Origin of the sequence: Pseudomonas sp. P7548 (assembly GCF_013386585.1) — a bacterium.
GTDB lineage: Bacteria > Pseudomonadota > Gammaproteobacteria > Pseudomonadales > Pseudomonadaceae > Aquipseudomonas.
Window position 1 is genome coordinate 1 of sequence record NZ_JACARO010000063.1, and the last position, 94414, is coordinate 94414.

The window sequence follows — 94414 nt, forward strand, 5'->3', positions numbered from 1 at the left end:
AAGTGGGGCGAATTATAGGCTTCCAGAATCTGCCGTCAACCCTTAATTTGTCTTCTCTATCAATTAGTTAGAATTGATTAAAAAGCAACCAATAAACAGCCCAGAAACCTCTATATATAGAAGGAAACACTCAGATCACACCCAACGCTCTCAAATCGACCACGTTGGCAGCCCCCAACCCCAACACGTCCTGCAACACCTGAGCCGTATGCTCACCCAATAAGGGAGGAGCGCTGCGATACTCAACAGGCGTCTTGGACAAACGAATCGGGCTGGCAACCTGCGGCACCACGCCAGCCAAAGCATGTGGCAGCTCCAGTGCAAGTCCGCGCGCCTTTACCTGCGGATCAGCAAACACCTGCGCCAGATCATTGATAGGCCCGCATGGCACACCCACTCGCTCCAGCTGTGCCACCCACTCCGCTGTCGTCTTGAACACGGTGGCCTGGCGAATCAGCGGAATCAGCTCTGCGCGATTAGCCACCCGCACCTTATTAGTAGAGAAGCGCGGGTCATCCGCCCACTGCGGCTGCCCGACCACCTCAGCAAACTTACGGAACTGACCATCGTTGCCCACCGTAAGGATGAAGTCGCCGTCAGCCGTGGGAAAATCCTGATAAGGCACAATATTCGGATGAGCATTACCCAGACGTTTCGGAGGCACTCCTGTCGTCAGGTAATTCATCGCCTGGTTAGCCAAACATGCGACCTGCACGTCCAGCAATGCCATATCGATGTGCTGCCCGCCACCGTCATGATCTCGATGAGCCAGGGCCGCCAAGATCGCCACCGTCGAGTAGAGCCCGGTGAGAATATCGGTCAACGCCACCCCGACCTTCACCGGCCCCGCGCCCTCATCACCCTCAGGGCGGCCGGTCAGGCTCATGAGACCGCCCAAACCCTGGATCATGAAGTCATAACCCGCACGCGTGGCGTATGGTCCGGTTTGACCAAACCCCGTGATCGAGCAATAGATCAGCTCCGGGTTGATCTCCTTCAGCGACTCATAGTCCAACCCGTACGCCGCAAGACCACCCACCTTGAAGTTCTCGATCAGGATGTCGGACTTGGCAGCCAGGTCTCGCACCAGCTTTTGCCCCTCCGGTCGCGTGAAGTCGATGGTGACTGACTCCTTATTGCGGTTGGCCGACAGGTAATACGCCGCCTCGCTGGTGTTTTCACCATAGGCATCTTTGAGGAAAGGCGGCCCCCACGCCCGCGTATCATCCCCATTACCCGGTCGCTCGACCTTGATCACCTCAGCCCCAAGGTCCGCAAGAATCTGCCCGGCCCAGGGGCCCGCCAGTACTCGCGACAAATCCAGTACCCGCAGATGCGAAAGCGCGCCCATGGTCGTGCTCCTATTAATAGAACGCTTGAAGACCGGTTTGCGCGCGCCCAAGGATCAAGGCGTGCACGTCATGGGTGCCTTCGTAGGTATTGACCACCTCAAGGTTGACCAAGTGACGCGCCACACCAAACTCATCCGAAATCCCGTTTCCGCCCAACATGTCCCGCGCCATGCGTGCAATGTCCAGGGACTTGCCGCACGAGTTGCGCTTCATGATCGACGTGATCTCCACTGCCGCCGTCCCTTCGTCCTTCATGCGCCCCAGGCGCAGGCAACCTTGCAGCGCCAGGGTAATCTCGGTCTGCATATCAGCCAGCTTCTTCTGGATCAGTTGGGTCGCTGCCAACGGGCGACCGAACTGCTGACGATCAAGGGTGTACTGGCGGGCGGTATGCCAGCAGAACTCAGCGGCTCCCAACGCGCCCCAGGAAATGCCGTAACGTGCGGAGTTGAGACAGGTAAACGGCCCCTTCAAACCCCGTACATCCGGGAAGATGTTCTCTTCCGGCACAAAGACGTTGTCCATTACGATCTCGCCGGTAATCGAAGCACGCAGGCCAACCTTACCGTGGATCGCCGGAGCGCTCAGCCCCTTCCAACCTTTCTCCAGGACAAATCCACGGATGTCACCCGCATCATCCTTGCCCCACACCACAAACACATCGGCGATTGGGCTATTGGTGATCCACATCTTGGCGCCCGTCAGGCTGTAGCCGCCATCCACCTTGCGCGCCCGGGTAATCATCGCGCCCGGATCGGAGCCGTGATTAGGCTCGGTCAGGCCGAAACAACCGATCCACTCGCCGGAAGCCAGCTTCGGCAGGTACTTCTGCTTCTGCGCCTCAGTGCCAAACTCATTGATAGGCACCATCACCAGTGACGACTGCACACTCATCATCGAGCGATAACCGGAGTCGACACGCTCGACCTCACGGGCAATCAACCCATAGCTGACGTAGTTCAAACCACTGCCGCCGTATTGCTCGGGAATCATCGCGCCCAGCAAGCCGGTCTCGCCCATCTCGCGAAAGATGGCAGGGTCGGTCTTTTCATGGCGAAAAGCTTCGAGCACACGGGGCGCCAGCTTGTCCTGGGCGAATTGCTCAGCACTGTCGCGCACCATGCGCTCTTCTTCGGTGAGCTGTTGATCCAGCAGCAGTGGATCGATCCAGTTGAAGCTTGCCTTGCCAGCCATGAATAAGTCCTCGCGGAAAAATCAGAAGTCGTGGATGCAGACTAGGCCGGGCAAACGCAGAGGGCAAACGAGGTTTCCGCATAGGGTTGTGCTAATTTCTCACTTCGAAAGCGCCATAGACGACGTATATGCGATTTATAAGTGAGGACAAGTTACATGCGCAGAAAGATCCCCAGCACCACTGCCCTGGTCAGCTTTGAAGCGGCAGCCCGCCACGAGAGCTTTACCAAGGCCGCGCACGAGCTTTCCATCACTCAAGGCGCTATCTGCCGACAAATCGCGAGTCTCGAAGAGTTTTTGAGTGTCGAGCTATTTCGGCGCTCGCGACGCGGGGTAAAACTCACGGAGGCGGGGTTGTCGTACAGCCGCCGCGTCGCCATGCAGCTGGACGCAGTAGAACGTGACACCCTGTCGGTCATGGGGCAACAGGGCGCCAATGTCATCGAGCTCGCGGTGGTACCCACCTTCGGCACCCAATGGCTGATCCCCCGCCTGAAGGATTTTCAACACAAACACCCGGAAGTCACGGTCAACCTCACTAACCGTACCCGCCCATTCCTGTTTGCAGACACCGAGTTCGACGCTGCGATCTACTTTGGTGATGCCGACTGGTCGGGTACCGAATCGCATCGACTGATGGGCGAGAACCCCGTTCCCGTCTGCAGCCCTCGCTTATTGGGCACACGTACCCACTTCAGCGCCCAGGAAATTGCCGAACTGCCGCTACTGCAGCAGACCACGCGGCCTTACGCCTGGCGCCAATGGTTCAACGCGCAACATCTGAACATTCCTCGCGACATGACAGGCCCTCGTTACGAGCTATTCTCGATGTTGTCTCAGGCAGCCATGCATGACATGGGCATCGCGCTGATCCCGCCGTTCTTGATTCAGCGCGAACTCGACGAGCACCAATTGGTGATCGCCAACCCCGAAACGCTGAGCAGCGCGAAGGCGTACTACCTGATGATTCCCGACAGAAAAGTCGAATCGGCGTCATTACACGCTTTCAGGGACTGGTTGGTTGATCAATCCCAACGCTATAGCCCCAGCATTTAAAGGACAAAGCCCGCTTATTGACCCTGTAGTCAAATAAAATCAAGACCTACAGATATACGTATATGTCGCGTTTAAGCAGACTGTACTTATCTGTTCGAATTAAGGCTAAGAGCCATGATTTTCAAGGCGTGTAGCGACTACGGCAAGCCAATGCACGACCATTCACACCAACGATGAAGAAACACCCAATATTCGGCTACAGTCCTTTAAACACATGTATTTAAAGAGGTTATTTCATCGCATTGCGACAATCAGTCACAGGGTGACTTGTAGTTAATTTTTCGTCACCCGTCATAATCCCTTGAAGGCCGTAAAGTTCGCCTGCAAAATGCCGCGCCCCGCTGTCATTTCAGCGGGATCGTGCTGATCGGCCGCCCCAGATGCGCCACTCACGGTGCACTGGCCTTTTTACAAAAAGATCAAAAGCAAAAAGATCATGCAGGAGATTTGACGTGCACATTGGTGTTCCTCTCGAAACCCAGACCGGTGAAACGCGGGTGGCTGCCACCCCGGAAACCATCAAGAAGCTGATCGGCCAGGGCCATAAGGTCACTGTTCAAAGCGGAGCCGGCGTTAAAGCCAGTGTCGTCGACAGTGCCTACGAAACGGCAGGCGCAACCATTGGCAGTGCCAGCGATGCGTTTGACGCAGACCTGATTCTCAAGGTGGTGGCCCCCAGCGACAGCGAGCTTGCGCTGATCAAAAGCGGCACCGTACTGGTGGGCATGCTCAACCCGTTCAGCAACGAAACCATCGCCAAGCTGGCCGAACGCGGCATAACCGCTTTTGCCCTCGAAGCCGCGCCACGTACCTCGCGCGCCCAGAGCCTCGACGTGCTGTCCTCCCAGGCCAACATCGCTGGCTACAAGGCCGTGCTGCTCGCCGCTCATCACTACCCACGCTTTATGCCGATGCTGATGACGGCCGCCGGCACCGTAAAGGCTGCACGCGTGCTGATCCTCGGCGCCGGCGTCGCGGGTCTGCAGGCGATTGCGACAGCGAAACGCCTGGGTGCTGTGATCGAAGCGTCTGACGTACGCCCGGCCGTGAAGGAACAGATCGAATCCCTCGGCGCCAAGTTTGTCGACGTGCCCTACGAGACCGATGAAGAGCGTGAATGCGCCGTCGGCGTCGGCGGTTATGCCCGCCCGATGCCCACCAGCTGGATGCAGCGCCAGGCCCTGGCCGTGCACGAGCGCGCCAAGCAGGCCGATATCGTGATCACCACCGCACTGATCCCGGGCCGCAAGGCACCGACCCTGCTCAGCGCCGACACCGTCGCGCAGATGAAGCCCGGCTCGGTGGTCATTGACCTTGCCGCCGCCCAAGGCGGCAACTGCCCGTTGACCGTCGCCGATCAGGTGGTGGTGGAGAACGACGTGATCATCTGCGGCCCGACCAACCTCGCCGGCGCTGTCGCCGCCGACGCCTCGGCCTTGTATGCACGCAACCTGCTGGACTTCCTGAAGCTGGTCTTCAACAAGGAAGGGCAGTTTGAGCTCAACCTCGAAGACGACATCGTCGCCGCGTGCCTGATGTGCCGCGACGGCCAAGTCATCCGCAAAAACGCCTAAGCAGGGATTCAGACGATGGAAGAGCTTATCTCCCCCGGTATCTACAACCTGATCATCTTTGTGCTGGCGATTTATGTCGGTTACCACGTGGTCTGGAACGTGACACCCGCGCTGCACACGCCCTTGATGGCCGTGACCAACGCCATTTCCGCAATCGTGATCGTCGGCGCCATGCTGGCTGCGGCCCTCACCGTGACCCCACTGGGCAAGACCATGGGCACCCTGGCCGTGGCGCTCGCAGCGGTAAACGTGTTCGGTGGCTTCCTGGTCACTCGCAGGATGCTTGAGATGTTCAAGAAGAAAGCCCCGAAAGCAAAAGAAGAGGCGCCGAAGTAATGAGCATGAATCTCGTAACGACGCTCTACCTGATCGCGTCGATCTGCTTCATTCAGGCTCTCAAAGGCCTGTCGCACCCAACAACTTCGCGGCGCGGCAACCTGTTCGGCATGCTCGGCATGGCGCTGGCGGTGCTCACCACCGTAGGCCTCATCTATAAGCTGGGCGCTGAGCTGGCAACTGCCGGCATCGGCTATGTGATTGTCGGCCTGTTGATCGGCGGCACCGCCGGTTCGATCATGGCCAAGCGCGTAGAAATGACCAAGATGCCGGAGCTGGTCGCGTTCATGCACAGCATGATCGGCCTGGCGGCAGTGTTCATTGCGATTGCCGCAGTGGTCGAGCCGCAATCCCTGGGCATCGTCAAACATTTAGGCGACTCGATCCCTGCTGGTAATCGCCTGGAACTGTTCCTCGGTGCAGCCATCGGTGCCATCACCTTCTCCGGTTCGGTGATCGCGTTCGGCAAGCTGTCGGGCAAGTACAAGTTCCGCCTGTTCCAGGGCGCACCGGTACAGTTCGGCGGCCAGCACAAACTGAACCTGGTGCTCGGCCTGGCTACCCTGGGCCTAGGCCTGGCGTTCATGTTCACCGGTAACCTCACCGCCTTCGCCCTGATGCTGGCCCTGGCCTTCGTGCTCGGCGTGCTGATCATCATCCCAATCGGCGGCGCCGACATGCCGGTGGTGGTGTCGATGCTCAACAGCTACTCCGGCTGGGCGGCGGCAGGTATCGGCTTCTCGCTGAACAACTCGATGCTGATCATCGCCGGCTCTTTGGTGGGCTCCAGCGGCGCGATCCTCTCGTACATCATGTGCAAGGCGATGAACCGTTCCTTCTTTAATGTATTGCTCGGCGGTTTCGGCAATACCTCGGATGCCGCTGCGGCAACCGGCTCTAAAGAAGCACGCCCGGTGAAATCCGGCTCGGCCGATGATGCAACCTTCCTGCTGACCAACGCCGACACCGTGATCATCGTGCCGGGCTACGGCCTGGCGGTCGCCCGGGCGCAGCATGCGCTCAAGGAACTGACCGAGAAGCTGACCCACCACGGCGTCACCGTGAAGTACGCGATCCACCCGGTGGCCGGCCGTATGCCCGGGCACATGAACGTCTTGCTCGCCGAGGCCGAAGTGCCTTACGACCAGGTGTTCGAAATGGAAGACATCAACTCCGAGTTCGGCCAGGCCGACGTGGTGCTGGTGCTCGGCGCGAACGACGTGGTCAACCCGGCCGCCAAGAACGATCCGAACTCGCCGATCGCCGGCATGCCGATTCTCGAAGCCTTCAAGGCCAAGACCATCATCGTCAACAAACGCTCGATGGCCAGCGGTTATGCCGGCCTGGATAACGAGTTGTTCTACCTGGACAAGACCATGATGGTCTTCGGCGATGCCAAGAAAGTCATCGAAGACATGGTCAAGGCCGTCGAGTAACACTGCTTCAGCGCAATACTCGAAACCCCGGCCTCTTGTAGGCTGGGGTTTTTTATTGCCGCATGAAACCCGACCAAAGGCTCTAAATCGCTGCCCGGCATTCGACCATGGTAGCGGGCCGAATTTTTTTGAAATCACTAAACTGCGCACCTTGCTTCCGTAGCCTGAGATAACAATCCATGTACCGTGATCGTATCCGCTTGCCTTCGTTGTTGAACAAGGTCATGAGCGCGGCAGACGCCGCCGCACTGATCGAGGACGGCATGACTGTCGGCATGAGCGGCTTCACCCGCGCCGGTGAAGCCAAGGCCGTCCCCCACGCCCTGGCCGAACGCGCCAAGACTTCCCCGCTGAAAATCACCTTGATGACCGGCGCCAGCCTGGGCAATGACCTGGACAAGCAACTGACCGAGGCCGGCGTGCTGTCCCGCCGCATGCCGTTCCAGGTCGACAGCACCCTGCGCCGCGCCATCAATGCCGGCGAGGTGATGTTTATTGACCAGCACTTGTCGGAAACCGTCGAGCAATTGCGCAACAACCAGCTCAAGCTGCCGGACATTGCCGTGATCGAAGCCGTTGCGATCACCGAACAGGGGCACATCGTGCCGACGACATCGGTGGGTAACTCGGCCAGCTTCGCGATTTTCGCCAAGCAGGTGATCGTCGAGATCAACCTGGCGCACAACCCGAACCTGGAAGGGCTGCACGACATCTATATCCCGACCTACCGGCCAACCCGCACGCCCATTCCGCTGGTGAAGGTCGATGACCGCATCGGCAGCACGGCCATTCCCATCCCGCCGGAAAAGATTGTCGCCATCGTGGTCACCAACCAGGCGGATTCCGCCTCCACCGTGACACCGCCCGACAGCGACACCCAAGGCATTGCCAACCACCTGATCAACTTCCTCAAGCAGGAAGTGGACGCCGGGCGCATGACCAACAAGCTCGGCCCGCTGCAGGCCGGCATCGGCAACATCGCCAACGCAGTGATGTGCGGCCTGATCGAGTCGCCGTTCGAAGACCTGACGATGTATTCGGAAGTGTTGCAGGATTCGACGTTCGACCTGATCGATGCCGGCAAACTGAGCTTCGCCTCGGGCAGTTCGATCACCCTGTCAGAACGACGCAATGCCGACGTGTTCGGCAACCTGGAGCGCTACAAAGACAAACTGGTGCTGCGCCCACAGGAAATTTCCAACCACCCGGAAGTGGTGCGCCGCCTGGGTATCATCGGGATCAACACCGCGCTGGAGTTCGATATCTACGGCAACGTCAACTCCACCCACGTCTGCGGCACGCGGATGATGAACGGCATTGGCGGCTCCGGGGACTTCGCGCGCAACGCTCACTTGGCGATCTTCGTCACCAAATCGATCGCCAAGGGTGGCGCGATTTCCAGCGTGGTGCCGATGGTCAGCCATGTGGACCACACCGAGCATGATGTGGACATCCTCGTGACCGAAGTCGGCCTGGCCGACCTGCGTGGCCTCGCGCCCCGCGAACGCGCCCGGGTGATCATCGACAACTGTGTGCACCCGGCATATCGCGATGCGCTGAACACTTACTTCGACGCAGCCTGTGCCATCGGCGGGCATACGCCACACATCCTGCGCGAAGCACTGAGTTGGCACATCAACCTGGAAGAAACCGGGCATATGCTCAAGGCTTGATTGATACAGATCCGGGCTGATGCAACGGCAGTTTCATCAGCTCGGCTGTACTTCTTATCAAACTGAAAAAAACTGTACTGCTGTACCGGTCATTTCCTACCGAAATATCCCACATACTCCGTCGAAAACTCCTATTTCGCACTGTTTCAGTGCGGACAGGTACAGTTGCCCCATTTCCGAACAGTACAGCACCTATAAACAGTTAACTGGCCCCTCACAATACAGGTGAACTGTATCTAGAGAGTCTTGCGCCGGAAGAGGATCATTGGCATCAGTTAAACCACTACCTAATCCCGCCACAAGCGGAAGGATGTCATCATGGAACGTACACTCAGTTCCGATCTGTTCTTCGAAGAAAAAGCTGTAAACACCCAGGCCTCCCTGCCTTTGCGCGTTATCGCCAACCTGATGTTGTGGCAGCGCCGCATCTCCAGCCGCCACCAACTGGCTCGTCTGGATTCGCGTCTGCTGGCTGACGCCGGTATCAGCGAAGCTCAACGCTACGAAGAGCTGAGCAAGCCGTTCTGGCGCTAATGTAGCGCCCGCTGGCCCTGACCCACCGGGTCCACCGCCAGCACCCTGATTTATCAAAGCAAAGCCCGCCCCGGGAAACCGGAGGCGGGCTTTGTTGTTTCCGGGGTTTGGGTTTTGAGGATAAAAACAGAAGGTCAACTTCACGACAGGTACAGTTTAAAAAACATAACAATTAAGCAGTACAATTTAGGTCGGGTGTATCTGTACCGGTAAACCCGCGCCGCCCAACATGGTGTTCCAAGACCTCATGGAAGGCCTCACTCATGACCACCCAAACCCCACGCTATAAACAGTTGATCGCAGGTATAGCCCGTGCACTGGCCAGATGGGCGCGACAGGCCCACGAACGCCGCCAACTGGCGCAACTTGATCCACGCGAACTGTCTGACGCCGGTATCAGCGCCGGCGACCGAATGGCCGAACTGTCTAAACCCTTTTGGCGTGACTAACGGGTCGAGAGGCTTTTCGAACAGATAAGCGGCGGCTTAAGATCCCGTTACCACGTGGCGAACCTTGTAGAACGGGCGTCTGATGCTCAACAGCAACAACACCCGTTTCACAGTGGCCGTTCTGCGCCACCTTATTTGTTCATCTACAGGAGTTTTCCATGTCCCGTTTTCGCCTGCTGAGTGCTGCTGCCTTGTTGGCCGTGGCTGCCAATGCCAATGCCACCAGCCTCATCGTGACCACCGACGCAATCGTCGGCGCACTCAAAGCCACGTCGGACGCCAGTTCCGATGCCACGTCGTCCTTGCGTGACAACAAGGTTGTGCGAGCTGCCCGTGACGACGCAGCCAGCTTTGTCGCCAGCGACGGCGCCATCCGTGGCGTCAAGCTGGAAAGCGCTCTGGTACAGATCCGCCAACAAGCCCCGCAACTGAATGCCGCAACAGACGCACAACTGGCCCAGGCCATCCTGGCGATCTGACTTCAGCTCGGCGTAAGGGAGCGCCAGCCGCTCCCGCATGCCTCAACGCTGGCTCTCGCCCGGGCATTGCGCTAGCCTTGGCGCTCGCTTCCAGTTGTCGAGTCCCATGGCTTTTTCATACCGCCTGTTGATCGTTCCTGTTCTGTTTTCCGTCGTCTGGTCGCCATTGGCTTCGGCCTTCGACGTGACCACCCAGAGCACCGTCATAAGTGTGTACGCCACCAGCAAGGTGACTTCCGCGCCCTTTGACAAGAAATTGGTATTGGCCGCCCAGGATGATGCTGCCGCGTTTGTAGCCACTGACGGCCAATGGCGGGGCGCTCGCCTGGAATCCGCACTGGATTACCTGCGCCGCACCCAGCCAAAACTTAACGCCAGCGACCTTGAACTGGCGCAAGCAATTCTCGTCCAATAATCATCTTTGTATTTCCGTCTTTGTAATTGGAGTTATTCCATGCGTAGCCCGCTGATCGCCGCCGCTCTCGGCCTGCTGTTGTTGGCCGATGTTGCCCACGCGCAAACCTTGAAGGCCACCAGTAACATCATCGTCCGTGCGTCGGCCCGTACCATTGACTTCACCTCGGACACCACCACGTCCATCCGCGACTCGAAAATCGTGCGTGAAGCCCACGATGACGCCGCGAGCTTCGTCGCCACCAACGGCGAGATCCGTGGCGCACAACTGGAAGCTGCTTTCGACACCATTCGTACGCGCATGCCGGAAACGCGCGACGCCAGCGACCAGAGCCTCGCCGAAGCCATCCTCGCACTGTGAGGCGCCTCAACGCCTGGCTACTGGCCATGGCTGTGCTGCTCAGTGCAAGCGCAGCCCAGGCCAGCCTGCAACTGCGACTCAAGTCCGACGGCTTGAGCCCGGCCCAGCAGCAGGCCAGCCAGGCGTTGCTCGATGAAGCGATGCGCTCTCTGCCGCCGCGCTTCATCGAACAACTGGACCGCACCATCGAGGTCGGCTGGACCGACAAGATGCCCGAGAACGCCTACGGCCAGGCCTCCCTGGTTTCCGAACTGGATCTCAACCAGAACCTGCTCGCCAGCCTGACCGACGGCAGCGCCGCAACCCAGAAGACCAACCGCCCCCACGGCACCGTGCGCCGCGAAATGCTCGCCACTGTGCTGCATGAGCTGACTCACATTTATGACCGTGCGCGCCTGTGGTCCAAAGAAGACCGCGCGCTCATCAACCGTTGCAGTCGCCAGAACAACATCACCGGCTTGATCGGCCTGCCCGACCAGTGCCGTGGCCAGAATGACCGCCGCTTTACCCTCAGCGATGACCCGCGCCTGCTGGACCTCGCCGGCTGGCCGCAATACGTCGGCCGGCGTGGCGAGCGCGAACAGCACAACCACCAGGTAGCGCGCAGCCCGGACATCTACGAAACCACCAGCCCGCTGGAGTTCGTCGCGGTCAACATGGAGTACTTCCTCCTCGACCCGAGCTACGCCTGCCGCCGCCCGGCGCTGTTTCGCTATTACAAGGAACACTTCGGCTGGGCACCGCCCGAGCAAGACACTTGCGCCAAGACCTACGCCTTCCTGAACGCAGGCAATGATTTTGCCAAGACGCCGCTGGGCCAGATCGACCCGGAGCGCGTCTACGAAATTGACTACCTGCTGGCCGAAGCCAACGAGAACCTGGTCAGCCGCTGGGGCCACAGCATGTTACGCCTGGTGATCTGTGCACCCGGCCGTCCACGTGGTCCGGACTGCCGGCTGGACCTGGACCAACATCTGGTCCTGTCCTACCGCGCGTTCGTCGGTGACGTACAGCTGTCGAGCTGGGATGGCCTGGTGGGCAAGTACCCGTCACGGTTGTTCGTGCTGCCCCTGGCCCAGGTGATCGATGAATACACCAAGACCGAGCTGCGCGGCCTGGCCTCGGTGCCGCTCAAACTCACGCGCCAGGAAATCAACGACACCGTCGAGCACGCCGCCGAGATGCACTGGAGCTACGACGGCAACTACTTCTTCATCTCCAACAACTGTGCGGTAGAGAGCCTGAAACTGTTGCGCAGCGGCAGCGCCAACCCACAACTCACCGGGCTGGACAACATCACCCCCAACGGTTTGCTGGAAGTCCTCAGCGCCCGCGGCCTGGCCGACACCAGCGTCCTCAAGGACAAGCGCGAAGCGCTGCGCCTGGGTTATCACTTTGATTCATTCCGCGAACGCTACCAGGCGATGTTTGACGTCCTGCGCAAACACCTGCCGATAAAGCAGACTCAGGTCGAAGATTGGCTGTCACTCAGCGCAGAAGAACGCCGCCAGTGGTTTGGCCAGGCCGATCTGCGCACCAGTGCCGCCCTGTTGTTGCTGGAGCAGGCCAGCTACCGCAAACAACTGATGCTGGCCCAGGATGAGGTCAAGCAACGCTACCTTGGCGCCCGCGAGCTGAAAAACGGCGGCATGGAAAAAGCCAACAACACCTTGCAACAAATCCTCGCCAACAGCGGCTTCCTCAGCCGCCCGGCTGAACTACTGGGCAGTGGCGGCTACGGCCTGCCGCAACCGTCGGAGTCCAAGCGCCTCGAATCGGAAAGCGCCCAACGTCAAAAGCAGCTGCAAACGCTGACCGGCGATCTGGATAAAGAGGTGAGGGTGTTGCTGGAACCTTCCCGCGCCGCCGAGATTGCCGCCTGCGAAGCCAACCTCAAGCAGGTCGGCGAGCACTTGCGCGCCTTGCACAAGGCCGCCGGCGGCCTCGAGCTGCCCTGATAATTCCCTGCAAACACAATCCGAATGTGGGAGCTGGCTTGCCTGCGATGGCGCCGGCACATTCAACATCTTTGTTGCCTGGCCCACCGCTATCGCAGGCAAGCCAGCTCCCACATTGAATCTCCACATACCTGAAGAATGTGCCTTTCCCCTTCGTCACCTGTTTTTCCAGCGAAAGCTGGCTGAAAGCTTACCCGTCTAGGATCGCCCCCACTGTCGGCAACAGACCGGCTGTTAACAACAACAATGGTGATTCCCGATGTCCGCTCGTACCCGCCTGTTCGCCCCCACTCCACCCGTACGCCTCGTGCCTTTCGATCTGCGCTGACCCCACTCGGTTCGCCATTCCCTAGCCGCGCTACGCCTGGAGTATTCCTATGCTGACTTTCCTTGGCTTTGCCATGGTCATCACGTTCATGTTCCTGATCATGACCAAGCGCCTGTCTGCGCTGATCGCCTTGATCATCGTGCCGATCCTGTTCGCGCTGTTCGGCGGCTTCGCGCCCGAGATCGGCCCGATGATGCTGGCCGGTATCACCAAGCTTGCGCCGACCGGCGTGATGCTGATGTTCGCCATTCTCTACTTTGCCCTGATGATCGACTCCGGCCTGTTCGACCCGGCTGTGCGCAAGATCCTCAAGATGGTCAAGGGCGACCCGCTGAAAGTCTCGGTCGGCACCGCCGTGCTGGCGCTGGTCGTGTCCCTGGACGGTGACGGCGCCACCACCTACATGATCTGCGTCGCCGCCATGTTGCCGCTGTACCAGCGCATCGGCATGAGCCCGCGGATCATGGCCGGCCTGATCATCCTTGCCGGTGGCGTGATGAACATGACCCCTTGGGGTGGCCCGACCGCCCGTGCCGCCAGTGCGCTGCATGTGGACCCGTCGGACATCTTCGTGCCGATGATCCCGGCCATGGCCGTCGGTGTGGTCGCGATCCTGGTGATCGCCTACCTGTACGGCGTGCGCGAGCGTGCACGCCTGGGTGAACTGCACCTGGCGGGCGATGAAATCGATCACAGTGAAATCAGTGTGTCGCAGTACCCTGACGCCCGTCGTCCGAAGCGGATCTGGTTCAATGGCGCGCTGACCTTCGCCCTGATGTGCACGCTGATCGCCGGCCTGCTGCCGCTGCCGGTGCTGTTCATGGTGGCGTTCAGTATCGCGATGATCGTCAACTACCCATGCCTGCAAATGCAGAAAGACCGCATCGCCGCCCACTCCGGCAGCGTATTGGCAGTGACCGGCCTGATCTTCGCGGCCGGTATCTTCACCGGTATCCTGTCGGGCACCGGTATGGTCGACGCCATGTCCAAGAGCCTGCTGGCGGTCATTCCTGACGCACTGGGCCCGTACCTGGCGGTGATCACCGCCCTGGTGAGCATGCCGTTTACCTTCTTCATGTCCAACGACGCGTTCTACTATGGCGTGCTGCCGGTACTCGCCGAGGCCGCCAGCCACTACGGCATCACCGCCGTCGAAATGGCGCGGGCGTCCATCGTTGGCCAGCCGGTGCACTTGCTCAGCCCACTGGTGCCATCGACTTACCTGCTGGTGGCCCTGGCCGGTATCGAATTTGGCGATCACCAACGCTTCACCCTGAAGTGGGCAGTGCTGGTGTGCCTGTGCATAATGTTCGCCGCTTTGCTGATGGGGATTTTCCCGCTGTTCAGTACTCTATAATCGTATCAACCCAACCGCGCGGCGCTGCAGCTTGCGCGGTTTAACACTTGCTCAAAGGAATACACATGGAATGGCTGACCAATCCGGAAATCTGGATTGCCTTCTTCACCTTGACGGCCCTCGAGATCGTCCTGGGTATCGATAACATCATCATGATTTCGATCCTGGTCAGCCGCATGCCCAAGCATATGCAGGCACGCACCCGGATCTTCGGCCTGGCCCTGGCCATGGTCACGCGCATCCTGTTGCTGCTGTCGATCACCTGGGTGATGCAACTGACCGCCGACCTGTTCGTGGTGTTCGGCCAGGGCATTTCCGGTCGCGACCTGATCCTGTTCTTCGGTGGCCTGTTCCTGCTGTGGAAAAGCTCCCAGGAGATGTACCACGCCCTGGAAGGTGAAGACGAAACCCACGACGAGCCCAAGGGCGCCGGTGGCAAGTTCATCTACACCATCATCCAGATCGCCATCATCGACATCGTGTTCTCCCTGGACTCGGTCATCACCGCCGTCGGCATGGTCTCCCATGTGCCGGTCATGGTCGCGGCGATTGTCGTGGCGGTATTGGTGATGATGCTGGCCGCCGGCACCATCAGCGCATTCATCGACAAGCACCCGTCGCTGAAGATGCTCGCGCTGTCGTTCCTGCTGGTGGTGGGTACGGTGCTGATCGCCGAATCCTTCGATGTGCACGTGCCTAAAGGCTACGTCTACTTCGCCATGGCGTTCTCGCTGGCGGTAGAAGCGGTGAACATCAAGATGCGCACCGCCATCGCGAAAAAGAAGAAACAGCAGGATCCTGTGAAACTGCGCAAGGACATTCCGGGTCAATAAACCCGAGCCAGACAAAAAAGGGGCCTATGCAGGCCCCTTTTTTCATTTCGCACTCAGCTGATTTCATGACAGTTTTGTTTCAATCCCCACTTTAGCTATGCGATGCTGGCGCAGAGCCCATTCGCCAACTACAGCTTAACTACAAGACGTAGAACGGCACGCGGCAAACTTCCTTCGCTCTTTTTGGAGCGTACCCACACGGGGGGCCGAGCATGCTGACCTTGCTCAATCTGCTTTCCGCCGTGACCCTGCTTATCTGGGGCACGCACATCGTCCGTACCGGCATCTTGCGGGTCTACGGTTCCAACTTGCGCCAAGTCATCGGGCAGAACATGTCCAAGCGCTGGCTGGCGTTTGTCGCCGGTATCCTGGTGACGGCCATGGTGCAGAGCAGCAACGCCACGGCCATGCTGGTGACTTCATTTGTCGGCCAGGGCCTGATGAGCCTCACGCCGGCCCTGGCAACCATGCTCGGCGCCGACGTCGGTACGGCCTTGATGGCGCGGGTACTGACCTTCGACTTGTCGTGGCTGTCACCGCTGCTGATTTTCCTTGGGGTGATTTTCTTCCTGTCCCGCAAGCAGACGCGGGCAGGGCAGATGGGCCGGGTCGGGATCGGCCTGGGCCTGATCATTCTGGCACTGCAATTGATCGTCGAGGCAGCCGGGCCGATTACCCATGCCCAAGGCGTCAAAGTCATCTTCGCCTCGCTGACCGGCGATATCTTGCTCGACGCCCTGGTGGGCGCATTGTTTGCGATGATTTCCTACTCCAGCCTGGCCGCCGTCCTGCTCACAGCCACCTTGGCCGGCGCCGGCGTAATCGGCCTGCATGTGGCCATCGGCCTGGTGATCGGCGCCAACATCGGCAGCGGTGTGCTGGCCTTTCTCAGCACCAGCATGCAGAACTCGGCCGGTCGCCAGGTCGCCCTGGGCAGTCTGCTGTACAAACTGATCGGCTTGCTGCTGATCATCCCGGTACTCGACCCGCTGGTACGCTGGATGGACGGCCTGGACTACAGCGCCCAGGGTATGGTCATTACCTTCCACGTGCTCTACAACGTCAGCCGCTGCCTGATCCTGCTCCCGTCCATCGGCCCGATGGCCCGCCTGTGCGCCTGGCTGCTGCCGGAACAGCAGGAAACCAACGGCAAAGCCAAGCCTCGTCACCTGGACCTGGCGTCGCTCAACACGCCGAGCCTGGCCCTGGCCAACGCCGCCCGCGAAACCCTGCGCCTGGGTGACCTGATCGACAACATGCTCACCGCGATGCAGGAAGTGCTGCGCGGCAAACAAACCGCCATCACCCAGGAAATGCGCAGCCTCAGCGACGACGTCGAAGCCCTGTACAGTGCGATCAAGCTCTACCTGGCGCAGATGCCCCGCGAGGACCTCAGTGAACAGGACAACCGCCGCTGGGCCGAAATCATCGAGCTGTCGATCAACCTGAAACTGGCCGGCGACCTGATCGAACGCATGCTGCGCAAGGTGCAGCAGCAGAAGACCTCCCAACGCCGCCAGTTCTCTGAAGTCGGCCTGGAAGAGCTCACTGGCCTGCACAGCCAGTTGATTGCCAACCTGCGCCTGGGGCTGTCGGTGTTTCTCAGCGCCGATCCCGAAAGCGCCCGCCAACTGCTGCGCGAGAAGCGTCGCTTCCGCGCCCAGGAGCGCCGCCTGGCCCATGCCCACGTCAGCCGCCTGCAACGCAAGATCGTGCAGAGCCTGGAAACCAGCTCGCTGCACCTGGAGCTGATTGCCGACATGAAGCGCCTCAATTCACTGTTTTGCAGCAGCGCCTATGTAGTCTTGGAAACGTCCGACACCGGTGCACTCTCCGCCGAAGATATTGCCGACATCACCCATTCCCCCTGAACGTAAGACGGCGAGTGAAGTCAGTTAACAATGGACCTCACTCGCCAGGAAGCTTGTTATGCGTCGCCTGCTATTCGCCTGCCTGCTCATGGGCTCTGCACATGTCTTTGCCTTTGACCGCCTGCAAGTCGAAGGCTACACCTTGCCCAACGGTCTGCAATTGCTGCTCAAACCCGGCACCGAGCGGGGCCATGTGGCCATCCGCCTGGTGGTAGGGGTCGGCCTGGATGACTTCAGCTGCGACGAAAAAGAGCTGCCACACCTGCTCGAACACTTGCTGTTCAGCGGCATCGACGGCGGCGGCGAGGGCGACCTTGAAGACCGCATGCAAGCCCTGGGCGGCGAATGGAACGCCTACACCAGCAATGCCGACACCACCTTCGTGATCGAAGCCCCCGCGCAAAATCAGCGCAAGGTGCTCGACCTGTTGCTGGCCATCCTCACCCGCACCCAACTGACCGACGCCAACATCAACGCCGCCAAACAAGTGGTCGAACGCGAAGACGGCGGCCACTACTCGCACCTGCAACGCCTGCTTGACCGCCAGGACCTGGGCCACACCGCCAGCAACCAATTGGCCATCGAACTGGGGCTCAAATGCGCCGAACGTGCCGAGGTCAATCACCTCACCCGCGACCAGCTGGAGGCGCTGCGCAAGAACTGGTACGCCCCCAACAATATGACCCTCATCATCGTCGGCGACCTCGACAAATTGCTGCCGGCCTACCTGGAACGCACCTACGGCCAGCTCGAACCCGTCGAGCCGAGCGAACATCGACCACTGCCAGAGATCCAGCACGCCGCCGCCAGCCACCGCGAACTGGTGCACGGTTGGATCGGTGACAGTGCCAAACTGCACTGGCTGTTCCCCGAGCCGGTGCTGGATGATCAGCACGATGAAACCTACGACCTGCTCAAGGACTACCTCGACTGGGCGCTCTACCGTCAACTGCGCCTCAAGCATGGTTTGTCCTACGGCCCGTGGAGCGAGCGCGAGGTGCTCGGCGGTGTCGGCTTCCTGAGCCTGAACGCCGACCTCGAACGCGACAACCTGCCCGAAGCCGAACAGGTACTGCAGGACCTCAAGGCCCAACTGCTCAAGGACGGCCTCGACCCGGCAACCTTTACCCGCCTGCAGCAAGCCGCCATTGCACGCCAGTCGTGGGCGGTGCAAGGCAACAGCGCGTTGGCCGACTATTACTGGAGTGCCTCCGGTGACTACGCCAACGGCCATTTCAGCGATCCGGTAAAGCGCATCAAGGCCGTGAGTCTGAAGCAAACCAACGAGGCCATGCGTCAGGTGTTCAACCAGTCGGGCTATTGGCGCATCGAAAAACCCTTGTTCAGCTACGACCTGCTCAGCTGGATAGGTGCCGGCGTGCTTGGACTGATCGCACTTGTGTTGATCGGCCTGCGGTTTTATCGCAAACGGATTGCGTAATGCAGCACCGTACTCACGGCTAAGACGTTATTCTGTGTGGGTTTTTTCCTATACGAATTGTGAATTCCCATGCCAAGCCTGCCCCCCCTCATCCAGCGCATCCTCGAACTGATCAAGCGCTACCCGGGGGTGATCGCACTCGGCGGCTTTATCTCGGGGGTGTGCAGCTTCATCCTGGTGGACCGTCAGCAAGGCATGGCCAGCTGGATCGCGGTCATCATGCTGGTGAGCTGGTTGTGGCTGATGCTGGAAAACAGCTTTACCCAACTGTTCACTCGGGTCTTCAAGCGGGAAATCCCCGAACCCCTGCTGCGCTACGCCACCCAGATGATCCACCAGGAAAGTCTGTTTTTTGTGTTGCCGTTCTTTTTCGTCACCACCACCTGGAACAGCGGCCAATCGATTTTCACCGGCCTGCTGGGCGCGGCGGCGCTGGTCTCGATTACTGACCCGCTGTACTACAAATGGCTGGCGCCCAAGCGTTCGCTGTTCCTGGCGCTGCACACCCTGACCCTGTTCGCGGCGCTGCTCACCGCGCTGCCGATCATCCTGCACCTGACCACCGCCGAAAGTTACAAGCTCGCCCTCGGCGTCGCCATGCTGCTGTCGATCCCCAGCCTGGCCGTGAGCCTGCCACTGCGCAGCGTCAAGGGCTGGGCAATGTTGCTGGGAGTCACGGCGGCGATTGGCTGTGCCGGCTGGTTCCTGCGCAGTTGGGTGCCACCGGCCACCCTATGGATGACCGAAGTGGCCATCAGCACCCAGCTGCAAGACCGCACCCCGGGCGATGACCTCAAGGAAGTCACGGCTGCCCAGCTACGCAGCGGCGGGCTGTACGCCTACACCGCGATCAATGCCCCGCGCGGGCTGGATGAGCGGATCTACCACGTGTGGAAATTCAACGGCAAAGAAGTCGACCGCATCGCGCTGGATATCCATGGCGGGCGCAAGGAGGGTTACCGCGCCTGGACCCACAAGCAGAACTTCCCGGCCGATTCAGTAGGCCGCTGGCAAGTGCGGGTGTTGACCGAGGACGGCCAGGTGATTGGTGTGCTGCGTTTCAAAGTCACTGACCCAGCACAAACGGACAACCCAAAGTAGGCTGTATCGTGCTATTACGTAGGAATTGTGGATAGCCAAACAAGCTCGGAGCTTATGACCACACGTACGACGGCCGGTGCCGCCCATCTCGATACGTCCACGACGCCTCCGTTACTCAGGATTACGGGGGACTGGACGCTTGCCCACTACGCAAACCTGAAGAAGCTGTCGGACAAGCTCGACGGCCAATACGACGCCGGCGCTCGCATCGACCTCAATGGCCTGGGCGCGCTGGATACCGCCGGAGCGTCACTGCTGGTGGAGCTGCTGGGCCCCGCCAGGATCGAACACTCGGCCGAACAGACCGACTGTAGCCTCTCTGCCGCCGACCGCGCATTGCTCAAGACCGTCTACCGCTCGCTGAATGATTTCTGTGTGCCGGAAAAAGCCCCGGAAGAGGCGGCCGGCATCCAGGTGTTGGCGCGCATTGGCCGGGCGGTCGACACCGTGTGGCAGGACAGCATGAAGCTGCTCGGTTTTATCGGCCTGATCCTCGAAACCTTCGCGCGCGGCATCTGGCGCCCCAAACGCTGGCGCATCACGCCGATGGTCGCCCATATCGAACAGACCGGGCTCGACGCCGCGCCCATCGTCGCGCTGCTGACCTTTTTGGTCGGCGCCGTGGTGGCCTTCCTGGGTGCAACGGTGCTCAAGAGTTTTGGTGCGACGGTGTTCACCGTGGACTTGGTGGCGTTTTCTTTCCTACGGGAATTTGGCGTGTTGCTGACGGCCATTTTGATCGCCGGGCGCACCGCCAGTGCATTCACCGCACAAATCGGCTCGATGAAGGCCAACGAAGAAATCGATGCGATCCGTACCCTGGGCCTCGACCCCATGGAGCTACTGGTATTACCGCGCGTGCTGGCACTGCTGGTGTCGCTGCCGATGCTGACGTTCCTGGCGATGCTCTCGGGGATTGTCGGGGGTGGCGTGGTGTGCGCCGTGGCGTTGGACATTTCGCCGGCGATGTTCCTGTCGCTGCTGCAATCAGACATTGGCGTGCAACATTTCCTGGTGGGCATGGTGAAGGCGCCGATCTTCGCCTTCCTGATCGCCGCCATTGGCTGCCTCGAAGGCTTCAAGGTCAGCGGCAGTGCCGAGTCGGTCGGCGCCCACACCACCTCCAGCGTGGTGCAATCGATCTTTGTGGTGATCGTGCTGGATGCGGTGGCCGCGATGTTCTTCATGGAGATGGGCTGGTGAGCCGTCTACACCGTGCGCCCGGTGAGGCGGTGATTGAAGTGCGCGGCCTGTGCAACCGCTTTGGCCGGCAGAGCGTGCACGAGAACCTCGACCTGGATCTGTACAAAGGCGAAATCCTGGCAGTGGTCGGCGGCTCGGGCAGCGGCAAGTCGGTGCTGTTGCGCAGCATCGTCGGCCTGCGCCGCCCCAGCGAGGGTGAGGTGCGGGTGTTCGGCAAAAACCTGCCGAGCCTGTCGGAACATGAGCGCTCGCTGGTAGAACGACGCTTTGGCGTGCTGTTCCAGAAGGGCGCGCTGTTTTCCTCGCTGACCGTCACCGAAAACGTCGCCCTGCCGCTGATCGAACATGCCGGCCTCAGCCGCCGTGACGCTGAGCACTTGGCCGCGGTGAAGCTGGCCTTGGCCGGGTTGCCGCTTTCGGCCGCCGACAAATACCCGTCTTCGCTGTCCGGTGGCATGATCAAGCGCGCCGCCCTGGCACGCGCCTTGGCCCTGGACCCGGACATCCTGTTTCTCGACGAACCCACCGCCGGCCTTGACCCGATTGGTGCGGCGCAATTCGATCAGTTGATCCTGACTCTGCGCGACGCGCTGGGCCTGAGCGTGTTCCTGGTGACCCACGACCTCGACACGCTCTACACCATCACCGACCGCGTGGCGGTGCTGGCGCAGAAAAAAGTGCTGGTGGCCGATGCCATCGATGTCGTCTCGGAAACGGACGACGCGTGGATTCACGAATATTTCCACGGCCCCCGGGGCCGCGCGGCATTGGATGCCGCTCAATCGCTAGACGAGGTATGACATGGAAACCCGAGCCCATCATGTGATGATCGGTCTGTTCAGCGTGATTGTGGTGGTCGGCGCCCTGCTGTTCGGCCTGTGGCTGGCCAAATCCAGCGTCGACAGCGCCTTTCAGGATTATGAAGTGGTGTTCAACGAGGCGGTCAGCGGCCTGTCCCAAGGCAGCCCAGTGCAATATAGCGGGATCAAGGTGGGCGATGTCACCAGCCTGCGCCTGGACCCTAACGACCCCCGCCGCGTGCTGGCACGCATTCGCTTGGCTGGGCAGACGCCGATCAAGGAAGACACCCAGGCCAAGCTGGCCCTCACCGGCATCACCGGCACCTCGATCATCCAGCTCAGCGGCGGCACACCCCAAAGCCCGGAGCTCAAGGGCAAGGACGGCAACCTGCCGGAAATCATCGCCTCGCCTTCGCCCATTGCGCGCCTGCTCAATAACAGCAACGACCTGATGACCAGCATCAACCTGCTGCTGCACAACGCCAACCACATGTTCTCCCGTGAAAACGTCGAGCGCTTGAGCAACACCCTGGACAACCTGCAGCAAACCACCGGCGCCATCGCCGACCAACGCGGCGATATCAAGGTGGTGATGCAGCAACTGATGCAAGTGAGCAAGCAGGCCAGCGCCGCCCTGGAGCAAACCACCACCTTGATGCGCAACGCCAATGGCTTGCTCAACGATCAAGGCAAGCAGGCCTTCGGCAGTGCCGAACAGGCCATGAAATCCCTGGAGCAAAGCACCGCCACCATCAACACCTTGCTCACTAACAACAAGGACTCGGTGAACAGCGGCATGCAGGGCCTCAATGAACTGGCGCCGGCGGTGCGCGAACTGCGCGAAACCCTCGGTTCGCTGCGCGCCATCTCCCGCCGCCTGGAAGCCAACCCCAGTGGCTACTTGCTGGGCAACGACAAGAACAAGGAGTTCACGCCATGAAGCGTGCTTACCAGATGATCGCCCCCGTGGCATTGGCGCTCGTGAGCGCGTGCTCGATCCTGCCCAAGGCCGACCCTTCGGACGTGTACCGTCTGGTGCCAGCCCAAACCGCAAGCCAGGGCGCCCCGGTGAGCTGGTCGCTGCGCGTGTCCAAGCCGCAGACCAGCGAGTTTCTCGACAGCCCGCGCATTGCCGTGGTGCCGGAGGGCAACTTAATCAGCAGCTATGCGAACGCCCGTTGGAGCGACCCGTCGCCAGTGCTGTTGCGCAACCGCTTCATGGACGGCTTCCAACGTGATGGCCGCGTGACGCTGTTGAGCACCGATGAGACCAACCTGCAGGCCGACTACGAGCTGGGCGGGCAGTTGCAGGCGTTCCAGAGTGAATACCGGGGAGGCGCGGTGGACGTGGTGATCCGCCTCGACGCGCGATTGGTGCGCGGGAGCGATCAGCGGATTATTGCCAGCCGGCGGTTTGAAATTCACCAGCCAGTGACGGGTACCAAGGTGCCGGCGGTGGTGGCCGGGTTTGGGCTGGCGGGGGATCAGTTGAACAGGCAGGTGGTGGATTGGGTTGTGCAGCAAGGCAATAGTGCTGCGAAACGCTGAGAGCCCTATCGCCGGCAAGCCGGCGATAGCCATTTAAGCCTCAAGCAAAGAACCAGTAGCACACCGCAATAGCCGCAACGACACCCGCCAACTCCGCCAGCAGCGCACACCCCACCGCATGCCGGGCCCGCTGGATGCCCACCGACCCAAAGTACACCGCCAACACATAGAACGTCGTCTCGGTACTGCCCTGGATCGTCGCCGCTACCAGCGCCGGGAAGCTGTCCACACCCTGGGTCTGCATGGTTTCGATCAACAGCGCCCGGGCCGCGCTGCCGGAAAACGGTTTGACCATGGCCGTGGGCAACGCATCGACAAAGCGCGTGTCCATGCCGGTCCAGGCGACCACATGGCGGATCCCTTCGAGGCCGAAATCCAGCGCGCCCGAAGCGCGCAATACACCCACCGCGCACAGCATCGCCACCAGGTACGGCAGCAGGTTCTTGGCAACGTCAAAACCTTCTTTGGCGCCTTCGACAAACGCCTCGTATACCTTCACCTTGCGCAGCGCACCGATCACCAAAAACAGCATGATCAAGCCGAACAGCGTCAGGTTGCCGAGTATCGAAGACAAGCCCGCCAGCGCCGTGGCCGACAGTGTCGCCAGGAAGGCCATGAAACCGCCGAGCACCAGCGCACCGGGAATCAGGTAAGCCAGCACCACCGGGTCCCACAAGCGCAGGCGCTGCATGATCGCCACCGACAACAGGCCTACCAAAGTGGAGGCGCTGGTCGCCAGCAGGATCGGCAGAAACACCAGCGTCGGGTCCGCCGCGCCTTGCTGGGCGCGGTACATGAAGATGGTCACCGGCAACAGCGTCAGCGAGGACGCGTTGAGCACCAGGAACAGGATCTGCGCGTTACTGGCGGTGTTGGGGATGGGGTTGAGTTCCTGCAGCGCCTTCATGGCCTTCAGGCCGATGGGCGTGGCCGCATTGTCCAGCCCCAGGCCATTGGCGGCGAAGTTGAGGGTGATCAGGCCGATCGCCGGGTGCCCGGCAGGCACTTCCGGCATCAGGCGGCGGAACAGCGGGCCCAGGGCTTTGGCCAGCCAGTCGACAATGCCGGCTTTTTCAGCGATGCGCAGGAAACCCAGCCAAAGGGTGAGAGTACCGAACAGCAGCACCATCACTTCCACCGACAGTTTGGCCATGGCGAAAATGCTTTCGACCATCGCCGCAAAAATGCCGGCGTTGCCACCGACCAGCCATTGCACCAGTGCTGACACCATTGCCACGACAAAGAAGCCAAGCCACAGGCCATTGAGCATCAGTTGAATCCCCCGAAAGATGGGGCGAATGATAGCGGGGCTGGCAGAAACGACAAACCCCGGAATTATCCGGGGTTTGTCTGAGCGCCGTCAGCCTGTCAGCTGCGGGTCGCTTGAGCGGTCGGTGCGGCTTCCTTGCTGCGCCAGTGCGGCAGGGAATTCCAGTAGCGCTCGCCCTTGGCGTCGTCGTACATGCCTTCCCAACGTGCGATGACCAATACGGCCAGGGCGTTGCCGATCACGTTCAGTGCGGTACGCGCCATGTCCATCACTCGGTCGACACCGGCGATGAAGGCCAGGCCTTCCAGTGGAATGCCCACGCTGCCCAGGGTGGCCAGCAGCACCACGAAGGACACACCCGGGACACCGGCGATGCCTTTGGAGGTGACCATCAAGGTCAGTACCAGCATCAACTGCTGACCGATCGACAGGTCGATGCCGTACAGCTGAGCGATAAAGATCGCCGCGATGCTCTGGTACAGGGTCGAGCCGTCGAGGTTGAACGAGTAGCCGGTCGGCACCACGAAGCTGCAGATCGCCTTGGGCGCGCCGTAGGCTTCCATCTTCTCGATCACGCGCGGCAGCACGGTTTCGGAACTGGCGGTGGAGTAGGCCAGGACCAGCTCATCCTTGAAGATGCGCATCAGCTTGATCACCGAGAAGCCGAACAGGCGGGCGATCAGGCCCAGTACCACAAAGGCGAAGAACAGGATGGCCACGTAAACCAGAATCACCAGCTTGGCCAGCGGCAGCAAGGAGGCGAAGCCGAAGTTGGCGACCGTCACGGCGATCAGGGCAAATACGCCGATCGGGGCGTACTTCATGATCATGTGGGTGACTTTGAACATGCTCTCGGACACGCCCTGGAACATGGTCACCAGCGGCTCGCGCAGTTCAGGCTTGAGGCTCGACAAGCCCAGGCCGAACAGCACCGAGAAGAAGATGATCGGCAGCATTTCGCCACGAGCCACGGCGGCAAAGATGTTCGAAGGGATCAGGTTGAGGAGGGTCTCGATGAACGCATGCTCGTGCTGCACTTCAGCGGCGGTGGCGGTGTACTTGGAAATATCGACAGTACCCAGGGTACTCATGTCGATGCCGGCACCCGGGTGGAACAGGTTGGCCAACAGCAGGCCGACCACGATGGCGATGGTGGTGACCACTTCGAAGTAAACGATGGTTTTGACGCCGATGCGGCCGAGCTTTTTCGCGTCACCGACACCGGCAATGCCGACGATCAGCGAGGAAATCACAATCGGGATCACGATCATCTTGATCAGGCGGATAAAGATATCGCCCGCTGGCTGCAACACATTGCTGATCCACCAGGCCTTTTCAGCACTGAAATGGTTGAGCACTGCACCGATTGCGATCCCCAACACCAAACCGATGAGGATCTGCCAGGCGAGGCTTAGCTTTGCCTTCTTCATGTCATTACCCTTACTTCAAGTGGACTTAAGGCAAATGCGCCAGCTGGAACGCTCGAGAGCGAAAAAGTGTGAGCATCTGCCTCCATGGAAGGTCACCGCCGCATGGCCGAAATGGCTTACTGGCAGGCGAAAAAAGGCGCAACTATTCCCATGCAAGGGAGCGACGTCTAATGCCGTAAACGCCTACCCTATGCCGAATCGGCATGGCTTTTTTTAATAATAACTGTCCGAACGGTCAGTTCAAATGTGACATTTTGTCCGACAAACATGCCGTGAACCGGCCAAACCCGGCTCGCTCAGAGATTCAGGACGTCTAGAGAGCATTGGCAGAAATGCCTGTGAATTCCGTCGTTTAGTGTCGGAAATGTCTTATAGGCCCACACAAATTTTATCGATAGATGGTCAACCCGACACACCAAGTAATGGTTGGGAATGAGCAAAAACGGAATTAGCGACTATGGAAGACATAGGAGGGAGGTATAAGCCCGTCGCAAGTTCAGCAAGCCTTGGGCTTGTGAACCTGCGTCGCAGCTTTTTGCCTGACCCGGCCCTTGCGCAGGCACTCCCTGTACCCGTAGGTCACGCCGATCCCGATTGATCAGAGCAACCCGGCCCCCTGGTCATGCACCGCCCTTGGCGGGCGATGCAAACAGAAAGAAGCAGTTGGGCTTCTTTCTATGGACGCTGGTTCCACAAGTGCGATGCGCCAAGCGGAACCTAGTACCAATTGGGGTCTTTCTTGAGCTGCTCCATCAGCAGCTTCTGCATGCCTTCGTCCGGCTTACCGAGGAACCGATAATCGGCGTGACGCGTCGGGGATTTGTCCGCCGGCAGGCCGGCCGGGACTTCCACCAACATGGCGTAGGCATCTTTCTTGTCGTAGCTGAAGGCAACGATCAGGCGCTTGTTCAGGCACGTATCTGCAGTTTCGCAAAGCGGCCCCACCAAGTACTTGTCACCGTCTTCTTCCACGGCATTCATTTGTTCGGCCGTACCGGACAGGTTCATCACCCACTCCGGCAGGCGCTCTTCTTTCTTCACCACGCCTTGCCAGGTCTCACGGAACTGAGGGTCCGAGGTCAGCAATTCGTTGGCTCGGCTTTGGCCGTCGTTGGCGGCCATCACCAGGCCGCTGCCGCCCAGGAGCAGGGCGGCAGCCATGGCTTTAAAGGGCAGAGTGGTCATATTCAGCCTCGGCCGCGACGACCAAAGAAGAACGAAGCGATGAACATCACCAGGAAGACGACAAACAGGATCTTGGCGATACCCGTGGCAGTGCCCGCGATACCACCGAAGCCCAGGACGGCGGCCACAATGGCGATGATCAGAAATGTGATAGCCCAGCTCAACATGGTGATTCTCCTTACGCTTTTATAGGGGTAACAGCGGTGTTGCCGTGCAGCCGCTCATCAACAGCGGCTTTGTCTTGCCTAGAACACCCAGCGCTCTTGGATTGGCAGATCGCCAGGGGTGGAATCCTGGTCAGCCACTCTCAGTTGCGGGGCGGTTACATCGGCAGTAGCGCTGCCAACGGAACGGAAATGGGTTTGCGTCATGACTGGCCTTTCAAATTGCGGGGCGTGTTGCTGACTCTGCTGCCAATGCTGCATCTGTTGGCCAATAACCAAGGTGACCATCAGGGCCAGGCTGGCGAACAAGCCTTGCTGCAAGCGCAGTGGCGATACAGGCAATTGGCGGAGGCTTTGGCGAGTCATGCTGTGTTTCTCCCGCATTCTGATTATTGGTTCATGACACTGTTGGGAGAGGTATTGCAGAGCGCATGCCAGGTTTTTTACAAAATAAAACCCAATAAAATCAATTAGTTATAAATGCATGCAGCAGATGACGACCAGCATCCTGCACGATGGCCCTGGATGAGCCGTGCGAAATGCACGATGGTCAGTGGTCGGATCAAGGGATCGAAAGCGCTTGGCGAGTTGCCGAAGTGGCAAGAAGGCATGAAAACGCCAGCAATCGGCGTATTTGTAGGAGACCGTGCAGATAGCTGCGCGAAGATGCCGTTTATCAATCAGAATAAACCATGCAACTTGCCCGATTATTCCGGGACTAAACACCATCATTCATACTTTAAGGAGCGCGGGACAGATGGAATCAGCCAAGGAACTTCAAGGCCGCATTCTTTTAGTGGATGACGAATCCGCGATCCTTCGCACCTTCCGTTACTGCCTGGAAGATGAAGGCTACACCGTAGCCACTGCCAACAGCGCCGCCCAGGCGGACGCCCTGATGCAACGCCAGGTGTTCGACCTGTGCTTCCTCGACCTGCGTCTGGGCGAGGACAATGGCCTGGATGTACTGGCCCAGATGCGCATCCAGGCGCCATGGATGCGCGTGGTGATCGTCACCGCTCATTCGGCTGTCGATACAGCCGTAGACGCGATCCAGGCAGGCGCCGCCGACTACCTGGTAAAACCTTGCAGCCCTGACCAGCTGCGCCTGGCCACCGCCAAGCAGTTGGAAGTGCGCCAACTGTCCGCGCGCCTTGAAGCGCTGGAAGGCGAGGTGCGCCAGCCCAAGGACGGCCTCGATTCCCACAGCCCGGCCATGATGGTGGTACTGGAGACTGCACGCCAGGTCGCCGGCACTGACGCTAACATCCTGATCCTCGGCGAGTCCGGCACCGGTAAGGGCGAACTGGCCCGGGCGATTCACGGCTGGAGCAAGCGCTCGAAAAAATCCTGCGTGACCATTAACTGCCCGTCGCTGACGGCGGAATTGATGGAAAGCGAGCTGTTCGGCCATAGCCGCGGTGCCTTTACCGGGGCCAGCGAGAGCACCTTGGGCCGGGTCAACCAGGCAGACGGCGGCACGCTGTTTCTCGACGAGATCGGCGACTTTCCGCTCACTTTGCAGCCAAAACTGCTGCGTTTCATCCAGGACAAGGAATATGAGCGTGTGGGCGACCCGGTTACCCGTCGCGCCGACGTGCGCATCCTTGCGGCCACCAACCTGAACCTGGAAGACATGGTGCGCGATGGCCGCTTCCGTGAGGATTTGCTCTACCGCCTCAACGTCATCACCTTGCACCTGCCACCGCTGCGTGAACGCAGTGAAGACATCCTGACCCTCGCCGATCGCTTCCTGGCGCGCTTCGTGAAGGAGTACGCACGGCCGGCACGGGGATTCAGCGACGAAGCACGCGAGGCGCTGCTCAACTATCGCTGGCCGGGCAACATCCGCGAGCTGCGTAACGTGGTGGAACGTGCCAGCATCATCTGCCCACAGGAAAAGGTGGAGATCAGCCACCTCGGCATGGCCGAGCAACCTACCAACAATGCGCCCAGGATTGGCGCCGCGTTAAGCCTGGATGAATTGGAGAAGGCCCATATCGGCGCCGTGCTCGCCACCAGCGACACCCTGGATCAGGCAGCTCGCACCCTGGGCATCGACGCGTCGACCCTGTACCGCAAACGCAAACAGTACAACCTGTGAGCGGCACCTTATGAAGCTTGCGATGAAACTGCGCACTCGGTTGTTCCTGAGTATCTCCGCGCTGATCACCGTCGCCCTGCTGGGATTGATCCTGGGCCTGGTCAGCGTGATGCAGATGGCCAAGACCCAGGAATCATTGATACGCAGCAACTTCGTGACTCTGGACCTGGGGCTCAAGCTGCGCCAGAGCCTGGGCGACCAGCTGATCATGATGCTGGAGAAGCGCCCCGATCCCCAGGCACTGCGAGCCTCCAAGCAGCGTTATTTCGAGCTCCTGGACCAAGGCATCGCCCACGAGCAGCGAGATGCCAGTGGCAGCGGCTTCAGCCAGGCCCGCACCGACTACCAGCACCTGCTGGAGGCTTTCGACGAATCCCAGCAAGCCTCACCGCCCCCCGGTAGCAAGGAAAAACTGACCGAGACCTTCAATGTGCTGCGTAACGGCCTGATCGCCGAACACAAGCGCGCCCTGGAAAACATCAGTACCAGCGAGCACAAATCGCGCGAGCGTGCTTTGCTGATCGCCGGGCTGCTGGGGCTGGTCGGACTGGCGGTGCTGATCATCGGGTTCGTGACCGCCCACGGCATCGCCCGGCGTTTTGGTGGGCCAATCGAAGCCCTGGCCAAGGCAGCCGACAAGATCGGGCAGGGGGATTTTGAAGTCACGCTGCCCATCTCTTCGGCAGCCGAAATGAACCAGCTGACCCGACGCTTCGGCATCATGGCCGAAGCGCTGCGCCAGCATCAGGCAACCAACGTTGATGAACTGCTGGCGGGCCAGCAACGCCTGCAGGCGGTGCTCGACAGTATCGACGATGGCCTGCTGATGATCGACCGCCAAGGCCGCCTGGAACACCTCAACCCGGTGGCGCAGCGCCAATTAGGCTGGGACGAGGACCGTCTTGGCCAAGGGCTGGGCGAAGCCCTGGTGCGACCGGAACTGGATGAACAGCTTCAACTGGTGCTGCGCGGCGGCAACTTGGAGCGGGCGCCGGAAGATCTGGAAGTGGAGGTCGAGGGTGAACTGCGCCTGCTGACCTACAGCCTCACCCCCGTCAGCCACACCCAAGGGCATATTCTCGGGGCCGTGATGGTGCTGCATGACGTTACCGAACAGCGTGCCTTCGAGCGGGTGCGCAGCGAGTTCGTGCTGCGTGCTTCCCATGAATTGCGCACGCCTGTGACCGGCATGCACATGGCGTTCGGGCTGTTTCGTGAACGGGCGAAGTTTCCTGCGGAGTCTCGCGAAGCGGACTTGCTGGATACGGTCAATGAAGAGATGCAGCGCCTGATGCAGTTGATCAACGACCTGCTCAACTTCTCGCGCTACCAGAACGGCCTGCAAAAACTCACCCTGGGGCCCTGTGACGTGACCGACCTGCTGGATCACGCTCGCGCCCGCTTTGCCGAACCGGCCAATGCCCAGCACATTGAGCTCTTGGTGGAAGCCCAGTCTGACTTACCTCGCCTGTATGCCGACCGCGCGCAATTGGAACGGGTGCTGGACAATCTGCTGGGCAACGCCCTGCGCCACACCGCCGAAGGCGGTCAGATTCGCCTGCAGGCGCGCCGACACGGAGAACGGGTGATCATCAGTGTCGAGGATAACGGCGAGGGCATTGCCTACGGCCAGCAAGGGCGGATCTTCGAACCCTTCGTGCAGGTGGGCCGCAAGAAAGGCGGCGCGGGCCTGGGGTTGGCGCTGTGCAAGGAAATCGTGCAGTTGCACGGCGGCCGCATGGGTGTGTATTCACGGCCGGGGCAGGGTACGCAGTTTTATATGGCGTTGCCTTTGTAGCGGCAACCGTAGGTGGCGAGGGTGCTTGTCCCCTCTGGGTGCATGGTGCTCATGACAGCCGGCGCCTGCTGCGCAGTCGAACGGGAGCAAGCTCCCTCGCCACAGCAAGCCGGGCTCCTACAGTTAGCTGCGGTTGAGTGCTCGCAGGATCGCGGCGCTTTCCGCATCGGGGGTGCCGTCAAACAACGAAGGGCGGAAGTGCATCTGGAAGGCCGCGATCACATGACGCGTGGCCACATCCAATTCCCCCGTCTGCGGCGTCTGGTAGCCCAACCGCGCCAGCTCTTCCTGGAACCACGTGATGCTCGGCAGGTCAGCGGCGTACTGTACCTGGAACCGGGCGACAGCCTGAGCGTCTGGCCAAACCCCCAGGCCTTCAGCCGCCAAGCGCTTCCAGGGAAACAGCGGACCGGGGTCAAGCTTGCGCAGTGGTGCGATGTCGCTATGGCCGATGATGTTCTTGGGGTCGATACCGTTGCGTTTGCTGATGTCCTTGAGCAGCACCACCAGGGACTGGAACTGCGCCTCGGAGTAGGGGAACCACACACGGCCGGTGGGGGTGTCCTGGTACCCGGGGTTGACGATTTCGATGCCGATGGAGCTGGAGTTGAGCCAGGTGCGGCCCATCCACTCGCTTTCTCCGGCATGCCAGGCGCGCTGGCTCTCATCCACCAGTTTGTAGATAGTGCCCGACGCGTCGTCGCCGATCAGGTAATGGCTGCTGACCTGGCCGTGCGTGAGCAAGGCCAGGGAGCGCTCGAGATTGGTGGAGGTGTAGTGAACAACGACGAACTGCACGCGATTGTCGTGGTTCACCGAGGGATGGCTGGTATTCAGGCGCGGGCCGCTGGCGCAGCCGGCGAGCAGTAGGAACACAAAGGCAAAGCAAAAGGATTTCATGGCAGGAGACATTACACTGAAGGCGATAATGCAACAGTGTAACGTACCGTTTGTGGCCGGGCGGTCAAATTACAAAATGGAACATCTTTTAGGCCGCCTGCACCTGATTGCGCCCTGCCGCTTTGGCCCGATACAACGCCTCATCGGCACGCTTGAGCGCCAAGTCGCTGCGCTCACCGGGTTGGAACTGTGCCACGCCCATGGATACCGTGATCGTCACCGGCTCACCCTTGAAGTGGAAAGGGCACGCTTCGATGGCCTGGCGCAACATCTCACCGGCCGCCAGCGCATCGGCCAGGGATGAGTTGGGCATCAGCAACACAAACTCTTCACCGCCGAAGCGCGCAATAAAATCGGTGGGTCGCAGGCGTTTGCGCAGCACACTGGCAATGATCTTGAGCACTTTATCGCCCGCCAGGTGGCCGTAGCCATCGTTGATGCGCTTGAAGTGGTCCAGGTCGAGCATGGCCAGCGACAGGCTGTTGCCACGCTGGTGCCAGGCATTGACCTCATGGTCGAGGCGCTCGCTCCACGCCGCACGGTTGGGCAGCCCGGTCAGCGGGTCGATCAAGGCCTTCTGGCGCTGCACCTCCAGGTGCTCGCGATAGCCCTGGGCCTCCTGCTCCATATTCGCCACGCGCTCAGCCAAGCCTTTCAAGCGCGCCGCCACTTCCTGCTCACGCTGGTCACGCTGCTGCTGGTGTTGGTCCATGGTACCAAGCAAGCCTTCGAGGTGGCTCTCCAGCACCTGCTTGAGGCTGTCGAGGTCGGCCGCGTCCTGCACGCTGCTTTGCAAACCGTCGACCTGCTCACGAATCTGTGTGTCCAGCTCCCGCGCAGCCGAGCGGCTGTCGGCATGACCATCGCTGGCAACCTGCAGATGGCCCTGGAAGGCTTCCAGTCGTTCGTTGAGCTGCTTGAGATAGGCCTCGAACTCATGCTGGCCACTGTCGGTGATTGCCAGCATCAACACCGCCAAATCATCGAGGATCGGCAGCAGTTCATACCAGTTCAAACCATGGGCCAGGCGCTCACGCATGGCTTCGGCCTGGGGACGGTGGCGTTCGGGCAGCGAGAGGTCTTCCAGCAGGCCTAGCAAGGTGTCTTCGATATGCTTGGCCACCGAGCTGTAGGACGGCTCGGGCGAGTCGGGCAAGGCGTACACGCCGTCCGACTGCAACGCGTCAGGGTCAGGCTCGGCGCTTTCCAGAACAGGCGGAAGCGACAGGCTGCCGATTGAGGTTTCATCCGGCGCATCGTCCTGAACCGGCGGTGGTTCGATAAACGCCGCGAGGGCACTTTCGGGGGCGGGATCTTCGACCGCAGGTTCAATCACCTCGGGTTCAGGTGCCTCGACAGGCGCAGCCTTGGGCGCCGCTTGCGCGGGGGCCTCGAAGGCCAATGCTTCACTGGCTGCCTCTAGCACCTTGGGGGGCGCAGCCACACTGACAGGCGTAGGCGGCTCAGGCGGCGCGGCGACGGCTGCCTGCGGCAAAGGCGCAAAGGCGCGCAACGCTTGGGTCAACTCTTCGGATTGTGCAGGTGCCTGAGGCTCAGGCTCCGAGTACAGCTTGGAAGACGCGGGCTTCGGCGCAGGATCTGATGCCGGCTCGACTGCCGGGGGGTCATTGGCAACCTCTTTTGCACCAAACAACCGCTGCAGCAAACCAGGCCCCGAGCGTGGGGTTTCGCCGTCTGGCTCCAGGTTATCCAACGCTTGCCCTTGCAGGCTGCTCAGCTCACTGAGCAGCAGCGGGATCTCCCGCGCCTGGCCGACGCGCCCGTCCAACTGCTTGGCGAAGGTTTTCAGCGGCCGGGCCACTTCGCGCGGCAGTGGCAGCTTCTGCAACTGTGCAACCAGTGCGGTGAGCGCGGTGCTGATCTGGTCAACCCGGGTTTCGCGGCGCTGTTCAGAGTCGAGCACGGCTTTTTCAAGGCGTGGCAGCAGGGCGGCGAGGGCGGCATCCATGTCGTCGGTGCGGACCACATCACGCATCTCCTTCATGCACTGATCAACGGCGCGGTCGGTGCCCTCAGCGGCCAGTGTGCTGCGTACCAGCCCTCGGCGCAGCAGGTCGAGGCGGGCAGCCCAGCGGCGTTCGAGCTTGTCCTGCTGCTCGATGCTCTTGAGGTATTTTTCTTTCCAGCGCTGGGCGTCGTCGCTCATGCAAGGGGTCCGCGAGGGCCGGGGCTCAACGCGGGCAATGCATCAGCCGTGAGCGAACCCGGCAGACGAATCTCTACCGCGACCGGCAGGTGATCGGAGATGGGCTGCGCCAGGACCTGCACGCTTTCGAGCGTGAGGGTCGGGCTGAGCAGGATATGGTCGAGGCAGCGCTGCGGGCGCCAGCTGGGAAAGGTGGCTTCGACTTGCGGCGCCAGTAACCCAAGGTCTCGCAGCGGGGAATTCTGTAACAGGTCGCTGGCGTGGGTGTTCATGTCCCCCATCAGCACCTGGTGTTTGTAATTGCCGATCAGCTCTCGGATGTAGGCCAGTTGCATCGTGCGGGTACGCGCCCCGAGCGCCAGATGCATCATCACCACCACCAAGGCTTCCGGGCCTTCGCCAAAGCGCACGAGGATCGCGCCCCGGCCCTTCGGGCCTGGCAGCGGGTGATCTTCGATAGCCCATGGCTTCAAGCGGCTGAGCACGCCATTGCTGTGCTGCGCCAGGCGCCCGAGGTTGCGATTGAGTTGCTGGTACCAGTAAGGGAATGCGCCGAGCTGGGCCAGGTGTTCCACCTGGTTGATGTAGCCCGAGCGGATGCTGCCGCCATCGGCTTCCTGCAAGGCGACGAGGTCGAAGTCGCTCAACAGGTTGCCGATCTTTTGCAGGTTGCCGGCACGTCCGTTGTGGGGCAGCAGGTGCTGCCAGCCACGGGTGAGGTAATGCCGGTACTTCTCGGTACTGATGCCCACCTGGATATTGAAGCTGAGCAGGCGCAGACGGCTGTCTGCCGGCAGGCCCGTGGACTCCAGATGGTGCTCGTTGACCTGCGGGTCATGCAGGCCAACGACGCGTTCAGTCCCCCAGCGGCGCATGATGGCCCCCTTACTTGGCTGCGCGCTCTTTGGCGATCAGCTGGTCGGCAACATTCAGCGTCTGCTCAGGACCACCGGAGGTGCCCAGGTCGAAACGGTATTTGCCGTTGACGATCATGGTCGGTACGCCTTGCACGCCGTACTTCTGCGCCAGTTCCTTGGCCTGCTTGATCTGGCCCTGGATAGCGAAGGAATTGAAGGTGGCGAGGAACTTGTCCTTGTCGACGCCTTGGGTGGCAACGAAGTCAGCCATCTCTTCCGGCTTGGTCAGGCGCTTGCCTTGTTTCTGGATCGCATCAAACACCGCGTTGTGGACCTTGTGCTCAACACCCATGGCTTCCAGGGTCAGGAACAGTTGGCCGTGGGCGTCCCATGGGCCGCCGAACATGGCCGGGATGCGCTTGAAGTTGACGTCGGACGGGAGTTTTTCGACCCAAGGGTTGATGGTCGGCTCAAAGGCGTAGCAATGCGGGCAGCCGTACCAGAACAGCTCCACCACTTCGATCTTGCCAGGCACCGAGACCGGCACCGGGTTGGCCAATTCAACGTAGGTTTTACCGGCTTCAAGCGGCACGTCGGCAGCTTGTGCGGTCATGCCGAAGAGGCTGGCAGTGACGAGAGCGGCGCTGAGGATCAGATTACGCATGCTTTACTCCTGGACAAATAAAGTCGCCTCACGCGACCTTTGTTGTGACAGGTCTACGCGGGCATGAGTTCGTTAGTGTAACGGCACCGGCCACAAAAAAGGGCGGCCTAAGCCACCCTTTTTATGCTTGCATCGACGGATTAATCGAGCGTTAACGTCGTATTTGTATCAGTGCAGACCCTGGATGTACTGGGAAACCGCCTCAATGTCCTTGTTGCTCATTTTATTGGAGATGGTTTGCATGATTTTGGCATCGCCGTCGTTGGTGCGATTGCCTTCACGGAAGTCCGTCAGCTGCTTGGCGATGTACTGCGCGTGCTGGCCGCTCAAGTGCGGGAAGCCAGCAGCGGCAAGGCCTGCGCCGTTAGGCGAGTGGCAACCGATGCACGAAGGCATGCCTTTTTCCAGGTTGCCGCCACGGAACAGTTCTTCACCGTGGGCCACGACTTTTGGATCGGCAGCTCCCACACTGCCTTTCTGGCTGGCAAAATACGCCGCGATATCTGCCAGGTCCTGATCGCTGAGGTTGGTCAGCAAGCCGGTCATTTCCAGTACCGTGCGCTTGCCGTCCTTGATGTCGTGCATCTGCTTGGTCAGGTAACGCTCGCCCTGGCCGGCCAGTTTGGGAAAGTTCGGCGCCGGGCTGTTGCCATCCGGTCCATGGCAAGCACCACATACGGCGGCTTTCGCCTGGCCCGCTGTAGCGTCGCCTGCAGCATGGGCAACACCGGTGATGCCCAGGGTCAACAGCAGACTCACGATCAGTTTGTTCATCAGCTAATCCAACTACGGCTAAGGGGTTTATAGAGTTATCTACCGGGTTTACTCACCATCATTTCAATGATGGCCTGGTAATCCTCAGTACTGCAGTCCATGCACAAACCACGCGGCGGCATCGCCTTGAAACCCTGGGTCACGTGTTGCACCAGCGTGTCCATGCCCTGCGCCAATCTTGGCGCCCACGCTGCCTGGTCACCCCGTTTGGGGGCGTTGGGCAACTGGCCGGCATGGCAAGCCACGCAAACTCGGTTGTACACCGCTTCGGGATCCTGTGTAGCCTGAGCGCCGTAAAGCGGAATCAGGACACCGATAGCAAGCAACCACTTGGTCATACGTCGACCAGTTCAGGGTTTGAGAGCGTTTTGCGTTCTAATGCGCAATAAAGGTCTATCGCTCCCGTGAACTTCATCCTTCGCTGGGACAAAGCACACACAAAATCTGCGGCATTATATACTGGCGCTACTGAAACGGAAACGACACCGCTTGCCGCACCCTTTCTCGGCACCGCCCACATCGGAAATCTCATGCAACTCAAGAATCCCATCCTCGGCCTGTGCCAACAGTCCACGTTCATGCTCAGCGCCGCCAAAGTTGACCAATGCCCCGATGACGAAGGCTTTGAAGTCGCCTTTGCCGGTCGTTCCAACGCTGGCAAATCCAGCGCATTGAACACCCTGACCCACGCCAGCCTGGCCCGTACCTCGAAAACCCCAGGCCGCACGCAACTCCTCAATTTCTTCAAGCTAGACGATGATCGGCGTCTGGTCGACCTGCCGGGCTACGGATACGCAAAAGTACCTATCCCGTTGAAGCTGCACTGGCAGCGTCACCTGGAGGCTTACCTGGGTGGCCGCGAGAGTTTGAAGGGTCTGATCCTGATGATGGACATCCGCCACCCGATGACCGACTTCGACCTGCTGATGCTCGACTGGGCCGTCGCCAGCGGCATGCCGATGCATATTCTGCTGACCAAGGCCGACAAGCTCACTTACGGCGCTGCCAAGAACACCTTGCTCAAAGTGCAGTCCGAAATCCGTAAAGGGTGGGGTGATGCGATCACCATCCAGCTGTTCTCGGCGCCAAAACGCATGGGCCTGGAAGAGGCTTACACCGTGCTGGCCGGCTGGATGGAATTGGCTGACAAAGGCGCTGAAATCGCGGAATAACTTTTCTGCGGGCAAAAAAAACCCCGGACTTCGTATGGGGAGGGGAAGTTCGGGGTTCAAGTTCCGGACCGCTAGGGCGGGGTCCAGATATCTGCCAACACTTAACACAACATAGGAGCATTGAAGGGCTTCACCACCCATTCAGTAACTCTGAGTAGCAGTTCACGGGTTAAGTTCCGGCAGGTTCAAAAAACTATTGGAAATAACTGACGGCGACATCCGATCTAAAGCACTCTGCCACCACGCCAGGTGGTGGCGAATCCCCTGAATCAGTGCGCTTCGTCCCAGTTATCACCGACGCCCACGTCCACCAGCAGTGGCACGTCCAGCGCTGCTGCGGCACTCATGTGCTCGCGAATCTTCTCGCTCACCTCTTCGACCAGATCCTCACGCACCTCAAGCACCAGCTCATCGTGCACCTGCAGGATCACCTTGGCATCCAGGCCTGACTCGGTCAGCCAGTTATCCACCCGCACCATGGCCTTCTTGATGATGTCAGCCGCCGTGCCCTGCATCGGCGCGTTGATCGCCGTGCGCTCCGCAGCGGCGCGCTCCTGAGGTTTGTTGGAGTTGATATCCGGCAGATACAGGCGACGCCCGAAGAAGGTCTCGACATAACCCTGGTCGGCCGCCTGGGCGCGGGTGCGCTCCATGTACTCACGCACACCCGGGTAGCGGGCGAAGTAGACATCGATGTAGGCCTTGGCCGTCTTGGTGTCGACGCCAATGTCCTTGCCCAGTTTCTGCGCCCCCATGCCATAGATAAGCCCAAAGTTGATCGCCTTGGCGCTGCGACGCTGATTGGAGGTGACCTCGGCCAGCTCAACCTTGAACACTTCCGCCGCCGTCGCCGTGTGCACGTCCAGGTCGTTACGGAAGGCATTCATCAGCCCTTCGTCCTTGGACAAGTGGGCCATGATGCGCAGCTCGATCTGCGAATAGTCCGCCGCCAACAGCTTGTAACCCTTGGGCGCGACGAACGCCTGGCGAATCCGCCGGCCCTCGGCGGTGCGCACCGGAATGTTCTGCAGGTTCGGATCGCTGGAAGACAAACGCCCGGTCGCCGCTACAGCCTGGTGATAGGACGTATGAATACGCCCGGTACGCGGGTTGATCTGCTCCGGCAGACGGTCGGTGTAGGTGCTCTTCAATTTGCTCATGCTGCGGTACTGCATCAGCACCTTGGGCAGCAGGAAGTCGTCCTCGGCCAGCTTGGCCAACACTTCTTCGGCCGTGGAAGCCTGGCCCTTGCCGGTCTTCTTCAAGACGGGCAAACCCAGCTTCTCGTAGAGAATCGCACCGAGTTGCTTGGGCGAGCCTAGGTTGAACTCTTCGCCGGCGATCTCGAACGCTTCGCGCTCCAGCTCGACCATCTTGTTACCCAGCTCGATGCTCTGGATGCCCAGCAGATCCTTGTCGACCAGCGCCCCCTGGCGCTCGATACGCGCCAGCACAGGCACCAACGGGATTTCGATATCCGTGAGCACACTCGCCAGGCTCGGGATGGCTGACAGTTGCGCAAACAGCTCCTGGTGCAGGCGCAAAGTGACATCGGCGTCTTCCGCCGCATACGGGCCAGCTTGTTCCAGCGCGATCTGGTCGAACGTCAGCTGTTTGGCGCCTTTGCCCGCGATGTCCTGGAAGGCAACGGTGTCGTAGTCCAGGTACTTCTTGGCCAGGCTGTCCATGTCATGCCGGGTCGCGGTGGAGTTCAGCACGTAGGATTCGAGCATGGTGTCGAACGCGATGCCGCGCACGGTAATGCCTTGCGCAGGGTCACCACCGATGGCGCAGTTGGCTAAAATGTTCATGTCAAACTTGGCGTGCTGGCCAACCTTGAGCTTGGCTGGGTCTTCCAGCAGCGGTTTGAGCGCCAGCAATACCGTGTCGCGATCCAACTGCTGCGGCGCGCCGATGTAGGAATGGGTCAGCGGGATGTAGGCCGCTTCATGGGGCTGTACAGCAAAGGAAACCCCGACCAACTGCGCCTGTTGCGCGTCGATCCCGGTGGTTTCGGTATCAAAGGCAAACAATTTGGCGTCGTTGAGCTTCTTCAGCCAACGATCAAACGTCGCCTGATCAAGGATCGTGGTGTAGCTCGCCTCGACAGGCGCCGCCGCAACTTCTTCAACAACCGCCTCGGCTGCTGGTGCCGCGCTGAGCTCTACACGCTTGGCATCGCGCTGAACCTCATCGATCCAGCTCTTGAACTCAAGCAGCGTATAGAGCTCCAGCAGTTTTTCCCGATCCGGCTCAATCAGATGCAGATCGTCCAGGCCCACGTCCAGCGCCACATCGCACTTGATCGTCGCCAACTGGTAGGAAAGAAACGCCATTTCCTTGTGTTCTTCCAGCTTGGCCGGCAGCGTCTTGGCACCCCGGATCGGCAGGGTCGGCACGATATCCAGCTGCTCATACAGCTCTTTGATCCCACCATTCACGCCCACCAGCAAGCCGGACGCCGTCTTGGGACCAATACCCGGAACACCCGGGATGTTGTCGGAGGAATCGCCCATCAGCGCCAGATAGTCGATGATCTGCTCCGGAGCGACGCCAAATTTCTCCTTTACGCCCTCGATGTCCATCGAGCTACCGGTCATGGTGTTGACCAAGGTAATGTGCCCGTCGACCAGTTGCGCCATGTCCTTGTCGCCGGTGGAAATCACCACCGGCCGGCTGGCCGCCGCGCTGCTGCGGGCCAAGGTGCCGATCACGTCATCGGCCTCAACGCCTTCGACGCACAGCAATGGGAAACCCAGTGCGATCACGCTCTGGTGCAGCGGCTCGATCTGCACACGCATGTCATCGGGCATGCTCGGGCGGTTGGCCTTGTATTCGGCGTACATGTCGTCGCGAAAGGTCCCACCCTTGGCGTCGAACACCACCGCGAACGGGCTGTCCGGATACTGCTTGCGCAGGCTTTTGAGCATGTTCAACACGCCCTTGACCGCACCGGTCGGCAGGCCTTTGGAGGTGGTCAGCGGTGGCAACGCGTGGAAGGCGCGGTACAGATATGAAGAACCGTCCACCAGGACGAGGGGGGCTTGGCTCATGAGCAGGATCAACCTTTTCGGCGGGTCAGGCGCTAGAATAGCCGGACCAATGACGACAAAGGGACAAGGTTATCATGCGTACAGCGAATCGCTTGTTGTTGACCGGCTTGATTGCATTCTTGCCGCTGGCCGCCACGGCAGCCGACAGCGCGCCCTCGGGAGACCCGGATGTCACGATCCGCACCGAAGGCGACAAGGAAATCCGGGAATACCGCCAAAACGGCTTCCTGTATGCGATCAAGGTAACCCCAAAAGGCGCACCTCCGTATTTCCTGGTACGCGCGGACGGAACGGATGCGAACTTCATCCGCTCTGACCAGCCGGATATGCTGATCCCGTCATGGAAGATCTTCGAATGGAAATGATTTCTTAACTTCAATTGGCGCCGCGCACCGCGGCGCCCGTACTGGCAGTTTTAACCATGTCTGTGTTCACCCCCCTGGCTCGGCCCGAGCTGGAAACCTTTCTCGCCCCTTACGGGCTCGGCCGCCTGCTTGATTTCCAGGGAATTGCCGCCGGTAGCGAAAACACCAATTTTTTCGTCAGCCTGGAACAGGGCGAGTTCGTCCTGACCCTGGTTGAACGCGGCCCGGTCGCGGAAATGCCGTTCTTCATCAAACTGCTCGACGTGCTCCACGACGCCGACTTGCCCGTGCCTTACGCGCTGCGCACCACCGACGGCGTGGCATTGCGCGAACTCAAAGGCAAACCGGCGCTGCTGCAACCGCGCTTGGCCGGCAAGCACATCAAGGACGCCAACGCCCAGCATTGCGCCCAGGTCGGTGACCTGCTCGGCCACCTGCACCTGGCCACCCAAGGCGAGAAAGTGCTGGAGCGCAAGACGGATCGCGGGCTCGACTGGATGCTCAGTGAAGGTGCGCAGTTGATTTCACACCTCAACGATGCACAGCAGCGACTGCTGCAAGACGCGCTGACCGAAATCGATGCGCACAAGGCCGAAATCCTCGCCCTGCCACGCGCCAACGTGCACGCGGACCTGTTCCGCGACAACGCGATGTTCGAAGGCACGCACCTCACAGGCCTGATCGACTTCTACAACGCCTGCTCAGGTCCGATGCTGTACGACGTGGCAATCGCCCTCAATGACTGGTGTTCGGACGCCGACGGCGTGATCGATGGGCAGCGTGCCCGCGCGTTGCTGGGTGCCTACGCGAGCCTGCGACCGTTTACGGCGAAAGAAGCCGAGCTGTGGCCGACCATGTTGCGCGTGGCGTGCGTGCGGTTCTGGCTGTCACGCCTGATCGCTGCCGAGTCGTTTGCCGGGCAGGATGTGTTGATCCATGACCCCGCCGAGTTCGAGCACCGTTTGGCGCAGCGCCAGCAGGTCACTCTGCAACTTCCGTTCGCGCTATAAGAAGATCAACTCGGTCAAAAAATGTGGGAGCTGGCTTGCCTGCGATAGCGGTGGACCAGCAACAGAGATGCTGGCTGGCCTGACGCTATCGCAGGCAAGCCAGCTCCCACAGGATCATGCAGTGACGGTTAGAGCGACTCCAGGCAACCCGCCAAATCGTTACCCAGCTTCTCCAGCACCTGCTCATACCCCTGAGCGGTGGCCGGCGTGTACCCACCCAGCGCATCCAGCTCCGCCAGCTTCACCGGCAGGCCAGCCACCAGTGTTTCAGCCAAGCGCGGACGCAATGGCGGCTCGCTGAACACACACGTCTTACCCACCTCCTGCAATCGTGTGCGCATCGCCGCCACATGCTGGGCGCCAGGCTGCACTTCGGCGGCCACACTGAACACGCCGGTGTGCCTGAGCCCGTAGGCGTCTTCGAAGTAGTCGAAGGCTTCGTGGAAAACGAAGTAGGGTTTATCACCCACGGTTGCCAGGCGAGCCTTGAGACGGGCATCCAGCGCATCCAGTCGTTCATCGAACGCCTTCACGTTGCTCTGGTACCGCGCCGCATTGGCCGGGTCGGCCGAACTCAGGTCGGCCGCCATGCGCGCCGCGATCACCCGGGCATTCACCGTCGACAACCACAAGTGCGCATCCAGGCTGCCTGGGCGATGATCGTGGTCATGTTCGTCGGCATCATCGGCATGAGAGTGGCTATCTTCGGCAAAACGACGCAACTTCATGCCCGGCAGATCCTGCACGGCCACGGTTGGCAGGCTGCGCCCCTTGAGTACACGCGGCAGGAAGCTTTCCATGTCCGGACCGATCCAGTACAGCAGGTCCACCGATTGCACACGCTGTACGTCGGATGGGCGCAACGCATAGTTATGCGGCGAAGCACCCGGCGGCAGCAACACTTCCGGAATGGCCACGCCATCCTGTACAGCAGCGGCAATCAGCTGCAGCGGCTTGATGCTGGTCAGTACCTTGACTTCAGCCTGAGCGGCACCTGCGATGAACAAACTGGTGACAAATACGACAAAAACGGGAAAAAGTCGGGACACGATGACCACTCAATGGCGTAGGAACGGGTAACATAATAACGTCTCTATCAAATGTCTGTCGCCGCTCATGCCTAAAACACCGCTTGCCAGCCGTCCCCATGACCACTCTCACTGCGTGCATACCGCGCTGTCGGAAGCCGACACCCTCTGCACGCAGAAGGGGTTGCGCCTGACTGCCCTGCGTCGTCGCGTGCTGGAACTGGTGTGGCAGAGCCACAAGCCGCTGGGCGCCTACGACATCCTGGGTGTGCTCAGCGAACAGGACGGCCGCCGCGCCGCGCCGCCGACCGTATACCGTGCGCTGGACTTCCTGCTGGAAAACGGCCTGGTGCACCGCATCGCCTCGCTCAACGCCTTTGTCGGCTGCAGCCACCCGGAACACGCTCATCAGGGCCAGTTCCTGATCTGCCGCGAATGCCACGCCGCCATCGAGCTTGAACAAAAAAGCATCAGTGACGCCATCATCAAAAGCTCTACCGAGGTCGGCTTCAAGGTCGAAGGGCAAACGGTCGAAGTGGTCGGCCTGTGCTCGGGCTGCCAGGGGGCTTGATGAGCAACGCGTTAATCCGCCTGGAGCAGGTCGGGGTCACGTTCGCCGGGCAAAACGTGCTGGATAACATCGCGCTCAGCGTAGAGCCCGGGCAGATCGTCACCCTGATCGGCCCCAATGGCGCCGGCAAGACCACCCTGGTGCGCGCGGTGCTTGGCCTGCTCAAGCCCGACAGCGGCACGGTGTGGCGCAAACCCAAGCTGCGCGTCGGCTACATGCCCCAGAAGCTGCACGTCGACCCGACACTGCCGCTCTCCGTGCTGCGTTTCCTGCGCCTGGTGCCCGGCGTGGACCGTGCCCGCGCGCTGTCGGCACTCAAGGAAGTCGGCGCCGAACAGGTGATCGACAGCCCGGTGCAAAGCATCTCCGGCGGCGAGATGCAGCGCGTGCTGCTGGCCCGCGCGCTGTTACGCGAACCGGAACTGCTGGTGCTGGATGAACCCGTACAAGGCGTCGACGTCGCCGGCCAGGCCGAACTCTACAGCCTGATCACCCGCCTGCGCGACCGCCACGGCTGCGGCGTGCTGATGGTTTCCCACGACCTGCACCTGGTGATGAGCACCACGGATCAGGTGGTGTGCCTCAACCGCCACGTGTGCTGCTCCGGCCACCCGGAGCAAGTCAGCGGCGACCCGGCGTTTGTCGAGCTGTTCGGCAAGAACGCCCAGAGCCTGGCGATTTATCATCACCATCACGACCACGCCCATGACCTGCATGGCGCTGTGGTCGACGATCCCGCAACACCCCACACCCACGTTCATGGAGATAGCTGCAAGCATGGCTGATTTTCTGCTGTACGCCCTGCTGGCAGGCTTGGCTTTGGCGTTGGTGGCGGGCCCGTTGGGCTCGTTCGTGGTCTGGCGCCGCATGGCCTATTTCGGCGACACGTTGTCCCATGCCGCGCTGTTGGGCGTGGCCATGGGTTTCCTGCTGGATGTCAGCCCGACCATCGCCGTAACGGTTGGCTGCCTGCTGCTGGCGGTACTGCTGGTGACCCTGCAACAGCGCCAGCCGCTGGCCTCCGACACCCTGCTCGGCATCCTGGCGCCCAGCACGCTGTCCCTGGGCCTGGTGGTGCTGAGCTTCATGCATGAAGTGCGCATCGACCTGATGGCCTACCTGTTCGGCGACCTGCTGGCCATCAGCACCACCGACCTGGCCTGGATCCTCGGCGGCAGCGCGGCCGTGCTGGTCTTGCTGGTCGCCCTGTGGCGCCCACTGCTGGCCATCACCGTGCACGAAGAACTGGCCACAGTCGAAGGCTTGCCCGTGCCGACCCTGCGCATGGCCTTGATGCTGTTGATTGCGGTGGTGATCGCTGTCGCGATGAAGATTGTCGGCGTATTGTTGATCACGTCGCTGCTGATCATTCCCGCCGCAGCCGCCCAGCGCCATGCCCGCTCACCGGAGCAAATGGCGATCGGCGCCAGCCTGTTGGGGATGCTTGCCGTGTGCGGGGGCCTGGCGCTGTCCTGGTTCAAGGACACGCCGGCCGGGCCATCGATTGTGGTCACGGCCGCCGCCCTGTTTCTGCTGAGTTTTGTCCTGCCCCGTCGAGGGGTGTAGACTTGCTCGCTTTTTGCGCAAATAGAGAGTCGCAGGAATGAAGCCGTTCACCTCCCGTTATCTGCTCCTTGCCGCATTTTCCCTGCTGCTGGGCGCCTGTCAAAGCACACCGCCCGCGGCCCCCGAGGTCCCGGACGCACGCGCTGCGGCCATCGCGCAGCTGGAACAAAACCTGGCCAGCAGCGAGCTGGCCACCGCCGAAGACGAACTGGCCGCGCTGCAGGCCCAGTCGCCCAACGACCCGACGCTGGAGCCCTACCAGCGCCAATTGGCCGAAGCCTATCTGCAACGCAGCCAGATCGTGTTGCAAAAAGGTGACGTCAACGCTGCCGCGACCGCCCTCAGCCGTGCCCGTGCGCTAATGCCCAAGGCACCGGCACTCACCGGTGGCGTCAACAGCGCCATCAGCCACGCCCGCAAAGCCGAGCTGGATAAAGCCGAGGCCGCCCTGAAGGCCGCCGAAGCCAAGCCCGTCGCCAAGGTCATCGACCCTGCCGCTGAGAGCACGACGGTGGCACTGAACCTCACGGATATCGAAGAACTGCGCCATCAGCTCGATGCCATCGCCACCGACGTGGTGAACTACCAGTGCGACGTGAGCATCCAGGCGCCGCGCACCGAGGATTACCCATGGTTGGCCACTTTGCTGACCAAACGGGTGAAGCGCATTGATTCGGCGTATGACTTGAAGATTCACCGGCAGATCTTGAAAAAGATTCCGGCGCAGGTCGTGCTGATTCCGCGCAAGGCGCAATAAAGCAAAAAGCATCGCAGGCAAGCCAGCTCCCACATTTGAATGTATTCACACTTCAAATGTGGGAGCTGGCTTGCCTGCGATGACAATCTAGCAGTCAACCAAAAGCTTAAGCCGGAATCGCCCTGGCCTTAGCCTCCCGATCCCAAACCCGATGCTGCGCGATCGCCGCCACAAACGCCTTCAACGCCTTGGCATCCCCGCCCACGATCAACCCCGCATCCGCCTCCAGCTTGAGCAGGTCCACCAACTGCTTCGCCTCACCGGCCACCGCAATCGCCTTCAGATGCTTGTAGGCCTCCAGCAGGTAATGCAGCGCCACGCCATCTTCACTCAGGGCCTTCACCGATTTCGCGCCTCCCGGCACAAACACCGCGTCGAACGCCACCGAGGGCAAACCTTCCATGGACGCGTCCACCGGCAGGCTCTTGCCATCGGCGGTGGTCACCGGTGCTGACGTCGGCCCCAACAATTTGGCATGGGCACCTTCGGCCTTGAGCACTTTCGTCAACGCCTCGATCGTCGCGCCGTCCACGCCGTTGGCCGCCAGGATCGCCACCTTGCGCGTCTTGATGTCGCCCGACAACAGGTTGGCCTGGCTCAAAGCTGGTGAGCGCGACAACGAGGTTTTGCGCTCTGGCACCGTACCTTTTTTGGGCACCGGCAAGCCCAGGTTCTGCGCCACACGCTTGGCAAGCTCGAGGTCAATGTTGGCCAAGATCTCATTCACCTGTCGCGCGCGAATGAACTCACGCTCCACCTTGCCCAGCTCAAAGCTGTAGGCCGCGATGATGTGCTCTTGCTCGTGCTTGCTCATGCTGCGGAAAAACAGGCGCGCCTGGGAGAAGTGATCCCCAAACGATTCACTGCGTTCGCGCACCTTATGGGCATCGATGCGCTCGTAGTAAGACTCGAAACCACCATCCTGTGCAGCAGGAGGCGTTTCCTTCGGCCAGCCACCGTCGATGGAGTTGGGTTCATAGGCCGCACGCCCCTTGTCAATCGTGGTGCGGTGCATGGCATCGCGCTGGCCATTATGGAACGGCGCCACCGGGCGGTTGATCGGCAACTCATGGAAATTCGGGCCACCGAGTCGGCTGATCTGCGTATCGGTGTAGGAAAACAGGCGACCCTGCAACAATGGGTCATTGGAGAAATCGATGCCCGGCACGATATGGCCTGGACAGAAGGCGACCTGCTCGACTTCAGCAAAGAAGTTATCCGGGTTGCGGTTCAGCACCATCTTGCCCAGCGGGGTGATGGGCACCAGTTCTTCAGGGATCAGTTTGGTCGGATCGAGAATGTCGAAGTCGAATTTATGCTCGTCCTCCTCGGCAATTACCTGCACGCCCAATTCCCACTCAGGGTAATCGCCCATCTCAATCGCTTCCCAGAGATCGCGGCGGTGGTAGTCGGTATCTTTACCGGCGAGCTTTTGCGCTTCGTCCCACACCAGCGAGCAGGTGCCGGCGGTAGGGCGCCAGTGGAATTTAACGAAGCTGGATTGCCCTTCGGCGTTGATGAAGCGAAAGGTGTGCACCCCAAAACCCTGCATGGCCCGTAGGCTTTTAGGAATCGCCCGGTCGGACATTGCCCAAATCACCATATGCGCCGATTCCGGCTGCAGTGACACGAAGTCCCAGAAGGTATCGTGGGCCGAACCGCCTGTGGGAATCTCGTTGTGAGGCTCGGGTTTTACCGCGTGAACAAAGTCGGGAAACTTGATTGCGTCCTGAATGAAAAACACCGGCATGTTGTTGCCGACCAGGTCGAAGTTGCCTTCATCCGTGAAGAATTTCACGGCAAAACCGCGGACGTCGCGCACGGTGTCGCCGGAGCCCCGAGGCCCTTGCACAGTGGAAAAACGCAGAAAAACCGGGGTTTTATGGCCAGGGTCGCGTAAGAACCCTGCCTTGGTCAGTGCCGAATGGTTTTCATAGGTCTGGAAGTAGCCATGGGCACCGGTGCCCCGCGCATGCACGATGCGCTCCGGGATACGTTCATGGTCAAAATGCGTGATCTTTTCACGCATGATGAAATCCTCCAGCAGCGATGGCCCGCGTGCGCCGGCCTTCAAGCTGTTCTGGTTATCGGAAATCTTCACACCCTGGTTGGTACGCAGGGCCTGGCCGGTCGCGTCGGAGCGAAATGCTTCCAAAGCCTGAAGTTTGGCATTGGTGTTCTTACGGTCCAGGGTATCGGTGCCGGCGAGTTCGCTCTTTGGCTTTTTCGTGCTCATCAGTCAAAACTCCTTATTCGGACCCAGGCACGGCACCTGGGTGATCGGGCTGCCTAAGTAGTGACTGACGGGGTTTTGGGCCGTTCCTTTTTTATGACCTTTGATCGCGTTATTGCCAAATCAATGGATGAATGCGAAATAAATGCTAAGAAAGACTATACGGACAGGCTAAAATGCGCGCCCGGCTAACCGCTGATCCCTTTTCCATGCGCCCCACAAGGTTCGCTACGTGATCGAGTTTCATAACGTCCATAAAACCTACCGCGTCGCCGGTAAGGATATCCCCGCGCTGCACCCCACCAGCCTGCGCGTCGAGAACGGCCAGGTGTTTGGCCTTATCGGCCACTCGGGTGCGGGTAAAAGCACCCTGCTGCGCCTGATCAACCGCCTTGAAGAGCCAAGCGGCGGCCAGATCACGGTGGATGGCGAAGAAGTCACCGCCCTGGACGCCAACGGCCTGCGCCGTTTCCGCCAGCAGGTCGGGATGATTTTCCAGCACTTCAATTTGCTGGCGTCCAAGACAGTCGCCGACAACGTCGCGCTGCCGCTGACCCTGGCCGGCGAATTGTCGCGCAAGGAAATCGACCTGCGCGTGGCTGAACTGCTCGCCCGCGTTGGCCTGTCTGACCACGCCAGGAAGTACCCGGCCCAGCTGTCGGGCGGCCAGAAGCAGCGCGTCGGCATCGCCCGCGCCCTGGCGACCAAGCCAAAGATCTTGCTGTGCGACGAAGCCACCAGCGCCCTCGACCCGCAGACCACCGCATCGGTGCTCAAACTGCTGGCCGAGATCAACCGCGAACTGAACCTGACCATCGTGCTGATCACCCATGAAATGGACGTGATCCGCCGCGTGTGCGACCAGGTGGCCGTGATGGACGCTGGCGTGATCGTCGAGCAAGGCTCAGTGGCAGAAGTATTCCTGCACCCACAGCACCCGACCACCAAGCGCTTCGTGCAAGAAGCCGAGCAGGTCGACGAAGGCGAACAGCGCGATGTGTTCGCCCACGTGCCGGGTCGCATCGTGCGCCTGACGTTCCAGGGCGAAGCGACCTACGCGCCTTTGCTGGGTACCGTCGCCCGTGAAACAGGTGTGGACTACAGCATCCTCGCCGGTCGTATCGACCACATCAAAGACACGCCCTACGGCCAATTGACCCTCGCCGTCACCGGTGGGGACATGGAAGCCGCGTTCGCCCGCTTTACTGCGGCAGACGTCCACATGGAGGTCCTGCGCTAATGGACGTTTTGTTGAGTTTCTTCGCCAATATCGACTGGTCGGAAATCTGGCTCGCCACCGGCGACACCATGACCATGCTGTTTGGCTCACTGTTCTTCACCGTGGTGCTCGGCCTGCCGCTGGGCGTGCTGCTGTTCCTGACCAGCCCGCGCCAGCTGTTCGAGCAAAAAAGCCTGTACGCCTTCCTGTCGCTGATCGTGAATATCCTGCGCTCACTGCCGTTCATCATTCTGTTGATCGTGATGATTCCATTCACCGTACTGCTTACCGGCACGTCGCTGGGTGTGGCCGGTGCGATTCCGCCGCTGGTGGTCGGGGCGACGCCGTTCTTCGCACGCCTGGTGGAAACCGCCCTGCGTGAAGTGGACCGCGGCATCATCGAGGCCACCCAGTCCATGGGCGCTACCACGCGCCAGATCATCACCAACGCCCTGCTGCCCGAAGCCCGCCCTGGCATTTTCGCGGCGATTACGGTGACGGCGATTACACTGGTGTCCTACACGGCCATGGCCGGTGTCGTAGGTGCTGGTGGCTTGGGAGACCTGGCGATCCGCTTTGGTTATCAGCGCTTCCAGACCGATGTGATGGTGGTCACCGTGGTGATGCTGTTGATCCTGGTGCAAATTCTGCAAACCGTCGGCGACAAGCTGGTGGTGCATTTTTCTCGAAAATAACGGCCATTGCCGGCCACAAGCCGGCACATGCCCGAACAAGGAGCTTGTTGGATGAAAAAACTACTGGTTGCTTTCGCCGCCGTTGCCGCGTTTTCCGCCCACGCCGAGACCATTACCGTCGCTGCGTCGCCTGTGCCTCACGCGGAAATCCTGGAATTCGTGAAACCTGCACTCGCCAAAGAAGGCGTGGATTTGCAGGTCAAGGTCTTCACCGACTACGTGCAGCCAAACGTACAGGTGGCTGAAAAGCGCCTGGACGCCAACTTCTTCCAGCACCAGCCGTACCTGGATGAATTCAACAAGGCCAAGGGCACCCATTTGGTGAGCGTTGGCGCGGTGCACCTGGAGCCCCTGGGCGCCTACTCCAGCAAATACAAGAAGCTGGACGAGCTGCCAAGCGGTGCCAACGTGGTCATCCCGAACGACGCCACCAACGGCGGCCGCGCGCTGTTGCTGCTGGCCAAGAACGGCCTGATCACCCTGAAGGACCCGACCAACATCCTGTCGACCATCAAGGACATCACCGCCAACCCTAAAGGCCTGAAGTTCCGCGAACTGGAAGCCGCCACCCTGCCGCGCGTACTGACCCAGGTCGACCTGGCGCTGATCAACACCAACTACGCACTGGAAGCCAAGCTGGACCCGTCCAAGGACGCCCTGGTGATCGAAGGCAGCGACTCGCCTTACGTGAACATCCTGGTCACCCGCGAAGACAACAAGGATTCGGACGCGGTGAAGAAGCTGGTAGCAGCCCTGCACACGCCTGAAGTGAAGCAATTTATCGAAGAGAAGTACAAAGGCGCGATCAAGCCAGCGTTCTGATCCGACTCGATCTTCAAAAAACACCGAAGATCAAAAATGTGGGAGCGGGCTTGCCCGCGATTACGGAGTGTCAGTCACCGAACAGGTTAGCTGGCCCACCGCAATCGCAGGCAAGCCAGCTCCCACAGTTGTTTTGCGTTGCCTGTTATGGACGCTTCAACAACACCGGCAACTGCGCCACCAATTTCTGGTTGTTCAACGGCGCCCGAATAAACCCACGCTGAGTCCCGTCCGGCCCAATCACCGCCAAGTTGCCGCTATGGTCGACGGTGTAGTTGGGCTTGCTGGTATCGGCCGGGATAAACGGAATGCTCACCGCATTCGAAACCTTCTGCACATCCTCCACGTTTGCGCCGGTCAGCCCTTCAAACTGCGGGTCGAAGTAACCCAGGTACTGCTTGAGCTGGGCCGGGGTGTCGCGGTTCGGGTCGACGCTGACCAGGATCACCTGCAACTTGTCCACCGCCTCTTTAGGCAGTTCGCTCTTGATCTGGCGCAGCTGGGCGAGAGTGGTAGGGCAGATATCCGGGCAGAAGGTGTAGCCGAAGAACAGCAGGCTCCACTTGCCTTTCAATTCGTTGACCACCACCGGCTGGCCTTCCTGATTGGTCATGCTCACTGGCGGCAACTGGCGGCTTTGCGGCAGCAGGATAATGCCGGCGTCGATCAGTGCGGTAGGGTCGCCCTGGCCTTTGCCCGAGAGCACTTTGTTGACGGTCAGGCCCATGATCAACGCGACGATGGCCACCAGGATGAAGACGGTTTTTTGAGTTCGAGTCATAGGTTCAACAATAAGTAGTGGTCTACGAGCAGGGCGATGAACAGCAGCAGCAGGTACCAGATAGAGTACTTGAAGGTGTTGATCGCCGCGTGCGGCTGAGCGCCACGGTACAACACCAGGGCCCATTGCAGAAAGCGCCCGCCCAACAGCAGCGCACAGGCCAGGTACAACAGGCCGCTCATGTGGATCACGTACGGCATCAGGCTCACCGCCAGCAGGGCGAAGGTGTAGAGCAGGATGTGCACCTTGGTGTAGTGCTCGCCATGGGTGACCGGCAACATGGGGATGTCGGCCTTGGCGTATTCCTCCTTGCGGTGGATGGCCAGGGCCCAGAAGTGCGGCGGGGTCCAGGCGAAGATGATCAGCACCAGCAGCAAGGGTTCGGCGCTGACATGCCCGGTCACGGCCACCCAGCCCAACAGCGGCGGCGCGGCCCCGGCGAGCCCGCCGATGACGATGTTCTGCGGTGTCGCGCGCTTGAGAAAGCCGGTATAGATCACCGCATACCCCAACAGCGACGCCAGCGTCAGCCAGGCGGCCAACGGGTTGGTAAAGGCCAGCAGCAGGGCCAGTCCCGCCACCGCCAGAAACAACGCAAACGCCAACGCGGCCAGCGGCGACACACGCCCCTCGGCCAACGGGCGCTTATGGGTGCGCGCCATCACCGCATCAATGCGCCGGTCCACCACATGGTTCACCGCCGCTGCGCCACCGGCGCACAGGGCGATCCCCAGGTTACCGAATACCAGCACCGTCCAGGGCACCCCGGCGCGCGTGGCGAGGAACATGCCCACCAGGGAGGTGATGAGCATCAGCACCACCACTTTCGGCTTGGTCAGCTCCAGGTAATCACGCCAGATCGGCTGGCTGTGGCGTGCGCCGATCAAGGTCGCCATGGCATCTCTCCTTTAAGGGTGATGAGGCCCGATACGTGTTTGCGCGGAATGAAGCGCCAGCCGAAGCGTGACGGGTTGCGCACCCGGACCAGGCTGGTACGGGCGTGGTAATTGACCAGCACCAGGCTCAACAACAGCGCCGCGCCACCTGCGTTGTGCGCCACCGCCACCGGCAATGGCAGATGGAAATACACGTTGCTCAGGCCCAGGCTGATCTGCGCCGCCAGCGCGATTAGCAGCAGGCCCGCCAACCGCGTCATGCCCACTGCGCGCAGTTGCCAGGCCAGGCCCAGCAGCACCAGAGTCACGATGACCGCACCGATGCGGTGGGTCAGGTGGATCGCGGTGCGCGCATCGCTGTCGAGCTGCCCGCCCAAGTAATTGGGGCCGATGTGTTGGGTGAGGTGAAACCCGTTGGCAAAGTCCGCCGCCGGCCACCACTGGCCGTGGCACGTGGGCAGGTCAATGCAGGCCACCGCCGCATAATTGGAACTGACCCAGCCCCCCAGCGCGATCTGGCCGATTACCAGCACCAACCCCGCCGTCGCCCAATATTGCAGGCGCTTGGGCACGATCAACGCGGGCAACACGCCGGACAAGCGCAGGGTCAGCAGAAACAACAGGCTCAGGGTCGCGAAGCCGCCCAGCAGGTGGCCAGTCACCACCTGCGGCCACAGCTTGAGCGTCACCGTCCACATGCCGAACGCCGCCTGGGCGAACACCACCGCCAACAGAAACAGTGGCAACTTCACCGGCTGGCCCGGATCACGCCGATGGCTCCAGGAGCGCGCCGCCAACAGCACGATCAACAACCCCAGGGTGCCGGCAAAGTAGCGATGGGTCATCTCGGCCCAGCCCTTGTCGGCCTCGACCGGTGCATCCGGAAAATGCAGCTCGGCGTGGGCCAGTTGGGCTTCGGTCTTGGGCACGCTGATAAAGCCGTAGCAGCCCGGCCAGTCCGGACACCCCAGGCCGGCATGGGTCAGGCGGGTATAGGCACCCAGCAGCACGACGAACAGCGCCAGCAAGGTGGCAAACAACGCGAGGCGAAATCCAGGTTTGGCCATGACGATGCCCTTATCCGATGTTCGACAGTTTCAGCAGCAGGCGCAGGTCGTTGAGCAAGTCCTTGCCCTTGACCTTGGCGTCGTAGCGCAGCACCAGGTTGCCGTGGGGGTCGACGATCCACAGCTGCGCGTCGCCGGGTGCAGCGGCGTCTTTGGTGAAGGTCGACAGGTCCAGGGGGTAGCGCTGCAACTGCGGGTATTCGGCCTTGAGCTTGGCTTCGTATTCGGTTCCGACCGGTAGCGCGCTGGCCAGGGCATGACTGGCGCGGGAAGCATCGCGGCCCAGGCTGATCTGCAGTTGGCGCGCGAGGTACACCAATTGCTGGCAATCGGCGGCGCAGGCGGTGGGTGCAGTCACCAGCAGTTGCCAGCGGTCTTCATCGGCCTGCACACCGATGTCGGCACGCGTCTGACCATTGCCGATCATCTCGCCGTGGTAGCTGCGACTCTCGGGCACCCAGAACTGCAGCTTGTACATGAAGGTGGCCAGTGCCATCGGGCCGATCACCATCATCAGGATCAGGATCAACTGCCAGCGGCCTTTGCGTCGGTCGGGCGTGACAGGCGCGTCAGACATGTTGAGTGGATTCATGGCCGCTCCCATGGTGCTTCTCCTTTTTGTTATGCCATCCGAGGTAGAGGTAAAGCGCCAACAGCGCCACTGCCATGGCAAACCATTGCACGGCATACCCCAAGTGTTTTTCCGGGCCCATGGCGACCACCGCCCAGGTGGTGTCGTACGTACCGGCGCCGGCTTCTGCGCGCAGCTCGTAGGCAAACCCGTTGCGGCCCAGCTCCGCCCACAACGCAGCCGGGTGCAGGGCAGTGAGCAGGCGCGGCCACTGTGCGCTGGCTGGGTCGGCGTGCAATTGGAACGTTTCGCCTGGAGCCACGTAGACCCAGGCGTCGAGGTTCACCGGCTGATTGGGGGTGGTGAAGACGGGCGGGACACGTCGGTCTGGCCAAGGCAGCCAGCCGCGGTTGAGCAACAGCCACTCGCCGCTGGCCTGGTCATGAAAGGGTTGCAGCAGCTCGACGCCCGCCCGTCCGTCACGCATGCGGTTGTCGAGCAACACGCTGTGTTCGGCGTCGAACTGGCCGCGCAGGCGAACGCGACGAAAGGCCGGGTCAGTCAAGTCGACGAGTTGCGCGCTGCTCACCGGGTCAGCCACACGGCGCTCGGCATAGCTGTCCACCAGCAGCTGCTTTTCATGGCCGCGCGACAGTTGCCAGAACCCCAGGCCCACCATCAAGGGCAGCAGCACCAGCACCACCAATGTGGGTGCGAGCCCTGGGCGAAAGTCTTTTATGGCGGTGGCTATACTTGTTTTCATTGCCCGCCCCTCTCCTCAATGCCCTACCGCGCCAGGAACCCAGACATGCTCAAAGCCGCCATTGCCCTGATGCTGATCGCGACCGTCGCGAGCCTGTTCAGTGGCTTGTTCTTCCTGGTCAAGGACGAGGGCAACTCCAACCGCCTCGTCACCGCCCTGACCGTGCGTGTGGTACTGGCCGTGATCACCGTGGCGTTGATCGCCTGGGGCTTTTTCAGCGGCCAGTTGGTGTCCCATGCGCCGTGGTAAGACGCGTCACAGCACGTAGACGAAGAAAAACAGGCCGATCCACACCACATCCACAAAATGCCAATACCAACTGGCCGCCTCAAAACCGAACTGGTGCTCGGCATTGAAGTGCCCCTTGAGGATGCGCATCAGCATCACGAACAAAATGATCGTGCCGATGGTCACGTGGGCGCCATGAAAGCCTGTGAGCATGAAGAAGGTCGCGCCGTACACGCCAGAGCCGAGGGTCAGGCCCAGCTCTTTATAGGCATGCATGTACTCCTCGGCCTGGAAGCCCAGGAATGCCCAACCCAGCAGCACGGTGATCGCCAGCCAGATTTTCAACGCACCACGGTGCCCCTTGCGCAACGCATGGTGCGCCAGGGTGATGGTCACGCTGGAACTGACCAGCAGGATCGTGTTGACCAGCGGCAAGCCCCACGGGCTGATCGTGCCTTCCGGCGGCGGGTACAGTTTTGGGTCAGGGTTGTTGAGCAGCGGCCAGGTAAATTCGAAGTTCGGCCACAGCATGTGCGCGATGCCCTTGTGGCCTTCGCCGCCCAGCCACGGGCCGGACATATGCCGCACGTAGAACAGCGCACCGAAGAAGGCGATAAAGAACATCACCTCGGAAAAGATGAACCAAGTCATGCCCCAGCGGAACGAGCGGTCCATCTGTGGGCTGTACAAACCGGCGCGGCTTTCCTTGATCACCGCGCCAAACCAACCGAACAGCATGTAGGCCAGCAACAGGCCGCCGACGAAGAAAATCCACGGGCCGTGGGATTCCGGGCGCGCCGCCTTCAGGTCGTTGAACCACACGGCCAGGCCGTACACCGTGATCAACATGCCAAACGTAGCAATTATTGGCCATTTGCTTTGCGCTGGTACGTAGTACGTATCATGAGACGACATGTATTCGCTCTCCTGATTGAGGGGGCAAACAGTAGCTAGCCCCCGGTGTGGACAGCCACCGGCGGTTGGCGCGCAGTGATATCGAACAGCGTGTACGCCAGGGTCAAATGCTTCACATCCTTGGGCATGTCGCGATCGACAATGAAACGCACCGGCATTTCGATGCGCTGGCCTGGCTGCAGCACTTGCTGGGTGAAACAAAAACACTCGGTCTTGTGGAAATACATCGCCGCTTCCGCCGGGGAAATACTCGGTACGGCCTGGGCGGTCATGGGTTTATCGGTAGGGTTGTAGGCCACAAACAGCATCTCGGTGACCGCACCGGGATTGACCACCACTTCATCGGCCTTGGAATGGAACTCCCAGACCATGTCGATGGCATTGGTGGACAGGAACTGCACCCGCACCTGGCGCGTGGGGTCCACCACCTGCTCACCCTCGTACTGCCCGGCGGTCTTGCCGTTGATACCGAAGGCTTTGCACATCACGTCGTAGATCGGCACCAGGGCAAAGCCGAAGGCGAACATGGCCACCACCAGGATCAGCAGGCGGGTGACCAGCCGCCTGATCGGCACCGATTCAGCCATCACACACCCCCTCGCTGTTGATTTTCTGTGGGAGCTGGCTTGCCTGCGATGGCGGTGTCCCAGCTACCATTTCCGGCAACTGACACACCGCTATCGCTGGCAAGCCAGCTCCTACAAGGGATTTGTACAGAGGTGTTCATTTGACCTCCGGCGGCGTGGTGAAGGTGTGGTACGGCGCCGGCGAAGGAATGCTCCATTCCAGCCCTTCAGCCCCATCCCACGGCTTGGCCGGCGCAGGCGGGCCGCCACGGATGCACTTGATCACGATGAACAGGAAGAAGATCTGCGTAGCGCCGAACATGAACGCGCCAATCGACGAAACCATGTTGAAGTCGGCGAACTGCAGGTTGTAGTCCGGCACCCGGCGCGGCATACCGGCCAGCCCCACGAAATGCATCGGGAAGAACGCCAGGTTCATGCCCACGAAGGACAGCCAGAAGTGCAGCTTGCCCAGGGTTTCGTCGTACATGTGGCCGGTCCATTTCGGCAGCCAGTAGTACGCCGAGGCGAAGATGCCAAAGATCGCGCCAGGCACCAGTACGTAATGGAAGTGCGCCACCACAAAGTAGGTGTCGTGGTACTGGAAGTCGGCGGGCGCAATCGCCAGCATCAGCCCGGAGAAGCCGCCGATGGTGAACAAAATCACGAAGGCTACGGCAAACAGCATCGGCGTCTCGAAGGTCAGCGAGCCTTGCCACATGGTGCTGACCCAGTTGAACACCTTCACCCCCGTGGGCACGGCGATCAGCAGGGTGGCGTACATGAAGAACAGCTCGCCCACCAGCGGGATGCCGACCACAAACATGTGGTGCGCCCACACGATGAACGACAGGAACGCGATGCTCGCCGTGGCGTAGACCATAGAGGTGTAGCCGAACAGCGGCTTGCGCGAGAAGGTCGGGATGATCGAGCTGACGGCACCGAACGCCGGCAGGATCATGATGTACACCTCCGGGTGACCGAAGAACCAGAACACGTGCTGGAACAGCACAGGGTCACCGCCACCGGCCGCGCTGAAGAAACTGGTGCCGAAATGGATGTCCATCAGCATCATGGTCACGCAGCCCGCCAGCACCGGCATCACCGCGATCAACAGGAAGGCGGTGATCAGCCAGGTCCACACGAACAGCGGCATTTTCATCAACGTCATGCCGGGCGCACGCAGGTTGAGGATGGTGGCGACCACGTTGATCGCCCCCATGATCGAACTGATGCCCATCAGGTGGATGGCGAAAATAAAGAACGTCACGCTTTCCGGTGCATAGGTGGTGGAGAGCGGGGCATAGAAGGTCCAGCCGAAATTCGGCCCGCCCCCGGGGGTGAACAAGGTCGACACCAGTAGCAGGAACGCGGCCGGCAACAGCCAGAAGCTGAAGTTGTTCATGCGCGGCAGAGCCATGTCCGGCGCGCCGATCATCAGCGGGATCATCCAGTTGGCCAGGCCGACGAACGCCGGCATTACTGCACCGAACACCATGATCAAACCGTGCATGGTGGTCATCTGGTTGAAAAACGCCGGTTGCACGATCTGCAGGCCCGGCTGGAACAGTTCGGCACGAATCACCATGGCGAACGAGCCGCCGAGCAGGAACATGGTGAAGGCGAACCACAGGTACATCGTGCCGATGTCTTTATGGTTGGTGGTCAGCACCCAGCGCATCAATCCTTTGGCGGGGCCGTGGGCATGGTCGGCATGACCATGGTCGATCACAGTGCTCATGGCCGTTCTCCTGCAAGCGAGTGGGCGGGGCGGTTCAGGGCATACGCAGTGAGGGCTGTCATTTGCTTTGCGCCTGTTTCAGAGCCAGCACGTCTTTGGGCGTGACCATGTCGCCTTTGTTGTTGCCCCAGGCGTTGCGTTCGTAGGTCACCACGGCGGCGATATCCACTTCCGAAAGCTGCTTGCCAAACGCCGCCATGGCGGTGCCGGGCTTGCCGAAATAGACACGGTGCAGGTGGTCTTCCTTAGGTCCAATGGCGATCGGCGAGCCCTTGAGCGCCGGGAACATCGGCGGCAGGCCCTGGCCTTCGGCCTGGTGACAGGCCACGCAGGTGGTGTGGTAGACCTTGTCGCCACGGGCCACCAGTTCGTCCAGCGTCCACTCTTTGGAGGTCAGCTCCTTGAGCTTGGCGGCTTCTTCCTTACGCTCGCCGAGCCAGGTGTCGTAGTCGGCCTTGGACTTGACCTCGACCACGATGGGCATGAAGCCGTGGTCCTTGCCGCACAGCTCGGCGCACTGGCCCCGGTAGATGCCGGGCTTCTCGATACGGGTCCAGGCCTCGTTGACAAAACCGGGGATGGCATCGCGCTTAACCGCAAAGGCCGGCACCCACCAGGAGTGGATCACGTCGGCCGCCGTCACCAGGAAGCGCACCTTGGCGCCCACCGGAAGCACCAGCGGCTGGTCGACTTCGAGCAAATAGTGCTCGCCCTTGGTGGCCTGGTTGTGGATCTGTTCGGCGGGCGTGGCCAGGTTGCTGAAGAACTCCACGTCCTGGCCCAGGTATTTGTAGTGCCACTTCCACTGATAGCCGGTGACCTGGATATCGATATCCGACTCACTGCTGTCGTAGATGTTGATCAGGGTCTTGGTCGCCGGAATAGCCATGGCCACCAGGATCAGCAGGGGCACCACGGTCCAGAGGATTTCCACGGTCGTGCTCTCGTGGAACTTGGCGGCCACCTGGCCCGTAGACCGACGGTGCAGGATCATCGACCAGAACATCGCGCCAAACACGACAATGCCGATTACCACACAGATCCAGAAAATGGTCATGTGCAGGTCAAACACGGCGTGACTGACTTCAGTAGCCCCTGGCGCCATATTCGTTGTCCAGGCGGCTTGCGCCTGGCCGAATACTGACCACAACAGTAGGCCCATCCAAACGTGTGGATGTCGCGTCATTGCGGGTTCCCCTTTATGTTTCTTGTTATCCCGCCGGTTTGCACCTGCGGCGAAGGGAGCGGCTTCCATACTGCTTACAACCGCCTTGCCTTGCCTGCTTCATGCAGTTGGGCGTCATCAGCTAATTGCGTACAAATCCGAGTATAGACACGCCCTGCAACCCCGCAATGTGTAGGGGCAAATGAGTAAAAACAGACGGCCGGAGCCAATAAAACCGGGAGCGGAATCGTTTATCCGACGAACGATGGCAATTCGATATAACGGAGGCGCATAACCATGAAATAATTATGACAAATGCGTCTGAGGCGCTCGTATAAACGAGCTACCTTATCCTCTCCCTTTTCCTACGCCTGCATCACTGGAGCTTTCATGAACACCGCCGCATTGCGCGAGCAGATTTCCCGTGCCCATCAACACGAAGCCAGCACTGGCCAGCTTGCCCAGCAACTGGAAAAACAATTGCCGCACCTGCACTCGGCCATCTCCCTGGCTGACGGTGATCGCAACATTGTCATGACCCGCTTTGTCACCGCCTACATCGACCTCGTCCCCGACCTGCTGGACGCCGCCAATGACGTGGCCCGCGAAGCCGGCATCGAAAGCCAGATCAAGCCGGTACTGAAAATCGCCGAGCATTTCTTCCTGCAGCCGCCTGCGATCCTGGCCGGCCACGAAGGGCTCGACGGCCTGCTAGACGAGGCCTACCTGGCCCATCGCCTGGTGGAAGAGGTCAACGACCTGTACATCAAGCATTTCGGCCAGCCGTTGATTCCGGCGGATACCACGGTTGCCAACCTGATCGCGCACCAATTGATTGGCGAGCAGTTTGCCAACCAGCTGGATGAGGCGGTGCACTTGGCCGTGGATGAAATGTTGAACGAAGACAGTTTTGCACTGGAGTCGGTTGAAGCGTACCGCGAGACCCTCAAGAGCCCGGATACAGAAGCAGCGTGGAAGCGTTGGCCGTGCCTGTCGCGCCAGCTAGGGGTTGAGTTGGCGCTGGATCAACCGGCTTAATTTTCCGGGCCGCAAACGATCAACTGTGGGAGCTGGTTTGCCCTAACGCCAGTCAGTTAAGTGCAGCACGATCTCTGTAGTGAGCGGGCTTGTCGAATCGTCGCACCGCCCGCGCTGGGTGGCGCAGCTGCCCTAATCCGGTCGCCGCGCTCTTCCAGACAGAACTCAGTTGTCTGGTTTTGGGGCCGCTTCGCAGCCCAGCGCGGGACAAGCCCGCTCACTACAAGAGCCTGGCCACCCTTTGGTTCCTTAACTAACTGGCAAGCCAGCGCCTACAGGGTGGGTTGTGGTGTCAGGCGGGCGCGGAGCCCAGGCCTGCCGTCGTCCGCTCACGGCCTTCCAGCCGTCGCTTCAAGCCGCGTGCCTCGATCACCAGCGTCGAGCCCTTCGCCACATTCGCCCGTCCCCATTCCTCCAGCAACTCCAGGCAGGAGTGGTCGATGTAACTCAGGTTGCTCAGTGGCACATGCACGGTCGTCCCCGCAGGCACCGTCGCCAGCACTTGAGTCAACGCCGGCACTTTCAGAAAGGTCGCCGCACCGACCAACCGCAATTCCATCTCGCCTTCCTGGGGCAGGTCGATCAAGCTGATTTTCAGCCGCGAAGCCTTGAGGGCCAACGTGACCAACGTCAACCCGAAGCCGATCAATACACCTGTCAGCAAGTCGGTAAAGACGATCGCCAGTGCCGTCGCCGAATAGGTCAGCATCGGCATCCGCCCATAGCGCCCCAGCGCCTTGAATGCCTTGAGGTCAACCAACTTGATCCCGGTGTACACCAGCACGCCCGCCAGGCTCGCCACCGGAATGCTCTGCAGCACACTCGACAGCAACAGCACGAACGCCAGCAGCCACAGGCCGTGGAACATCGCCGACAGGCGCGTCGTCGCCCCGGCTTGCACGTTGGCCGAACTGCGCACGATCACCCCCGTCATCGGCAAGGCGCCGACCAGGCCACACAGCATATTGCCTACACCTTGAGCGGATAACTCCTTGTCGAAATCAGAACGCTGACCGCTGTGCATGCGGTCTACCGCGGCGGCGGAGAGCAGGGTTTCGGCACTGGCGATAAACGCCACGGCAAAGGCGGCGATCAGCAGTTGTGGGTCGGCCAGATTCAGCAAGTCACTGGGACGCAGCCAGTCGATGGCGTCCGCAAGGTTTTCCGGAACCTCCACGCGCTTGACCTGCAAGGCCAGCACCAGGCTTGCCACCGTGGTCAGACCAACACCCAACAAGGCGCCCGGTACAAAACGCAGGCTCTGCGGGCGTAATTTATCCCACAGGTACATCACCAACATCGTCGACAAGCCGAGCAGCCCCGCTTGCCAGCCAAGGCCACCACCCAGGGTGGGAATGGCTTCAGCCAGAGCCGCCGGGAACCCGGCCAGGTTGTCCAACCCCGAAGGCTTGGGCGCGCCATCGAGCATCACGTGGACCTGTGACAGCACGATCAGCACACCGATCCCCGCCAGCATGCCGTACACCACGGCGGGCGCCGTGACCCGGAACCAGCAGCCCAGGCGCAAGCGCCCGGCAACCAATTGCAGGAACCCCGCCAGCAACAGGATCGGCCCCAGCATCAGCATGCCGTGCTGACGCACCAGCTCGAACACCAGCACCGCCAACCCGGCAGCCGGGCCGCTGACCTGCAGGGGCGATCCCGCCAACCAACCCACCACCAGGCCACCGATGATTCCGGTAATCAGGCCTTTGGCCGGCGGCATGCCGGACGCAATCGCAATACCCATGCACAAGGGCAGGGCGACCAAAAACACCACCACAGAGGCGAGCAGCTCCCGCGGCAGTACAGCTTTCAATTGAGCAGCACGCATGATGACTCTCCCGAGACATTCGCCGGGCGTGGCAACGCCTGGCTGCTCTAATGGCAGCCATCGCGTTACCCGGCAAGGAAGTGTTTTAGAAGCGCGCTTTAGGCGTCGCGCATGGGATCGGCCCGTCGCCGCTCAACGAGCGGAAGGCCGACTGGTCGGCGTCGTAGGCGCGGATCTCACTGGTCTCGATGTTGTAGATCCAGCCGTGGATAAACAATTGACCATTGGCCATGCGCGAAGCCACGGAAGGGTGGGTGCGCAGATGTTGCAGCTGGGCGATGACGTTTTCTTCAGTCAGCACCTTCATGCTTTCGCCTTCGTTGGCACAGTCGCAATTGTCCTCAACCATCGACTTGGCGACCTCGGCATGGCGCAGCCAGGCCCTGACCGTCGGCATCTTCTCCAGACTGGCAGGGTTGAGCACCGCACGCATGGCACCGCAGTCGGAATGCCCGCACACGATGATGTGCTGCACGCCCAAGGCCAGTACCGCGTACTCGATGGCGGTGGAAACACCACCGTTCATCTGCCCGTAGGGCGGCACCACGTTGCCGACGTTACGGGTTACGAACAGATCGCCTGGAGAGCTTTGGGTAATCAGCTCAGGGACGATGCGCGAGTCGGCGCAGGTGATGAACATCGCCCGCGGGCTCTGGGCCGTGGCGAGTTTCTTGAACAGTTCTTCCTGCTGGGGGAAGACGTCGTGATGGAAATGCAAAAAGCCGTCAACAATATGCTTCAGCGCTGCATCGGCGGTTTCAGCCACCTGAGGGGCTGATGCCGACGCAGCCAACGGCTGTTTATCCTTGTCACTCATGATTCATCCTCTTGATTAAGGCGGGGGAATATTCAGGCCAGTTCGACGCCGGCTCAGGGCAATAGTTGTGAAATGCCACAGAGCAGGCTTCCGACCCATCAGTCACTCGCTGAACAAGGTAACCATCTAAACTTAATTCAAACTGAACAAACCGCTCTAGGTCGCAGGTTTCAGTGATATCAATGTGCGACCATTCCTACATAAGAACGCTCTTATCCTGACTAGTCTACCTATAACAATGCCATCTGCCTGCCCGGTGGGCAGAACGCTGTGCAATCCAGATTAAACCCCTCCCGACGATTGAGCCCCAGGCGTTTGATCGCCTTGCTGAAGCGCTGGGCCAGCAAATCGGCAAACGGCCCCTCGCCACGCATGCGCACGCCAAAGCGGCTGTCGTACACCTCGCCACCCCGCACTTGCCGCACCAGGCTCATCACATGGGCCGCTCGCTGCGGGTAATGCGCCGCCAGCCATTCCTCGAACAGCGGCGCCACCTCAAGGGGCAGGCGCAGCATCATGTAGGCTGCACTTTGAGCACCGGCTGCGTGGGCTTCCGTGAGCAGGCTTTCGAGCTCGCTGTCGTTGATCATGGGGATCATCGGCGAACACAGCACCCCCACCGGGATACCCGCCTCACGCATCACCCGGATCGCCCGCAACCGCGCCTTGGGCGCCGCCGTGCGCGGCTCCAGGATGCGCTTGAGTTCGTCATCCAGGCTGGTGAGGCTGATCATCACCGCCACCAGTCGCTGCTTGGCCAGCTCAGTGAGCAAATCAAGGTCGCGCAGGATCAGCGAGCCCTTGGTGATGATCGTCACCGGATGCCGGTAGCGCAGCAGCACTTCAAGGGTTTGACGGGTGATCCTGTATTCGCGCTCGATGGGCTGGTACGGGTCGGTATTGGAGCCCAGGTTGATCGGCGCACACATATAGCCCGGCTTCGACAACTGCTGCTCCAACACATCGGCGGCGTTGCTCTTGGCAATCAACTTGGTCTCGAAGTCCAGCCCGGGGGACATGTCCCAATAGGCATGGCTGGGCCGCGCGTAGCAGTAGATACAGCCATGCTCGCAACCTCGGTAAGGGTTGATTGAGCGATCAAACGGCAGGTCCGGCGAGTTGTTGCGGGTGATGATGGTCTTGGCCGTTTCAATGCGCACTTCAGTGCCCTGGGTGGGTGGCACTTCCTGGTACCAGCCGTCGTCCTCGACCACGCTGACGGTGGGCGCGAAGCGGTTGTGCAGGTTGGTGGCAGTGCCCCGGCCACGGGGCGGCAACGGAGTAGACATGAAAACGCCTCGATACTGTTTTTATATACAGTATCGAGGCGCAAGGGTTCTGACCAGTGCCGTTTGGCGGTCAGGTACGCGTCAGTGTTTTTGCGTCACTTGGCCCAGGTCATCGCCCGAGGTGGTGCGCATATCATTCTTGCGCAGGTCCGCCACGTCACTGGCCTTCACAGGCGTGCCCTTGTTACCCCAACTGCCACGCACGAAACTGACCACATCCGCCACTTCCTGGTCCGACAGGCGCCACGCAAACGCGGGCATGGTGAAGGTAGACGGCGCCGTGTGGGTGGCCGGCAAGGTGCCGCCGTTCAACACGATATTGATCAAGGACGTCGCATCCGCCGTCTGCAACACGGGGTTGCCCGCCAGCGCCGGGAATACACGCGTGTAGCCGTGGCCGTCGGTGCGGTGGCAAGCCGCGCAGTTGTCGATATACACCGAGGCGCCCGGCTTGCTGTCATCGCCTTTCCACAGCGCGTCAGCCACCTGCTTGTCGTACAGGTGCGGCTGATCTTTCGGATCCACCGCCGGCAGGCTCTTGAGGTAACGGGCGATAGCGGTCAGGTCATTTTCCGACATGTACTGCATGCTGTGGACCACCACATCGCTCATGCCGCCGAACACCGCGCTGCGGTCACTGCGACCGGTCTTGAGGAATTGCACCAGTTGCTCCTCGCTCCAACTGCCGAGGCCGTCCTTATGGTCACCGCGCAGGCTTTTGGCGATCCAGCCTTCCAGCGGCGCACTGCCGGACAAGAATGCATTGCCGTCAGTGGCGCTCAGGGCTTTTTCCTGCATCGTCAGGGCACGCGGCGTATGGCACGCGCCGCAGTGGCCCAGGCCTTCCACCAGGTACGCACCGCGGCTGATCACCGGGTCGGCAGCCGCCTGTGGTTGCACCTCTGCAACCGTCGGCGCGAACATCCAGCGCCATGCTGCCAACGGCCAGCGCATGCTCAGGGGCCAAGGAATATCGCTGTCCTTGTTCTCTTGGGCAACCGGTTCCACACCCTTCATGAAGTACGCATACAACGCCTGCATATCGCTGTCGCTGACGCGTGCGTAAGACGGGTAGGGCATCGCCGGGTAAAGCGTACTACCGCTCTTGGCGACGCCATGGCGCACGGCCTTGTCGAAGTCCTCGAAGCTGTAGTCGCCCAGGCCGGTCTTGTCCGGGGTGATGTTGGTGGAATAGATCACGCCGATGGGCGTTTCCATCGGCAGGCCACCGGCGAAGGGTTTACCGCCCTTGGCGGTGTGGCAGGCCACGCAGTCGCCGGCGCGGGCCAGGTATTCGCCCTGCTTGATCAGGTCGGTGTCAGCCGCACTGACGGAACAGCTGCTGAAGAGCGCCAGGGAGGCGATAACGAATGCTTTCATGGTCATCGCTCCTTATGCCTGAACCAGTGGGCCGGGGTTTTTCAGGTACTGCTCGCGGATCGCCCGCGCCGACCAATAGGCCAGCGCCGCCACCAAGCCGGTCGGGTTGTAGCCCAGGCCTTGTGGGAAAGCGGACGCGCCCGGGACAAACACGTTGTGCACATCCCAGCACTGCAGGTAGCGGTTCAACGCGCTGGTTTTCGGGTCGGTGCCCATGATCGCGCCGCCATTGAGGTGGGTGGTCTGGTACGAGGCGGTGTTGAAGTGCTCACCGACTTTCTTGCCCAGCAGCGCGATGGCCTTGGGGTTCATCGCCTGCGCGACCTTGCCCATTTTCTCGACCATGAAGCGGTTCATCTTGATGTCGTTTTCCTGCCAGTCGAACGTCATCCGCAACAACGGCAGGCCGTAGGCATCGCGGTACACCGGGTCCAGGTCCAGGTAGTTGCCCCGGTAGGATTGATGGGCGCCGTGGGCGTCCATCGACACCTGGTGGGTGTAGTAATCGGCGGTAGCGCGCTTCCAGGCACTGCCCCAAGCCGGGGTGCCCGGTGGGTTTGAGGTGCCGGCAATCGGGCGGCTGCCCGCCTGGTTGACCCACATCGGCGAGCCGCCGACAAAGCCATGCGGCCCGTGGTCGAAGTTGTCGGCGTTGAAGTCGTCGATGGCCACGCCATTACCACCCGCACCGATGAAGTTGTTGGTGTGGGTGTCCTTGTCGAAGAACGCCTTGATGGTCGCCATGTTCTGGTAGGCGAAATTTCTGCCCACCACGCCTTCATTGGTGATCGGGTCGTAAGGTTTGCCGATACCCGACAGCAGCATCAACCGCACGTTGTTGAACTGGAAAGACCCGAGGATCACCAGGTCGGCCGGCTGCTCGCACTCCCGGCCCTGGCCGTCGATGTAGGTCACGCCGGTGGCCTTGCTCTTGGTGCTGTCGAGGTTGACCTTGAGCACGTGGGAATTGGGCCGCAGCTCGAAGTTCGGCACCTGGCGCAGGGCCGGCAGGATGTTCACGTTCGGCGAAGCCTTGGAGTACATGTAGCAGACGTAGCCGCTGCAGAAACCGCAGAAGTTGCATGGGCCCATCTGCGCGCCGTAGGGGTTGGTGTACGGCCCCGAGGTATTGGCGGACGGCAGGTTGTAGGGTTTGTAGCCCACTTCGGTCGCAGCTTTCTGAAACAGCTGTGCGGAGACGGTGTTTTTCTGTGACTCCAGCGGGAACGGGTTGGAGCGATCCGGCGCATACGGGTTACCGCCACGGCCTTCACCCACCAATTGCCCCTTGACCGTCCACGCCTGGCCCGAGGTGCCGAACACCTTCTCGGCGTAGTCGAAAAACGGCTCCAGCTCTTCATAGCTGACGCCGAAGTCCTGGATGGTCATGTCCTTGGGAATGAAGTTTTTACCGTAGCGCTCTTCGTAATGGCTGCGCATGCGCAGCTCAATCGGGTCGACACGAAAGTGCACGCCCGACCAATGCAAACCTGCGCCACCCACGCCATTGCCCGGCAGGAATGCGCCCAACTGACGGTTGGGCAGAGCGACGTCATTCACGCTATGGCGAATGGTCACCGTCTCCTTGGAGATGTCCTGGAAGAGTTTTTTACGCACGCTGTAGGTCAGCTCGTCGATGACCTGGGGATAGTTGCCGTCCGGGTAAGTGTCCTGCATCGGGCCGCGCTCCAGCGCTACCACGTTAAGGCCTGCTTCTGTCAGCTCCTTGGCCATGATCGCGCCGGTCCAGCCGAAACCTACGATCACCGCATCCACTTTCTTCATGATGGTCGCCACGTTTATGCCCTCTCGCCGCGAATGGAAACAGCCGGGAAGGGGTATTGCTCGTTGCGTTCAACCCAGTCCATGAAGTCGGCGCGGGCGCCGGGGAAACCAATCATGGTCCAGCCGACCATGCCTTTGTTGCCGCCGTGGATCGGGTCGCAGAAGAACCCTTCCTTGGTGTTTTGCAGCAACAGGTTGAAGAACATTTTCGGAGGTACTGCTGCGAAATGCGCGCTGACTTCACTGCCGCCAGCCTCCAAACGACGCAACATATCGTCTCGGGTAGCGCTGTCTTGCGCAGCAAAAGCTTTCCCGTTGAACGCCTTCGACCACGCATCCGTGGCGGCGATACCCAGGCGATAAATTTCCTTGGGTACCAATTTGGACTGCCACCCCATCTCTGGCGGGGCGTCGGCGTTGAACGGGCCTTGCATGAACCACAGTGCGCCACTGGCGTAAGGCGTGTTCATCTGGCGGTCGATGTATTCCGGCGCGCCGGCTTCCAGCGCACCCGGGCCCTGCTCATCCGCGGGAATCAACTGCGCAACAGCAGCGTTGATGAAGGCCCACTCTTCGGCCGTGAAGTAGGTCGGTTCGTAGGGCTTGTCGCTGGCGGCCGACGGGGCGGGAGCAGCCTGGGCCGGCTCGGGCGTGGCCATCAGCATCGAGCCACCCAGGCCCGTGCTGGCAACCGTGACCACCGGGATCAAGGTCAAGGATTTGCGCAAAAAGTCACGCCGGGGGTTGTCTTGATCTTGATCAGACATAGAGGCACCTCATCATGAAGTCACGGGTTGATCAGCCGCTTCTGGGAGCAGCGTGAAGGTTTGCCAAGGCATGGGATCCAAGGGGATAGAACACACTGGCAATCAATAGTTACAAATGATAGCAGGCTAAGCATCGAGGGAATCGATTCAGCTTCAAAAACAGCGGATCAGATGCAGCGGTTCACGATCCTTTGACGCACACCTCACACCCCATTCACCCCCTCAAGACCACTCTGGGCGCCATTACCACTCCCTTATCGGGTCACGTCACGCATGTTCACTCTTCGATTGTTACCGGCCCTCAGCCTGGCGCTCCTTGCGATGTTTATCGGCGCCCCTGCCCAGGCCGACGATGCCACGTCTATCCGACCACCCGAGTGGGCTCAGCCAGTAGGCGACCAATTCAATCTGCATCAGATGACGCCCACGCTGTATCGCAGTGCCTTGCCAGACAGCAATGCGCTGCCCGTGTTGGACCAACTGAAAATCGGCACGGTGATCAACTTCTTGCCGGAGTCTGATTCGGCGTGGCTGAAGTCATCTGATATCAAACAGGTACAGTTGTCTTATCGCACCAACCATGTCGATGATTCCGACGTGCTCGCGGCGCTTAGGGCGATTCAGGAAGCCGAAGCCAACGGCCCGGTGTTGATGCATTGCAAACATGGCTCTGACCGCACCGGCCTGATGGCGGCGATGTACCGCGTGGTGGTGCAAGGCTGGAGCAAAGAAGATGCGCTGAACGAGATGACCCAAGGCGGCTTCGGCAGCAGCAACGGCTTCAAGGACGGTGTTCGCTACATGATGAAAGCGGATGTCGCCAAGTTACGCACGGCACTGCAGAACGGAGAGTGCAGCACCAGCGCCTTTGCCCTGTGTTCAATGAAAAGCTGGATGAACACGGCCAATTCCGACACCTGACTTCAGGGCGCGCGCCCCGAGGGTTCCTCTGAAAACAACCGCACCGACTCAAGCAATGAACGAGAGTGGCCGGGAGCGAGCACCTGCTCGCGAAACGCCCGACCCGTCGCGGCATTGAAAACACCTTCGCGCTCAAACCTTTTGAAGGCTCTGCGCGCCAGCACCTCAGACCATTGGTAGGCGTAATACCCACCTTCATATCCCGATACCAAATGGCTGAAGCTGTTGGCATAACGCACAGTGTCCAGCGACGGCAGGTGACCGACTTCACGGTTGGCGCTCGCAAATACGTGTTCAATGGTACGTCCATCGTCCTGTGAGCCGTGTACTTCCATATCAAACAATGCAAGCGTCAACGACTCTGCCTGCTCCCAGGAAGACTGGGTATCGGTATACAGGGCTTGTTGCCGAGCCATCGCCATGGGCAAAGACGCCCCCGTTTTGAAATGGCTGGAAAGCCATGCGAGACAATCCGGCGAGTCACACCAGCGTTCGAAGAACTGGCCGAAAAATTCCGCGCTGTCGATACCTGAGTCATCAGTACCCATTTTGGTGCGGTAACCGATGCCCACCAATAGTTGCTGCAAGCAATGACCGAACTCATGAAAAAGGATCTTGAGTTGCCGATGTCCGAGCAAACACGTCTCATCGGGGGTACCTTCAAACTGAGTGAACAGCACAGCCATCGGTTGCACCCTGCGACTTTCAGCCGTGGTCCAGCGGTTTCTCAACGATATTGCGTAGGGGTAACCCCCGTCATTTTGCCGATACGGCACAAAAAAGATCTGCCCCAGCACTTCACCATGTTCTGTTATCTGAAAGAGACGGATCCCGGAAGCCCAAGCATCGAAGCCATAAAGCTCGCTGATTTCGATACCAAACAGTTGCTTTACGAGCGCAAATAGCTGAGACAAGGTGTTCTCGAGAGGAAAATAGACGCGCAGATCATCTTCGGAAACCCCGCAGGTTCTTTGCCGGATGATTTGCGCCAGGAACGCGAAATCCCAGGGCTGCAGGCCTGTCAGTCCAAGCTCATGCCCCAACGCCTCAAGCACCTGTTTGTCATGTGCAAAGACTGTGCGTGATGACGCAATTTGATCACGAATAAAATCCAGGACTTGATCCCGGGTCTCCAACATTTGCAGCTCGAGTGCCAATTCAACAAAATTGGCGTAACCCAATAGCATGGCTTTCTGATGACGGCTGACCCTCAGCATTTGCAACAAGGGGCCATTGTCGAACTGACCAGCGTGCGGGCCCAGGTCAGAAGCACGCGTGTTGTAGGCAACGAAAATCTCCTCTCGCAATGTTCGATCCTGCGCGTAAGCCATGCATTCCCGGTAAATCTCGTCATTCAGGGTAATAAGCCAACCCTGCACGTTAGCCGCTCGCGCCTTTTGCGCCATCCGTGCCTTGAGGGTCGGGGTGAGTCCCTGCAATCGCGATTCATCGGTGATGTGTTTGCGCCACGCGTTGTTAGCCTGTTCCAGTCGGGTCAGGAACAATTGCTGGTGACCGGCAATTTTATGGTCGAGCATCACCCGTTTTTTCTGCATAGCCGGTTCCAGCTCAATGCCGGCCAGCCGAAATTTTTTCAGCGTGCGCTTCAGCAAACTCTGGCGGGACGCATCAAACAGCGCCGCAGATGAACTCGCGGCCAACGCTTTGTAGCAGTCGTACAGCCCTTGATTACCTGTCAGCTCTTGGGTGAACGCTGAAGCCCGAAAAGTGGCCAGCGCACTGGCCTCCAACCATCTTGGGTCGGTAGTGGTGCTGTCGAGGATGTAAATCACCGATAGCACCTCGTCAATGCGGGAGGTAACGGCTTCCATCGCCAACATCAAATCATCCCAGTTTGGGTGGTGTCGCTGGCTGGCAATGATACGGGCTACTTCGGCGCGACTGCTCAGCACAATCGCGTCGATGGCAGGCACAAGGTGCTCGGCACGGATGGCCGAGAAAGGCGGCAGGTGATAGTCCTGCAACAGAGGGTTGAGGTCCGGCATGGTGCTTCCTTGATAACCGCAAAAGGGGGGCAGCCATCCTGGAACACGCGACAGAATTGAGGGGCGTAGATGCTTAATGCTCTTCGCCCTGAAACCTGTGTTTCAGGGCAAAAAACATCACATCAGTCAGTCCTTTTTCAGCTTCGGATTGGGGAAAAACTGCACCGCCTGCACCTTCGGGTCCGCTGGCGCTTTCAACGCCGACGTATTCACCCGCGTGCCCAATTCCTTGGGCACCGACAAGCCCTGGTCATTCAGCGTGTCGGTATAACCGCAGGCCACGCACTCACGGTGTGGCACGTTGTCTTCGGTCCACATCTTCAACTTGTCCGGCTCGCTGCACGCCGGGCAAACCGCCCCGGCGATAAATTGTTTCTTGGTAATCACAGGCCCTTCACTCATGCTGCCGCGTCCTCACTCAGGCCGCTGTGGCGCAAGAGTGCGTCAATCGACGGCGCGCGTCCGCGGAAATCGACGAACAGCACCATCGGCGCCTGGGAACCGCCACGGGCCAGGATCGCTTCGCGGAAGGCGCGACCGGTCTCGGCATTGAGCACGCCGTCTTCTTCGAACTTGGAGAAGGCATCGGCCGACAGCACTTCGGCCCATTTGTAGCTGTAGTACCCCGCCGCGTAACCGCCCGCGAAGATATGCGCAAAGCTGTTGGGAAAGCGGTTGTAGGCGGGCGGACGCATCACCGACACCTCATCACGCACACCCTCCAATACCTGAGCAACACTGCGGCCGTCGCCGTGAGTGGCGTGCAGCTCGAAGTCGAAGAGCGAGAACTCCAACTGGCGCACCATCATCAGGCCGGATTGGAAATTCTTGGCGGCGAGCATTTTTTGCAGCAGGTCTTGTGGCAGCGGTTCGCCACTTTCGTAGTGGCCGGAGATCAGCGCCAAGCCTTCCGGCTCCCAGCACCAGTTCTCCATGAACTGGCTCGGCAGCTCCACCGCATCCCAAGCCACCCCGTTGATACCGGAAACGCCGGCGTGTTCAACGCGGGTCAGCAGGTGATGCAGGCCGTGGCCGAACTCATGGAACAGCGTGGTCACTTCATCGTGGGTCAGCAGGGCAGGTTTGCCGCTGTCGGCAGGTGTGAAGTTGCACACCAGGTTGGCCACCGGGCTTTGCAGTACGCCGTCGATCGTGCGGCGACGGTCACGCGCGCCGTCCATCCACGCGCCACCACGCTTGTTGGCGCGGGCGTACAGGTCGAAGAAGAAGCGGCCCACGTGCTGGCCGTTTTCCTTGATTTCAAACAGACGGACATCCGGGTGCCAGGTGTCGAAGCCTTTTTGCTCGGCGATTTCAATGCCGTACAGGCGTTGCACGATGGCGAACAGGCCGCTCAGTACTTTGTCGATGGGGAAGTAGGCGCGCAGGGCTTCCTGGGAAACGCTGTAGCGCTGCTCGCGCAGTTTTTCGCCGTAGAAACCACTGTCCCAGCTTTGCAGGTCCGCGCAGCCTTGTTCGGCGGCGTAGGCCTTGAGCTGTTGCAGGTCCTGGGTGGCAAACGGCTTGCTGCGCTTGGCCAGGTCGCGCAGGAAACTCAGGACCTGGTCGCTGGACTCGGCCATCTTGGTGGCCAGGCTCAGTTCGGAGAAGGACGCGTAGCCCAGCAACTGAGCCAGTTCCTGGCGCAGGTCGAGGATCTGCTCCATAACCGGGCCGTTATCGTTCTGACCGGCATTCGGGCCTTGGTCCGACGCGCGGGTGCAATAGGCCGCGTACACTTCCTCACGCAGCGCGCGGTCCTGGGCGTAGGTCATCACCGCGTAGTAGCTCGGGAACTCCAGGGTGATCAGCCAGCCGTCGAGGCCTTTGGCTTGGGCAGCGGCGGCCATCTGCGCCTTGGCCGAGTCGGTCAGGCCGGCGAGGGTGGATTCATCGGTAACGTGTTTGGTCCAGGCCTGGGTGGCATCCAGCAATTGGTTGGAGAACTTGCTGCCCAGCTCGGACAGTTTGCTCTGCACTTCGGCGTAGCGTTTTTGCTGCTCGGGCGGCAAATCGATACCCGACAGGCGGAAGTCACGCAGGGAGTGTTCCAGGATGGTTTTTTGCGCCACATCGAAACCCGCGGCTTCCGGGCTGTTGGCCAAGGCTTCGAAGGCCTGGAACAGCGCACGGTTCTGGCCCATCTCGGTGGAGTAGGCGCTCAACGCCGGCAGGCAGCTTTCGTACGCTTCACGCAGTTCGGCGCTGTTGCACACGGCGTTGAGGTGGCTGACCGGGCTCCAGGCAGCGCCCAGGCGATCATTCAGTTCGTCCATGGCCAGCACCAGGCCAGCCCACGTAGGGTTTTTGCCCTGGCTTTGCAGGATGCCTTCGATGGCGACGCGGTTGTCGGCGAGGATCTGTTCGATGGCCGGCTGGACGTGCTCGGCACGGATCGCCGAGAACGGCGGCAGGTCGTAGGACTGCAAAAGTGGGTTGTTCGCGCTCACGGTGGGTACCTTGGCTGAAGAAACATGTAAGAACAAAGATGGGGCCATCTTAATTACAATCAATGCCCACCGCAGCTATCAGCAGAAGAGAGAGAGGCTATCGTGACCCTTCGCACCTATCAGAACCACACGCCAACCCTGGGCGCCGGGGCTTTTGTCGATATTTCGGCGGTGGTGATCGGCGATGTCGAAATCGGCACCGACAGCTCGGTTTGGCCGCTCACGGTGATCCGTGGCGACATGCACCGCATCCGCATCGGTGCCCGCACCAGCGTGCAGGACGGATGCGTGCTGCACATCACCCATGCCGGCCCGTTCAATCCGGACGGTTTCCCGCTGCTGATCGGCGACGACGTGACCATCGCCCACAAGGTCATGCTGCACGGCTGCACCGTCGGTAATCGCATTTTGATCGGCATGGGCAGCATCGTGATGGACGGCGCGGTGGTCGAGGATGACGTGATCATCGGCGCCGGCAGCCTGGTGCCACCGGGCAAGAAACTCGAGAGCGGCTTTTTGTACGTGGGCAGCCCGGTTAAACAAATCCGTCCGTTGACCGACAAGGAGCGTGCCTTTTTCACCTACAGCGCAGCGAACTACGTGAAGCTCAAAGACCTGCACCTGGCCGAAGGATTCAATCAATGACCCTGAACTACACCACCGTCCTGTTCGACCTGGACGGCACCCTCACCGACCCGCGTGAAGGCATCACCCGTTCGATCCAATACGCCCTCGGCAAGCTGGGCATCGACGAGCCGGACCTGACGAAGCTGGAACACTTCATCGGCCCGCCGCTGCTGCAAGCCTTCATGCAGTTCTACGGCTTCGATGAGGCCAAGGCGTGGGAGGCGGTGAATTTTTATCGCGAACGCTTCAAGGTCACCGGCCTGTATGAAAACCGTGTGTTCGAAGGCGTGATGCCGTTGCTGGAAGACCTGAGCAGCCAAGGCCGCCAGCTCTACGTGGCCACGTCCAAGCCCTGGGTGTTTGCCCGCGAAATCGCCCGGCATTTTGATTTCGCCAAGCATTTCAAGGTGATCTACGGCAGCGAGCTGGATGGCACGCGTACCAACAAGGTTGAGCTGATCGCGCACTTGATCCGCGAAGAAGGCCTGGACCCGGCCACCACCTTGATGATTGGTGACCGCAAGCACGACCTGATTGGCGCGCGCAGCAATGGCCTGGATTCGGCGGCGGTGGGGTATGGGTTTGGCAGCTTCGAGGAGTTGAGTGCCGAGGCGCCGACCTGGCATTTTGAGACGTTGGCGCAGATGCATCAGGCGTTTTTGCAGCGGCCTTGAGATTGCCATCGCCGGCAAGCCAGCTCCCACAGTTGACCGGGTTCCACATTTGAAATGGGGTCAACTGTAGGAGCCGGCTTGCCGGCGATGAGGCCCTAAAGACCACCCCCTTCCAACCGTTTCAACGCCGCCTTGCGCTGCGCCACCGGCAACCCACCCATCTTCTCCACCGCCGCAAAAAACCTCACCCAATCCCCATCCACCTGCCGAAACAACGCCGCAAACGCCGGCACCCACTGGTCATACAGCCCGAACGGCAACAGTCGCGCATTGTTCATCGGCTGGTTAATCCACACGTCATAGCGTTTATCCCCCGCCCACCGGCTGTCGCGCATCTGCCGGTAATCACGGCGCAAGCGCTCAAACTCTGCGGCTTTGGCCTGGCGCATCACATCGGCGGCCAACGGTTGGGCGTACAGCGTTTCCAGGCGCTTGCGAGTGTCGAGCACCAGCCGGATGAACTGGTCGCGTTGCTTCAATGCCGCGTCGCTGACCGGCGCCAGGCCGCGTGCAGCACGCCATTGGCGGGTGCCTTCCTGCTCAACGAAGTTGGCGTAGGACTCGTTGAACTCGGTGTCGTCCTTCACATAAAAACGCTGGTGCGCCAATTCATGGAAGATCAGCGTGGCCAGGCGCTCATCGCCCCAGTTCATCATCGAACTCATGATCGGGTCGTTGAACCAACCCAAGGTCGAATAAGCCTCCACCCCGCCAATCGACACGTCCATGCCCCGTTGCCGCAACAACGCCGCTTCGCCACGCGCCGCGCCCTGGTTGTAATAACCGCGATAGGCCACGCAACCGGCAATCGGAAAGCAATGGGTTTCAGGTGAAAGGGAAAACTCCTGAGTGGCAAACACATTCCAGACCACGTAAGGCCGGCCAATGTCCGCGTACAACCTGTAACTCTGGTTGTCGGGCAAGTGCAGGTGTTCGCTGGCAAAGGTGCGCGCTTTCTGCGATTGCACCAAGTGCTCACGCAAAACCTGGGGGCGGGAAGGGTCGGCGATCACCTCGGCAACCGGCTCACGCGCACGCAGCAACTGCCATTGGCCGCTGGCCAACTGGCTGTAATAGCTGACGCTGGAACAGCCGCTGAGCAGCACCGCCAGCAACCCTGGAAGAAAACGCCTGACCATGCCCCGACTCCTGGGTTATTGATTCGCCAGACTATCCTGCCCGCACGGAATTTTTCCATGGCGTGGCGTGTTTATACTCATAGGGAGTCTGCTGCCATCCGCGCCAGGCTCAATTCTTTCCAACCGTTGAGTGCCTGCCATGCGCCAGCTCTTGCTTCCCCTCGCCGCCGTGTTCCTCACAGCGTGCGCAACCACGCCGATCCCGCCAGCGGACCCGCACCAGGCCTGGGTCGACTTCATCACCCCGACACCCGGTGCCAAGCTGGTAATGGCCCAGCGCCTGGACGGCAAGAACCTCAACGATGGGCGTTTCTTCCAGGTGCCACCGGGCAGCCATGAGCTGATGGTGCGCTTCGATTTCGAGGTAAATACCGGCACGGGGATCGGCGGGCTGGACCAGACGCGCGACCGCACCTGCTTCATGACCCTGCAGTACGACAATTTCCAGGCGGGGCAGCACTATCAGTTGGAAGGACGCTCGCTGGCGTTCACGCCCAACATCCGGCTGTATGACGCTGCTGGCAAGTTACTGGCCGAAGAGCGCAGTGTGAACTGCCTCTGATCAGTCGTTGTTTTTCTGGTAGAGGATGCGCTTGGAGCCGTTTTCGCAAGAACCGACAATCATCGCACTGTCGTGATTCTTGGCTTCTTCGGCGGTGATGATTTCCAGGGTGTACGAAGGAATCGCCTTGGCCTGGATATTCGTTTCAATCTCTTTCCTGAGCTCTTCACAATCTTTTGGAGCGGCCACGGCCGACGTGGCCAGAACACCGCAGATGATCGCCAAGGCAAAACGTTTCATGTGTGAAGCTCCCTGAATGCACTGCGCACGGGTGTGCGCCTAGGCAGTAATGGCTATTCGACCACAGTTTGTAAATGCGAGTTCTGATTTAACACAAACCAAATGTGGGAGCGGGCTTGCTCGCGAATGCGGTGTGTCAGTCAATAAATCTGTGACTGTTACACCGCATTCGCGAGCAAGCCCGCTCCCACAGGGGTTCTGTTGCGTTAGTTTACGAGAGTGGCATCCAGGCTGATTTTTGCATTCAGCACCTTGGAGACCGGGCAACCTTCCTTGGCCTTTTTGCTCAGTTCATCGAACTGCGCCTGGCTCGCGCCGGGGATCTTGGCCTTGAGGATCAGGTGCACAGCGGTAATGGCGAAGCCGCCGTCGACTTGATCCAGGGTGACTTCGGCCTGGGTGTCGATGCTGTCAGCCTTGAGGCCGGCATCACCCAGAATCATGGAAAAGGCCATGGAGAAGCAGCCGGCATGGGCCGCGCCAATCAATTCCTCAGGGTTGGTGCCCTTGCCGCCCTCGAAACGCGCCTTGAAGCCGTAGGGCGCTTCGCGCAATACGCCGGTTTCCGTAGAGATGGAGCCCAGGCCAGTCTTCAGGTCACCTTCCCAATGCGCGGATGCTTTTTTCACGATACTCATAGCGATCTCCTCGAACGGTGGTTTTGCGTCAGTAAGGGTTCTGAGGATAGACGCCCCGCCAAAGTTCATCTTGTCGGAGAAACCTAGCAATGCAGTAGGAAATTTCCATCCTCGCTATTGAATCTCGGGTATATGCCCACATCTCATTAACCATGCACATGAAGCGGCAGGTTTTGGTTCGTCTATAAGCCTGCGCACCTAATGGAGAAGCAGGCTTATGAAATCGCTGTCCGACGTGAAGTTCTCGACCCTCGACCTCGTGCCCGTGCGCGCCAACGGCAGCCCGGCACAGTCGTTGCGCAACTCCCTGGACCTGGCCCAGCACGTGGAAAAGTTCGGCTACAACCGCTTCTGGGTGGCCGAGCACCACAACATGGACGGCATCGCCAGCTCGGCTACTTCGGTGTTGTTGGGCTACCTGGCGGGCGGTACGTCGACCATCCGCGTCGGCTCCGGTGGCGTGATGCTGCCCAACCACGCGCCGCTGGTGATTGCCGAGCAGTTCGGCACCCTTGAAAGCCTCTACCCCGGCCGTATCGACCTGGGCCTGGGCCGTGCGCCCGGCTCCGACCAGATGACCGCCCGCGCCCTGCGTCGTGAGCGTTCCGGCAGTGCTGACGATTTCCCCGAAGATGTCGCCGAACTGATGGCCTACCTGGGCCCGCGCACCCCCGACCAGCGGGTGATTGCGGTTCCCGGCACCGGGACCAACGTGCCGGTGTGGCTGCTGGGCTCCAGCCTGTTCAGCGCACAGCTGGCAGGTGAGCGAGGCTTGCCCTACGCCTTCGCCTCCCATTTCGCACCACGCCTGATGCACGAGGCGATCCGCGTCTACCGCAACCACTTCAAGCCTTCAGCCGTGCTGGACAAGCCCTACGTCATGCTTGGCATTCCGCTGGTGGCCGCCGACACCGATGAGCAGGCCGATTACCTGGCGACTTCCGTGTACCAGCGCATTCTCGCCCTGATGCGCGGGCAGAGCCTGGTGCAGCGCCCACCGGTGAAAACCATGGACGGCCTGTGGCTGCCCCATGAAAAAGACGCTGTAGGCAGCTTCCTGGGCCTGGCGATGGTGGGTAGCCCGGCGAAGATCCGCGCCAAGCTGGAAGTGCTGATCGAACAAACCGGCGCCGATGAGCTGATTTTCACCTGTGACCTGTACGAGCACGCCGACCGGATTCATTCCTACGAGTTGCTGGCGCAATTGATGAAGGGTTGACCCCCTCAGGCAAAAAAACGACGCACCTGTGGCGAGGGAGCTTGCTCCCGCTGGGCTGCGTAGCGGCCCCAAAAAATGGGAGCGCTACGCACTCCAGCGGGAGCAAGCTCCCTCGCCACAAGTGCGTCGAATTTATGTCTGCAACACGGGATTAACCGCGCTTGTAAGCAATTTCCTTGGTACCGGCTTCGCAGCTACCGACTACTTTGTAACCTTCGGCTACAGCGCCCTTGTCCACTACTTCCAGCGAGTAATGCTTGGCGCCCTTGGCGTCGATTTTCGCAGCAATTTCGCTTTTCAGCTCTTCACATGGCTTGCCCGCCGCCAGGGCTGTGCCCGCAATGCTCAACAAACCTACCGCTAACAGGAACTTCTTCATCCGTTACTTTCCTTGCGCTGATCGAAAAGAGCGTGCCGGCGCGCGTCGCGTCGGCACCCTAAGGTTGTAGCGCAGGTTATGGCAATCGGCCAGTCGGCAAAGTTCAACCGATGCCATCAACTACTGGCAATTCGGAACCCCACCTTGAGCGTGACCTGAAAGTGCGCGGCCTTGCCGTCCTTGATGTGGCCGCGGGTTTCAGTCACCTCGAACCATTCCAGGTGCTTGATGCTCTTGTTGGCCTCGGCCAGGGCATTGTTGATCGCGTCTTCGATGCTGGAGGTGGACGAGCCCACCAGTTCGACTTTCTTGTAGGTGTGATGATCACTCATGGCAGTTCTCCTAAGGGTCGTTAAGCAAGCGTAGCAGTCAATGTTCTTACTGCTTCTGGCGACCGTTCCTGGGTGAAAGTTCAGATTTACTGCACTTTCTGAAACCGCCGCAGTCGGTATCTACACCTGCCACTCAATCACTTCAGGAGAGTCCACATGGCCAACACTTCTTTACGCAAAGCGTCGCTGGAAAGCATGGAAGCCGAGATTTCGAGCCTGCTCAAATCGCTGGAAAGCCTCAAGGACGATGCATCCGACGAGTCGCGCAAAACCTTGAAGGCCCTGAAAAGCAATGCCGAGAATGCCCTCAAGCATTCCCGCCACTTGATCAGCGATGCCTACGAAGAAAGCAAAGTCAAAATCCGCGAAACCGGTGTTGCCACCCGGGACTACGCACAAGAGCACCCATGGACCACAGCCGGCGTCGCCGTCGGTGCATTGGGTCTGCTCGCCGCTTACCTGCTGTGCAAACGCGGCGATTAAACCGGTTCGCGCAGTAGCTCAGCCTTGAGCCACTGCGCCAGCTGCCCGGCGCGCCCATCTGCGGCACGCTTGGGTAGCCACAACGCCAGGTGCGCCGGGGTTTCACTGAAGCCCCATGGCGCCACCAGGCGGCCTGCCCGCAGGTCCTCGGCCACCAGTGGCTGCGGGGCAATCGCCACGCCCAACCCTGCCACTGCCGCCTCCAGCAAATAATACAAATGTTCAAAGCCCTGGCCGTGTTTCAACGCGCCGGGTTCGATGCCGTGCTGCGTGGCCCAACTGGGCCAGGCCTGTGGACGTGAGGTGGTGTGCAACAGCTTTTCACCACATAAAGCTTCAGCCGGCGCCTCGCGCAAGCGTTCATAACCGGCAAAGCGCGGGCTCATCACCGGGCCGATGCGTTCACTGGCCAGTTCATACACCTGCATGTCCGCCGGCCATGGCGGCTCCGCGAACACCAACAGCGCGTCCAGGCCTGGGCGGCGCGGGTCCAGATCACCATCACCCGCCGACAGGTGCAAACGCAGGTCCGGCAAATCTGCATTCAAGCGGCCCAAACGCGGGATCAGCCAGCGCGCCAACAAACTGCCCGAACAACCGAGCACGAAAGGTGCGTCGGCGCTGGCCTGGGTCAGTTCCGCACACACGCCTCTGAGCCGCTCGAACGCATCAGTGGTGGCATCACGGAGACGTACGCCCGCATCTGTGAGTTTAAGGCCGCGCCCATCCTTGGCGAACAAACTGATACCCAACTGTTCCTCCAGCACCTTCAACTGCCGGCTGACAGCACCGTGGGTCACATGCAATTGCTCTGCGGCCTGGCTGACGCTGTTCAATCGCGCAGTGGCTTCAAAGGCACGCAGGGCATTGAGAGGGGGAAGGTCTCGGCTCATCTGTGAGTTTTCCTGACAGGTTGCAGCGATCTTATCGGTTTTCAGCGCAGAAGGTCAGGGGTAGAGTGGCCCTCATTGCTTCCCACACCCATTCCTTCCTGGAGCGTCCCATGACTCAGTCCCAGACCGATCTACGCAACGGCCCAGACGCCAACGGCCTGTTTGGCGCGTTCGGCGGCCGCTACGTCGCTGAAACCCTGATGCCGTTGATCCTCGACCTGGCCCGCGAATACGAAGCGGCCAAGGAAGATCCAGCATTCAAAGAAGAACTGGCCTACTTCCAACGCGACTACGTGGGCCGTCCAAGCCCGCTGTATTTCGCTGAACGCCTGACCGAGTTCTGCGGCGGCGCCAAGATCTACCTCAAGCGCGAAGAGCTGAACCACACCGGCGCGCATAAGATCAACAACTGCATCGGCCAGATCCTGCTGGCGCGACGCATGGGCAAAAAACGCATCATCGCCGAAACCGGCGCCGGCATGCACGGTGTGGCCACCGCCACCGTGGCTGCGCGCTTCGGCCTGCAATGCGTGATCTACATGGGCACCACCGACATCGAGCGCCAGCAGGCCAACGTGTTCCGCATGAAGCTGCTGGGCGCCGAAGTGATCCCGGTGGTTGCCGGCACCGGCACCCTCAAGGACGCGATGAACGAAGCGTTGCGTGACTGGGTGACCAACGTCGACAGCACCTTCTACCTGATCGGCACCGTGGCCGGCCCGCACCCGTACCCGGCGATGGTCCGCGACTTCCAGGCCGTGATCGGCAAGGAAACCCGCGACCAGTTGCAAGCCCAGGAAGGCCGTCTGCCAGACAGCCTGGTGGCGTGCATCGGCGGCGGTTCCAACGCCATGGGCCTGTTCCACCCATTCCTGGATGACACCCGCGTTGAAATCATCGGCGTTGAAGCAGCCGGCCATGGCATCGAGACCGGCAAGCACGCCGCCAGCCTCAACGGCGGCGTACCGGGCGTGTTGCACGGCAACCGCACCTTCCTGCTGCAGGACGACGATGGCCAGATCATCGACGCCCACTCGATCTCTGCCGGCCTGGACTACCCCGGCATCGGCCCGGAACACGCCTGGTTGCATGACATCGGTCGCGTCCAGTACACCTCGGTGACCGACGACGAAGCCCTCGACGCCTTCCACAAATGCTGCCGCCTGGAAGGGATCATTCCTGCACTGGAAAGCGCCCACGCCCTGGCCGAAGTGTTCAAACGCGCACCGACCTTGCCGAAAGATCACCTGATGGTGGTCAACCTGTCCGGCCGTGGCGACAAAGACATGCAGACCGTCATGCACCACATGGAAACCTCTCAGCAGGAGAAACACTGATGAGCCGCCTGCACACCCGCTTCGCACAGCTTAAAGAACAGAACCGCGCCGCCCTGGTGACCTTCGTCACCGCTGGCGACCCGGGCTATGACACCTCGCTGGCCATCCTCAAAGGCCTGCCGTCCGCAGGTGCCGACGTGATCGAGCTGGGCATGCCCTTCACCGACCCGATGGCCGACGGCCCGGCGATCCAGCTGGCCAATATCCGTGCGCTGAACGCCAAGCAGAACCTGGTGAAAACCCTGCAGATGGTGCGTGAGTTCCGCAAGGACAACAACGACACGCCCCTGGTGCTGATGGGCTACTTCAACCCGATCCACAAGTACGGCGTGCCGCAGTTCATCGCCGACGCCAAAGAGGCCGGCGTTGATGGCCTGATCGTGGTCGACATGCCCCCAGAGCATAACGGCGAGCTATGCGACCCGGCCCAGGCCGCTGGCATCGACTTTATCCGTCTGACCACGCCGACCACCGATGACGTGCGCTTGCCCACCGTGCTCAACGGCAGCTCCGGCTTTGTGTACTACGTGTCGGTGGCCGGTGTGACCGGTGCCGGCGCCGCGACCCTGGAACACGTCGAAGAGGCCGTGACCCGCCTGCGTCGGCATACCGACCTGCCGATCAGCATCGGTTTTGGTATTCGCACGCCGGAGCAAGCGGCAGCCATCGCGCGGTTGGCGGACGGTGTCGTGGTAGGTTCGGCATTGATCGACCACATCGCCACTGCGAAAAATGATCAGCAAGCGATTGATGGCGTATTGAGCTTGTGCGCGGCGCTGTCGGAAGGTGTCCGTAACGCCCGTAAGTAAACGCCGTGTACCAGTAGGTAAAGTTCCTGATACAGAGGAATCAAACTGAAAACTCAGTACCTAAACTGACAAGACCAAGGGATTTCGAACCTCGTTCGAAATCCCTTTTTTGTTCGTGCAGTACTGAGGAAAGCCCCCATGAAAATGCCTAAACGCTTGATCGCCGGTCTCGGCGTGCTGATGCTGGGTGCCACTGCCCTGGCACACGCGGCGCCATACGATCAGGGCGGCCCCGACCGTGGCGGCCCGCAAGGCCAGCACGAGCAGCGCGGCGATGACCATCGCGGCCCGCCAGACAACCGTCGTGGCCCGCCGCAGGATTTCGGCCCGGTACGCCAGATCATCCACGACAACCACGGCCAGTTCGCCCGTGGCGCACCGCCGCCCCCAAACGTACGCCTGGTGCGTGGCCAGCCGCTGCCACGCGGCTATTATGGCGAACGCCTGGACAACCGAGCGCTGGGCCGCCTGCCGCAGTACCCAGGCTACGAATGGCGCCGTTCCGGGCCTGACGTGGTGTTGATCGCCGTGGGCACGGGGATCGTCTACGAAATCCTCGACGGCGTCCTGAACTAAGCCCTCTGCACCTGTATTTCTTCCGCTAGGCTTGAAGGGTGAACGTATGTTCCCCCTTCAATCCACTTCATGCCTATTGCCTTCTAACACCTCTGCAAGCCACGCATTCCTTGCCTCGAGGTTGTTAAGTTAGTCGCATCAGAAGTCATCCTTGGCTCTTTGGAGTACATCATGGCATTTGATCTCGTCACCCCGTCGGACCGTCGTCATTCAACCCTGCAAAAAGGCTTCAACCTTCGCTGGCCCCTGGGTAATGTCCAAGGCCAGTCCTCGCCCAACGGCGCCAACCTGATTTACCTGTGCTATAGCACCCAGGACATTATCGATGCCGCCGCCCAGGCGCTGGCAGTGCCCGATGGCCGTATCACCGTGCGCAGCGGCGGTCATTGTTACGAAGGTTTCGTCGCCAACAAAATGCCCGGCAATCCCAATGAAGTGTTGTCGATCCTCGATATCAGCCAACTCAACCAAGTGGTCTACGACCCCAAAGGGCAGATCGCTTCGGAACTGGTCCCCACTTCGCCACATCGCTACGGATTCCGCTTGGAGGCTGGCGGCCAGAACTGGGATGCCTACGTGGCACTGTACAAATTAGCCAACAAGAGCCTGCCAGGCGGCTCTTGTTACTCCGTCGGGCTGGGCGGCCATATTTGCGGCGGTGGCTATGGATTGCTGTCGCGCAAGGATGGCTTGGTATGTGACTGGTTGAGTGGCGTCGATATGCTGGTGCCCAATGCTCAAGGCAATGGCCTTGCACCTGTACACGTCTCCCGCAACAGCACCGATCAGGACGAGCGGGACCTGTTTGCCGCGTGTTGCGGGGCAGGCGGCGGACAGTTCGGGATTATCACCAGCTATTACTTCGAAGCGTTGCCCGAAGCCCCCAAGGAAGTGCTGTGGTTGGTGTTGGAGTGGGACTGGTCGCTGCTGACCAAGCCGGCACTCGACAAGTTGCTGACGGCCTATCAGGACTGGTTTTCTCGCAATCAAGCCAACCCCGACACGTGGGGCTTGGCGACCAAGCTGGAAATGCGGCATCAGAACACCGGCAACGTCACGATGGATGTTCATTACGTGGATAAGAACGGTGAGGTGAACGACCGAGCCCCATTCGAGGACTTTGTCAGCTCAATGCTCAATGCCATCGGTATTCCTGCCACCGAATGCCTGAGCCCTTTCCCAACGACCCACCTGCCACGCAGCAACCCGACCGGGCGCACGATCAACTCCGTGGAGTCTGCACTAGCAGCGACGCGCCAGATGGATTGGCTGCATTGCCAACAGACGCTCAACGGTTCCGGCCCGAACCAGCGTGGCCGATATAAGTCGGCTTACCAGACAGGTATTTTCACACCAACGGTACTGCAGGCGATCTGGGACACACTGACCTGGAATGACCCAGGTAAACAACTGACTCAGAGCCTGATCCAGATCCAGTCATTTGGCGGGCAGATCAATGAGGCCAGCGCCGCAGTACGCCGGGAGTCATCGGTGGCACAACGCTCGTCGTATCTTAAGTGGCAGCCGCAATGCTACTGGCGTGATGAAAGCACCGCATCAGATCAGGCACACGCACAGTGGATTCAAGGCTTGTTCTTCGCCGCCTTCGCCAATGACTCTGGTGTTCCCATCAATGCCCAATTCCAGGGGTGCTACATCAATTACCCCGACCGCGACATGCTATTTATCGACGGTGACCCCAACAAGGGACCGAACCCGCAGTGGTACAAGGTTTTCTTCCCCGACCTCATTATCGAAAGCCGTCTGCGGCGCACCAAGCAACGTTGGGACCCATTGAATGTGTTCCGTAACGAGATGTCGGTGCCGTAATCCAGAATGAAAAGGGCGACCTCAAGGTCGCCCGATTCCTACAACTCGATCCGCTCGACTTTACCGACCAGCAACACGTAAGAGAGCGCGCCGAGCAATGCCAACACGGCAATGTAGGTAATCGCCGGCGCAAACGAGTCGCCGCTGGCCAAAAAGCCAATCACGATGGGCGTGGCGATCGCCGACAAATTGCCGATGAAATTGAACACGCCCCCCGTCAGCCCCAATAACCGCGCCGGCGCCAAGGTCGAGACGAGCGACCAGGTGATCGACGCCAGGCCATTACCAAAGAACGCCACGGCCAGGAACGCAATCACCCACGCCGTCGAGTCCACATAGTTGGCGCCGATGATCGCCGTAGAGATCAGCAACCCGCCGATGATCGGCAGCTTGCGCGCAAACCCCACCGACGCGCCGCGACGGATCAGCCAGTCGGAAAAGATCCCGGAACACAGCACGCCGACAAACGCAGCAAGGAACGGCAGCGATGCCAGCAAGCCGGACTTGATGAAGTCCATGCCGCGATACTTCACCAGATAGGTGGGGAACCACGTCAGGAAGAACCACAGCGTGGAGTTCAGGCAGAACTGCCCGAGGTAGATGCCCCAGAGCTTGCGCTTGCTCAGCACGATCCCCAGGTCGACCCAACTGAACGGCGCCTTGGCGGTTTTTTCCTGCATGTCCACCAGGCCGCCACCTTCACGAATCAGCTGGATTTCCGCGCTGTTGGCACCCTTGAAATCCTTTGGCTCGCGGTACACCGCGTACCAGATGACCGCCCACAAGATGCCGACACCACCGGTAACAACAAACACCATGTGCCAGCCAAACGCGTGTTGCAGCCACGCCAGCACCGGCGTGAGAAACGCCAGCCCGACAAACTGCCCGGAGGTGTAGACGCCAATCGCCGTGGCACGCTCACGCTCGGGAAACCAGGTGGTGACCACTCGGCTGTTGATCGGATACGCCGGCGCTTCCAACGCGCCCACCGCCATGCGCAGCACGAACAGGGCGATAAAGCTGGCGGCAAAGCCGAGCATGACGGTCGCGATAGACCACAGCAGCAAAGCCGCCGTGTAGAGAATGCGTGGCGGCACGCGGTCCACCAGCCAGCCGCCCGGGATCTGCATGGCGGCGTAGGTCCAGCCGAACGCGGAGAAGATCAGCCCGACATGCACCGGGTCGATGCCCAGCTCGCTGGTCAGCGCCGGGGCGGCAATCGACAGGTTACTGCGGTCGAGGTAGTTGATCACCACGGTGATAAACAGCAGCACCATGATGAAGTAGCGCTTTCTCGTAGGCGTGACTAAAGAAGCCTGCCCGGTGAAGGATTCAGGGTGCATGGGGGTTGCCTCTTTTTATGTTTATTGAGGACGGATATTGGCTGACAGAACACGTCCGACTGTAGGAGCTGGCTTGCCAGCGATGGCGGTGGATCAGTGCCAGAGGTGCAAGCTGACCCGGCGCTATCGCTGGCAAGCCAGCTCCTACAGTGGATTCGGTTTCGTCAGGGAAAGGGTTATCACCACTCGGCAAAGCTGCCATCGGCATGGCGCCAGATCGGGTTGCGCCAGCGGTGGCCGATGGCCGCGCGTTCGATCACGTATTCCTCGTTGATCTCAATGCCCAGGCCCGGCCCGTTGGGGATCTTCACGAAGCCCTGGTCATAGTCGAACACGCCGGGGTCGCGCACGTAGTCGAGCAGGTCGTTGCTCTCGTTGTAGTGAATGCCCAGGCTTTGCTCCTGGATGAACGCGTTGTAGCAAGCCGCGTCCAGTTGCAGGCACGCGGCCAGGGCAATCGGGCCCAGCGGGCAGTGCAGGGCCAGGGCCACGTCGTAGGCTTCAGCCATGTTGGCGATCTTGCGGGTTTCGGTGATGCCGCCGGCATGGGACGCATCCGGCTGGATGATGTCGACGTAGCCTTCGCTGAGTACACGCTTGAAGTCCCAACGCGAGAACAGGCGCTCGCCCAGGGCAATCGGCGTGCTGGTCAGCGGCGCCAGCTCCTTGAGCGCCTCGTAGTTCTCGCTGAGCACCGGCTCTTCGATGAACATCAGCTTGTACGGGTCGAGCTCCTTCATCAGCACCTTGGCCATGGGCTTGTGCACCCGGCCATGGAAGTCCACGCCTATGCCGACGTTCGGGCCAACCGCGTCACGCACAGCGGCGACGTTGGCCAGGGCCAGGTCGACTTTTTCGAAGCTGTCGACGAATTGCAGTTCTTCGGTGCCGTTCATTTTCACCGCAGTAAAACCACGGGCCACGGCCTCTTTCGCAGCACGGGCAGTGTCGGCCGGACGGTCGCCGCCGATCCAGGAATACACGCGGATCTTGTCACGCACCTGCCCGCCGAGCAGGTCGCTGACGGACACGCCGAGGGCCTTGCCCTTGATGTCCCACAGCGCCTGGTCGATACCGGCCAGGGCACTCATGTGCACGGCGCCGCCCCGATAGAAACCGCCGCGATAGAGCACCGTCCAGATGTCTTCGATGTTGCGGGGGTCTTTGCCGATCAGGTAGTCGGACAGTTCTTCGACGGCAGCGGCGACGGTGTGAGCGCGGCCTTCGACCACGGGTTCACCCCAGCCGGTCACGCCCTGGTCGGTTTCAACTTTCAGGAAGCACCAACGCGGCGGGACGATAAAGGTCGTGAGTTTGGTGATTTTCATCTGTTATCTCTCTTGTAGATGCGGCGCCTGCAGGCGCAAGACTTGAAATCAGCTCAGGGCTTTCCAGGCGGCGACATAGGCCTGGGCACGGCTGGCTACCTGATCCACGGTCATACCCGGCTTGAACAACCCGGAACCCAACCCGAACCCTTTGGCGCCGGCGTCGATGAACACCTGCATATTGTCCGGGGTGATGCCGCCCACCGGCAGCAGCAAGGTGCCGGCTGGCAATACAGCCAACCATGCCTTGATCACCGCCGGGCCCATTTGCTCGGCAGGGAACAGCTTCAACACGTCGGCGCCTTCGGCCAGTGCGGCGAAGGCTTCGGTGGGCGTGGCCACGCCTGGCGACAAGAACAGGCCAGCGGCTTTGGCGGCACGCAACACCTTGGCATCGCTGTGGGGCATGACGATCACCTGGCCACCGGCCGCCTTCACGTGCTCAACCTGCTCTGGCGTCAACACCGTGCCCGCACCGATCAGGCAATCGGCGGGCAGGCTGTCACGCAGGGTGCGGATGCTGGTGTAAGGGTCGGGCGAATTGAGCGGGACTTCGATCACGCGAAAACCGGCCTGGTACAGCACGTGGCCGATGGCCTCGGCTTCGTCCGGGCGAATGCCACGCAGGATGGCGATCAAACCGTTTTGCGCGAGTGCTTGCTTGAGCATGTCAGGCCTCCGATACAGGTTGAGTGAGCCCGGCGGCCACGGCCAGTTGCCACAGGCCGCGCTCGGTGGCCTCCTGCGCCAGGCTGACATGGGCGAAGCCGAAGAGGGCGAGGGCGCGTTGATAACGGGCACAGAGCGGGGCGGCGCCGACCAGGATGATCGGCTGGTGTTTGGCGCTGTCGGGCAGGCCGGCAAGTTCATGGCCGATGAGCAAGCCGGACAAGTAATCGGGCTGCTGGTCAGGGGCAAGCTCACCGGTGAGCCCAAGGGTGCGGGCGCTGAACAGGGTGGATAGCACGCCGCGCTGGCCATCGTTGGAAAGCGCCACCTGCACGCCGCGATCAAAGGCTTGGGCCTGGAAGTGTTCGCACGGTTGCTGGGTGCGCCCCAGGATGCTGTGCCTGCTCAACACCGCAAACACCTCGCCGGTCATGAAGGTATCGAAGTGCGTGATGCGACCTTCGACCACCTCGACCCATTTGGAATGGCTGCCAGGCAGGCCGATCAACGCGTCGGCACCCAACCCTTGGAGCACGCCCAGCACCTGGGTTTCTTCGCCGCGCATCACATTGGGCAAGCCGACCTGCTCGATCACGCCAGGCACGATATGCACGTCCACACCGCGCAGGCTGCGCACCCGGTGCAACGCCTGGCCGAGGCTGGCGACATCGACAGGGGTGGTGCGATAGGCCGCTTCGCTCCAGCCCTGGGCGCTGCCGACCATGCCGCAGGCGATCACGGGCAACCCGGGTTCGGCGTCAAGCCAGTCGCCACACGCGGCATCGAACGCCAACTCGAAGCCATTGCTGCAACGCACACCGGCAATGTCCCGGGGCTCATCAGGCAAATGCATGATGCCCCACGCCAGCGAGCGCTGTTCCAGCACCACACCTGCGCAGCCGAGTTTATAAGCACGAAGGGAACTGGTCCCCCAATCGAGCGCGATCAATTGCGCCTGCATCGCTTCACCTGAGTTTTGAGCGGATGCAGCGAATATAAACCTACGCGGACGCAAGTCTCAATATATAAATATCAATCCCATATTTAGGGATAGCATTTAAGAAAAGGCTGACAGGTTCAGCTCCCGCATTGCCCCCATCCAGACGGCATAGTCGGTGTGATCCTTCAGGTCATCACCGGTTTCAGGGTGCAGAAACACCACCAGGCCATTGCGATGGATCACCAACCACGGCAGCACAACACCGATGTATTCAGGGTCGAACGCCAATTGGCAGCTCCAATCCGGGTGCGGCCCCACCGGGCGTTCGTGCACGCGGCCCATGCGCAGCGGAAAAAGTTTGGCGGCGTCTTCGCACAGGGTGCGCGCCTGTTCGAGGGTGCTGGCGTCGAAGTAGATATGGGCGTGATAGCCCTTGATACGTTGCATGACGGACTCCGGATCCACTATGCGCCAGATGCTAGACCGCAATGGACGGCAGGGCCAGCCCGGTCAACGACTGCGCGCTGCTGGCTTGCTCGGCCACCAGCCAGTCGACAAAGCGCTCGACCAACTGCCCTCGGCGTTTGCGTTGAGGCTGCACGACGTAATAGCCGAAGCGCGAGATTACGGTGTCGCTGACCGGCCGGCACAACCAACCCTGCTCCAGCAGGTTATCCACCAAGTGGCGCCAGCCAATGGCCACGCCCTGGCCGGCAATCGCCGCCTGGATCAGCAAGGTGTAGTTGTCGAAACGCAGTTGGCCCGGAGTGGGCGCGGCGCTGATGCCCAGCTCACGAAACACGCCGGCCCAATCGAACCACTGGCTGTTGTTTTCCTGGCGCAGGTGCAGCAGGGGAAAATCGTGCAAATTTTGCACAGTCAGCGCGGAGGTCTGTTCCTTGAGCCATTGCGGGCTGCACACCGGGAACACTTCCTCATTGAACAGCCACAGGCTGTCGCCTTGTTTGAAACGGCCGTCGCCAAACAGAACGGCCACGTCGATATCGCTGCGCAAGGTGGCGTGGTTGCGCTCGCTCGTCACCAGGCTCACATCCACCTGCGGGTTGGCCTTATGGAAGCGATGCAGCCGCGGCATCAGCCAATAGGCGGCGAAGGCGAAGTCGGTGGCGACTTGCAGCACTTCATGCTGATCCTGCTGAGTGATGAGGCTCAGGCCCTGGTTGATCCCCTGCAAACCGCCTTGCACATGCTCGAACAGCAACGCGCCGGCGTCGGTCAGTTCGATGCCGCGATAGATGCGATCAAACAGGCGGATCGCCAACTGTTCTTCCAGGCGCTTGATCTGCTGGCTGATGGCCGGCTGGGTGGTGCCCAGCTCCATTGCCGCCGCCGTAAAGCTGCGGTGACGCGCCGCCGCTTCGAACGCGCGCAGCAAATCAAGGGATAAATCGCCGAGGGCTTCATACATAAGCTGTGCTTATCCTAGACATTGCTTTTCATGGGCTTTACCCCACTTTTCATGGGCTGCATGCTCATTGGCATAAACACTGCCTATGGAATGCCGATAGATCATGAAGCGCAAGAACATTCTTTTCATCATGGCCGATCAAATGGCCGCGCCGTTGCTTCCGTTCTACGGCTCTTCACCCATCAAGCTGCCCAACCTCAGCCGCCTCGCTGAGCAAGGCGTGGTGTTCGACGCCGCTTATTGCAACAGCCCGCTGTGCGCGCCGTCGCGCTTTACCCTGGTGAGTGGCCAACTGCCGAGCAAGATCGGCGCCTACGACAATGCCGCCGATTTCCCCGCCGATGTGCCGACCTACGCCCACTACCTGCGCCGTCTCGGCTACCGCACCGCGCTGTCAGGCAAGATGCACTTCTGTGGCCCGGACCAGTTGCACGGCTACGAACAACGCCTTACCAGCGACATCTACCCCGCCGACTATGGCTGGGCAGTGAACTGGGATGAGCCAGACGTGCGCCCCAGCTGGTACCACAACATGTCCTCGGTGTTGCAGGCCGGCCCATGCGTGCGCACCAACCAGCTGGATTTCGACGAAGAGGTGGTGTTCAAGGCCCAGCAGTACCTGTTCGACCATATCCGCAAGGACGGCGATCAACCGTTCTGCCTGACCGTCTCCATGACCCATCCTCACGACCCGTACACCATTCCGAAGCCGTTCTGGGACCTGTACGACGACGCCGATATCCCTTTGCCTACGACGCCCGACCAAGCCAATCTCGACCCGCATTCCCAGCGCCTGCTCAAGGTCTACGACCTACGGGACAAACCGCTGCCGGTGGACAAGATCCGCGATGCGCGGCGCGCCTACTTCGGCGCCTGCAGCTACATCGACAGCAATGTCGGCAAGCTGCTGCAAACGCTGGAAGACACAGGCCTGGCGGACAATACGATCATCATCTTCTCCGGCGACCACGGCGACATGCTCGGCGAGCGTGGCCTCTGGTACAAAATGCACTGGTTTGAGATGGCCGCCCGCGTGCCGCTGCTGGTGAGTGCACCGGGGCAATTTGCGGCGGGCCGCGTGGGCAACGCCGTGTCCACCGCTGACCTGTTGCCGACGCTGGTGGAACTGGCCGGTGGCGAGCTGGACCCACGCCTGCCGCTGGACGGCCGCTCGCTGGTGCCGCACCTGCAAGGGCAGGGCGGGCACGACGAGGTCTTTGGCGAATACATGGCCGAAGGCACCATCAGCCCGCTGATGATGATTCGCCGTGGTGCCTACAAATTCATCTACAGCGAAGACGACCCTTGTCTACTGTTCGATGTGCACAACGACCCGCACGAGCGGGAGAACCTCAGCCAGTCACCGGAACACCGGGCACTGTTCGAGGCGTTTTTGAATGAGGCGCGAGCCAAATGGGACATCCCGGCGATCCACCAACAGGTGCTCGCCAGCCAACGCCGCCGTCGCCTGGTGTTTGAAGCACTGACCGAAGGAGAGCTGAAGAGCTGGGATCACCAGCCACTGGTCGACGCCAGTCAGCAATACATGCGCAACCATATCGACCTCGACGACCTGGAGCGCATGGCACGTTATCCACAACCCTGCCAAAACCAATAAATAAACAGAGGGAAGGCCATGCAAAAGTTGACGGTGATACTCGCAGCCCTGGCGTTGAGCAGCGCCAATGTGTACGCGGACACCCGCTGTGACACGGTGAAAATGGCCGATCCGGGCTGGAGCGATATCGCAGCCACCAATGCCATCACCGGTTTCCTGCTGACGGGCATGGGCTACAAGGCCAAGGTCGACACCCTGGCGGTGCCGATCACGTTTGGCGGGCTCAAGGACGGCCAGGTGGATGTGTTCCTGGGCAACTGGATGCCGGCGCAGCAAGGGTTCTATGACAAGTTCGTGGCCAATGGCGATGTGGTGCAACTGGCGAAAAACCTCGAAGGCACCGAGTTCACCCTCGCCGTGCCCGACTACGTGTGGGACGCCGGCGTACATGACTTTGCCGACCTGAACAAATTTGCCGACAAGTTCGACAAAAAGATCTACGGCATCGGCTCCGGCGCGCCAGCGAATATCTCGTTGCAGGACATCATCAAGAAAAACGACTTCGACCTGGGCCAGTGGAAGCTGATCGAGTCCAGTGAACAGGCAATGCTGGCCGAAGTGTCGCGAGCAGTGAAGAAACAGAAGTTCGTCACCTTCCTCGGCTGGACGCCGCACCCGATGAACGTGCAGTTGAAAATGCACTACCTCACCGGTGGCGAAAAGTACTTTGGTGACAAAGGCAGCGTGTACACCCTGACCCGCAAGGGTTATGCACAGGCCTGCCCGAACGTCGGCAAACTGCTGACCAACCTGAGTTTCACCCAGGACATGGAAAACAGCATCATGGCCGAGGTGGCCAACAACAAGGTCAGTAACGCCGACGCGGCGAAGGCGTGGATCAAGGCTAACCCGGCGGTGCTGGATAAGTGGTTGGAGGGGGTGAAGACCGTGGATGGCAAGGATGCATTGCCCGCAGTTAAAGCAAAACTCTAAGACCTGACGCAATTCAAATGTGGGAGCGGGCTTGCTCGCGAATGCGGCGTGTCAGTCAACAATTGCTTAGCTGAACCACCGCATTCGCGAGCAAGCCCGCTCCCACTTTTTGACCGGGCCGCCTATCAGAGCACGTAGTGCATGATTGCCACAAAGTGCAGCAGGCTGCCGCCGATGACGAACAGGTGCCAGATGCCGTGGGAGTGCCGCAGGCGATCTTCCAGGGCAAAGAAGATGATGCCCACGGTGTACAGCACCCCTCCGGCCGCCAGCCAGGTAAACCCCGCCGTGCCCAGCGCGGCGATCAGTGGCTTGACCGCCACCAGCACGATCC

The 94414-nt window shown here is 60.5% G+C and carries 93 protein-coding genes; 46 read left to right on the forward strand and 47 right to left on the reverse strand.

Features of this window, described 5'->3' with window-relative positions; genetic code table 11:
• Positions 1–130: 130 nt before the first annotated feature.
• Positions 131–1351: a CaiB/BaiF CoA-transferase family protein gene (locus tag HX803_RS23210; RefSeq protein ID WP_178923869.1), complete on the reverse strand. Its 1221-nt coding sequence runs from the start codon at positions 1349–1351 to the stop codon at positions 131–133.
• Between the two features lie 13 nt (positions 1352–1364).
• Positions 1365–2546 carry an acyl-CoA dehydrogenase gene (locus HX803_RS23215; RefSeq protein WP_003187423.1) on the reverse strand — a complete coding sequence of 394 codons (1182 nt, stop codon included), beginning with the start codon at positions 2544–2546 and terminating at the stop codon, positions 1365–1367.
• A 156-nt stretch (positions 2547–2702) separates the two neighbouring features.
• On the opposite strand from HX803_RS23215, the gene HX803_RS23220 reads away from it, so the two are divergent.
• The 20 genes from HX803_RS23220 (at position 2703) to HX803_RS23315 (ending at position 23298) form a co-directional block, all read left to right on the forward strand.
• Positions 2703–3602 (forward strand): LysR family transcriptional regulator, encoded by a 900-nt coding sequence (locus HX803_RS23220; protein WP_178923871.1) that lies wholly within the window; start codon positions 2703–2705, stop codon positions 3600–3602.
• Between the two features lie 452 nt (positions 3603–4054).
• On the forward strand, positions 4055–5176 hold the full coding sequence (locus HX803_RS23225; protein WP_178923873.1) for a Re/Si-specific NAD(P)(+) transhydrogenase subunit alpha: 1122 nt from the start codon (positions 4055–4057) through the stop codon (positions 5174–5176).
• Positions 5177–5191: 15 nt separating this feature from the next.
• Positions 5192–5512, forward strand: coding sequence for an NAD(P) transhydrogenase subunit alpha (locus tag HX803_RS23230; protein ID WP_003220416.1), 321 nt, complete (start codon positions 5192–5194; stop codon positions 5510–5512).
• A complete protein-coding gene (locus tag HX803_RS23235) occupies positions 5512–6948 on the forward strand; it encodes an NAD(P)(+) transhydrogenase (Re/Si-specific) subunit beta (RefSeq protein ID WP_123716752.1) in 1437 nt (478 codons plus the stop codon). Before HX803_RS23230 ends, HX803_RS23235 begins: the two co-directional genes overlap by 1 nt.
• A gap of 179 nt (positions 6949–7127) precedes the next feature.
• Positions 7128–8621, forward strand: a complete 1494-nt coding sequence (locus tag HX803_RS23240; RefSeq protein WP_178923875.1) for an acetyl-CoA hydrolase/transferase family protein — start codon at positions 7128–7130, stop codon at positions 8619–8621.
• A 318-nt stretch (positions 8622–8939) separates the two neighbouring features.
• Positions 8940–9155 (forward strand): DUF1127 domain-containing protein, encoded by a 216-nt coding sequence (locus HX803_RS23245; protein WP_010168694.1) that lies wholly within the window; start codon positions 8940–8942, stop codon positions 9153–9155.
• 263 nt (positions 9156–9418) lie between these two features.
• Positions 9419–9604, forward strand: coding sequence for a DUF1127 domain-containing protein (locus tag HX803_RS23250; protein ID WP_176994664.1), 186 nt, complete (start codon positions 9419–9421; stop codon positions 9602–9604).
• 158 nt (positions 9605–9762) lie between these two features.
• A complete protein-coding gene (locus tag HX803_RS23255) occupies positions 9763–10083 on the forward strand; it encodes a DUF2388 domain-containing protein (protein WP_178923876.1) in 321 nt (106 codons plus the stop codon).
• A 106-nt stretch (positions 10084–10189) separates the two neighbouring features.
• Positions 10190–10498, forward strand: a complete 309-nt coding sequence (locus HX803_RS23260) for a DUF2388 domain-containing protein (RefSeq protein WP_176994662.1) — start codon at positions 10190–10192, stop codon at positions 10496–10498.
• Positions 10499–10537: 39 nt separating this feature from the next.
• Positions 10538–10858, forward strand: coding sequence for a DUF2388 domain-containing protein (locus HX803_RS23265; protein WP_178923878.1), 321 nt, complete (start codon positions 10538–10540; stop codon positions 10856–10858).
• Positions 10855–12816 (forward strand): DUF4105 domain-containing protein, encoded by a 1962-nt coding sequence (locus HX803_RS23270; RefSeq protein WP_178923880.1) that lies wholly within the window; start codon positions 10855–10857, stop codon positions 12814–12816. The genes HX803_RS23265 and HX803_RS23270 overlap by 4 nt, the downstream gene beginning before the upstream one ends.
• A 377-nt stretch (positions 12817–13193) precedes the next feature.
• On the forward strand, positions 13194–14501 hold the full coding sequence (locus HX803_RS23275; protein WP_178923882.1) for a CitMHS family transporter: 1308 nt from the start codon (positions 13194–13196) through the stop codon (positions 14499–14501).
• 65 nt (positions 14502–14566) lie between these two features.
• Positions 14567–15334 (forward strand): TerC family protein, encoded by a 768-nt coding sequence (locus HX803_RS23280; RefSeq protein ID WP_176994658.1) that lies wholly within the window; start codon positions 14567–14569, stop codon positions 15332–15334.
• Positions 15335–15546: 212 nt separating this feature from the next.
• A complete protein-coding gene (locus HX803_RS23285; protein WP_178923884.1) occupies positions 15547–17205 on the forward strand; it encodes a Na/Pi cotransporter family protein in 1659 nt (552 codons plus the stop codon).
• Between the two features lie 58 nt (positions 17206–17263).
• Positions 17264–18646, forward strand: a complete 1383-nt coding sequence (locus HX803_RS23290; protein ID WP_178923886.1) for a pitrilysin family protein — start codon at positions 17264–17266, stop codon at positions 18644–18646.
• 69 nt (positions 18647–18715) lie between these two features.
• On the forward strand, positions 18716–19747 hold the full coding sequence (locus HX803_RS23295; RefSeq protein WP_178923888.1) for a DUF5924 family protein: 1032 nt from the start codon (positions 18716–18718) through the stop codon (positions 19745–19747).
• Positions 19748–19801: 54 nt separating this feature from the next.
• Positions 19802–20950 carry an ABC transporter permease gene (locus HX803_RS23300; RefSeq protein ID WP_178923890.1) on the forward strand — a complete coding sequence of 383 codons (1149 nt, stop codon included), beginning with the start codon at positions 19802–19804 and terminating at the stop codon, positions 20948–20950.
• Positions 20947–21750 (forward strand): ATP-binding cassette domain-containing protein, encoded by an 804-nt coding sequence (locus HX803_RS23305; protein WP_178923892.1) that lies wholly within the window; start codon positions 20947–20949, stop codon positions 21748–21750. Before HX803_RS23300 ends, HX803_RS23305 begins: the two co-directional genes overlap by 4 nt.
• 1 nt (position 21751) lies before the next feature.
• A complete protein-coding gene (locus HX803_RS23310) occupies positions 21752–22690 on the forward strand; it encodes an MlaD family protein (protein WP_178923894.1) in 939 nt (312 codons plus the stop codon).
• Positions 22687–23298, forward strand: coding sequence for an ABC-type transport auxiliary lipoprotein family protein (locus HX803_RS23315; protein ID WP_178923896.1), 612 nt, complete (start codon positions 22687–22689; stop codon positions 23296–23298). The genes HX803_RS23310 and HX803_RS23315 overlap by 4 nt, the downstream gene beginning before the upstream one ends.
• A 40-nt stretch (positions 23299–23338) precedes the next feature.
• Here HX803_RS23315 and HX803_RS23320 read toward each other — a convergent pair whose 3' ends face one another.
• The 5 genes from HX803_RS23320 to HX803_RS32845 form a co-directional block, all read right to left on the reverse strand.
• A complete protein-coding gene (locus HX803_RS23320) occupies positions 23339–24568 on the reverse strand; it encodes a nucleoside recognition domain-containing protein (RefSeq protein ID WP_178923898.1) in 1230 nt (409 codons plus the stop codon).
• 98 nt (positions 24569–24666) lie between these two features.
• A complete protein-coding gene (gltP, locus tag HX803_RS23325) occupies positions 24667–25998 on the reverse strand; it encodes a glutamate/aspartate:proton symporter GltP (protein WP_178923900.1) in 1332 nt (443 codons plus the stop codon).
• Between the two features lie 717 nt (positions 25999–26715).
• Positions 26716–27183: an inhibitor of vertebrate lysozyme family protein gene (locus tag HX803_RS23330; protein ID WP_176994649.1), complete on the reverse strand. Its 468-nt coding sequence runs from the start codon at positions 27181–27183 to the stop codon at positions 26716–26718.
• Between the two features lie 2 nt (positions 27184–27185).
• Positions 27186–27350: a DUF1328 domain-containing protein gene (locus HX803_RS23335; protein WP_003170804.1), complete on the reverse strand. Its 165-nt coding sequence runs from the start codon at positions 27348–27350 to the stop codon at positions 27186–27188.
• Between the two features lie 78 nt (positions 27351–27428).
• The gene (locus HX803_RS32845; protein ID WP_256732919.1) at positions 27429–27656 is read right to left on the reverse strand and encodes a hypothetical protein; all 228 of its coding nucleotides are present in this window, start codon (positions 27654–27656) and stop codon (positions 27429–27431) included.
• Between the two features lie 448 nt (positions 27657–28104).
• Here HX803_RS32845 and algB point away from each other — a divergent pair, with 448 nt between their 5' ends.
• Together algB and HX803_RS23350 are read left to right on the forward strand one after the other, a co-directional pair.
• Complete coding sequence (algB, locus tag HX803_RS23345; protein ID WP_078740007.1) at positions 28105–29451, forward strand: sigma-54-dependent response regulator transcription factor AlgB; 1347 nt, start codon at positions 28105–28107, stop codon at positions 29449–29451.
• 10 nt (positions 29452–29461) lie between these two features.
• Positions 29462–31249, forward strand: a complete 1788-nt coding sequence (locus HX803_RS23350) for a KinB sensor domain-containing domain (RefSeq protein ID WP_178923904.1) — start codon at positions 29462–29464, stop codon at positions 31247–31249.
• 123 nt (positions 31250–31372) lie between these two features.
• On the opposite strand, the gene HX803_RS23355 is transcribed toward HX803_RS23350, so the two are convergent.
• The 6 genes from HX803_RS23355 to HX803_RS23380 all read right to left on the reverse strand — a co-directional run bounded on the left by HX803_RS23355 (position 31373) and on the right by HX803_RS23380 (position 36949).
• Positions 31373–32149, reverse strand: coding sequence for an N-acetylmuramoyl-L-alanine amidase (locus tag HX803_RS23355; protein ID WP_178923906.1), 777 nt, complete (start codon positions 32147–32149; stop codon positions 31373–31375).
• 88 nt (positions 32150–32237) lie between these two features.
• Positions 32238–34316, reverse strand: a complete 2079-nt coding sequence (locus HX803_RS23360) for a diguanylate cyclase (RefSeq protein WP_178923908.1) — start codon at positions 34314–34316, stop codon at positions 32238–32240.
• Positions 34313–35194 (reverse strand): endonuclease/exonuclease/phosphatase family protein, encoded by an 882-nt coding sequence (locus HX803_RS23365; protein WP_178923993.1) that lies wholly within the window; start codon positions 35192–35194, stop codon positions 34313–34315. The genes HX803_RS23360 and HX803_RS23365 overlap by 4 nt, the downstream gene beginning before the upstream one ends.
• A 7-nt stretch (positions 35195–35201) precedes the next feature.
• Positions 35202–35837: a thiol:disulfide interchange protein DsbA gene (gene dsbA, locus HX803_RS23370; RefSeq protein ID WP_178923910.1), complete on the reverse strand. Its 636-nt coding sequence runs from the start codon at positions 35835–35837 to the stop codon at positions 35202–35204.
• A gap of 168 nt (positions 35838–36005) precedes the next feature.
• The gene (locus HX803_RS23375; RefSeq protein WP_176994643.1) at positions 36006–36611 is read right to left on the reverse strand and encodes a cytochrome c4; all 606 of its coding nucleotides are present in this window, start codon (positions 36609–36611) and stop codon (positions 36006–36008) included.
• Positions 36612–36646: 35 nt separating this feature from the next.
• Positions 36647–36949: a cytochrome c5 family protein gene (locus HX803_RS23380; RefSeq protein ID WP_176994642.1), complete on the reverse strand. Its 303-nt coding sequence runs from the start codon at positions 36947–36949 to the stop codon at positions 36647–36649.
• A 192-nt stretch (positions 36950–37141) separates the two neighbouring features.
• On the opposite strand from HX803_RS23380, the gene yihA reads away from it, so the two are divergent.
• On the forward strand, positions 37142–37783 hold the full coding sequence (gene yihA / locus HX803_RS23385) for a ribosome biogenesis GTP-binding protein YihA/YsxC (RefSeq protein ID WP_025854318.1): 642 nt from the start codon (positions 37142–37144) through the stop codon (positions 37781–37783).
• Between the two features lie 269 nt (positions 37784–38052).
• On the opposite strand, the gene polA is transcribed toward yihA, so the two are convergent.
• A complete protein-coding gene (polA, locus tag HX803_RS23390; protein ID WP_178923912.1) occupies positions 38053–40836 on the reverse strand; it encodes a DNA polymerase I in 2784 nt (927 codons plus the stop codon).
• 74 nt (positions 40837–40910) lie between these two features.
• Between polA and HX803_RS23395 the strand changes: the two genes are divergently transcribed.
• Together HX803_RS23395 and HX803_RS23400 are read left to right on the forward strand one after the other, a co-directional pair.
• A complete protein-coding gene (locus HX803_RS23395; protein ID WP_016969541.1) occupies positions 40911–41201 on the forward strand; it encodes a DUF2782 domain-containing protein in 291 nt (96 codons plus the stop codon).
• A 56-nt stretch (positions 41202–41257) separates the two neighbouring features.
• Positions 41258–42211: a homoserine kinase gene (locus tag HX803_RS23400; protein ID WP_178923914.1), complete on the forward strand. Its 954-nt coding sequence runs from the start codon at positions 41258–41260 to the stop codon at positions 42209–42211.
• Between the two features lie 128 nt (positions 42212–42339).
• Here the strand turns inward: HX803_RS23400 and HX803_RS23405 are convergent, their stop codons facing one another.
• Complete coding sequence (locus HX803_RS23405; protein ID WP_178923924.1) at positions 42340–43269, reverse strand: metal ABC transporter solute-binding protein, Zn/Mn family; 930 nt, start codon at positions 43267–43269, stop codon at positions 42340–42342.
• A gap of 58 nt (positions 43270–43327) precedes the next feature.
• Here HX803_RS23405 and HX803_RS23410 point away from each other — a divergent pair, with 58 nt between their 5' ends.
• Genes HX803_RS23410 through HX803_RS23425 form a run of 4 tightly spaced genes read left to right on the forward strand, consistent with a single transcriptional unit; the run spans position 43328 to position 46133 of the window.
• Positions 43328–43810, forward strand: coding sequence for a Fur family transcriptional regulator (locus HX803_RS23410; protein ID WP_372339939.1), 483 nt, complete (start codon positions 43328–43330; stop codon positions 43808–43810).
• Positions 43810–44595 (forward strand): zinc ABC transporter ATP-binding protein ZnuC, encoded by a 786-nt coding sequence (gene znuC / locus HX803_RS23415; RefSeq protein WP_178923926.1) that lies wholly within the window; start codon positions 43810–43812, stop codon positions 44593–44595. Before HX803_RS23410 ends, znuC begins: the two co-directional genes overlap by 1 nt.
• Positions 44588–45376 (forward strand): zinc ABC transporter permease subunit ZnuB, encoded by a 789-nt coding sequence (gene znuB / locus HX803_RS23420; RefSeq protein WP_016969536.1) that lies wholly within the window; start codon positions 44588–44590, stop codon positions 45374–45376. The genes znuC and znuB overlap by 8 nt, the downstream gene beginning before the upstream one ends.
• A 37-nt stretch (positions 45377–45413) precedes the next feature.
• A complete protein-coding gene (locus HX803_RS23425; RefSeq protein ID WP_178923928.1) occupies positions 45414–46133 on the forward strand; it encodes a PA5502 family lipoprotein in 720 nt (239 codons plus the stop codon).
• A gap of 106 nt (positions 46134–46239) precedes the next feature.
• On the opposite strand, the gene katE is transcribed toward HX803_RS23425, so the two are convergent.
• Positions 46240–48369: a catalase HPII gene (gene katE / locus HX803_RS23430; RefSeq protein WP_178923930.1), complete on the reverse strand. Its 2130-nt coding sequence runs from the start codon at positions 48367–48369 to the stop codon at positions 46240–46242.
• A gap of 229 nt (positions 48370–48598) precedes the next feature.
• Between katE and HX803_RS23435 the strand changes: the two genes are divergently transcribed.
• Genes HX803_RS23435 through HX803_RS23445 form a run of 3 tightly spaced genes read left to right on the forward strand, consistent with a single transcriptional unit; the run spans position 48599 to position 51102 of the window.
• Positions 48599–49606 carry a methionine ABC transporter ATP-binding protein gene (locus HX803_RS23435; RefSeq protein ID WP_178923932.1) on the forward strand — a complete coding sequence of 336 codons (1008 nt, stop codon included), beginning with the start codon at positions 48599–48601 and terminating at the stop codon, positions 49604–49606.
• Positions 49606–50280, forward strand: a complete 675-nt coding sequence (locus HX803_RS23440) for a methionine ABC transporter permease (protein ID WP_178923934.1) — start codon at positions 49606–49608, stop codon at positions 50278–50280. Before HX803_RS23435 ends, HX803_RS23440 begins: the two co-directional genes overlap by 1 nt.
• Positions 50281–50331: 51 nt before the next feature.
• Complete coding sequence (locus HX803_RS23445; RefSeq protein ID WP_092241435.1) at positions 50332–51102, forward strand: MetQ/NlpA family ABC transporter substrate-binding protein; 771 nt, start codon at positions 50332–50334, stop codon at positions 51100–51102.
• Positions 51103–51247: 145 nt separating this feature from the next.
• Here the strand turns inward: HX803_RS23445 and HX803_RS23450 are convergent, their stop codons facing one another.
• Genes HX803_RS23450 through HX803_RS23470 form a run of 5 tightly spaced genes read right to left on the reverse strand, consistent with a single transcriptional unit; the run spans position 51248 to position 55180 of the window.
• Positions 51248–51883, reverse strand: coding sequence for an SCO family protein (locus tag HX803_RS23450; protein WP_178923936.1), 636 nt, complete (start codon positions 51881–51883; stop codon positions 51248–51250).
• Positions 51880–52779 carry a heme o synthase gene (cyoE, locus tag HX803_RS23455; RefSeq protein WP_178923937.1) on the reverse strand — a complete coding sequence of 300 codons (900 nt, stop codon included), beginning with the start codon at positions 52777–52779 and terminating at the stop codon, positions 51880–51882. Before cyoE ends, HX803_RS23450 begins: the two co-directional genes overlap by 4 nt.
• A complete protein-coding gene (locus HX803_RS23460) occupies positions 52767–53846 on the reverse strand; it encodes a heme A synthase (RefSeq protein ID WP_178923938.1) in 1080 nt (359 codons plus the stop codon). Before HX803_RS23460 ends, cyoE begins: the two co-directional genes overlap by 13 nt.
• Positions 53847–53856: 10 nt before the next feature.
• Complete coding sequence (locus HX803_RS23465; RefSeq protein ID WP_178923939.1) at positions 53857–54450, reverse strand: hypothetical protein; 594 nt, start codon at positions 54448–54450, stop codon at positions 53857–53859.
• On the reverse strand, positions 54416–55180 hold the full coding sequence (locus tag HX803_RS23470; protein ID WP_178923940.1) for an SURF1 family protein: 765 nt from the start codon (positions 55178–55180) through the stop codon (positions 54416–54418). Before HX803_RS23470 ends, HX803_RS23465 begins: the two co-directional genes overlap by 35 nt.
• 45 nt (positions 55181–55225) lie before the next feature.
• On the opposite strand from HX803_RS23470, the gene HX803_RS23475 reads away from it, so the two are divergent.
• The gene (locus tag HX803_RS23475) at positions 55226–55429 is read left to right on the forward strand and encodes a twin transmembrane helix small protein (RefSeq protein ID WP_176994627.1); all 204 of its coding nucleotides are present in this window, start codon (positions 55226–55228) and stop codon (positions 55427–55429) included.
• 6 nt (positions 55430–55435) lie between these two features.
• Here the strand turns inward: HX803_RS23475 and HX803_RS23480 are convergent, their stop codons facing one another.
• From HX803_RS23480 to coxB, 4 genes are all read right to left on the reverse strand, one after another.
• Positions 55436–56323 (reverse strand): cytochrome c oxidase subunit 3, encoded by an 888-nt coding sequence (locus tag HX803_RS23480; RefSeq protein ID WP_176994626.1) that lies wholly within the window; start codon positions 56321–56323, stop codon positions 55436–55438.
• A 35-nt stretch (positions 56324–56358) separates the two neighbouring features.
• Positions 56359–56910 carry a cytochrome c oxidase assembly protein gene (locus HX803_RS23485; protein WP_176994625.1) on the reverse strand — a complete coding sequence of 184 codons (552 nt, stop codon included), beginning with the start codon at positions 56908–56910 and terminating at the stop codon, positions 56359–56361.
• Between the two features lie 136 nt (positions 56911–57046).
• Positions 57047–58630: a cytochrome c oxidase subunit I gene (ctaD, locus tag HX803_RS23490; protein ID WP_178923941.1), complete on the reverse strand. Its 1584-nt coding sequence runs from the start codon at positions 58628–58630 to the stop codon at positions 57047–57049.
• A gap of 58 nt (positions 58631–58688) precedes the next feature.
• Positions 58689–59816 (reverse strand): cytochrome c oxidase subunit II, encoded by a 1128-nt coding sequence (gene coxB, locus HX803_RS23495; protein WP_178923942.1) that lies wholly within the window; start codon positions 59814–59816, stop codon positions 58689–58691.
• A 369-nt stretch (positions 59817–60185) separates the two neighbouring features.
• Between coxB and HX803_RS23500 the strand changes: the two genes are divergently transcribed.
• Positions 60186–60833 carry a hypothetical protein gene (locus tag HX803_RS23500; protein ID WP_178923943.1) on the forward strand — a complete coding sequence of 216 codons (648 nt, stop codon included), beginning with the start codon at positions 60186–60188 and terminating at the stop codon, positions 60831–60833.
• Positions 60834–61125: 292 nt separating this feature from the next.
• Here the strand turns inward: HX803_RS23500 and HX803_RS23505 are convergent, their stop codons facing one another.
• The 6 genes from HX803_RS23505 to HX803_RS23530 form a co-directional block, all read right to left on the reverse strand.
• Positions 61126–62667: a SulP family inorganic anion transporter gene (locus HX803_RS23505; protein ID WP_178923944.1), complete on the reverse strand. Its 1542-nt coding sequence runs from the start codon at positions 62665–62667 to the stop codon at positions 61126–61128.
• A gap of 85 nt (positions 62668–62752) precedes the next feature.
• Positions 62753–63484, reverse strand: a complete 732-nt coding sequence (locus HX803_RS23510) for a carbonic anhydrase (RefSeq protein WP_178923945.1) — start codon at positions 63482–63484, stop codon at positions 62753–62755.
• 230 nt (positions 63485–63714) lie between these two features.
• A complete protein-coding gene (locus tag HX803_RS23515) occupies positions 63715–64773 on the reverse strand; it encodes a PA0069 family radical SAM protein (RefSeq protein ID WP_178923946.1) in 1059 nt (352 codons plus the stop codon).
• 81 nt (positions 64774–64854) lie between these two features.
• A complete protein-coding gene (locus HX803_RS23520; protein WP_178923947.1) occupies positions 64855–66153 on the reverse strand; it encodes a cytochrome c in 1299 nt (432 codons plus the stop codon).
• 12 nt (positions 66154–66165) lie between these two features.
• On the reverse strand, positions 66166–67950 hold the full coding sequence (locus HX803_RS23525) for a GMC family oxidoreductase (RefSeq protein ID WP_178923948.1): 1785 nt from the start codon (positions 67948–67950) through the stop codon (positions 66166–66168).
• Between the two features lie 2 nt (positions 67951–67952).
• Positions 67953–68705, reverse strand: coding sequence for a gluconate 2-dehydrogenase subunit 3 family protein (locus HX803_RS23530; RefSeq protein ID WP_178923949.1), 753 nt, complete (start codon positions 68703–68705; stop codon positions 67953–67955).
• Between the two features lie 273 nt (positions 68706–68978).
• Between HX803_RS23530 and HX803_RS23535 the strand changes: the two genes are divergently transcribed.
• Positions 68979–69626 (forward strand): dual specificity protein phosphatase family protein, encoded by a 648-nt coding sequence (locus HX803_RS23535; RefSeq protein ID WP_178923950.1) that lies wholly within the window; start codon positions 68979–68981, stop codon positions 69624–69626.
• 2 nt (positions 69627–69628) lie between these two features.
• On the opposite strand, the gene HX803_RS23540 is transcribed toward HX803_RS23535, so the two are convergent.
• The 3 genes from HX803_RS23540 to prlC all read right to left on the reverse strand — a co-directional run bounded on the left by HX803_RS23540 (position 69629) and on the right by prlC (position 74082).
• Positions 69629–71632, reverse strand: coding sequence for a M3 family metallopeptidase (locus HX803_RS23540; protein ID WP_178923951.1), 2004 nt, complete (start codon positions 71630–71632; stop codon positions 69629–69631).
• A gap of 126 nt (positions 71633–71758) precedes the next feature.
• Positions 71759–72034: a YheV family putative zinc ribbon protein gene (locus tag HX803_RS23545; RefSeq protein WP_010207776.1), complete on the reverse strand. Its 276-nt coding sequence runs from the start codon at positions 72032–72034 to the stop codon at positions 71759–71761.
• Positions 72031–74082 (reverse strand): oligopeptidase A, encoded by a 2052-nt coding sequence (prlC, locus tag HX803_RS23550; RefSeq protein ID WP_372339940.1) that lies wholly within the window; start codon positions 74080–74082, stop codon positions 72031–72033. Before prlC ends, HX803_RS23545 begins: the two co-directional genes overlap by 4 nt.
• Before the next feature lie 102 nt (positions 74083–74184).
• Between prlC and HX803_RS23555 the strand changes: the two genes are divergently transcribed.
• Complete coding sequence (locus HX803_RS23555) at positions 74185–74727, forward strand: gamma carbonic anhydrase family protein (protein ID WP_178923954.1); 543 nt, start codon at positions 74185–74187, stop codon at positions 74725–74727.
• Positions 74724–75383, forward strand: a complete 660-nt coding sequence (locus HX803_RS23560; RefSeq protein ID WP_178923956.1) for an HAD family hydrolase — start codon at positions 74724–74726, stop codon at positions 75381–75383. Before HX803_RS23555 ends, HX803_RS23560 begins: the two co-directional genes overlap by 4 nt.
• A gap of 95 nt (positions 75384–75478) precedes the next feature.
• On the opposite strand, the gene HX803_RS23565 is transcribed toward HX803_RS23560, so the two are convergent.
• Positions 75479–76522, reverse strand: coding sequence for an aminopeptidase (locus tag HX803_RS23565; protein ID WP_178923958.1), 1044 nt, complete (start codon positions 76520–76522; stop codon positions 75479–75481).
• A gap of 139 nt (positions 76523–76661) precedes the next feature.
• Here HX803_RS23565 and HX803_RS23570 point away from each other — a divergent pair, with 139 nt between their 5' ends.
• Positions 76662–77084 carry a hypothetical protein gene (locus HX803_RS23570; protein ID WP_178923960.1) on the forward strand — a complete coding sequence of 141 codons (423 nt, stop codon included), beginning with the start codon at positions 76662–76664 and terminating at the stop codon, positions 77082–77084.
• Here HX803_RS23570 and HX803_RS23575 read toward each other — a convergent pair whose 3' ends face one another.
• Positions 77085–77324: a DUF1161 domain-containing protein gene (locus HX803_RS23575; protein WP_178923962.1), complete on the reverse strand. Its 240-nt coding sequence runs from the start codon at positions 77322–77324 to the stop codon at positions 77085–77087. It lies immediately after the preceding gene.
• Positions 77325–77530: 206 nt separating this feature from the next.
• Positions 77531–77962, reverse strand: coding sequence for an OsmC family protein (locus HX803_RS23580; protein WP_010207768.1), 432 nt, complete (start codon positions 77960–77962; stop codon positions 77531–77533).
• A 217-nt stretch (positions 77963–78179) separates the two neighbouring features.
• Here HX803_RS23580 and HX803_RS23585 point away from each other — a divergent pair, with 217 nt between their 5' ends.
• On the forward strand, positions 78180–79181 hold the full coding sequence (locus tag HX803_RS23585; protein WP_021491416.1) for an LLM class flavin-dependent oxidoreductase: 1002 nt from the start codon (positions 78180–78182) through the stop codon (positions 79179–79181).
• 151 nt (positions 79182–79332) lie between these two features.
• On the opposite strand, the gene HX803_RS23590 is transcribed toward HX803_RS23585, so the two are convergent.
• Positions 79333–79560, reverse strand: a complete 228-nt coding sequence (locus HX803_RS23590) for a DUF1161 domain-containing protein (protein WP_178923964.1) — start codon at positions 79558–79560, stop codon at positions 79333–79335.
• 116 nt (positions 79561–79676) lie between these two features.
• The gene (locus HX803_RS23595) at positions 79677–79892 is read right to left on the reverse strand and encodes a dodecin (protein WP_007953919.1); all 216 of its coding nucleotides are present in this window, start codon (positions 79890–79892) and stop codon (positions 79677–79679) included.
• 156 nt (positions 79893–80048) lie between these two features.
• On the opposite strand from HX803_RS23595, the gene HX803_RS23600 reads away from it, so the two are divergent.
• The gene (locus tag HX803_RS23600; RefSeq protein ID WP_003170746.1) at positions 80049–80375 is read left to right on the forward strand and encodes a YqjD family protein; all 327 of its coding nucleotides are present in this window, start codon (positions 80049–80051) and stop codon (positions 80373–80375) included.
• Here HX803_RS23600 and HX803_RS23605 read toward each other — a convergent pair.
• Positions 80372–81268, reverse strand: a complete 897-nt coding sequence (locus HX803_RS23605; RefSeq protein WP_178923966.1) for a LysR family transcriptional regulator — start codon at positions 81266–81268, stop codon at positions 80372–80374. The genes HX803_RS23600 and HX803_RS23605 overlap by 4 nt on opposite strands.
• Positions 81269–81378: 110 nt before the next feature.
• Here HX803_RS23605 and trpB point away from each other — a divergent pair, with 110 nt between their 5' ends.
• From trpB to HX803_RS23625, 4 genes are all read left to right on the forward strand, one after another.
• Entirely contained in the window at positions 81379–82605 is a 1227-nt protein-coding gene (gene trpB, locus HX803_RS23610) for a tryptophan synthase subunit beta (protein ID WP_178923968.1), read from the forward strand.
• Positions 82605–83414: a tryptophan synthase subunit alpha gene (gene trpA, locus HX803_RS23615; RefSeq protein ID WP_178923970.1), complete on the forward strand. Its 810-nt coding sequence runs from the start codon at positions 82605–82607 to the stop codon at positions 83412–83414. The genes trpB and trpA overlap by 1 nt, the downstream gene beginning before the upstream one ends.
• A gap of 138 nt (positions 83415–83552) precedes the next feature.
• Complete coding sequence (locus tag HX803_RS23620) at positions 83553–83990, forward strand: anti-virulence regulator CigR family protein (protein ID WP_178923972.1); 438 nt, start codon at positions 83553–83555, stop codon at positions 83988–83990.
• A gap of 171 nt (positions 83991–84161) precedes the next feature.
• Positions 84162–85820, forward strand: a complete 1659-nt coding sequence (locus HX803_RS23625) for a BBE domain-containing protein (RefSeq protein ID WP_178923974.1) — start codon at positions 84162–84164, stop codon at positions 85818–85820.
• A 38-nt stretch (positions 85821–85858) separates the two neighbouring features.
• Here the strand turns inward: HX803_RS23625 and HX803_RS23630 are convergent, their stop codons facing one another.
• From HX803_RS23630 to HX803_RS23655, 6 genes are all read right to left on the reverse strand, one after another.
• The gene (locus HX803_RS23630; RefSeq protein WP_178923976.1) at positions 85859–87163 is read right to left on the reverse strand and encodes an MFS transporter; all 1305 of its coding nucleotides are present in this window, start codon (positions 87161–87163) and stop codon (positions 85859–85861) included.
• 179 nt (positions 87164–87342) lie between these two features.
• Complete coding sequence (dgoD, locus tag HX803_RS23635; protein WP_178923977.1) at positions 87343–88491, reverse strand: galactonate dehydratase; 1149 nt, start codon at positions 88489–88491, stop codon at positions 87343–87345.
• Positions 88492–88539: 48 nt separating this feature from the next.
• Positions 88540–89160 (reverse strand): 2-dehydro-3-deoxy-6-phosphogalactonate aldolase, encoded by a 621-nt coding sequence (locus HX803_RS23640; RefSeq protein ID WP_178923979.1) that lies wholly within the window; start codon positions 89158–89160, stop codon positions 88540–88542.
• Position 89161: 1 nt separating this feature from the next.
• Positions 89162–90121, reverse strand: coding sequence for a 2-dehydro-3-deoxygalactonokinase (locus HX803_RS23645; protein ID WP_178923981.1), 960 nt, complete (start codon positions 90119–90121; stop codon positions 89162–89164).
• 96 nt (positions 90122–90217) lie between these two features.
• The gene (locus HX803_RS23650) at positions 90218–90547 is read right to left on the reverse strand and encodes a DOPA 4,5-dioxygenase family protein (protein ID WP_178923983.1); all 330 of its coding nucleotides are present in this window, start codon (positions 90545–90547) and stop codon (positions 90218–90220) included.
• Between the two features lie 31 nt (positions 90548–90578).
• Positions 90579–91529: a LysR family transcriptional regulator gene (locus HX803_RS23655; protein ID WP_178923985.1), complete on the reverse strand. Its 951-nt coding sequence runs from the start codon at positions 91527–91529 to the stop codon at positions 90579–90581.
• Between the two features lie 103 nt (positions 91530–91632).
• Here HX803_RS23655 and betC point away from each other — a divergent pair, with 103 nt between their 5' ends.
• Positions 91633–93147 (forward strand): choline-sulfatase, encoded by a 1515-nt coding sequence (gene betC, locus HX803_RS23660; protein ID WP_178923987.1) that lies wholly within the window; start codon positions 91633–91635, stop codon positions 93145–93147.
• 18 nt (positions 93148–93165) lie between these two features.
• Positions 93166–94080: a choline ABC transporter substrate-binding protein gene (gene choX, locus HX803_RS23665; RefSeq protein ID WP_178923989.1), complete on the forward strand. Its 915-nt coding sequence runs from the start codon at positions 93166–93168 to the stop codon at positions 94078–94080.
• 125 nt (positions 94081–94205) lie between these two features.
• On the opposite strand, the gene HX803_RS23670 is transcribed toward choX, so the two are convergent.
• Positions 94206–94414, reverse strand: a 209-nt coding sequence (locus HX803_RS23670; protein WP_178923991.1) for a hemolysin III family protein, incomplete at its 5' end; no start/stop codon positions are given.

Bases quoted from the DNA above. Each gene is read 5' to 3' on its own strand.
- HX803_RS23450 (WP_178923936.1), bottom strand. From the start codon at position 51,883: ATGACTCGAACTCAAAAAACCGTCTTCATCCTGGTGGCCATCGTCGCG.
- HX803_RS23295 (WP_178923888.1), top strand. From the start codon at position 18,716: ATGCCAAGCCTGCCCCCCCTCATCCAGCGCATCCTCGAACTGATCAAG.
- HX803_RS23570 (WP_178923960.1), top strand. From the start codon at position 76,662: ATGCGCCAGCTCTTGCTTCCCCTCGCCGCCGTGTTCCTCACAGCGTGC.
- HX803_RS23400 (WP_178923914.1), top strand. From the start codon at position 41,258: ATGTCTGTGTTCACCCCCCTGGCTCGGCCCGAGCTGGAAACCTTTCTC.
- HX803_RS23220 (WP_178923871.1), top strand. From the start codon at position 2,703: ATGCGCAGAAAGATCCCCAGCACCACTGCCCTGGTCAGCTTTGAAGCG.
- HX803_RS23515 (WP_178923946.1), bottom strand. From the start codon at position 64,773: ATGTCTACTCCGTTGCCGCCCCGTGGCCGGGGCACTGCCACCAACCTG.
- HX803_RS23625 (WP_178923974.1), top strand. From the start codon at position 84,162: ATGGCATTTGATCTCGTCACCCCGTCGGACCGTCGTCATTCAACCCTG.
- HX803_RS23500 (WP_178923943.1), top strand. From the start codon at position 60,186: ATGAACACCGCCGCATTGCGCGAGCAGATTTCCCGTGCCCATCAACAC.
- znuC (WP_178923926.1), top strand. From the start codon at position 43,810: ATGAGCAACGCGTTAATCCGCCTGGAGCAGGTCGGGGTCACGTTCGCC.
- HX803_RS23210 (WP_178923869.1), bottom strand. From the start codon at position 1,351: ATGGGCGCGCTTTCGCATCTGCGGGTACTGGATTTGTCGCGAGTACTG.
- katE (WP_178923930.1), bottom strand. From the start codon at position 48,369: ATGAGCACGAAAAAGCCAAAGAGCGAACTCGCCGGCACCGATACCCTG.
- HX803_RS23260 (WP_176994662.1), top strand. From the start codon at position 10,190: ATGGCTTTTTCATACCGCCTGTTGATCGTTCCTGTTCTGTTTTCCGTC.
- HX803_RS23600 (WP_003170746.1), top strand. From the start codon at position 80,049: ATGGCCAACACTTCTTTACGCAAAGCGTCGCTGGAAAGCATGGAAGCC.
- trpA (WP_178923970.1), top strand. From the start codon at position 82,605: ATGAGCCGCCTGCACACCCGCTTCGCACAGCTTAAAGAACAGAACCGC.
- HX803_RS23605 (WP_178923966.1), bottom strand. From the start codon at position 81,268: ATGAGCCGAGACCTTCCCCCTCTCAATGCCCTGCGTGCCTTTGAAGCC.
- HX803_RS23510 (WP_178923945.1), bottom strand. From the start codon at position 63,484: ATGAGTGACAAGGATAAACAGCCGTTGGCTGCGTCGGCATCAGCCCCT.
- znuB (WP_016969536.1), top strand. From the start codon at position 44,588: ATGGCTGATTTTCTGCTGTACGCCCTGCTGGCAGGCTTGGCTTTGGCG.
- trpB (WP_178923968.1), top strand. From the start codon at position 81,379: ATGACTCAGTCCCAGACCGATCTACGCAACGGCCCAGACGCCAACGGC.
- HX803_RS23480 (WP_176994626.1), bottom strand. From the start codon at position 56,323: ATGTCGTCTCATGATACGTACTACGTACCAGCGCAAAGCAAATGGCCA.
- HX803_RS23255 (WP_178923876.1), top strand. From the start codon at position 9,763: ATGTCCCGTTTTCGCCTGCTGAGTGCTGCTGCCTTGTTGGCCGTGGCT.
- choX (WP_178923989.1), top strand. From the start codon at position 93,166: ATGCAAAAGTTGACGGTGATACTCGCAGCCCTGGCGTTGAGCAGCGCC.
- HX803_RS23565 (WP_178923958.1), bottom strand. From the start codon at position 76,522: ATGGTCAGGCGTTTTCTTCCAGGGTTGCTGGCGGTGCTGCTCAGCGGC.
- HX803_RS23630 (WP_178923976.1), bottom strand. From the start codon at position 87,163: ATGCACCCTGAATCCTTCACCGGGCAGGCTTCTTTAGTCACGCCTACG.
- HX803_RS23530 (WP_178923949.1), bottom strand. From the start codon at position 68,705: ATGTCTGATCAAGATCAAGACAACCCCCGGCGTGACTTTTTGCGCAAA.
- HX803_RS23520 (WP_178923947.1), bottom strand. From the start codon at position 66,153: ATGAAAGCATTCGTTATCGCCTCCCTGGCGCTCTTCAGCAGCTGTTCC.
- algB (WP_078740007.1), top strand. From the start codon at position 28,105: ATGGAATCAGCCAAGGAACTTCAAGGCCGCATTCTTTTAGTGGATGAC.
- HX803_RS23335 (WP_003170804.1), bottom strand. From the start codon at position 27,350: ATGTTGAGCTGGGCTATCACATTTCTGATCATCGCCATTGTGGCCGCC.
- HX803_RS23535 (WP_178923950.1), top strand. From the start codon at position 68,979: ATGTTCACTCTTCGATTGTTACCGGCCCTCAGCCTGGCGCTCCTTGCG.
- HX803_RS23240 (WP_178923875.1), top strand. From the start codon at position 7,128: ATGTACCGTGATCGTATCCGCTTGCCTTCGTTGTTGAACAAGGTCATG.
- HX803_RS23265 (WP_178923878.1), top strand. From the start codon at position 10,538: ATGCGTAGCCCGCTGATCGCCGCCGCTCTCGGCCTGCTGTTGTTGGCC.
- HX803_RS23280 (WP_176994658.1), top strand. From the start codon at position 14,567: ATGGAATGGCTGACCAATCCGGAAATCTGGATTGCCTTCTTCACCTTG.
- dsbA (WP_178923910.1), bottom strand. From the start codon at position 35,837: ATGCGTAATCTGATCCTCAGCGCCGCTCTCGTCACTGCCAGCCTCTTC.
- HX803_RS23440 (WP_178923934.1), top strand. From the start codon at position 49,606: ATGGACGTTTTGTTGAGTTTCTTCGCCAATATCGACTGGTCGGAAATC.
- HX803_RS23355 (WP_178923906.1), bottom strand. From the start codon at position 32,149: ATGAAATCCTTTTGCTTTGCCTTTGTGTTCCTACTGCTCGCCGGCTGC.
- HX803_RS23250 (WP_176994664.1), top strand. From the start codon at position 9,419: ATGACCACCCAAACCCCACGCTATAAACAGTTGATCGCAGGTATAGCC.
- HX803_RS23330 (WP_176994649.1), bottom strand. From the start codon at position 27,183: ATGACCACTCTGCCCTTTAAAGCCATGGCTGCCGCCCTGCTCCTGGGC.
- HX803_RS23540 (WP_178923951.1), bottom strand. From the start codon at position 71,632: ATGCCGGACCTCAACCCTCTGTTGCAGGACTATCACCTGCCGCCTTTC.
- HX803_RS23580 (WP_010207768.1), bottom strand. From the start codon at position 77,962: ATGAGTATCGTGAAAAAAGCATCCGCGCATTGGGAAGGTGACCTGAAG.
- HX803_RS23395 (WP_016969541.1), top strand. From the start codon at position 40,911: ATGCGTACAGCGAATCGCTTGTTGTTGACCGGCTTGATTGCATTCTTG.
- HX803_RS23285 (WP_178923884.1), top strand. From the start codon at position 15,547: ATGCTGACCTTGCTCAATCTGCTTTCCGCCGTGACCCTGCTTATCTGG.
- HX803_RS23320 (WP_178923898.1), bottom strand. From the start codon at position 24,568: ATGCTCAATGGCCTGTGGCTTGGCTTCTTTGTCGTGGCAATGGTGTCA.
- HX803_RS23235 (WP_123716752.1), top strand. From the start codon at position 5,512: ATGAGCATGAATCTCGTAACGACGCTCTACCTGATCGCGTCGATCTGC.
- HX803_RS23290 (WP_178923886.1), top strand. From the start codon at position 17,264: ATGCGTCGCCTGCTATTCGCCTGCCTGCTCATGGGCTCTGCACATGTC.
- HX803_RS23485 (WP_176994625.1), bottom strand. From the start codon at position 56,910: ATGGCTGAATCGGTGCCGATCAGGCGGCTGGTCACCCGCCTGCTGATC.
- HX803_RS23575 (WP_178923962.1), bottom strand. From the start codon at position 77,324: ATGAAACGTTTTGCCTTGGCGATCATCTGCGGTGTTCTGGCCACGTCG.
- HX803_RS23275 (WP_178923882.1), top strand. From the start codon at position 13,194: ATGCTGACTTTCCTTGGCTTTGCCATGGTCATCACGTTCATGTTCCTG.
- HX803_RS23640 (WP_178923979.1), bottom strand. From the start codon at position 89,160: ATGCTCAAGCAAGCACTCGCGCAAAACGGTTTGATCGCCATCCTGCGT.
- cyoE (WP_178923937.1), bottom strand. From the start codon at position 52,779: ATGGCGACCTTGATCGGCGCACGCCACAGCCAGCCGATCTGGCGTGAT.
- betC (WP_178923987.1), top strand. From the start codon at position 91,633: ATGAAGCGCAAGAACATTCTTTTCATCATGGCCGATCAAATGGCCGCG.
- HX803_RS23375 (WP_176994643.1), bottom strand. From the start codon at position 36,611: ATGAACAAACTGATCGTGAGTCTGCTGTTGACCCTGGGCATCACCGGT.
- HX803_RS23315 (WP_178923896.1), top strand. From the start codon at position 22,687: ATGAAGCGTGCTTACCAGATGATCGCCCCCGTGGCATTGGCGCTCGTG.
- HX803_RS23310 (WP_178923894.1), top strand. From the start codon at position 21,752: ATGGAAACCCGAGCCCATCATGTGATGATCGGTCTGTTCAGCGTGATT.
- HX803_RS23595 (WP_007953919.1), bottom strand. From the start codon at position 79,892: ATGAGTGATCATCACACCTACAAGAAAGTCGAACTGGTGGGCTCGTCC.
- polA (WP_178923912.1), bottom strand. From the start codon at position 40,836: ATGAGCCAAGCCCCCCTCGTCCTGGTGGACGGTTCTTCATATCTGTAC.
- HX803_RS23215 (WP_003187423.1), bottom strand. From the start codon at position 2,546: ATGGCTGGCAAGGCAAGCTTCAACTGGATCGATCCACTGCTGCTGGAT.
- HX803_RS23505 (WP_178923944.1), bottom strand. From the start codon at position 62,667: ATGCGTGCTGCTCAATTGAAAGCTGTACTGCCGCGGGAGCTGCTCGCC.
- dgoD (WP_178923977.1), bottom strand. From the start codon at position 88,491: ATGAAAATCACCAAACTCACGACCTTTATCGTCCCGCCGCGTTGGTGC.
- HX803_RS23590 (WP_178923964.1), bottom strand. From the start codon at position 79,560: ATGAAGAAGTTCCTGTTAGCGGTAGGTTTGTTGAGCATTGCGGGCACA.
- HX803_RS23650 (WP_178923983.1), bottom strand. From the start codon at position 90,547: ATGCAACGTATCAAGGGCTATCACGCCCATATCTACTTCGACGCCAGC.
- coxB (WP_178923942.1), bottom strand. From the start codon at position 59,816: ATGACGCGACATCCACACGTTTGGATGGGCCTACTGTTGTGGTCAGTA.
- HX803_RS23360 (WP_178923908.1), bottom strand. From the start codon at position 34,316: ATGAGCGACGACGCCCAGCGCTGGAAAGAAAAATACCTCAAGAGCATC.
- HX803_RS23425 (WP_178923928.1), top strand. From the start codon at position 45,414: ATGAAGCCGTTCACCTCCCGTTATCTGCTCCTTGCCGCATTTTCCCTG.
- HX803_RS23645 (WP_178923981.1), bottom strand. From the start codon at position 90,121: ATGCAGGCGCAATTGATCGCGCTCGATTGGGGGACCAGTTCCCTTCGT.
- HX803_RS23300 (WP_178923890.1), top strand. From the start codon at position 19,802: ATGACCACACGTACGACGGCCGGTGCCGCCCATCTCGATACGTCCACG.
- HX803_RS23475 (WP_176994627.1), top strand. From the start codon at position 55,226: ATGCTCAAAGCCGCCATTGCCCTGATGCTGATCGCGACCGTCGCGAGC.
- HX803_RS23350 (WP_178923904.1), top strand. From the start codon at position 29,462: ATGAAGCTTGCGATGAAACTGCGCACTCGGTTGTTCCTGAGTATCTCC.
- HX803_RS23460 (WP_178923938.1), bottom strand. From the start codon at position 53,846: ATGGCCAAACCTGGATTTCGCCTCGCGTTGTTTGCCACCTTGCTGGCG.
- yihA (WP_025854318.1), top strand. From the start codon at position 37,142: ATGCAACTCAAGAATCCCATCCTCGGCCTGTGCCAACAGTCCACGTTC.
- HX803_RS23620 (WP_178923972.1), top strand. From the start codon at position 83,553: ATGAAAATGCCTAAACGCTTGATCGCCGGTCTCGGCGTGCTGATGCTG.
- HX803_RS23560 (WP_178923956.1), top strand. From the start codon at position 74,724: ATGACCCTGAACTACACCACCGTCCTGTTCGACCTGGACGGCACCCTC.
- HX803_RS23655 (WP_178923985.1), bottom strand. From the start codon at position 91,529: ATGTATGAAGCCCTCGGCGATTTATCCCTTGATTTGCTGCGCGCGTTC.
- gltP (WP_178923900.1), bottom strand. From the start codon at position 25,998: ATGAAGAAGGCAAAGCTAAGCCTCGCCTGGCAGATCCTCATCGGTTTG.
- HX803_RS23545 (WP_010207776.1), bottom strand. From the start codon at position 72,034: ATGAGTGAAGGGCCTGTGATTACCAAGAAACAATTTATCGCCGGGGCG.
- HX803_RS23245 (WP_010168694.1), top strand. From the start codon at position 8,940: ATGGAACGTACACTCAGTTCCGATCTGTTCTTCGAAGAAAAAGCTGTA.
- ctaD (WP_178923941.1), bottom strand. From the start codon at position 58,630: ATGAGCACTGTGATCGACCATGGTCATGCCGACCATGCCCACGGCCCC.
- HX803_RS23445 (WP_092241435.1), top strand. From the start codon at position 50,332: ATGAAAAAACTACTGGTTGCTTTCGCCGCCGTTGCCGCGTTTTCCGCC.
- HX803_RS23465 (WP_178923939.1), bottom strand. From the start codon at position 54,450: ATGGGAGCGGCCATGAATCCACTCAACATGTCTGACGCGCCTGTCACG.
- HX803_RS23380 (WP_176994642.1), bottom strand. From the start codon at position 36,949: ATGACCAAGTGGTTGCTTGCTATCGGTGTCCTGATTCCGCTTTACGGC.
- HX803_RS23585 (WP_021491416.1), top strand. From the start codon at position 78,180: ATGAAATCGCTGTCCGACGTGAAGTTCTCGACCCTCGACCTCGTGCCC.
- HX803_RS23470 (WP_178923940.1), bottom strand. From the start codon at position 55,180: ATGAAAACAAGTATAGCCACCGCCATAAAAGACTTTCGCCCAGGGCTC.
- HX803_RS23230 (WP_003220416.1), top strand. From the start codon at position 5,192: ATGGAAGAGCTTATCTCCCCCGGTATCTACAACCTGATCATCTTTGTG.
- HX803_RS23410 (WP_372339939.1), top strand. From the start codon at position 43,328: ATGCCTAAAACACCGCTTGCCAGCCGTCCCCATGACCACTCTCACTGC.